Genomic DNA, 111,154 nt, shown 5'->3' with positions numbered 1-111,154 from the left:
GGTCGGGTCCGCCCAGCCCCTCGATGGTGGTGACGGTCGAGCCCTCGGCGGCGACCGCCAGGAGCAGGCAGCTGTTGGTGCGGCGGCCGTCGACGAGCACCGTGCACGCGCCGCACTGGCCGTGGTCGCACCCCTTCTTGGACCCCGTCAGGTCGAGGTGCTCACGCAGGGCGTCGAGCAGGGTCGTCCGCGGGTCGAGGTCGCACGCATGCTGCACGCCGTTGACCTCGAGATCGACGCGCTGGGTGGTGACGGGAGGTGTCATGCACCGGGGTTACCCGAACTCGGCACGCTGACACGTGACCTCCCCCGATCTGTCCGGGACGATCCGTGCCGGGGACGTCAGTCGGCCGCCCCGTAGAGACCCGTCAGCTTGCCTGCCGGGTCGAGGGACGCCAGCAGTGCGTCACCGATCGCGTGCAGCTGCTCGACCTGCTCGTCGGTCAAGCTGTCGAGCACGCGCTCACGGACGAGCCGCACGTGACCGGGCGCGGCAGCGACGACGACGTCCCACCCCGCGTCGGTGAGACGCGCGTTGGTGGCTCGTCGGTCGTCCTCGCAGGGACGACGCTCGACCAGGTCGCGTGCCTCGAGACGCTTCACGACGTGGGACAGACGCGGCAGCGTCGCGTTGGAGCGCTGGGCGAGGTCGGTCATGCGCAACGTGCGGTCCGGGGCCTCGGACAGCATCGCGAGGGTGAAGTACTCGAAGTGCGTGAGGTCGGAGTCGTGGCGCAGCTGCGCGTCGAGGAGGCCCGGGAGCAGCTCCACGACGGCGACCAGTCGCACCCATGCCGCCCGCTCGTCGTCGCTCAGCCAGTTCGTGTCCATGGTCACATCCTATTCCCCATGCTTGTATCTACAACCAAAGCGGGACGGCCGACTCCGCGACGCAGGGTTCGGACGTGGTGCGCCGCCCAGGCGACAGGCGGTAGGCTGGGCTCAGCACCGGCCGCCCTATCTAGCGGCACGGACTCGACGTCCCCGGCCGCACCAACGGCGCGGGGACACCCTGTTTCTCAGAGGCTCCGAAGGCCTCCCGGCGCGAGGATCGGTGGAGAGTGGACACGGAGCTCGAGCAGGTCATCGAGCGGTGGCTCGCGACATGGGCGCACATCCGCGACATCGCGGTGCTCGAACGGGACGGCTGGCCCGTCATGCAGGTCGGATCCCCCAGCCGCGAGACCGAGCTGGTCTGCGTCGACCCCGGTGTGGAGTCCTTCACCGATCTGCTGCGGCACGTCGAAGGCGATCCGCGAGCGATGCTCACGGTGGCCGCCACCGACGTCGGGCCCTACCTGACCACCCGGCTTCCCGACGGCGTCCGGCTCGACCGTGACGACGAGGCCCTCATGTCGGTCGTCCTGCACGATGACCCGATCCCGCCGCTCGCTCCCGACCTCACGTTCCGGTGGGACGTCGACGACCACCGCACCACCTATTCCGTGGAGAGCGGTGACACCCTCGCCGCATCCGGCTCCGTCGGCGTGATCGACGGATGGGCGACCTTCGACGCCGTCGAGACGATGCCGGCGTTCCAGCGCCAGGGCCTCGGGGGGCACGTCATGGCGACCCTGACCGTGCAGGCGATGGGCCGTGGCGCGACGCACGGCGTGCTCGCGGCGTCCGGGCAGGGCCGTGGGCTCTACCAGGCGATCGGCTGGCAGCACCGGCTCGAGCTGCTGTCCTTCATGGGCACCTGACTCCCGCACCCGTCCGGCCCTCTCACTGGGCGGCCGTGCGGCGGCAGACCTCGTCCCACGGGGTCGGCTCCATCACGAAGTGCTCGCGGGCTGCGCTGTCGTCGAGGACGTACGGCCGGGTCCACTGGTACGACAGCTCGTTGATCTCCCGCATGAGCGGAATGACGCGGGCCATGGCCCCGAGCACCGGTCGCGGGATCTGCGAGACCTTCGGTGCCGGACGGCCGAGCGCCGCCATGACATCGGTCAGTGCCTGCTCCTGCGTGATGGCCGGGTTGCTGGGCACGTTCCACGTCCGCCCGTGGGCGGTCGCGTCCTCGGCAGCCGCAATCAGCAGCCGCGCCACGTCGAGCACGTCGGTGAACGTGTGGGGCACGTCCTTGCGACCCAGCACCCAGGCCCGTTTGCCGGCCAGCATCCCGGGCAGCTGGCGTGTCACGTGCCCGTTGTCGCCGACTCCCGTGCCGACGTAGTCCGAGCCGCGGACCTCGACGGTCCGGATGCGACCCGCGTCGTGCAGCGCTAGGGCGTCAGCCCACATCCTCGCCCGCAGGACGCCCTTGTGGTCCGTGGCGGCGTCGGGCATGTCCTCGCGCATCGGGCCCTCGACCGGACCGTACGGGTAGAGATTGCCGGTGATCGCATAGACGGCGCCCGAGGACTCGGCTGCGTGAAGGAGTGAGGTCGCCAGCGGCGGCCAGACCGTCTCCCAGCTCGTGTAGTCCCCCGGGTTGGCGCAGTTGTAGAGCACCGACGCACCGTCGGCAGCCGCTGCGAGCGCCACCGGGTCGGCGGCGTCGAGCGCCACGTGGGTGACGCCGGCGATGCCGGTGTCGGTGCCCGACCGCGTCGCGACGACGACCTCGGAGCCTCGGGCGGCCAGGAGCTGTGCCGTGTGTCGGCCGACGGGGCCGGCTCCGACGATGAGATGGCGGTCGGTCATGATGCTTCCTCTCGATGGGGAGAGCACTGCTCTCGACCCGAGCATGACACGCTGCCAACCTCATTGCAAGAGCAATGCTCTCGTTTGTTGCACCCGCTCTCGAAGTAGGCCAGAGTAGTTCCATGGAGCAGAAGGCCAAGACAGCCCGCCAGCGCGCCCGCGCCGAGATCACCGCCGAGATCCTGCAGGCTGCGCGCACTCGGCTCACCCAGGCCGGTCCGGGCGAGCTGTCGCTGCGCGCCGTCGCCCGCGACGTCGGCATGGTCTCGTCGGCGGTCTACCGCTACTTCCCGAGCCGCGACGACCTGCTCACGGCCCTGCTGATCGAGGCCTACGACGAGCTGGGGGCAGCGGCCGAGGCTGCCGACGACGCGGTGGCCGACCGCGACGACGCCGCCGCACGATGGCTGGCGACGTGTCGGGCCACCCGCACCTGGGCCGTCGAGCACCCACACGACTACGCCCTGCTCTACGGCTCCCCCGTCACGGGCTACGCCGCTCCCCGCGACACCATCGTGCCGGCGACCCGCGTGATCGTACGTCTCGTCGAGATCGTCATGGCCGCCGTGGCCGCCGGCGCGATCGAGCCCGGAACCTCCGACGACGAGCCGCATCCCTTCGACCCGTCCGTGCGCGGAGCCGTCGAGGCGATCCGCGACCTCGGCGGGCCGTCGGCCACCGAGGCACCGGCCGAGCTGGTCGGACGGACCCTCATGGCGTGGTCGACGATCTTCGGCACGATCTCGTTCGAGCTGTGGGGCCACCTCGTCGGATCGGTGAGCGACCACGAGGAGTTCTTCGACGGGGTCGCCGCACGACTGTGGACCGACCTCGGTCTGTCGTGACGCCCGTCCGAAAGTGAGAAATGCCTCACGCCCACAACGAGACTCAAGACCCCCTGTCAGGGTTAGATGTCCGGATACCGCCCCGCAACACCATGAGGACATCAATGCCCCGCATCTCTCGTCGTACGTTCGTCGCCGCCCCGGCAGACGTCGTCTGGTCCCTGGCCGGCGACTTCTCCCAGTGGCACCCCAAGCTCCGCATCTACGCCGGTGGCCCCGAGGCCCCCGCCGAGCTGGTCGTGACCGTCGTGTCGCAGGACGACGAGGGCAAGACGCTCTCCTACCACATGCCCGACCCGCCGTTCCCGATCAAGAACCACCGCGCGACGATCCTCGTCGAGGACGCCGCCCACGCCTGCTCCTACGTCACGTGGTCGGCTGAGTTCGACGCGGCCGACGAGGACCTGCAGCAGCTCGAGGACTCGCTCGGCGACGACGTGTTCGCCCAGGCGCTCGACAACCTGGCGACCGCGGCTCAGGACTCCTTCGGGGCCTCGCAGGTCGCCGCCAACGCCTGACCCCAACCACCCGGGGATCTCGATACGATCGCTCATTCCTCGCGATCACTCGATCACCGAGACCCTCGCTGGTCGAGTGCCGGCGAGGAACGAGCCGGCGTATCGAGACCCTCAGCTCTTCCAGTCGCGGAAGCCGATGACGATCAGGCGCATCTGACGACGCGCCCCCTCCTTGATCTTCTCCTCGAGGTCGGGGCGCCCGTCGGGCATCTCGACGACCTCCTCGGCGTTCGAGACCATGTTGCGGACGAACAGCCGCGACACCATCTGGACGTCCTCGGTCGCCCAGTTCTCGATGTTGGGCAGCCGCGCGAGGACCACCGCCAGCTCGCTGACGAACAGGTCGAGCTCGTGCTGGATCGCGCGCCGCACCGCGGCAGACCCGCCGACGCGCTCACGGGCGACGAAGGCGAAGTGCGCCTTGCTGTGCTTGACGGCCTCGACGAGCACGTCGGCCGCAGCGTCGATGATGTTGTCGAACACCTTCGGATCGCGCTGCGCCTCGCGGATCATGCGCCGCAGCGTCGAGAACGACTGCTCGACGAGAGCAAGGCCGAGCTCGTCCATCGAGTCGAAGTGACGGTAGAACGCCGTCGGCACGATGCCGGCGTGCCGAGCCACCTGGCGCAGGCTGATCTGCGCGAAGCCCTCGGTGCGCGTCAGCTCGAGCGCGGACGCGAGGATCGCCTGACGGGTGCGCTCCTTCTGCTCCTGGCGCGACGCTGTCTGCACCGACTCGGTCATGCCGACAGCCTATCGCGGACATTTCGGTGCACACCTGTTCGCTTCACGTTTCGATGGTGCCTCAGGTCACGCGGCGGGTCGCTTGCACTCTGACGGTCCCTCCTGCAAACTTTGAGTGTACGCACGTTCACTCAATCTTCTGAGGAGGTCCGCGATGGGCATCATCCGCAAGACCCTCACCTCGCGGCCCGTCGCAGCGCTGGCCTCCCCGCACACGGTCGACCACTACCTCGAGCAGATCCACCCGATGCTGGCCGCCGGCAACGTCCGCGCCCGCGTCGTCGAGGTCATTCGCGAGACCGGTGACGCCAGCACGGTCGTCATGCGACCCAACGGCGCCTGGAAGGGCTTCGTCCCCGGGCAGCACGTCCAGTTCGGCGTCGAGGTCGACGGCACCCGCCGCGTCCGCGTCTTCTCGGTGTCGAGCTCGCGGGCCAGCAAGGACAAGACGTTCAGCGTGTCGGTCAAGGCCCACCCCGACGGCTACGTCTCGCAGTTCCTGCACCGCGAGCTCACGCCCGGCACCGTCGTGTTCCTCTCCCAGGCCGAGGGCGACTTCGTCCTGCCCCGCGACGTCCCCGATCACCTGCTCCTGGCCAGCGGCGGCTCCGGCATCACGCCGGTCATGTCGATGGTCCGCACGCTCCGCGACTCCGGCCACACCGGACGCGTGACGTTCCTGCACTACGCCCGCAGCCGCGCCGACGAGATGTTCACCGCCCAGCTCGACGAGCTCGCCACCAGCGACGTCGAGGTCGTGCGGGTCTACACCCGCGAGCCCGAGCCGGGCGCCGAGATCGCGGGCCGCTTCCACGTCGACCACCTCAAGCACCTCGGCATCGACCCCACCGAGACCCTCACCTACGTGTGCGGCCCGGCCGGGCTCATCGCCTCGGTGCGCGACACCTACGCCGAGCTCGGCGCTGCCGACCAGCTGCGCATGGAGTACTTCAAGGTCCCGAGCGTCGACGCCGACGCCGCCGACGCGACCGGCACGCTCTCGTTCGACGACGCGGCCATCGAGACCGACAACTCCGGCGCCACGATCCTCGAGCAGGCCGAGGCCGCAGGGCTCAAGCCCGAGTTCGGCTGCCGCATGGGCGTCTGCAACACCTGCGCCATCAAGAAGAACAGTGGCGCCGTGCGCCACGTCGTGACCGGCGAGATCTGCGCCGACACCGACGAGACCATCAAGATCTGTGTCCAGGTCCCCATCGGCGACGTCAACGTCGCCCTCTGAGCTGAGGGAGAACCATCATGGCTTTCACGCTGACCAAGAAGAAGAACGCTCCGATCAAGCCCAAGAGCGCGAGCCAGCACAACGCCGCGCCGCTCACGCTGATCAATCCCTTCAACGACAAGCCGGCCACGATCGGCCTCGACTACATGACGTACGAGCAGCTTGACGAGTTCGGCACCGAGCTCGACGCCGTGCGCCAGCGCGTGCTCGACGACCTGGGCCAGAAGGACGCCGACTACATCCGCCGGGTCATCCGCGCGCAGCGCGCGGCTGAGGTGCTCGGTCGCATCGGCATCTTCATGCCGTTCTTCCCGCCTGCGTTCATCGCCGGCATCCTGCTGCTCGGCGTGGCCAAGATCCTCGACAACATGGAGATCGGCCACAACGTCATGCACGGCCAGTACGACTGGATGAACGACCCCATGGTCAACGGTGCGCGCTTCGAGTGGGACAACGTCGCTCCGGCCCAGGACTGGAAGCACGGGCACAACTACATCCACCACACCTACACCAACATCCACGGCATGGACCGCGACATCGGCTACAACCTGCTGCGCATCGACGGCGACCAGCCCTGGTACGGCACGCACCGTTTCAACCTGCCGCTCGCCTTCGTGCTGATGATGGTCTTCGAGTGGGGCGTCATGTACCACGGCGTCGAGCTCGACCAGTACCTCCAGGGCAAGATCAGCAAGGCCGACTTCCAGGCCCGCAAGAAGCGCGCCATGAAGAAGATCCGCAAGCAGGTGCTCAAGGACTACGTCGCCTGGCCGCTGCTCGGCCTCGCCCTCGTGCCCGTCGTCGGCTGGTGGGCTCCGCTCGCGATCCTCGGCGCCAACGTCGTGGCCAACATCATCCGCAACATCTGGACGTTCCTCATCATCTTCTGCGGCCACTTCCCGGCCGAGGTGCAGACCTTCGCCGAGGAGGACGCGCAGAACGAGAGCCGCGGCCAGTGGTACCTGCGCCAACTGCTCGGCTCGGCCAACATCTCCGGCCACGCGCCGTTCCACGTCCTCACCGGCAACCTGAGCTACCAGATCGAGCACCACCTGTTCCCGGACATCCCGGCCCGTCGCTACCCCGAGGTCGCCGAGGACGTGAAGCTCCTGGTCGAGAAGTACGGCCTGCACTACAACACCGGCCGTCTGTCGAAGCAGCTCGCCAGCGTCGCTCGCCAGCTCGCGGTCTACGGCAAGAAGCCCAGCGATCCCTACAAGATCGGCAACAGCCCGGAGTCGAAGGCCCTGCGCCGCGCCAAGCGCGAGGAGGCCGCTCGTCGTGTCGAGGCTGCCCGTGAGTCACAATTGACCTCGTAGTCCGACTGCGAGGAAGAGGGACCCGATGGCTCTGAGCCGGCGTGAGATCGTCAAGGACGTCGTGCAGCAGTCGACCGAGGCCGCCATCGGCAGCGCCGGGCACGTCGTGGCGATCCTGTTCGAGACCGCTCGCAAGATCACGAACGAGATCGGGGCCTTCGGCACCGAGATCTTCGAGATCGCCGAGGCGAGCAAACGGGCCGGTCTGGACGCCGAGGACACCCATCCCGTGGCCGACTAGCGACGAACCACTGACATGACTTCCCCCGCCAGCGGCTCGGTCCCGAGCAGCTCAGATCCTCGCCGCACCGTCGCCGTCATCGGGTCCGGCGTCTCGGGCCTCACCGCCGCCTACCTGCTCAGTCGTGACTCCGACGTCACGGTGTTCGAGTCCGACGGACGCATCGGCGGCCACGCGCACACCCACACGGTCGCCGACCCCGACGCCACGCACCGGGTCGACAGTGGCTTCATCGTGCACAACGACCGCACCTATCCCCTGCTCCGCCGACTATTCGGCGAGCTCGACGTCGAGGTCCACCCGACCGAGATGAGCATGAGCATCCACTGCGACGGCTGCGGGCTGGAGTACGCCGGCGGCCGCGGCGGCAAGGGCGTGTTCGCCCAGCGTCGCCGCCTGCTCGACCCGCGCTACATCGCGATGCTGCTCGGCGTGAAGAAGTTCGGCCGCCTGGCCCAGCAGCTGCTCGACTCGGCCGAGTCCCCCACCGAGCCGCAGACCTACGGCGACTTCCTGCGCATCCACGGCTTCTCCGACTACTTCGTCTCGCACTACGCGATCCCGGTCGTGTCGTGCGTCTGGTCGTCGGGCCACGAGACCGCGCTGGAGTACCCCGCCCGCTACCTCTTCGAGTTCCTCAAGCACCACGGCTTCCTGTCCATCAAGGGCTCGCCGCAGTGGTTCACCGTCGTCGGCGGATCGGGCACCTACATCGACAAGGTCACCGCGGCGATCGCCCACCGCCCGGGCGGCAGCGTCCGCGCGTCGACCGGCATCCGCTCGATCACGCGCAAGCCCGACGGGGTCGAGCTCATCGACACCAACGGCGAGCTGCACCACGCCGACGCGGTCGTCATCGCGACGCACGCCAACGACGCCCTCGCACTGCTCACCGACCCGAGCGACGACGAGCGTCGGGTGCTCGGGGCGTTCGACTACTCCGACAACGAGGTGCTCCTGCACCGCGACGCGGCACTGCTGCCGACCGCCCCGGCGGCCCGCTCGTCGTGGAACTACCGGATGGACGGCTGCAGCGACCGCAGCGACCACTCGGCCGTGACCTACTGGATGAACCGGCTGCAGGGCATCGAGAGCGCCGAGCCGTTTCTCGTCACGCTCAACTCCTCCGACAGCATCGACCCGGCGAAGGTCATCGCGACGATGGCCTACACGCACCCGATCTACACCCCGCAGTCGGTCGCGGCCCAGGGCGACCTGACGGGCCTGTTCACCGAGCAGACCGTCTTCGCCGGCGCCTATCACGGCTGGGGATTCCACGAGGACGGCTGCCGCTCCGGCGTCGCCGCGGCAGAGGCGCTGGGCTCACCGTGGTGAGTGCGACGCTCCCCGTCCTGCCGGCCCTCGTCGAGGGAACGGTCGGTCACACGCGTCGCACTCCCCTGCGTCACCGCTTCACCTACAAGATCTACCAGTGGCTCGTCGACGTCGACGACCTCCCGCACATGCCACGGCCGTTCCGCGCGTTCTCCTCGTTCTCGGCCGCCGACCACATCGGCGACCCGAACGACTCGATCCGCACCAACATCGAGCGGTTCTGCAAGGCCCAGGGCGTCGACGTCTCCGGGCACCGGCTCGTGATGCTGGCCAACGCCCGCGTGCTCGGCCACACCTTCGACCCGCTCAGCGTCTTCTGGGCCATCGCCCCGGACGAGTCGCTGACCTGCATCGTCGCCGAGGTCCACAACACCTACGGCGAGCGGCACGCCTACCTCCTGCAGACCGACGACGCCGGTCGTGCCGAGGTCGACAAGGCCTTCTACGTCTCGCCGTTCTTCACCGTCGAGGGGCGCTACGACCTGCAGTTCGTGCTCACCCCCGACAAGGTCTCGTCGAGCATCATCCTGCGCCAGGGCGGCGACGCGGTGTTCTCCGCGACCTTCCGCGGCACCCCCCGTCCGGCCACCCGGGGGCGGCTGGCAAAACTTCTCGTCAAAATGCCATTCATGACCCATCGAACCAGCTTGCTGATCCGAATACAGGGTGTATGGCTCTGGATCCGTAGGTTGCCGGTCATTCCCCGCCCGGCACACGAACCGCAGGAAGGCACACGATGACGCAGCTCGCCACAGCACGTTGGCCCGGCATCGCGCACACGCCGCGCACGCCGATGAAGGCGCGTGCCGCCAAGGCGATCCTCAAACCGACGGTCAACCGCGTGCCGGTCCGGCTCACGTTCGCCGACGGCACGACGTGGGGCGCCGGTGGCCCGGCGTCACCGGAGATGCGCATCGTCCGCCCCAAGGCCTTCTTCGCCCGCCTGGGCGCCGACACCAAGATCGGTTTCGGCGAGGCCTACATGGCCGGCGACTGGACCACGGGTGAGGGCACCGACCTCGCCGAGCTGCTGACGCCGTTCGCCGAGCGCCTCACCACGATCGTCCCCGAGCCGCTGCAGAAGTTCCGCACCTTCGTCGACAAGAAGCTGCCGCACCACCAGCGCAACTCCGTCACCGGCTCGCGCAAGAACATCGAGGCCCACTACGACCTCTCCAACGACCTGTTCGCGCAGTTCCTCGATCCGTCGATGAGCTACTCGGCCGCGTGGTTCGAGACGGCGGAGCAGGACCTCGAGGCCGCGCAGATGCGCAAGATCGACGGCATCCTCGACCAGGCCCATGTCACCGAGGGCACCCGGGTGCTCGAGATCGGCAGCGGTTGGGGAGCCCTCGCCATCCGTGCGGCCCAGCGCGGCGCGAAGGTCACGACGATCACGATCTCCAAGGAGCAGGCGGCCCTCGCCGAGCAGCGGTTCGCCGAGGCCGGCGTCGACGTCGACCTGCAGCTCGTCGACTACCGCGAGGTCACCGGCGAGTACGACGCGATCGTCAGCGTCGAGATGATCGAGGCCGTCGGCGAGGAGTACTGGCCGACCTACTTCTCCACGATCGACCACCTGCTCGCTCCCGGCGGACACGTGTCGATCCAGGCGATCACGATGGATCACCACCGCTATCTCGCGACCCGCAACTCGTACGGCTGGATCCAGAAGTACATCTTCCCGGGCGGTCTGATCCCCTCGCTCGACGCGATCGACCAGACGCTGGCCGAGCACACCACGCTGCAGGTCACCGATCGCCGCTCGCTGGGCCAGGACTACGCCCGCACGCTGCGTCAGTGGCGCGAGACGTTCCACGCCAACTGGGAGACGATCAACGCCCAGGGCTTCGACGAGACCTTCCGCCGGATGTGGGAGTTCTACCTGGCCTACTGCGAAGCAGGATTCGCCGTCGGCTACATCGATGTGTTCCAGATTCAGATGTCACGGACCCAGGAGGCATGAACCATGGCTGCCATCTCTCGCCTGCCGATGCCGATCCAGGAGACCTACGAGTGGCAGTACCAAGGTGCCTGCCGCGAGGTCGATCCTGAGACGTTCTTCTCCCCCGACGCCGAGCGCGGGCCGCGGCGACGGGCGCGTGAGGCAGCGGCCAAGGCCCTGTGCGCCGTCTGCCCGGTGGTGCAGGAGTGCCTCAACCACGCGCTGACCGTCCGTGAGCCCTACGGCGTCTGGGGCGGGCTCAACATCAACGAGCGCGACATGCTGCTGCAGCAGCAGAAGGCCGGCTGATCCGGACCCTTTCGTCCGTCGTCGGTGGCATCCTCGTGCCATGACGAACAACGAGAGGGACGCGGCCCAGGCACGTCTCGAGGAGCTCGCGACCGAGCACCTCGCGCTTCCGGGCGTCGACTGGGGCCGCATGTTCGGCACGACCGGACTGCGCGTGCGCGGCAAGGTGTTCGCGGTCGCAGCGCACGCGGGCGGGCTGATGATCAAGCTGCCCGCCGCGCGCGTCGATGCCTTGGAGGTCGCCGGAGCCGCGGCCCGGATGGTCATGGCCGGCGCGCCGCGACGCGAGTGGGCGCTCGTCCCCGACGCTGCGGACGACCAAGTGTGGTCAGAGCTGCTCGACGAGGCCCACACCTTCGTCGACTCGATCACGCCCTGAGGCGGCCGGCTACCACCCGTAGCGCGGAGCGTGCCGCTCACTCTTCTTCGGCCACGGGTTGATCTTGCACCCGGCCAGGCCCTTGGACTGCTGCTGCATGACCGGCGCGAGCTGACCCGAGCCACCGCACGAGGCGTGCCCCTTGCCGAACCAGTGCCCCGTCTCGTGGTTGACGACCATGTGCCGGTAGTTGCGCGACGACCCACCCTTGGCGTTCCACGCCGGGGTGGCCTTGAGCCACCGGGTCTGGTTGATGATGACGTAGCGCCCCACCCGGCAGCTGTAGGTGCTGCTGCACCCCGACGAGAAGCTGGGCACCTTCGACGCCTGGCTGAGCACGAGGGTGAAGTCGCCACCCTTCGACACCCGCTTGAACTTCACGCCCATGGCGCGCCACCCGCGCGGGTCGTCGTAGGTCTCCTGGGCCTGCTGCTTGAACGTCGAGAGGCTCGCGCTGATCGAGCCGCGGGTGATCACGCGGTAGGTGACGACCTTGCGCACGCCTCGCACGTGCTGCCCGGTCACGGCGGTCGATCGTGCCGTCTCGGTCGAGAACCCCGCACGCTTCGCCTTGACCCGGAACCTGATCTTGGCGCCCACGTCGGACGGTGCGACCGTGTAGTGACGGCCGGTGGCTCCGCTGATCGGCTTGTCGTTGCGCAGCCAGCGGTACTCGAACGAGTCGACCTTGCGCGACCACGTGCCCGAGGACCCGGTCAGCCGACTCCCGTACTTCGGGGTGCCGCTGATGGTCGGACGGGTCGCGTTGTCCATCGTCGCCTTCGCGACCGTGCGGGTCGGTGCGCTGGTCGCGGCAACCGGCTCGGAGCCGTCCTTCGTCGCGGTGACCCGCACCGCATAGACCGTGCCGATGTCGTTGGTGCTGGCGAGCTTGCGGGTCACGTTGACGGGCGAGTCGCTGCCGACGGCGGTGCCGTCGCGAAACCACTGGTAGGAGAACGTGACGTCGGCGGGCGTCCAGGTGCCCGGCACCGCGGTGAGGGTCTTCTCGTACTGGACGGTGCCGGTGATGGTCGGCGTGCCCGGGGTGATGACCTCGCCGGCGGCTGTTGCCGGCGTGACCAGCAGCGATGCGGCCAGCGTGGCCGCGACGAGGACGATGGCCGCCCGAACGCTCATGCGCATGTGTCGTTCTCCCGAGTGTCGACGAGCTCCGACGATACCCGTCCGCGGCTCATTCGTAGAAGATTCGCTCGACGACCTTGCGGGCATGACGTGTCGCCCGGAGGTAGTCGTCGTTGAGCCGCTCGCCCTGGTCCATGCCGTAGCCGAGCAGATGGGCGACACCTGCGCGGTCACCGGCGTGCTCGACCATCGACTCGGCGCCCTTGCCCCGCATCAGCACGACGGCGTTGCGGATGCGGCTCACGAGACGCCACGCGGACTCCAGCGTCTGGGCGTCGTCGTGGCTGACGAGATCGGCCTTGACCGCGGCGTGCAGCGCCTCGAGGGTCCGGGTCGTGCGCATGCCCGGCACCGCGTGGGCGTGCTGCATCTGGAGCAGCTGCACCGTCCACTCCACGTCGGCCAGGCCGCCGCGTCCCAGCTTGAGGTGGGTCTTGGGGTTGGCGCCGCGGGGCAGTCGCTCGGAGTCGACCCGGGCCTTGATGCGGCGGATCTCGCGGACCTCGTCGGCCGTCGCACCGCCCTCGGGCCACCGGAGCGGGTCGATCAGCGCGGTGAACCGTGCGCTCAGGTCGGCATCGCCGACCGTCGCATTCGCCCGCAGCAGGGCCTGGGCCTCCCAGACGGCGGACCACTTCTCGTAGTAAGCCCGATAGGCCCCGAACGTCCGGACGAGCGGCCCGTTCTTGCCCTCGGGCCGCAGCTCGGCGTCGACCTCGAGCGCCGGGTCGTCGCCCGGGGCGGCCAGCATCTTGCGCAGTCCCTGCGCCACGGCCATCGCCGCCGATGCGGCCTCGGTCTCGTCGGCGCCGTCGTACGGGTCGTGGACGAACATCACGTCGGCGTCGGACCCGTATCCGGCCTCGCCGCCACCCAGACGTCCCATGAGGACGATCGACATGCGGGTCGGCATCTCTCCGCGCTCGGCCTCGACCGCTGCGGTGGAGGCCTTCAGGGCGCCGGCGAGCGTCGCCGTGGACACGTCGGTCAGAGCCTCGCCGACCTCGGTGATGTCGAGGCGCCCGAGCACGTCGGCGATGCCGATGCGTGACAGCTCGCGGCGTCGCACGCGGCGGACGGCACGGATCGCGTCCTGCGGGTCACGGTGCCGCTCGGCGGCGATGTCGACCTCGGTGCGCAGCCGCTCGCGCTCGAGCGGTCGCAGCTCGGCGTCGTCGCCCAGCAGCGCGACCGAGTCGGGTGCCCGCAGGATCAGGTCGGTCACGTAGCGGCTCGACGACAGGACGTGCGCGAGCTGCTCGGCCCCCTCGCCCTCGTCGCGCAGCTTGCGGAGGTACCAGTGCGTCTCGCCGAGGCCCTCGGAGATCTTGCGGAACGCCAGCAGGCCGGCATCGGGGTCGGGCGACGCGGCGAACCATGCGAGCATCGCCGGCAGCAACGACTTCTGGATGGCGGCACGGCGCGACAGCCCCGAGGTGAGCGCCTGGATGTGCGCGAGCGCACCCTTCGGATCGACGAAGCCGAGCGCGGTCAGGCGCTGCTCGGCCGCGAGCGGCGTGAGACGCATGCCGTCGGTGGGCAACGAGGCCACGGCCTCGAGCAGCGGCTGGTAGAAGAGCTTCTCGTGCAGCCGGCGCACGATGCGGCGGTGCGCCTGCCACTCCTTGGTGAGCGCCTCGGCGGAGTTCTGCCGGAACCCCATGCTCCGACCCAGACGGCGCAGGTCCTCGGGGTCCTCCGGCACGATGTGGCTGCGACGCAGCTTGTACAGCTGGATGCGGTGCTCGAGCGTGCGCAGGAACTCGTACGCCTCCTCCATCGCCGCGCCGTCGCGTCGTCCGACGTAGCCGCCGTCGATCAGCGATCGCAGCGCCTCGACCGTCGTCGGGCTGCGCAGCGACTCGTCGGCGCGACCGTGGACGAGCTGCAGGAGCTGGACGGCGAACTCGACGTCACGCAGTCCACCGGCGCCGAGCTTGAGCTGCCGCTCCCGGTGCGCGGCGGGGATGTGCTCGATGACGCGCCGACGCATCGCGCGGACGTCGGTGACGAAGTTCTCGCGCGTGCTGGCGAACCAGATCATGGGCGACAGCGCGTCGACGTACGCCTGCCCGAGCGCCTCGTCACCGGCGGCGAACCGCGCCTTGAGGAGCGCCTGGAACTCCCACGTGCTGGCCCACTTCTCGTAGTAGGCGACATGGCTGGCGAGCGAGCGGACGAGCGGACCGTTCTTGCCCTCGGGCCGCAGCTCGGCGTCGACCTCCCAGATCGTCCCTTCCTTGGTGTGGTCCCGGCACAGCCGCATGACCGCGGACGCGAGGCGGGTCGCCGAACTCAGCGCAGCCTGCTCGTCGGCCCCCTCAGCCGGCTCGTGCACGAAGATGACGTCGACGTCGCTGAGGTAGTTGAGCTCGTGGCCGCCCGTCTTGCCCATCGCCATGATCGTGAGCCGGCACAGGTCCGCATCCGGCTCGGCCGCACGGGCGATCTGCAGCGCCGCACCCAGGGTCGAGACAGCGAGGTCGGACAGCTCGGCCGAGGACTGCTCGAACGACGTCAGGGCCGTCAGGTCGCGAGCGGCGATGTGGAGCAGCTTGCGGTAGTAGGCGACGCGCAGCTCGTCGGCCGTCGTCGCCTCCTCCATCTGCGCCCGGCGCTTGGGCAGCAGGATCGGGCTGGGCGAGAGCTCGGTCGCCGCGAGGTCGCGGACGTGCTCGGGGTGGCGTGTCAGGAAGTCGCCGAGCGCCTCGCTCGTGCCGAGCACGACGAGCAGCCGCAGCCGCAGCTCGTCGTCGGACGCGAGCAGGTCGAGCAACGGGGCCGCGCCCATCCGACGGCCGATCGAGGCCAGCGACGACAGGGCCGTGTCAGGACTCGCCACCGAGGCGATCTGGTCGACCAGCGCGTCGGGCACGTCACCGAGCGACTCCAGATCGGCGACCGCGCCGTCACCGTCGCGAAAGCCCTTGCGGGCCAGTGCCACGGCCAGATCACGTGCGTCAGTTGCCACCCCAGCAGGCTACCCGCCGCCGGGCCCGGGCCCCACAGACCGTCCGCGGCAAGAAATCCGAAAGAAGTTCGCGCGCCGTGTCGATCGGGGCATCGACCGTTCGAAGCAGGAGTGAGAGGGTCGAGAGACGGCCCGCCACACCAGGAGACATCACCATGAAGTTCATGCTCATCATGCGCACCCCCGTCCCGGTCGAGTACCCCGCCGACTTCGACTGGACCCCCGTCATCAACGCCATGGGCGCCTACAACGAGTCGCTCATGAAGGCCGGGGTGCTGCTGGCCGGCGAGGGCCTCATGCCGGCGGAGGAGGGCTTCGTGGTCGACTTCGAGTCGACCCCGCCCATCGTCACCGACGGCCCCTACGCCGAGGCCAAGGAGCTGTTCAACGGCTTCTGGATCATCCAGACCTCGACCAGGGAAGAGGCCGTCGAGTGGGCCAAGCGTTGCCCGCTCGACGCCGGAACGTTCCTCGAGGTGCGTCGGGTCACCGAGACCAGCGACTTCGACCAGGACAACGAGTACATCCAGAAGGAGCACGAGTGGCGCGAGCAGCTGGGCAGCGACGACCCGATCCAGGGCTGAACGGCCGCACTCCGTGACCGGTCCTGACGAGGCGGGCGCGGCGGTCGATGCCGCAGCGTCCGCCCGCCGTCAGGTCGAGGCCGTCTGGCGCATCGAGTCGGCCCGCATCGTCGCGACCATGACGCGCATGGTCGGCGACTTCGGGCTGGCCGAGGACTTCGCCCAGGAGGCCCTCGTCGACGCGCTCGCGCAGTGGCCCCGCGACGGGGTGCCACCCAACCCGGGTGCGTGGCTGACGACGGTCGCCAAGCGCAGGGCGATCGACCGGCGCCGCCGTCTCGAGCGGCTCGACGACCGCCACGCGACCATCGCTCGTTCCCTGGCCGAGCAGCAGCGTCTCGACGCGACGGACGACGACCTGCCGTGGGACCCCGACGTGGTCGACGACGACGTGCTGCGGCTCGTCTTCACCGCGTGCCACCCGATCCTGCCCCGCGAGTCACAGATCGCCCTCACGCTGCGCGTCGTGGCGGGCCTGACGACCGAGGAGATCGCGCGGGCGTTCGCCCTGCCGGTCAGCACCGTCCAGCAGCGCATCGTCCGTGCCAAGAAGACCATCGCGGCCGCCGAGCTGCCCTTCGAGGTGCCCTCGCGCGACGACTTCGGCAGCCGTCTCGGGTCGGTGCTCACCGTCGTCTACCTCGTCTTCAACGAGGGCTACGCCGCGTCGTCCGGGAGCAGCTGGCTGCGCACCGACCTGGCCGCCGAGGCCATCCGGCTCGCGCGGGTCGTCTGTGCGCTCGTGCCCGACGAGCCCGACACCCATGCCCTGCTGGCCCTGCTCGAGCTGCAGGCCTCGCGCTTCGCCGCCCGAGTCGACCACGACGGCGAGCCGATCCTGCTGGCCGACCAGGACCGGTCGAGGTGGGACCACGGTCAGGTCCGGCGCGGCCGTGCGGCGCTCGCACGGGCTGACGCGATCGGCCGGGGACGCGGGGCGTACGCGCTCCAGGCCGCCATCGCCGAGTGCCACGCCATCGCCCCCTCGACGGACGAGACCGACTGGGCACAGATCGTGGCGCTCTACGAGGCCCTCGCCTCCGTCGCGCCGTCACCGTTCGTCGACGTCAACCGTGCGGTGGCCGTCGCGATGGCCAGCGGCGCCGCTGCCGGGCTCGCCGTGGTCGACGAGATCGCCGCCGCCGGAGCGTTGCGGGGCCACCCGCTCGTCCCCAGCGTCCGCGGCGAGCTGCTCCTGCGGCTCGGTCGTCGCGACGAGGCACGCGCCGAGCTCATCGCCGCCGCCGCGCTCACGCACAACGAGCGCGAGAAGGCCGTGCTGCTGCAGAAGGCCGATCGGGCCTGAGCGGGGGCGCCGCTCAGACCATCGGCATGAGGCGGTCGATCTCGAACTGCGTGACCTGCGAGCGGTAGTCCTGCCACTCCGCGCGCTTGTTGCGCAGGAAGAAGTCGAACACGTGCTCACCGAGCGTCTCGGCGACCAGCTCGCTCGTCTCCATCGTGCGGATGGCCTCGTCGAGGTTGCGCGGAAGCGGCGCGATGCCCATGGCCTTGCGCTCGTTCTCCGACAACGACCAGACGTCGTCCTCGGCCTCGGGCGGCAGCTCGTACTTCTCCTCGATGCCCTTGAGGCCGGCCGCCAGCACCAGCGCGAACGCGAGGTAGGGGTTGCAGGCAGCGTCGATCGCGCGGTTCTCGACCCGGGCGGAGTTGCCCTTGTGCGGCTTGTACATCGGCACGCGGATGAGCGCGGAGCGGTTGTTGTGGCCCCAGCACACATAGTTGGGGGCCTCTCCCCCGCCGGCCAGGCGCTTGTAGGAGTTGACCCACTGGTTGGTGACCGCGGTGATCTCGGGCGTGTGGTGCAGGACGCCCGCGATGAAGCGGCGTCCGGTCTGCGACAGCTGGTACTCCGCACCCGCCTCGTAGAACGCGTTCTCGTCACCCTCGAACAGCGAGACGTGGGTGTGCATGCCGGAGCCCGGGTGCTCGGTGAACGGCTTGGGCATGAACGAGGCCCACTTGCCCTGGCTCAGCGCGACCTCACGCACGACCGTGCGGAAGGTCATGATGTTGTCGGCCGTCGAGAGGGCGTCGGCGTAGCGCAGGTCGATCTCCTGCTGGCCCGGGCCGCCCTCGTGGTGGCTGAACTCCACCGAGATGCCCATGTTCTCGAGCATCGTGATGACCTCGCGGCGGAAGTCCTGCCCGCCGCCCTGGGCGGTGTGGTCGAAATAGCCGCTGTCGTCGACCGGCACGGGTCGGTCGCCCTTGTCGGGCTTGCCCTTGAACAGGAAGAACTCGATCTCGGGGTGGGTGTAGAACGTGAACCCGGCCTCGGCCGCCTTCTGCAGCGCACGCTTCAGGACGTGGCGCGGGTCGGCGTACGACGGCGTGCCGTCGGGCATGAGGATGTCGCAGAACATGCGGGCCGTCGCGGGGGTCTCGCCGCGCCACGGCAGGATCTGGAACGTCGACGGGTCGGGCATCGCCAGCATGTCGGCCTCGTGCACGCGCGCGAAGCCCTCGATCGCGGAGCCGTCGAAGCCGATGCCCTCGGCGAATGCGCCCTCGAGCTCAGCCGGCGCGATGGCCACCGACTTCAGGGATCCCAGGACGTCGGTGAACCACAGACGCACGAATCGGACGTCGCGCTCCTCGAGCGCGCGCAGGACGAAGTCTTCCTGTTTTCCCATGGCGCAAGTCTCGCACGCGTCGTGTTACGGCAATGTTTCGCAACGCCCCGAGAATTCGCGACCGATAGTCTCGGCACATGCCCCAGCTGCGCCTCGCCCTCGCCCAAGTCAACGCCACGGTCGGCGACCTCGCCGGCAACGCCGACCTCGTGGTCGAGCAGTGCAAGGACGCCGTGTCGAAGGGCGTCCACCTCGTGGTCTTCCCCGAGATGATGCTGACCGGCTACCCCATCGAGGACCTCGCGATGCGCGCGTCCCTCATCCAGGCGTCGCAGGCAGCCGCCGAGCAGCTCGCTGCACGGCTGCAGGACGAGGGCTGCGGCGACCTCGTGGCGGTCGTCGGCTTCCTCGACCAGGCCGAGGGCGTGCCCGAGGGGCTCGGCATCCCCAAGAACGCCCCGCTCAACTCCGTGGCGGTCATGCACGGCGGCCGGATCGTCGCCCGCCAGGCCAAGCACCACCTGTGGAACTACGGCGTCGGTGACGAGATCCGCAACTTCGTCCCCGGGCACACCATCAACGTCATCCAGGTCGGCGGCATCGACGTCGCCCTGGCCATCTGCGAGGACCTGTGGCGCGACGGCCCGTCCGCCGCCGCCAAGGCCGCCGAGGCGGCGCTGCTGGTCGTCCCGAACGGCTCCCCCTACGAGGCCGACAAGGACGACGTCCGCCTCGAGCTGTGCTCGCGCCGCGCCCGCGAGGGCGACTGTGTCCTGGCCTACGTCAACCTCGTCGGCGGGCAGGACGAGCTGGTCTTCGACGGCGACTCGATCGTCGTCGACCAGGCCGGCACGGTGCTCGGGCGCTCGGGCCAGTTCGATCCCGAGCTGCTGGTCGTCGACCTCGACCTCCCGGGGGCCACACCGTCGATGCCCGACTCCGACGAGCGCTTCGGCGGGCTCGCGATCAAGCGCACGATCATCACCTCCGAGCCGTTCGCGGCCTACGAGCCGCTGCCGACGGTGGAAAAGGAGCGCCTCCCCCGCCACCAGGAGATCTGGACTGCGCTCGTGACGGGCCTGCGCGACTACGTGCAGAAGAACGGCTTCTCGTCTGTCCTGTTCGGCATGTCCGGCGGCATCGACTCGACCCTGGTCGCCGCCATCGCGGTCGACGCGCTCGGTGCCGACAAGGTCTTCGGCGTCTCCAACCCCAGCGCGTGGTCGACCGAGCACTCCAAGTCCGACGCCGCCGAGATGGCGCGTCGCACCGGGCTGAACCTGCAGACCGTGCCGATCGCGCCGATCTTCGACCAGTACCAGGACGCCCTGCACCTCGACGGCCTGGCCGAGGAGAACCTGCAGGCCCGCATCCGCGCCGTGATCTGGATGGGACTGTCCAACCAGCACGGTCATCTCGTGCTCGCCTGCGGCAACAAGTCGGAGCTCGCGACCGGTTACTCCACGATCTACGGCGACGCCGTCGGTGGCTACGCGCCCATCAAGGACGTCCCCAAGACGCTGGTCTGGGAGCTCGCCACGTGGCGCAACGCGTACGCGGCCGAGCGGGGCGAGACGCCCCCGATCCCCGAGGACACGATCTCCAAGCCGCCGTCGGCCGAGCTGCGGCCCGGCCAGCTCGACTCCGACTCGCTGCCGCCCTACGACCAGCTCGACGCCGTGCTCGACGCGTACGTCGAACGTGACCTCGGGTCGGCCGACGTCATCGCGGAGGGCTTCGACCCTGCCCTGGTGGAGCGGGTCATCGGCCTGGTCGACCGGGCCGAGTACAAGCGCCGGCAGTACCCGCCGGGACCCAAGGTGTCGCGCCGCAACTTCGGCCGAGACCGCCGGGTGCCAATCACCCACCGGTGGCGCGAGAAGCTCTGACCCCACCCGGGCCGACGAGACCTCGGGGCTGACGGCCCCGGGGCTATGAGTTGGTTCACACTGCGCAGCCGTCGCCCCGACGATCTGGCACGCTGGAGACATCCGTGGACTCCGCCAGGAGCCGCGAGACGAACAGGAGAACTGCCATGGCTGACGCCACCCCTGAAGAGACCGCGCCGTACGGCACCGGACCGGCCGCCGCAGCGCCGACCCCCCGCAAGCGCATCCGCACCCACACGCTGCAGCAGATGAAGCACACCGGTGAGAAGTGGACGATGCTGACGTCGTACGACCAGTACACCGCGGCGACCTTCGACGAGGCCGGTGTCGAGGTGCTGCTCGTCGGCGACTCGGCGTCCAACAACGTCTATGGCAACGAGTCGTCGCTGCCCGTCACGGTCGACGAGCTGATCCCGCTGGTCCGGGCCGTCTCGCGCTCGGCGAAGCACGCCCTCGTGCTGGCCGACCTACCGTTTGGCTCCTACCAGGCCTCGCCCGAGCAGGCGTTCCACACGGCGGCCCGCTTCATGAAGGAGGCCGGCGCCCACGCGGTCAAGCTCGAGGGCGGGATCGCGATGGCTCCGCAGGTCAAGCTGCTCACCGACGGCGGCATCCCCGTGTGCGCCCACATCGGCTTCACCCCGCAGTCGGAGCACCAGCTCGGCGGCTATCGCGTCCAGGGCCGCGGCGACGGTGCCGCGCGACTCGTCGAGGAGGCCACGGCGCTCGAGGCCGCCGGCGCGTTCGCCGTCGTCATGGAGATGGTGCCGGCACCGATCGCCGCCGAGGTCACCGAGGCCCTGCGCATCCCGACCGTCGGCATCGGTGCAGGCGTCGACTGCGACGCCCAGGTGCTGGTCTGGCAGGACATGCTCGGCCTCAACACGGGCAAGGCGCCCCGCTTCGTCAAGCGCTACGCCGACCTGCACGGCGTGATGCTCGCCGCGACGAAGGAGTACGTCGCCGACGTCAAGGGCGGCGCGTTTCCGGCCGCGGAGCACAGCTTCGCCGAGTAGGTCACGACGCGCCGTGGCCAGGCGTCGTCCTCAGGGACTCCAGTCCCCGAGGACGGCGCCGAGCCAGGCGTAGCCGACCCAGACGACGAGCCCGACGACCGGCACCCACACGCACCAGGCCGGACGCGTCCGTGCCCAGCGCGCCACGAGCCACACCTGCGGCACCAGCAGCGCGAACGCGATGACGACGCCCCACCACGGCGCGAAGAGCCCGGTCGACACCGAGCACCACAGGACCATCAGCAGCCCGACGACACCGATCCAGGGGCCGGACCGCTGCAGGTTGAGTCCCCCTCTGCGGCGGCGTCTCATTCCTTGGGGGGCTCGTCGTTCCACTCCGGATCGTTGTCCCAGCTCTTGGTCCGCTCGGCAGCGATCTGGAGCGCGTGGGACGCCTCCTCCGCAGTGTCGTACGGTCCGAGGCGGTCGGCGGCGCGACACCCCTCCTCGCCCTCGACGGTCCCGTGCTTGGTGCAGTAGTAGAACTTCGCGTCGGTCATGCCTTCATCCTGCCTCAACCCGCGTTCGGACGCTCCCACTAAACTCCCCGGGTGACCGTCCTGACTGCCGGCCGCCTCTCCCCCGAGCGCGCCGTCCCCGATTCCATCGAGCGTCCTGAGTACGTCGGACAGATCGCCCCGCTGCCCTACAAGGGCCCCTCGGTCCGTGACGCCGAGACCATCGCTGCGATGCGCATCGCAGGCCGCATCGCGGCCCGGGCCCTCGACGCGGTCGAGGCGGCGATAGCCCCCGGCGTCACCACCGACGAGCTCGACCGGGTCGGTCACGAGTTCGTGATCTCGCAGGGCGCCTACCCGTCGACGCTCGGCTACCGCGGCTACCCCAAGTCGCTGTGCAGCAGCGTCAACGAGGTCATCTGCCACGGCATCCCCGACGACCGGCCCCTCGAGGACGGCGACGTCGTCAACATCGACATCACCGCCTACATCGGTGGCGTCCACGGCGACACCAACAAGACCTACCTGGTCGGCGACGTCGACCAGGAGTCACGCCTGCTGGTCGAGCGCACGCAGGAGGCGACGCTGCGCGCGATCCGTGCGGTCAAGCCCGGCCGCGAGATCAACGTCATCGGACGGGTGATCGAGACGTACGCCCGGCGGTTCGGCTACGGCGTCGTGCGCGACTTCACCGGCCACGGGGTCGGTCCGGCGTTCCACGACGGGCTGATCATCCCCCACTACGACGACCCGTCCTACGACACCGTCATCCAACCCGGGATGACCTTCACGATCGAGCCGATGCTGACCCTCGGGTCGATCCAGTGGGACATGTGGGACGACGGCTGGACCGCGACGACGCAGGACAAGTCACGCACGGCCCAGTTCGAGCACACCCTGCTCGTGACCGCGGACGGCGCGGAGATCCTGACGCTCTCCGACTGACCCGCCCGCGGCCCCGGCTCACGGGATCCAGTTGAACTCGTCGGGGTCAGGCCCCGTGCGGTGGTCCTTGTTGAGGGCGTTGATCAGGCCGATCTCCGCCTCCTCGAGCTCGAAGTCGAAGATGGCGAAGTTCTCCTCGACGCGGCTGCGGGTCACCGACTTCGGGAAGATGATGTCGCCGCGCTGCACGTGCCAGCGCAGCACGACCTGGGCCGGCGTCTTGTCGTGGTCGGCGGCGATGCCCGTGATGACCGGGTTGTCCAGGACGAGTCCCTGCGCGATCGGCGACCAGGCCTCGGTCGCGATGCCGTGCTCGGCGTTGACGGCCCGCACCTCGTCCTGGGTGAGGAAGGGGTGCACCTCGACCTGGTTGACGGCCGGCACCACGTCGGTCTCCTGCACGAGGCGACGAACGTGCTTGGGCTGGAAGTTGGAGACACCGATCGACCGGGCGCGGCCCGAGGCGTAGATCTCCTCGAGGGCCTTCCACGTCTCGACGAAGTCGACGTCGATCGCCGGGAGCGGCCAGTGGATCAGGAACAGGTCGAGCTGATCGAGGCCCAGCCGCTCGAGCGACTCGTCGAACGCGTGCAGGGCGTCGTCGTGGGCGTGGAAGCCGTTGTTGAGCTTGCTCGTCACGAACACCTCGTCGCGGGCCAGGCCCGACTCGGCGATCGCCTCACCGACACCCTTCTCGTTGCGGTACATCTGCGCGGTGTCGATGTGGCGGTAGCCCACCTCGAGCGCCGTGAGGGTCGCCTCCTTCGTCTGGTCGGGCTTGACCTGATAGACACCGAAGCCCAGCTGGGGGATCTCGATGCCGTTGTTGAGGGCGATGGTGGGCACGGACATGTCTCTCCTGGGGGTAGGGGCGGAGGCCGCATCTCGTCCGAGGGGCCGTCTGCTTCGACACTACCCACGCCCCCGATGGGCGAAACCCGTCCTCGCTCGACCGCAGCGATCGACGACAGGGATCGACCGGTCCGGCTCAGGACCCGGTGAGCCGCCCGCCGGCCCCGAGCGCCCCGTTGAGCTCTTCCAGGTCGAGATAGACCGCCATGCAGTCCGGGCACGTCGCCAGGTGCGCGAAGACCCGCTCCCGGTCGCGACGGGCCGCTGTCTCGCGCACCGACGCCGCCAGCCGCGGGCGGACGTCCGCGCAGCTCGGCCCGGGGGCCGAGTCGTCCCGCACGTGCGCCTGCAGATAGGCATCCCGGAGGCCCGACCGCGCGCGATGGACCAGCGCCGACACGGCGTTGGCGCCGAGGCCGAGCCGCTCGGCCACCTCGTGCGGTCGCCGTCCCTCGACGTCGAGCTCCCAGATGACCGCCTGCCAGCGCGGGGGCAGCGACTCGTACGCCGCGCGGACCGTCGAGATCTCGAAGGCGTCGGGCCGTCCGTCGCCGAGCTCCACGACCGAGTCGATGACGCCCTCGTCCTCGGTGACCACGCCCCTGTGGCGGGCCTTCGACCGGGCACCGGCCTCGTTGCGGACAGCCGTCAGCAGATAGCCCCGGAAGGTCTCGTCCGGCCCCTTGCCCCGCTTCAGCAGGTCGAGCACGTTGACGAAGGCCTGCGCGACGATGTCCTCGACCTCGTCGTGCCGGCTGAGCCGTCGGGCCAGTCGCTGGGCGATGTAGGCGTGGCGTGCATAGAGCTCGGCATAGGCCTGCGTGTCTCCACGTCGCACGAGGTCGAGGAGGTCGCCATCGTCCAGGGTCGCGTGGGCCGCGCGCGGGCGTTGCCCCGCGTCGTGCCGGTCGATCTCATGGCGCATGCAGCCGAACCTCGAATTGTGCGCTGCGACCCATCACCGGGTCGCTCACGCCCCCTGGACGAGTGCGCAGCTCCCGAGAAAAACCGGCGCACTCCCTCGCCGATCCCTCAACCGACGGCCTCAGCATCTCACCTGCGACCACGTGCCGCCACCGCACCGCGAACGGACCCGTCGACCGGTCGTGAGACCGCGCAGACGGGGCGGTCGGGGGGCGAATGAGCCGGCCTGTAAGCCGGATCCTGTCGGGCCACCGCGCGAGGCGGGGCCCGGGCGACCATCCATCTGGGACGCCCATTGCTGGACGCCTCGTGCAACCTACCCGCTGACATCGGACGAGCAGCCCGTCAGCGCAGACCCGCTCCGCCGAAGCGGTGCGAGCCCTCTTGGTCTTGCTCCCGGTGGGGTTTACCAAGCCGCTCCGGTCACCCGGAGCGCTGGTGAGCTCTTACCTCACCGTTTCACCCTTACCCGCACCCCGAGGGGCCGCTGGCGGTCTGTTTTCTGTGGCACTGTCCCGCACGTCGCCGTGGGTGGCCGTTAGCCACCACCGTCGCTCTGGGGAGTCCGGACTTTCCTCGACATCCGCCGCCTCACGACGACAGGTGCCGCGGCCGCCCGGCCGACTCATTCGCGTCGCCGATCCTACCGGTGTGAGGCACGTCATCGCGACGCCGGCGCTCGCGCCCTCCGGGGTGCCCTAGACTGGACGTGCGAAAGGGAGTAGTCCCCAACAGCTGTGTCGACATACTGACGCCCAGGAAGCTCTGGGAGTCCGGTGCAGCAGGCCACCTCGGTTCTTCGGATCCGGTGGCGGACGAGACTTTCGACCAGTTCCAACCCGTTCTGCCTGAACGGTGACGTACCTGGTCGAAGACTCGTCGTTCCAGGCTCTTCGTCCAGGCGGATGAAGGGCTTTTTCGATGTATGCGTTCCTCCTGAGCACCGCCGTGATCTTCGTGGCCGAGCTCGGTGACAAGAGCCAGCTGATGGCGATGACGTTCGCCACGCGCTACAAGGTCCGCGACGTGCTGATCGGCATCACCGCCGCCACCGCGATCGTGCACCTCGCGTCGGTCGGGATCGGCGCCTGGATCGGCGACAGCTTCGCCGACAGCCAGCACGTCATCTCGATCGTGGCCGGTGTCGCGTTCCTGCTGTTCGCCGCGTGGACGTGGCGCGGTGACGAGCTGAGCGACGAGGAGGCCGGCAAGGCGAAGATCAGCCAGGGTGCCGCGATCCTCGCGGTCGGCGTGGCGTTCTTCCTCGCCGAGCTGGGCGACAAGACGATGCTCGCGACGATCACCCTCGCGACCCAGGAGGGCTGGCTCGGCACGTGGATCGGCAGCACCGTGGGCATGGTGGCGGCCGACGCGCTGGCCATCATCGCCGGTGCGGTCCTCGGCAAGCACCTGCCCGAGCGGGTCATCAAGATCGGCGCGACGGCCGCCTTCGTCATCTTCGGCGTGCTGCTCATCATCGAGGGAGCCGGCTGGCTGTGACCGTCGGATAGGTTCGCCGCGTGACGCATGACCTGGGCTCGCTGGCGGCGATCGTCGCCTTCCTCGTCGCGATGATGGTGCTGGCCCGGGCCTGCGCCGACGAGGGGCTGTTCGACGTCCTCGGGGCGCACATCGCCCGCTGGTCGCGCGGCTCGAGCCTGCACCTGCTGGGCTGGGCCGTGGGCCTCGCCGCAGTCGTCACGGCGACCCTGAGCCTCGATGCGACCGTCGTGCTGCTGACGCCAGTCCTGCTGGCGGCATCGGCACGGCGGTCGTACGCCTATGCGTCGGTGCGGCTCGCCAACTCCGGGTCGACGCTGCTGCCCGTCTCCAACCTGACCAACCTGCTGGTGTTCGCCTCGACCGGCCTGTCGTTCGTCGGGTTCGCCTGGGCGATGCTCCCGGTCTGGCTGGTCGCGATCGGTGCGGAGTACCTCGTCCTACGGCTCTGGTTCGCCGACGAGCTGCGCGAGCCGTCGACGGTGCCGGACGAGGTCGCGCCCGTCCCCTTGTTCCCGCTCGCGATGGTGGTCGTCGTGCTGCTCGCCCTCGCCGGTGGCGCCGAGCCGTGGATCCCGGCCACCGCCGGGGCGATCATCCTCGGCGCGTATGCCCTGGTGCGCCGCAGCACCGCGTGGCGCGACCTGCTCGCCGCGGCGAACCTGCCGATGGCGGCGTTCATCCTCGTCTGGGCCTTCGTCGTGGCCTGGCTCGGCTCGACGCGGGTCGGCAGCTGGTTCGACGACGCGATGCCGTCCGGCGACGGGCTCGTGTCGCTGCTGCTGGTGGCCGTCATCGCCATGATCGCTGCCAACGTCGTCAACAACCTGCCCGCGACCCTGCTCCTGCTGCCCGCTGCTGCGGCGGCCGGGCCGGCTCCCGTGCTCGCGCTGCTGATCGGGGTCAACGTCGGAGCCAACCTCACGATGATCGGGTCGGTCGCCAACATCCTGTGGCGCCAGGCCGGTGGGCGGACGGTGTCGACGGTGCGCGAGTTCCACCTGCTGGGCTTCGCCACGACACCTCCGATCGTGCTGCTGTGCACCGTCGTGCTGTGGGCGTGGACGTCCCTGATCTGGTGAGGGCACCCACGGATACAGTCGTCCCGTGCTGATCCTGCTCCCCCCGTCCGAAGGCAAGACCCGGCCGGGGGCCGGATCTCCGCTCGACCTCGACGCGCTGTCGTTCGGCAGCCTCACCCCGGTCCGCGAGCTGCTCCTCCGCTCGCTCGTCAAGCTCTCCGGCGGCAACCCGAGACGGGCCGCCGAGGTGCTGGGGCTCGGCCCCACCCAGGCGGAGGCCGTCGAGATCAACGCCGTCCTGCCCGAGGAGCCCACGGCCCGGGCCGACGAGATCTACACCGGGGTGCTGTTCTCCGCCCTCGACCTGGCGTCGCTCGACGACACCACCCGTCAGCGGGCCGACGAGTCGATCGCGATCGCCAGCGCGCTCTTCGGGCTGCTGCGGCCCAGCGACCGCATCCCGGCCTACCGGCTCTCCGGCACCGTGTCCCTTCCTCGCCTGGGCCCGGTCGCGGCACGCTGGCGCACCCCGATCCCCCGCGTCATGCGCGACCAGGTCGGTGCCGGCCTGCTCGTCGACCTGAGGTCAGGCACCTACACGTCGCTCGGCAAGCCGCCGGTCGAGCTCGCCGACCGCACCGCCACGATGCGGGTGCTCCACGAGCACCAGGGCACGCGCAAGGTCGTCAGCCACTTCAACAAGGCCACCAAGGGCCACATCGTGCGAGGCCTGCTCGAGGCCGGCGCCGACCCGCAGACGGTCGACGACCTGCACGACACGCTGCACGACCTCGGCTGGACGGTGGAGCGCCACGGCGGTCGCCTCGACGTCGTCGTCGACGAGGTCGCGACCCACTGATCTCCCGCGCCCACGGCTGACGAGGGACGTCAGGGCACGATGTTGAAGCTGCGCAGCGACGCGTTGCCGTCCGGCCACCAGGCGATCGTCGTGATCGACGCCGGCGAGAGCTCCATCTTGTAGATCGCGCTGAGCGGTGCGCCGATGGCGTCGCGCACCAGCAGCTTGATGGGGGTCACGTGGCTCACCGCGACAACGGTCTGCCCCGGGTAGGTCTCGAGCAGCTCGTCACGGGTCGCCCTGACCCGTCGGTCGACGACGCCGAACGACTCACCGCCCGGCGGGGCGACGTCGGTCGAGGCGAGCCACGCCGACATCTCCTCGGGCCAACGCTCCTGGATCTCGGCGAACGTGTAGCCGTCCCAGTCGCCGAACGAGGTCTCGGCCAGGCCCGCGTGCGTCGCCACGTCGAGGCCGAGCTCGCGGCCGACTGCAGCGGCCGTCTCCTGCGTGCGTCGCAGGGGTGACGCGATCACGGCGTCCGCTCCTCCGTTCGCGGCGACCCAGGCCGCAGCCCGATCGGCCTGCTGACGTCCGGCCTCGGTCAGCACCGGGTCGTCGCCGCCGCTGCCGGAGAAGACCTTGCGCTCCGTGGCGGCTGTGACGCCGTGGCGCAGCAGCACGAGCGTCGTGGGACTGCCCAGCGTGGCGGCCCAGCCCGTGGCGGTCGACGACTTCGGTGCCGATGCGGCCGCCGTGCCACCGGCCTGTGACACCAGGCCGGACCCGCCGTCGCGCTGGTCGTCGAGGGCGGCGTTGGCCAGCGCGTCGGCCGCCTTGTTGCGGTCGCGCGGCACCCACGTCCAGGTGACACCTGCCGGCGCCAGCTGCTTGGCCGTGGCGGCCAGCGGCAACATGTCCGGGTGCTTGATCTTCCAGCGTCCCGCCATCTGCTCGATGACGAGCTTGGAGTCCATCCGGACCTCGAGGCGCGCGCCGGGCGTGTGCTCGCGATAGAGCTCGAGACCTGCGATCAGTCCGCTGTACTCGGCGACGTTGTTGGTCGCCACGCCGATCGTCTCGCCGCGCTGGGCGACGACCTCGCCGGTGTCGGCGTCACGGACGAGGGCGCCGTACGACGCCGGTCCGGGATTGCCGCGCGAGCCGCCGTCGGCCTCGATGATGACCCGAGAGGTCACAGGCCTGACTCGGGCGTGCGGATGAGGATCCGGCTGCACTCGGGGCAGCGGAGCACCTCGTCCTCCGGCGCTGCCGCGAGCTCGCGCAGGTCGGCACCGTTGATCTCCAGGCGGCAGCCCTCGCACCGGCGGGCACGGAGCGCCGCGGCGCCGACGCCGTACTGGCCGCGGACCTTGTCGTAGAGCGTGATGAGGTCGACCGGGATGCCAGCCGCGGACGTGCCGCGCTCGGCCTGGGTGTCGGCGGCCTGCTGGTCGAGCACCTCGATGGCGGCGTCGCGAGCGGCCACCTGCTCGTCGCGGTCGGCCTTGAGGCTGTCGAGATCACCTTGGACGACCGCGAGACCGGTCTGGGCCTCCTCCAGCTTTTCCATGATCTCCAGCTCGGCGTCCTCGAGCGTCGAGATGCGTCGCTCGAGGGCGACCAGCTCGTGCTGCAGGCTCGCGAGGTCCTTGGGGTTCGACACGGCCCCGGAGTTGAGCCGCTCCTCGTCGCGGGTGCGGCGCGTCTTGACCATCTCGACCTCGGTGTCGGCCTTCTTCTGCTCGCGCGTCAGGTCCGAGACCTGCGTGTCGAGCTCGATGCGCGTGCCGTCGACGTCCTTGATCTGCGCCTCCAGCTCGGTGATCCTGGCGATCTCTGGGAGGGTGTTGCGGCGGTGCTGGAGCTGGGCGAGGATCGCGTCCTGGGCCTGCAGCTCGAGCAGCGCGGCCTGGGCGGTGGGGTCGGCTTTCACAGTCACACCGTACCCGGCACGTGCGCGGTCCACGGATCGGTCACGATCGTGGAGACACGGGTCTCCACCGACGGCAGCCGCTGCATCAGTGCATCGGCCGCGACGGGCAGCCACGTCCACTCCGCCGACCAGTGCGGCACGTCGATCACGGCGCACGGATCGGACTGCTCCAGGTGCTCGCTGACGGGGTGGTGCCGCAGGTCGGACGTCACGTAGGCATCGGCCCCGGCGGCCTGTGCCGTGGCGAGCAGGAAGTCTCCGGAGCCGCCACACAGGGCCACGGTCCGGATCGGGCGGGCCGGGTCGCCGGCGACTCGCACCGCGCTCTGGTGGGCCGGGAGGCTGCGAGCCACGTGATCGGCGAAGTCGGCCAGGGCCAGGGGCGACGAGAGCACGCCGATGCGTCCGCTCCCCCGGTCGGGCTCGACGTCGTCGGTGTCGGGCTCGAGCGGCCGGACGTCGCTGAGCCCCAGCGCGAACGCCATCGACTCCGAGACGCCCAGGTGCGGCGAGTCGGCGTTGGTGTGGCAGGTGTGAAGCGCGATGCCGTGGGTGATCAGGCGGTGGACGACGCTGCCCTTGGGCGACGTCGCCGCGACCGACGTGACGCCCTTGAGCCACAGCGGGTGATGGGTGACCACGAGATCGGCGCCCCACTCGACGGCCTCGTCGACGACGGCCCGCACGGGATCGACCGCGAACAGCACCTTGGTCACCGGTGCGTCAGGGTCGCCGGCGACGGTGCCGACGGCGTCCCAGTCGTCGGCCCACGCAGGGTCGTAGAGACCGTCGAGGACCGAGACGACGTCGCGCAGGGTGGTCATGGCCGCACTCTATCGAGTCGGTTCACCCGGCCCGACGCCGTCGCGGATCGGTCGGGCGGGTCAGGTCGGGCGGGTGTCCGGGGTGCGCCGCTGGGTCTCTGACGGGTCCCTGACCACGACGTCGCCGAGGGCGTCATCGATCGCGGCCATGACGTCGTCACCCAGCACCACACCGGATGCCTTGACGTTGTCGGTCACCTGCTCGGGGCGGGACGCCCCGATGATCGCGGCGGCGACGTTGGGGTTGCGCAGCACCCACGCGACGGCCAGCTGCGCCAGCGTGAGGTCGGCGGCGGACGCGATCGGCTGGAGCCGCTGGACGGCCTCGAGCACGTCGTCACGCAGCCAGCGGCTGATGTTCTGCGAGCCGCCCTGGTCGTCGGTCGCGCGCGATCCCTCGGGGGCCGGCTGACCCGGCTTGTACTTGCCGGTCAGCACGCCCTGGGCGATCGGCGACCACACGATCTGGCTGAGGCCCTGCTCCTCGCTGGCCGGCACCACCTCGTCCTCGATGACGCGCCACAGCATCGAGTACTCCGGCTGGCTCGAGATCAGCGAGAACCCGAGCTGTCGGGCCAGCGCCTGACCCTCGCGGATCTGGTCGGCCGTCCACTCCGAGACCCCGATGTAGAGGGCCTTGCCCGACCGCACGACGTCGGCGAACGCCTGCATCGTCTCCTCGAGCGGCGTCTCCACGTCGAAGCGGTGCGCCTGGTAGAGGTCGACGTAGTCGGTCTGCAGCCTGGTCAGGGAGCCGTTGATCGACTCCATGATGTGCTTGCGCGACAGGCCCGAGTCGTTGGGTCCGCCGGGACCGGTCGTCCAGTAGACCTTGGTGAAGATCTCGAGGGACTCACGTCGCTCGCCGGCCAGCGCGCGTCCGAGGACGGACTCCGCAGCAGTGTTGGCATAGACGTCGGCGGTGTCGAAGGTCGTGATGCCCTCCTCGAGCGCCTGCCGCACGCAGGCGGTCGCGGCGTCCTCCTCGACCTGTGAGCCGTGGGTCAGCCAGTTGCCGTAGGCGATCTCCGAGATCTTGAGACCGCTGTTGCCGAGGTATCGATGCTCCATGCCGTCCAACGTACCCACGATCGGCAACGGCGCGCGTCGCCCGAGGTCAGGCCACCTGCGCGAGCACCAGCGGGAGCACCGGCCCCGAGCCGTGACGTCGCAGCTCGCGCGTCGCGACCGTCATGGTCCAGCGGCTGTCGGTGCGATCGTCGATCAGCAGCACCGGCTTGTCGCCGATCGCCGCGAGCCGGCTCGCGAGGTCGGGGCCGACCGCGAACGCGTCGCGGACGCCGGCGAGCCGGTAGGCACTGTTGCCACCGGGCTCGCCGCGCGGACCGCCGCCGACGAGGTCGAGCGTGCCGAGGTCGTCGAGCCGCCCGATGCGGGCGATGCCCCGCGCGAACGAGTCGACGAGCTGCGGCCGCGAGCGCGACGGGATGCTGACGACGGCGGCCGGGCGCTCGTCCCACCGCCAGTCCTTGAGCACCCGCACGCACGCGCCGAGCAGCTCGTCGCTGACGGGTTGGTCGGGGCTGCCGGCCGCGAACAGCTCACGCAGCACCCCGCCCCAGCCAAGGTCGGTCAGACGGGCGATCGCCCGTCCTGCCTCGGCCCGCTCCTCGACGGGGATCTTGGTCGCGCCCTTGCCGACGGTGGCCGGCCACTGGGCCCGCGGCTCGATCTCGACGCCGACCTGGTCGAGCGTGCTGGAAGCCGCCTGCGTGGCCCCGTCGTCGACACCGGTGGGGAACCACGGGGTCGTGCAGTTGTCGCACCGGCCGCACGGCGCGGCGGTCGGGTCGTCGAGGTCGCGCTGCAGCATCTCCATGCGGCACGTGGTGTCGCGCTGGTAGGTGAGCATCGACTGCTGCTCGGCGGTGCGCGCCTCGGCGATGCGCTCGTAGCGCTCACGGTCGTACGTCCACGGCACCCCGGTCGCGACCCAGCCGCCCTGGACGCGCCGAACCGCTCCGTCGACGTCGAGCACCTTGAGCAGCAGCTCGAGCGGCGAGCGGCGCAGGTTGACCCGGGCCTCGAGTGCCGGGGTCGACAGCGTCTCGGTGCCGAGGGCCTCGATGACGGCCGCAGCGCGCTCCTCGCTCGGCATCGACGAGGTCGCGAAGTAGGACCAGATGTCGCGGTCCTCGCGTCCCGGCAGCAGGAGCACGTCGGCGTTGTCGGTGGCACGGCCGGCACGGCCGACCTGCTGGTAGTAGGCGACCGGCGACGACGGCGCTCCGAGGTGGATGACGAAGCCGAGGTCGGGCTTGTCGAAGCCCATGCCCAGCGCGCTGGTCGCGACGAGCGCCTTGATCTCGTTGTCCTTGAGCTGTCGCTCGAGCTCCTCGCGCTGCTCCGGGTCGGTGCGGCCGGTGTAGGCCCGCACGGCATGACCGCCCTCGCGCAGCAGCCGGGCGGTGTCCTCGGCCGCCGACACCGTGAGCGCGTAGATGATGCCGCTGCCCGGCAGCTCGGCGAGATGGCTCAGCAGCCAGCCGAGCCGGTCCCGCGCGCCGGGCAGCTCGAGCACGCCGAGCCGCAGCGACGTACGGGCGAGCGACCCACGGATCGTCAGCACCTCGCCCGCTGTGCCCAGCTGCTCGGCCACGTCGGTCACGACCCGGGCGTTGGCGGTCGCGGTGGTCGCGAGCACCGGCAGGTCGTGGGGCAGCTGGGCGATGAGCTCGGCGAGGCGTCGGTAGTCGGGCCGGAAGTCGTGCCCCCAGTCGGAGATGCAGTGCGCCTCGTCGACCACGAGCATGCCCATGCGCTCGATGAGCGCCGGCAGCTGCTCGTCGCGAAAGCGCGGGTTGTTGAGCCGCTCGGGAGAGACCAGCAGGATGTCGACCTCGTCGGCGGCGAGCTTGGCCCGCGTCTCGTCCCACTCGTGCGGGTTGGCCGAGTTGATCGCGACCGCCCGCACGCCTGCGCGGGCTGCCGCGGCGACCTGGTCGCGCATCAGGGCGAGCAGTGGCGAGACGAGCAGGGTCGGCCCGGTGCCACGCTGGCGCAGCAGCAGCGTCGAGATGAAGTAGACCGCCGACTTGCCCCATCCGGTGCGTTGGACGACCAGGGCTCGGCGGTGACCGTCGACGAGGGCCTCGATCGCCTCGAGCTGGCCGTCGTGGAAGACCGCGTCGTCACGACCGGTCAGGCGTCGCAGGGCGGTCGTGGCGTCGGTCTGCGTGGTCATCGTGCCATCGTGTCAGGCGGGTCGGACACGGTTGCCGACGACGGCCGTCCCGTCGATCTCCGGCGCCGTGACGACCCGGGTCACCAGGCCACCGGCCTCCATCGCGGCGGCCGTCAGAGGCGCTTGTCGCCGGCTCGTCTCGATCAGCAGGTGGCCGCCCGGCGCGAGCCACCGCGTGGCCTCCGACGCGACACGGCGGTGCAGGTCGACCCCGTCGACTCCCCCGTCGAGCGCGACCATCGGCTCGTGGTCCCGCGCCTCGGGAGGCATCGTCGCGATCGCGGCCGTGGGGACGTAGGGCGCGTTCACCACGAGCAGGTCGACCGCTCCCACCAGTGATGCCGGCAGGGCGTCGAACAGGTCGCCCTCGACGACCGTGCCCCCGATCGGCTCGAGATTGCGACGGGCACAGGCCACGGCAGCCGGCTCGATGTCCGTCGCATGCAGCTCGACGTCCCTGATCATGGCGTGCAGCGCGAGACCGACCGCTCCCGAGCCGCAGCACAGGTCGACGACGACCGCTCCCGGCCCGACGAGTCGAGCACCTTCCGTGACCAGGACGCCGGTCCGGGTCCGCGGGACGAAGACCCCCGGCTCGATCACGACCCGCTGACCACAGAACTCGGCCCATCCGACGACGACCTCCAGCGGCTCGCCGTCGACCCGGCGACGCAGCATCGCCTCCAGCTGCGTCGGCGACGTCGACGCACCGGCCAGCACCTGGGCCTCGTCCTCGGCGAAGACGCTCCCGGCCGCCCGCAGTCGGGCCACCACGTCCGCCTCGTCGACCACCCGCTCATCGTGTCAGACCCGCGTCGCTCCGGGCGTCGACGGACCAGGGATCACCCTCGGGCCGAGAAGGTTCAAGGGCCGGACCAAAGAGCGGTCCGACCCATGATCGATGTGGGCGAAGAGGGACTCGAACCCCCGACCTTCCGGGTGTAAACCGGATGCTCTAACCAGCTGAGCTATTCGCCCCGAAGGACCAGCGGCACACTACCGCAGCGGCCGGGCCCGCCCCACATCCTCGCGCCGGCAACAAACCGGCAGCAGACAAAGCGGCGGCTGCCAAGGTCTCGGGTCCCTGGCAGCCGCAGCACGATCATCATGCTGCATCCGCGGGTCGGGGCGCAGCCGATTTGGGAAGATTTCAGGAATCTCGCGACGGTCTGTCAGGAGAGGTCGGCGAGAGCCGTCCGGTAGGCCCCCAGGTCACGGGCGTCGCCGATGCCCTGGACGACCTGCCAGCGCAGGATGCCGTCCTTGTCGATCACGAAAGTGCCCCGGTTGGGCGCCCCTGCACCGTCGTTGAACGTGCCGTAGGCGCGCGAGACGTCGCCGTGCGGCCAGAAGTCGCTGAGGATCGAGAACTCGTAGCCGTCGCGCTCCGCGAAGGCCCGGTTGGAGAAGAAGTGGTCGCACGAGACCGCGAGCACCTCGGCGTCGTCGGTCTGGAAGTCACCGAGGTTGTCACGGATCTCGCACAGCTCGCCGGTGCAGATGCCGCTGAACGCGAACGGGAAGAACACGACCACGACGTTCTTGTCGCCGCGGAACGACGACAGGGAGATGTCCTCGCCGTGCTGGTTCTTGAGGGTGAAGTCGGGTGCGGCGTCGCCGATCGTGAGAGTCATGCCACGAGCGTAGTGGTCTCGCCGCACCGCTTCAGTCCTCAGCGGCACTCGACCGCCGAGGACGCCGTCAGCGCTTGTGCGCGGTGAGCCGCGTCGCGGCCCAGTCGGCGGTCGCCGCCGACGTGGTCGTCACCGACAGCCCCGCGATCTCCGCGGCCTCGACGACGTCGGCGCCGGGCACGTAGTTGGGGCGCCCCACCTTCGGCGTCAGCAGCCAGACGGATCCGCCCTCGACCAGGTCCTGGAGGGAGTCGACCAGCGCATCGGTGAGATCACCGTCGACATCGCGCCACCAGAGGATCACGCCGTCGACGTCATCGCCGATGTCGCCGTCCACCAGGTTGTTGCCGGTGTGACGTTCGATCTCGACGCGGAGCTCCTCGTCGACGTCGTCGTCCCAGCCCAGCTCCTGGATGACGGTGTCAGGACCGAAGCCCAGCTTGCCCGCGTCCACCGGTATGTCTCCTCAAGTTCGACGAAACCTACTGAAAAGTAGGTTGTTCAGCATCGTTGCCGGTATCACAGTAGCGAACCCGAGGTGGAATGATGGACACGTCCACAAGACATCTGGGAGAGAACATGCCGCAATCCGGCCAGGAACGTCCGCCAGTCATTCACGAGGGTCTGCCGACCCAGCTGCCTGACATCGACCCCGACGAGACCGCTGAGTGGCTCAGCTCGCTCGACGAGATGGTCGACAGCCGCGGACGGAGCCGTGCCCGCTACGTGATGCTCAAGCTGCTCGAGCGCGCCCGCGAGCAGAACGTCGGCGTCCCGGCGCTGCGCAGCACCGACTTCATCAACACGATCCCGCCGGAGCGTGAGCCCTGGTTCCCCGGCAACGAGGCGATCGAGCGACGCATCCGCTCCTACATCCGCTGGAACGCCGCCGTGATGGTGTCGCGCGCCAACCGTCCCGGCCTCGGCGTCGGCGGTCACATCGCGTCCTACCAGTCGGCCGCGAGCCTCTACGAGGTCGGCTTCAACCACTTCTTCAAGGGCAAGAACCACCCCGGAGGCGGCGACCAGATCTACTTCCAGGGTCACGCGGCCCCCGGCATCTACGCCCGGTCCTTCCTCGAGGGCGGCCTGAGCGAGACCCAGCTCGACCGGTTCCGCCAGGAGCACTCGCACGGTGCGGGCAACGGCCTCTCGTCGTACCCCCACCCCCGCCTCATGCAGGACTACTGGGAGTTCCCCACGGTCTCGATGGGCCTCGGCGCGATCAACTCGATCTACCAGGCGCGCTTCAACCGCTACCTGCACAACCGCGGCATCAAGGACACCAGCCAGCAGCACGTCTGGACGTTCCTCGGCGACGGCGAGATGGGCGAGCCCGAGTCGCTCGGCGCGATCGGCATCGCCGCGCGCGAGGAGCTCGACAACCTGACGTTCGTCGTCAACTGCAACCTGCAGCAGCTCGACGGACCCGTGCGCGGCAACGGCAAGATCATCCAGGAGCTCGAGTCGACGTTCCGCGGAGCCGGCTGGAACGTCATCAAGGTCGTGTGGGGACGTGAGTGGGACGACCTGCTCGCCCGCGACACCGACGGCGCGCTCGTCAACCAGATGAACCGCACCCCCGACGGCGAGTTCCAGACCCTCTCGGTCGAGACCGGCGCCTACAACCGCGAGAACTTCTTCGGCCCCGACCCGCGTCTGACCAAGATGGTCGAGCACCTGACCGACGGCGACATCGAGCGGCTCCCGCGCGGCGGCCACGACTACCGCAAGGTCTACGCGGCCTTCGAGGCGGCGCAGAAGCACACCGGACAGCCGACCGTGATCCTCGCCCACACGGTCAAGGGATGGCTCCTGGAGTCGTTCGCCGGCCGCAACGCGACCCACCAGATGAAGAAGCTGACCAAGGACGACCTCAAGGGCTTCCGCGACCGCCTCAACATCCCGATCTCCGACGCCCAGATCGACGGCAGCGACATCGCGCCGTTCTACCACCCGGGCGCCGACAGCGAAGAGATCCAGTACATGAAGGCCCGTCGTGAGGCCCTGGGCGGCTCGCTGCCCAAGCGCATCGTCGACCCGACGCCGGTCAAGCTGCCCGACCCGTCGGTCTACGAGGAGCTCAAGAAGGGCTCGGGCAAGCAGCAGATCGCCACCACGATGGCGTTCGTCCGTCTGCTCCGCGACCTCATGAAGGACCCGGAGATCGGGCGCCGCATCGTCCCGATCGCGCCCGACGAGTACCGCACGTTCGGCATGGACTCGATGTTCCCGTCGGCCAAGATCTACAACCCGGCCGGCCAGACGTACGAGTCGGTCGACCGCAAGCTGCTCCTGGCCTACAAGGAGTCGGCCCAGGGCCAGCTGCTGCACGAGGGCATCAGCGAGGCCGGCGCCATGGCGTCGGCGATCGCGGCGGGCAGCGCCTACTCGACGCACGGCGAGCCGATGATCCCGGTCTACCTCTTCTACTCGATGTTCGGCTTCCAGCGCACCGCCGACTCGATCTGGGCGATGGCCGACCAGCTGGCCCGTGGCTTCCTCATCGGCGCCACAGCCGGTCGTACGACGCTCACGGGCGAGGGCCTGCAGCACGCCGACGGCCACTCGCCGCTCATCGCGCAGACCAACCCGGCCGTCGTGCACTACGACCCCGCGTTCAGCTTCGAGATCAGCCACATCATGAAGTACGGCCTCGAGCGCATGTACGGGACGTCCGACACGTTCCCGCACGGCGAGGACATCATCTTCTACCTCACGGTCTACAACGAGGCGTTCAACCAGCCGGCCGAGCCGGAGAACGTCGACGTCGAGGGCATCCTCAAGGGCGCCTACGTCTACAAGAAGGCGACCGACGGCACGGCGACGGCGCGCATCATGGCGTCCGGCGTCTCGGTGCCGTGGGCCCTCAAGGCCCAGGAGATCCTCGCGGCCGACTACGGCGTCGCCGCCGACGTGTGGTCGGTGACGTCGTGGAACGAGCTCGCCCGTGACGCCGTCGCGGCCGAGAAGTGGAACCTCAACCACCCGGGCGAGTACAACCGGATGCCCTACATCACGGTCAAGCTCATGGACTCCAGCGCCGTCACGGTCGCGGTCAGCGACTACATGCGCGCCGTCCCCGACCAGATCGCCCGCTGGGTCCCCGGACCGTGGCAGTCGCTCGGCACCGACGGATTCGGCTTCGCCGACACCCGGGCCGCCGCCCGCCGCACGTTCCAGGTCGACACCGAGTCGATCGTCGTCAGCGTCCTGCAGAGCCTGGCCCAGCAGGGCTCGGTGCGGGCCGAGACGGTGCGCGAGGCGTTCAGCCGCTTCCGCATCGACGATCCGACGGCCGTCGCGGGCGTCGAGCAGGTCGGTGGTGACGCCTGAGCCGGGTCTCACAACCGGCTCTCAGCATGGACGTTTAGGATGACGTCCATGCTTCGATGGCCTGCCGCGTTCCTCCGCTGGCCCTACGCATTTGCGTTCTGCTTGTCAGTCGTGGTCGGACTCGTGACGATCTACTACTCGCACGACCTCAACGTGGGTCTGAAGGACCCCGAGGGATTCCTCGGGCCCGCCTACATCCGCCTGCCGATGATCGGTCTGCTGATCTTCGCGGTGGCCATCCTGCCTCAGTCGATCTACCGCTACGGGTTCAAGAACGCGTTCTCCGGCGTCCGGACGATCGTGCGCGACGAGTGGAACTGGAAGCGTGTCGGGCACGTCGCCACCGGCATGCTGTCGTTCTACATCTGCTACGTCAGCTACCGGAACCTCAAGAGCTATCTGCCCGAGCTGACGACGACGCTGCACGACAGGCAGCTGCTCGAGCTCGACCACTGGCTCTTCTTCGGCAACAATCCGGCGACGGTGCTGCACGACGTGCTGGGCACGAGCATCGCAGCGCAGGTGCTGGCCGTGCTCTACGTGCTCTACCTGCCGGTCGTGCCGATCACCGTGGGCGCGGTGCTCGTGCTGCACCGCGACTTCACCGTCGGCGCCTGGTACGCCACGGCCGTCAGCCTCAACTGGGTGCTGGGTGTCGTGAGCTACTACAGCCTGCCGACCCTCGGTCCCGCGTTCTACGAGCCGCAGCGGTTCGCCGACCTGCCTGACAACGGCGCCACCCAGCTGCAGATGTCGCTGCTACGAGGCGCGTTCGGCTTCAAGGAGGATCCGCAGGGCGACAAGATCTACGGCATCGCCGGGTTCGCGTCGCTGCACGTGTCGGTCGTCTTCACGCTGGCGCTCTTCCTGCACTACGCCGGCATCGCCCGCGCCGTCCGCTACACCGCGTGGACCTACCTCGGCTTCACGATCCTGGCCACGATCTACCTCGGCTGGCACTACATCGCCGACGACATCGGTGGACTGGTCATCGGCTGGATCGCCGTCATGATCGGCGCCTGGGTCACCGGCAACTCCAAGTGGCAGAAGCGGCGACGCCATGCGGCGCTGCAGGACGCCGAACCGGTCGACGAGCCGACGACCGACGCAGCCCGGACCATGTCGGAGCCGTCGGCCTGATCCCGTCGCAAGGCTGGGCTGACGTGCAGCCCGGTCTCAGCTGATCGCAGGCACGACGCCCGCAACAGGCGGCGTCACGACGCTCTCCAGCTCGTACTGGTCGCCTCGGCGCAGCAGGGCACGCCACCGGCCCCGGTGGTAGTGCGCTGGCTCGCTGCCCTCGATGAACTCGTGGACGAGCCGCGCGAACTCCTCCGGGTGGTCCTTGTGCGGGAAGTGGCCGGAGTCCTCGAGCACGTGGACGTCGGAGACTTGCGTGGGCGCGTAGTCGGCGTGCGAGGCCGGGATGACCATGTCGTCGCGCCCCCAGATCACCAGAACGGGCATCAGGCGCGCGAGATAGCTGCGATCGGTCATCGTGACGTACTGGCCGCGCCAGTTGAGCACGTGGCTCGTGACGCGCCGGACGGCCGTCCGCTGCGCCGGATCGGCCAGCGCCTCGTAGATGCGGGCCACCTCGTCGAGGTCTCGGGTCGCGCTGATCGGCAGCCGGGAGAGCGATCTCATGGCGCCGCTCACGAGGGGGCGCCACGGGCGCAGCGTCGCCGCTCCGATCGCCAGGCCGCTGCCCGGGAGCGTCAGGAAGCGGATGAGCGGGGTGACCTCGCGGCCCAGGCCACCAGTCGACACCAGCACGACGCGCTCCGTGCGGTCGGGGAACTGGTAGGCGAACTGCATCGCGACGCCGCCGCCGAAGCTGTGACCGACCACCGTCACCTTGTCGATGCCGAGCACCGTGAGCAGGTCGCGCATGCCGTTGGCATAGCCGCCGAGCGAGTAGTCGGCATCAGGCTTGTCGGACTCGCCGTGACCCAGCAGGTCAGGGGCGATGACCGTGTAGTGCTCGGCCAGGGCCGGCATGACGTCGATCCAGGTCGAGGAGTCGCAGGCCAGGCCGTGCAGCAGCAGCAGCGCCGGGCCGGATCCGCAGATGCGGAACGCCCGTCGGTAGCCGTGCACCACGACGTACTGGACGTCCTCGACGCTCTCCATTCGTGCAGTCTAGGCGCGCGTGACGCCGCCGGTCCGGCAAACCCCTGTCGAGATGGCGTGACGCACCGCACCACCTCGCTAGAGTGGAGGCGTGCCTTCGTCGTCCGCGGTTCATGAGCAGCTGACCGACATTCTCGTCCGCGTGGTCGGCTGCCCGGCCGACGCCGTCACGCCCGATGCGACGCTCAAGGATCTCGGCACCGACTCCCTGACCGTCGTCGAGGTCGGCGAGGAGCTGGGCCGCAGATTCGACCTCTACCTGTCCGACGACACCATCGACTCGATGGTCACGATCCAGGACGCGATCGACGCCGTCGTCAGGCATGATGGCTCGCAACCCCCCAGCGGTGCCCCGAGCGTCCCGAAACTCGCCCCGGCACCCCCCGCCCCCACCACGGAGGTCCGAGACGTGGCACCTGACGAAGCCCCCGAGCGGCGCGGCAACACCGCGTGGTTCGCGACCCGGTTCGCGCTGGCCGGCCTCGTCGTGGGAGCCGTGCTGGGCCTCGGCGGCGCAGCCCTGATGAGCGCCAGCGGCATCGGCAGCGTCGACCTGCCGCCCATCGCCGCCCCGACCACGCCCGAGCCGACGGCCACGAGCACCCCGACCCCCGACCCGACACCCACGACGGAGACCGGCGAGCCCCCGCCGACGATCGACGCGTCGTCGACGAGCGTCTCGCCCGGCGAGCGCTTCATCCTGTCGGGGGCCTTCCCGACCAGCGACGAGGGCGAGAAGCTGCAGATCGAGGTCAGGGACGTCGGCGAGGGCCAGGAGTGGGACGACTTTCCGATCGAGACGACGACCCGCGACGGCGGCACGTTCAAGACCGAGCTCTACACGTCGCGCACGGGCGAGCGGGAGTTCCGCATCAAGAACACCGCCACCGGCAAGACCACACCGTCGGTCAAGGTCGCGATCGGCTGAGATCAGCCGCCGCTCGTCGGTGAGGCGCTCAGATGACTTGGTGCAGCCAACGCACCGGCGCGCCGTCACCGGCGTGACGGAACGGCTCGAGCTCGGCGTCCCAGGCGACGCCCAGCAGGCCGTCGAGGGCCGTCTCGATGTCGACCTCGCCGAGCGACGCCTTGACCCGGAACGCCTTGATGCGGTCCTCGGGGATCAGCACGTCGCCGTGCAGACCAGTCATGGCGTGGAAGATGCCGAGCTTCGGGGTGTAGGAGTAGCGCGCGCCCTCGCTGGACGCGGTCGGCTCCTCCGTGACCTCGAAGCGCAGCTGCTCCCATCCGCGGAGGGCGGATGCCAGCGCCGCGGCGGTGCCGACGGGCGCCTGCCACGAGAGCTCCGCGCGGTAGGTGCCGGGCTCGGCGCCCTGGGGCACCCACGAGACGTCGGGCGTGCCGCCCAGCACTCCTGCGACCGCCCACTCGACGTGCGGGCACAGCGCAGAAGCGGAGGAGTGCACAAAGAGCACTCCCCGCGTCGTGTTCGTCGGCGATGACATGTTCATCGGTGCCTCCCTAGATTCGCCTTCCCCAGCGTCTTGGGTGCACCTGCGACCATTGTGTCGTACTTTGAGGTCTGCGGACAACATCTGGGGCAAGGGGAATGTCGGATGACGACCACGGTGCACGACAACCCGGCCGACTCACGCTTCGAGATCACCGTCGACGGTGAGCTCGCCGGCTACGTCGACTATCGCAAGGACGGCGACGAGTACGCCCTCCCCCACACGCGGGTGCTCCCCCAGTTCGAGGGCCGCGGCATCGGCGGGCAGCTCATCGCCGGCGCCCTCACCGAGATCGCGTCGCGCGGCGGCACGGTGCTGCCGTTCTGCCCCTTCGTGCCCAAGGTCATCCGTGACAACCCGGAGTTTCTCGAGCTCGTCCCCGAGGACCAGCGACCCGTCTTCGGTCTCTGACGGGCACTCTGCGGCGCCAGAAGCGCGTCAGTGAACGGGATGGACCACGATGCCGTGGTCGCGCCAGAGGTCGAGCACAGCCGCCTTGTCGTCCCACGCCTCCAGCACCGTGAACCCGTCGGCGGTGACCTGCTGGAGGATCTCGGTCTTGACCACGACGTCCTTGCGGTAGTCGCCGACGATGCGCATGTGCAGCGCGTCGTACGGCACCCCGTGCCGCACCAGCCAGTCGAGCGTGAGGTCACGCCAGATGAACTCGCGTGACGTCACCACGACGACGGCGCGGCCCCGCTCGTGCTGCGCCCGTGCCGCCTCGACGACGTCGGGCCGCGGAGGGCAGTCGGCGGAGGCGGCGTGAAACGCGGCGAAGTCCTTGTCGGCACCCTCGATCAGGTGCTGGATGCTCGTCGTGTCACAGAGCGTGCCGTCCATGTCGAAGATCACCGCGTCGCGCATGGCTGCCCTTTCTGTCGGTAGGGAGGGCGGGGCTCGAACCCGCGACCCAGGGATTATGAGTCCCCTGCTCTAACCAGCTGAGCTACCTCCCCGAGGGAATGCGGGCTTAGCCTAGCGACATGGAACCCACACCCCTCGAGCCCGTCGACGAGAGCTGGGAACGCGCCCTCGTCGTCGTGGCCCACCCGGACGACGTCGAGTTCGGCGCCGCGGCCGCCATCGCCCGGTGGACCGGCCAGGGCAAGTCGGTCGTCTACTGCATGGTGACCAGCGGCGAGGCGGGCATCGACGGGCTGCCGCCTGACGAGTGCCGCGAGGTGCGGATGGCCGAGCAGATCGCCTCCGGCAAGGTCGTCGGGGTCGAGGTCGTCGACTTCCTCGGGCTGCCTGACGGCGTGCTGGAGTACGGCGTGTCGCTGCGGCGGGCCATCACCGAGGTCGTGCGGCGGCATCGCCCCGAGATCATCATCACCAACAACTTCCGCGAGACGTGGGGCGGATCGGCGCCCAACCAGCCCGACCACATGGCCGTCGGCCGCGCAGCCCTCAACGCCGCCGGCGACGCGGGCAACCGGTGGATCTTCTCCGAGCAGCTCGTCGAGGGTCTCGAGCCCTGGGGCGGCGTGAAGCAGGTCTGGGCGGCCGGCTCGCCCGACTCGACGCACGCCGTCGACACCACGGACACCTTCGACCGCGGCGTCGAGTCGCTGCGAGCGCACCAGGCCTACATCGACGGTCTCGGCTGGGAGGCCTTCGACCCCGCCGAGTTCCTCGAGGGCATGTCGCGCCCCACCGGCTCGCGACTCGGCGTGACCCATGCGGCATCGTTCGAGGTCTTCTCGCTCACCTGGGGCGAGTAGCCCGTGACCGATCCGCAGGACCATGGCGACCCCGGTCGTGTCATCCCCACGCTCGACCACGAGGGCCAGCTTCTTGCTCAGCACCTCCTGGCGAGCGGCTTCCGGACTGTGTCGGCGTGGGGGCCCGTGCAGATGGCAGTGGCGCACCTACGTCTGCAGCGTGGCGACCTGGTGGTCGACCTTGACACCGAACGAGGCGTCACCGCGATCGCCGTCCGCCGGGGAGACCTGTCGGTGCCGCTGCTCGTCGCCAACTACGTGCGTTCGCGCCCGGCATCGACCGCAGATTCAGTCGAGCTGCCCGCCGGGTGGCAGCAGCAATTCCCCTTCGACCGAGCCGCCACCATCGAGTGGCTGGCCGACGCAAAGCAGGACGCGATCAGAGCCGTCGCCCACCTGTCGTGGTGAGGGGTCCGACCTCGACGACACGAAGTCCTCGGAGACGACGAAACGGCGCCGATGTCGACGCCGTTCCGGTCCTGCTCCCCCACTTGGACTCGAACCAAGAACCCTCCGATTAACAGTCGAATGCTCTGCCAATTGAGCTATGGGGGATCGGCTTCTCACTGATGAGGAGCACGGTCGACAACTCTAGCAAGCCTCCCCCGCAGTTGTCGCATCGCCTTCCCCTCGATCGTCCGCACCTGCGCGACGCGAAGTCCCAGACGCTGCGACACCGCGGTGCGCGACAGAGGCACGGCGTCGGCGGCGCCCATCCCGAACCTCAGACGCAGCACCTCGGCGGCCTCCGGGTCGAGCCCCTCGAGCAGGTCGGCACCGTCGCCGAAGGCGTGCTCGATCGCCGGCTCCACGTCACCGAGCGGCTCCTCGCGAGGACCAGACGTCCGCATCTCTGCCCCGATCCACCGCCAGGCGTACGTCGCGAGGCGCGCGCCGCGGTCGGGGTCGAACCGGTCGACCGCACGGATGAGCCCGACTGCGCCCGACTGGACGGCGTCGCGCAGCTCCTCGCCGCGCAGGCCCAGCATGCAGGCTCGCAGAGCCACCGACCTCAGGCCCGCGGTGATGAGAGCCGCACGCGCCTCGGAGTCCCCCCTGCGGGCGCGGCGCGCGAGGGCGAGCTCCTCGGCGGCAGCCAGCGGCGGGAGGGACATCAGGTCCTGGACGAATCGATCCACACCACCACCCTGCGACGCGGCCGAGGCGTGACGCATCGACCTGCACGCCACCTGTGGATGCGCGACACGGCCGAGACCGGCTGGGGACGCGGGATCCGGCGGTCAGCGGGGAACGTCGCCGCCCAGGGAGCGATCGCGCAGGTCGCGGAACTGCTGCTCGAGGGCAATGAGGTCGCCGAACATCCGGTTGTAGGTCTCGGCCTCGTCGATGGGGTTGGTGCGCTGCAGCTTGGACTTGATCTCGGCGATGCGACGCCCGAGCGTGAGCAGCTGCAGCCGCATCAGCACGGACGCGACGACCGCCCCGGTGTTGCCCTCACGGGCGCGCATCGGCTCGACGGCGGCGATCGACAGGATGCGCTTGGCGTCGTCGTCGGGCACGGAGTCGGCGAGCTGCGGCAGCCAGTTGGCATCGGCGCCCGTCGGCCACGCCATCGCCTCGATGTGCTTCCAGAGCACCTTGGAGATGGGGTGGGTGAAGTCGTTGTCGTCGAGGTCGTCAGCGAACTGCGCCGCGAGGTGGGGGTGCTGCACGATCGCCTTCAGCGCCTCGCGCTCGTCGGCGAACTGCGGCAGGCCGAAGTTGACCGCCGGTGAGGGCAGGGCCGCATCGGCCGGCGCGTCCTGCGTCTTGGCGACGGGCTGCCCGGGACCGGCCTTGGGAGCCGACGCCACCCGGCGACGGTGCTCGGCACGCACCTGGTCGACGTCGGTGCCGACCCGGCCGGCGATCTCACGCAGGAGCTCGTCGACCTTGGACTTGTCACGGATCGCCGAGGCGAGCCCGACGGCCTCCCGCACGGCGTCGACCCGCTGGTCGCCGCGGTCGAGGTCGTACTTGCCGAGCAGGTTGTCGAGCACGAACCGGTAGAGCGGGATGCGGGAGGCGACGAGCTCGCGGACCGCCGCGTCGCCGTCGGCCAGCCGCAGGTCGCACGGGTCCATGCCGCGGGGCTCGACGGCCACATAGGTCTGCGCGACGAACTGCTGGTCGCCGCTGAACGTCTTGAGCGCCGCGCGCTGGCCCGCCTCGTCGCCGTCGAAGGTGAAGATGACCTCGCCGTGGAACGCCTGGTCGTCGAGCATCAGCCGGCGCATGACGCGCGCGTGGTCCTCGCCGAACGCGGTGCCGCAGGTCGCGACCGCCGTCGTGACGCCGGCCAGGTGGCACGCCATGACATCGGTGTAGCCCTCGACGATGACCGCCTGGCTCGACGACGAGATCGAGCGGCGGGCCAGGTCGATGCCGTAGAGCACCTGGGACTTCTTGTAGATGGGCGTCTCGGGGCTGTTGAGGTACTTGGCCTCGACCCGGTCGTCGTCGAACATGCGGCGGGCGCCGAAGCCGATGATCTCGCCGGTCATCTCGCGGATCGGCCACAGGAGCCGGCCCCGGAACTTGTCGTAGAGACCGCGGTTGCCACGGTTGGCCAGGCCACCGGTGACGAGCTCGTCCTCGGTGAAGCCCTTGCCCCGCAGATGGGCGACCAGCGCCTCTCCCCCGCGCGGCGCGAAGCCCATGCCGAACAGCTGCGCCGCTGCCTGGTCGAATCCGCGGTCCTGGACGAACTGGCGTCCGGCCTGCGCGTCGGGCGACGACTGCAGGGCCGTGGCGTAGAACTCGCCCGCCTCGCGGTGCGCGGCCAGGAGCCGGGGACGCTGGTTGGGGTCGCGGCGCGGACCGCTGGGGCCGCCGTCCTCGTAGCGCAGCGTGATGCCGGCCTTGGCGGCGAGCCGCTCGACGGTCTCGACGAAGCTCAGGCCCTCGATCTCCATGACGAACCGGAAGACGTCACCACCGGCTCCGCAGCCGAAGCAGTGGTAGGACCCGACCGAGGGACGGACGTTGAACGACGGCGACTTCTCGTCGTGGAACGGGCAGAGCCCCTTGCGCGAGCCGCCACCGGCGTTCTTGAGGGTGACGTACTGCTCGACGACCTCGTCGATGCGGGTGCGTTCGCGGACGAGCTGGATGTCCTCGTCCTTGATGCGCCCGGCCATGGGGTGAATGCTAGTCGGCGCCACCCACGCGCCGGACCGCGCCGGTCCCTCAGCCCAGTAGGCGCAGGCCCCAGGCACGCGCGGAGACGTCGGTCAGGCTGGCGACCTGGTCGATCACGACACGGCGACGGGCGGCGTCGTCGCTCGCGGCGGCGAAGTCCTCGCCGAACTCCGCCTCGAGCTCGCGGCCGTCGGAGCGGTCCAGCACCTCGACGAGGGCCAGGAGCAGCTCGCGCTGACGACCCAGCGGCCCGGCCCGGTCGTCGGACCGCATGACGTAGTGCGCGGCGATCGACTTGAGCACCGTGATCTCGTCACGGGTGTCGGTCGGCACCTCCAGGTCGGCGCTGAAACGGGTCAGCGGACCGGCTCCCCAGACGTCGACCGTCGCCACCTCGGCCGCGTGGGCGAAGCGACCGATCAAGGCGCTGGTGAGGCTCTTGAGCACGGCCCGCTCGGCCCTGCTGCCGTCGAAGGTCGTCGTGGGCCACTCCTGCAGCGCCTGGAGGCGCTCGAGCGCCGCGTCGAGGCGGTCGTCGGTGGCGGTCTCGTCGTACCAGTCACGCGCCACGTCGTGGATCGAGGCGATGTCGAGCTCGCCGGTGCGCAGACCGAACCAGCCGCCGACGACGCCGTCCTCGACGTCGTGGACGGAGTAGGCGATGTCATCGGCGAGATCCATGACCTGGGCCTCGATCGGCCTGCGCCGCGCCGGTGCGCCGTCGCGGAGCCACGCATAGACGGGGAGGTCGTCGGTGTATACGCCGAACTTGCCGCTGCCGTCAGGTGCGTCGCCGCGCACCCAGGGATACTTCACGCACGCGGAGAGTGTTGCCCGCGTGAGGTTGAGGCCGACGCTGCGCCCGTCCGGGGCGAACGTCTTGGACTCGAGCCGGCTGAGGATGCGCAGCGTCTGGGCGTTGCCCTCGAACCCCCCGCACGACTGCGCCGCCTCGTCGAGCGCCACCTCGCCGTTGTGCCCGAACGGCGGGTGCCCCAGGTCATGGGCCAGGGCCGCCGAGTCGACGATGTCAGGGTCGCAGCCCAGCGACTTGCCGAGCTCACGGGCGACCTGGGCGACCTCGAGCGAGTGCGTCAGGCGGTTGCGGACGAAGTCGTCGAACCCGGCACCCATGACCTGGGTCTTGGCCGACAGCCGTCGCAGGGCCGCCGAGTGCACGACGCGGGCACGGTCGCGCTCGAACGACGTGCGACCGGACCGCTTGGGCGGTTCGTCGACGAAGCGCTCGTGAGCCTCGTCGCCATAGGGGCGTCGGGTCATCGGATGATCTTCGCCATCGAGAGGTTCGTCGTCTCGAAGCCGGAGGACTCGTAGAGGCTGATCGCCGCGGTGTTGAAGCCGAAGACGTGCAGGCGCAGCGTGGCGACGCCATGGTCGGCGCACCAGCCCTCCGCGGCCTCCAGCAGCTCACGGCCCAGGCCCTCCCCGCGACGCGCCGCGACGATCTCGATGTCGTAGACATAGGTCTCGGGCACGGATGCTGCCGGATCGGTGAAGAGCCACAGGAAGCCCACCTCGTCACCGTCGACCGTCGCCACGAACAGGTCGTGCCCCGCCGTCGTGACCCCCTCGGGCAGCAGCTCGGCGTTCTCGCGGCGCGCGCGCTCGACGGCTCCGTCCTCGGGCCAGTTGCCGGCATCGACCTTGTCCTGCGCATAGCTGACGACGTGGTGCTCGCTCCACGTGTCGAACCGGTCGGCACTCATGGGTTCGAGGATCACCCCCGCAGGTTATCGGCTGACCAGAACCCTCGCCCCGACCACCGCAGAACGAAGCTGGGGTCACCTCCCGCGAGCGCAGCGAGTGGAAGCGACAGCCGGCCCGTGGCGCTGTCTGGCGCGCCACGGGCCGATGAACGCGACGACGGAGCGGCCGGGAGTCAGAACTTGCCGTTGCGCGGGCGCGGCTGGCACGTCGGGCACCAGAACGACGAGCGGTTCATGAACGCGTCACGCCGGATCAAGGTGCCGCACCGTCCGCACGGACGCCCCTGCTGGCCATAGGCCTGCAGGGAGCGGTCGAAGTAGCCGCTGTTGCCGTTGACGTTGACGTAGAGCGCGTCGAACGACGTGCCGCCCTGGGCCAGCGCCTCGCGCATGACGTCACCGATGTGGCCGAGCAGCGACTCGATCTCCTTCGTGCGGAGGTGCCGGGTGTTGCGCGCGTAGTGCAGCGGCGTGCGCCACAACGACTCGTCGGCATAGATGTTGCCGACGCCGGAGATCAGCGTCTGGTCGAGGATCGCGCGCTTGACGCCGGTCTGCCGGCGGCGGATGCGCGACGCGAACTCGGCCGGGTCGAAGAGCGGGTCGAGGGGGTCGCGCGCGATGTGGGCGATCTCCGGCGGGAGCTCGGCCCCGTCCTCGCTGAAGGCCATCCCGCCGAAGATGCGCTGGTCGACGAAGCGGAGCTCGCGTGGGGTGTCGCCTCCCCCATGCGCGGGGTCGTCGAGGCCCAGCGTGATGCGCAGGTGTCGCTGCGCGGGCGCACCCGCATCCGAGACGAGGAACTGGCCGCTCATCCCCAGGTGGCACAGCACGGCGTCGCTCGCGCCCCCGTCAGGGTCGTCGAGCTGCAGCCACAGGTACTTGCCGCGACGGGCGGCACCCACGACCGTTCGCCCCTCGAGACGGTGGATGAAGTCGGCCGGACCGGGCAGGTGGCGCCGGAGCGACCGGACGTCGTGCACCGTGACACGCGTGATGGTGCGACCCACCACGTGGTCGATGATGCCGAGGCGGACGACCTCGACCTCGGGCAGCTCGGGCACGGCTCAGGTGCCGGGGGTCTCGAGCCCGGCGTTGATGGCGCGCCAGGCGATCTCGGCGACCATCTGCTCGGCCTCCTTCTTGGAGCGCCCGAGACCGCCGCCGTAAGTCGTCGAGCCGACGACGACCTCGGCGGTGAAGCTCTTGTCGTGATCGGGGCCCGTGCCCACGAGCACGTAGTGCGGCACGCCGAGATCGTTGTTGGCCGAGATCTCCTGCAGGGAGGTCTTCCAGTCGAGCCCGGCACCCAGTTCGGCAGCGACCGCGATGACCGGGTCGAACACGCGGTGGATGACCTCGGCGGCCCGCTCGATGCCGAACTGGACGTAGATGGCACCGAGAATGGCCTCGACCGTGTCGGACAGGATCGAGGCCTTGTTGCGCCCGCCGGTGGACTCCTCGCCGCGGCCGAGCCGGACGTGGTCGCCGATGCCGAGCGTGCGGGCGACCTCCGCCAGCGCCTTGGCGCTCACGACGGCCGCACGGAGCTTGGCGAGCTGCCCCTCGGGCAGGTCGGGGTGCCCCGTGAAGAGCGTGTCGGTCACGACCAGGCCGAGGACCGAGTCCCCGAGGAACTCGAGGCGCTCGTTGTTGGGGACGCCACCGTTCTCGTACGCGAACGAGCGGTGGGTCAGAGCATGCTGAAGCAGCTCCGGGTCGAGGTCCTGGACTCCCAGGACCTCCCGGAGCTGCTCAGCGTCAGCTGCCGCAGAGATCAGAGGACCTGGCGACGCTCGCCGCGAGCTCCGTACTGTCCGCACTTGGTGCACGCGTGGTGCGGCTGCACCTTGGAGTCACACGCAGGGTTGGCGCAGTCGACGATCGCCGTTGCGGTGGTCTTCCACTGCGAACGACGGTGACGCGTGTTGCTGCGCGACATCTTCCTCTTCGGGACTGCCACGATCTACTCCTTGCTGTCGTCGGGCGCGATGCCCGACTCTGACTGGTCGGCTGGCGGGACCGGTTGCTCCGCCAGCTGGATCAACGATGCCCATCTCGGGTCGATCGCTTCACCGTGTGTGTGATCTGGATCGTCCGCGAGTCGCGCCCCACACTCGGGGCACAGTCCCGGACAGTCCGGACCACACAACGGGTTGTGCGGCAGTGCGAGCACCACCGCGTCCCGCAGAACGGGCTCGAGGTCGAGCAGCTCGTCCTCGAGGACATGATCCTCCTCGTCCGCCTCCTCCTGGCTGGAGGGTGCTTCGAAGAGGTAGAGCTCCTGGAATCCCACCACGACAGCTTCGTCGATCGGGTCCAGGCACCGCACACACTCGCCCACGGCCCGCGCCGAGAAGGTTCCTGTTGCCAAGATCCCCTCCATGATCGCCTCGAGCCGGAGCTCGAGCTCGATCGTGGAGCCCTCGGGCACGGCGTAGACGTCGTAACCCATCTCTGCCGGCGCCGGGGTGGATGCCGTGAAGGTACGTTCGGCGCCGGGCTTGCGACCCATCTCGTGGGTATCGAAGACCAGCGGTCCGGACAGCACGTTCAACCATCCATCCAAGAGCACGACAAGAGAATGACCTGCAAGCAGGCCGAGGTAAATCGTAACCCGTCGGGACACGCCGAGGCCAATCGGCTCCGCTCGCTCCCCCGCCGGAGTGTCGGTGCGAGGTGCGAGCATGTCCTCATGGCTGATGGCGTGACCGAGGGAACCGTGCTGCACGCCGACCTCGACGCGTTCTACGCCTCGGTCGAGCAGCGCGACGACCCGTCGTTGAGGGGCCGTCCCGTCATCGTCGGAGGCGGGGTCGTCCTCGCTGCCAGCTATGAGGCCAAGGCACGGGGCGTCCGCACCGCGATGGGGGGTCGGCAGGCCCTGCAGGCGTGCCCCGACGCCATCGTCGTCCCGCCGCGGTTCACGGCCTACACCGAGGCCAGCCGCGCGGTGTTCGAGGTCTTTCACGACACCACGCCGCTGGTCGAGGGCATCTCGATCGACGAGGCGTTCCTCGAGGTCGGCGGGCTGCGCCGCATCCGCGGCCTGCCCTCGACCATCGCGACCCAGCTGCGCGCTGACGTCCGCAGCCGGGTCGGCCTGCCCATCTCGGTGGGCGTGGCTCGCACCAAGTACCTCGCGAAGGTCGCCTCGGCGGTGTCGAAGCCCGAAGGGATGCTGGTCGTGCCGGTCGAGCAGGAGCTGCAGTTCCTCCACGCCCTGCCCGTCGAGCGACTCTGGGGTGTCGGCAAGGTCACGTCCGGCAAGCTGCGCGACGCCCGCATCCGCACCGTCGGAGACGTGGCGGAGATGTTCGAGAGCGAGCTCGTGCAGCTGTTGGGGCCCGGCGCCGGTCACCACCTCCACGCCCTGGCCCACAACCGCGACCCCCGGCCCGTGCAGACCGGCAAGCGTCGCGGGTCGATGGGTGCGCAGCACGCGATGGGGCGCGGCGACCACTCGCCGGCCGAGCTCGACCTGACGCTCCTCACCCTCGTCGACCGGGTCACCCGCCGCATGCGGGCCGCCGGACGGACGGGCAGCACCGTCACGATCAGCCTGCGCTTCGGCGACTTCACCCGTTCCACGTCGTCGCACACCCTGGCTCGTCCGACGGCCCACAACCAGACGGTCCTCGAGACCGCGCGCACGCTGCTGCGCTCTCGCGCGGGCGCCATCAAGGACAAGGGGATCACGCTGATCGGCATCTCGGTCGGCTCCCTCGACGACGAGCCGGAGCAGCTCGCGCTGCCCCTCGACGTCACCAGTGGCGGCGAGATCGACCAGGTGATCGACGCGGTGCGCGACAAGTTCGGCGGCGACTCCCTGCGTCGCGCCGTCCAGCTCGGCGCCCACGACCACCTGGCCGTCCCGCACCTGCCCGACTGAGGCCCACCTCGCTGAGGCCCGCTCCGCCGATGCCTAGGGTGGACGCATGAGCGTGATTCGTCCCCTCGCCCTCGACGATGCCGCGGCGCTCGCAGACCTCTGCACCGCCAGCCGCGCGTTCCTGGCTCCGTGGGAGCCCGAGCGCGACGAGAGCTTCTACACCGAGGCAGGTCAGGCCGAGCTGATCGAGAGCTCTCTCGCCCAGCACGAGCAGGGACTCTCGGCGCCTCAGGTCATCCTCGACACCGACGGCTCGGTCGTCGGTCGCATCACGCTCAACACCATCGTGCGTGGCGCCTTCCAGTCGTGCAGCCTCGGCTACTGGGTCAGCCAGGCGCACAACGGACGGGGCCTCGCCACACGCGCCGTGGGGGCGGCCAAGGACCTCGCGTTCGGCGCCCTGGAGCTGCACCGCGTCGAGGCCGCGACCCTGCTGCACAACACGGCATCTCAGACGGTGCTCGCGCGCAACGGCTTCGTCAGGTTCGGGCTCGCGCCCACCTACCTCCGCATCGCCGGCCGGTGGCAGGACCACGTCCTGTTCCAGACCGTCCGGCCGACGAGCTGAACCGCCACGAGCTGACCGGCGTCCAGCTGCGGCGTCAGCCCTCAGGGAGCTCGGCGAAGGCACTCTTCATGTCGCGGTACCAGCCGAGCGACTTCTTCGGGTGACGCCAGCGCCCCTTCATGTCGTCCCGCGCGGCCTGGTGGGACGCGTCGCCGGCCTGGACCGCCTCCTTGAGGTGCTTGTCCTGGGCGTTGATGACGTCGTCGGCGGTCTCACCGGTGTGTGCGAGCTCGCAGGGGCCTCCGAGCTGGCGGCAGGTCATGGTCTTCATGGTCGTACGTCCCTTCGGGGCAGCGGCCCCACCTGATCAGTGGGCTTCATCTGGTTGACGATCGAGGACGCACGGATGTGACCGCTGACGACAGATCAGTCGCGGCGCTCCGCACCGTCGCGCCGGGCCACCTGCCCGAGCACCTGCGCGTCGGCCCGGAACGTGATGCCCGTGACGACGCCGTCCACGACCGTGAAGTCGAACAGCACCATGGCCCGGCCGCGGTGGTACCAGGCGTAGGCGGGACGCTCGCCCACGAACACCGCGAGTGCGGCCGTGGCGCTGCCGTTGAAGAACGTCGCGATCTCCTGCCGGCCGGTGATCGCCTCCGGGGTGCCTGCGGCGACGGCGGCAGCGTCCGCGGACACACCGGCGTCGGGCGCCAGCAGCTGCAGGAGCCGGTCGAGGTCGCCACCACGGGCCGCTGCCATGAACGCGTCGACGACCTCCCAGTCGGCCAGCCGGTCCTCGGGAGCGGGCTGCCTGATCCGGGCCCTGGCACGGGACGCCAGCTTGCGCGCCGCGGCCGGCGTCGTGTCGAGCACGGTCGCGATGGTCGAGAACTCGAAGCCGAAGCTGTCGTGCATCACGAAGGCCACCCGCTCGGCCGGCGAGAGTCGTTCGAGCACCACGCGCAGCGCGATGCCCACCGAGTCGGCCAGGGCGATCTCGTCAGCCGGGTCGGCAGCGGTCTCGACGATCTCGACCTCCTCGGTCGGGACCGGGGTGAGGGCGCGGAGACGGTCGAGACACAGCCGTGTGGTCACGGTCGTGAGCCAGGCGGGCAGGCTCTCGATGTCGCTCTCGGTGCGGTCGAGACGCAGCCAGGCCTGCTGCACGACGTCCTCAGCCTCGCCCGGGTCGCCCAGCACCCGGGTCGCGATGCTCAGCAGCCGGGGCCGCTCGGTCTCGAACTGCGCTGTGGGGTCCATGCTTGGTTGACGCGTGAGCGGCACCGGTGGTGACCGGTCGTCAGGCGTCCTTCGTCAGCTCGTACTTCTTGGTGAGCTCTGTGTTGACGAAGTCGGGGATGAGGCCCGAGACGTCGCCGCCGTGCTTGGCGACCTCCTTGACCAGGCTGGAGGCGAGGAACGAGTACTCCGGCGAGGTCGGGATGAAGACGGTGTCGACCTCGGTCAGGCTCCCGTTCATCTGGGCCATCTGCAGCTCGTAGTCGAAGTCGGTGACCGCCCGCAGGCCCTTGACGATCGCGTCGACGCCGTTGGCGGTGCAGAAGTCGACCAGCAGGCCCTTGAACGAGGCGGTCGACACGTTGGGCAGGTGCTTCGTGGCCTCGGAGAGCAGTTCGAGCCGCTCCTCGATCGTGAACAGGCCCTGCTTGGACTCGTTGACCAGCACCGCGACGACGACCTCGTCGAACAGGCGCGCCGACCGCTCGACGATGTCGAGGTGACCGTTGGTCACGGGGTCGAAGGAACCGGGGCACACGACCTTCGTCATGTCTGCGACCGTACCGCAGGGCGTCCGAACCACAGCGTCGTCTCCCCGTACTTCTTGCTGCGGAGGCCCTCGACCTCCTCGGGCCAGACGAACGGGTCGCGGGTCGACCGCTCGACGACGAACAGGGTGTCGGTGCCCGTCAGGGCTGCCACGAGGGCTGACACCTCGCCGGTCGGCATCGCATAGGGCGGGTCGACGAACACCAGGTCGAACTCGTCTGACGTGTGCTGCTCGACGAACCGCTCGGCCTTGGTCCGGACGACGCATCCGGAGACCTGCAGCGCCTTGACGTTGCCGGCGACGACGCCCGCGGCCCGCTGGTCGGACTCGACGAACGTCGCGTGCCGCGCACCGCGCGACAGTGCCTCGAGGCCCAGCGCGCCGGAGCCGGCGAACAGGTCGAGCACCTCGAGGCCGTCGAACCCTCCGAGCTCGGACTCCAGCGACGAGAAGAGCGCCTCGCGGACCCGGTCGGACGTCGGGCGGGTGCCGTCGCCCTTGGGCGTCTTGATCTGCCGGCCGCCGTGGGTGCCGGCGATGATGCGGGTCATGTGCGCTCCAGGTAGTCGGCCTGCTCGGAGTGCTCGAGGGCGTGCACCGCGGCGGCCAGGGTGGGGTGCGAGGCCAGCGCCGGGTCGGCGGCGACGATGTCGTCGGCAGCGGCCCGGGCCTCCTCGATGACCTTCTCGTCCTTGACGACCGAGAGCAGCCGCAGGCTCGACCGGATGCCCGACTGGCGCGCGCCCAGCACGTCACCCTCGCGGCGCAGCTCGACGTCGAGGCGAGACAGCTCGAAGCCGTCGGTCGTCGAGGCCACGGCGTCGAGCCGCTCACGGGCTGGCGAGTCGACCTCGGCCCCCGTCACCAGCAGGCACAGGCCCGCGTTGGACCCTCGCCCGACGCGGCCCCGGAGCTGGTGCAGCTGCGACATCCCGAAGCGGTCGGCGTCCATCACGACCATCACGGTGGCGTTGGGCACGTCGACGCCGACCTCGACGACCGTCGTCGCGACCAGCACGTCGATGTCACCGGCCGCGAACGCGTTCATCGCGGCCTCCTTCACGTCGGGACCCATGCGGCCGTGCAGGGTGCCGAGCCGCAGGCCGTGCAGCGCTCCCCCGGTGAGCTCCTCGTGCAGCTCGACCAGCGAGGACGTCTCGCTCTCGGACGCCTCGTCGCCGATGCGGGAGACCACGACGTAGGCCTGGCGCCCCTTGCCGACCTCCTCGCGGACCCGCTCCCACCCGCGGGCGAGCCAGGCAGGTCGCTCGGCGTAGGGCACCACCGTGGTCTGGATGGGCTGGCGACCCGCCGGCAGCTCGCGCAGCGTCGACACCTCGAGATCGCCGAACACCGACATCGCGATCGTGCGAGGGATCGGCGTGGCGGTCATGACCAGGACGTGCGGCGTGACCTCGGAACGGTCGACCAGGGCGGCCCGCTGCTCGACACCGAAGCGGTGCTGCTCGTCGACCACCAGCAGGCCCAGCTCGGCAAACTGCACGTGGTCCTGGATCAGCGCGTGCGTGCCGATGACGATGCCGGCCTCGCCCGACGCGGCGTCGAGCAGAGCCTCCTTGCGCGCCTTGGCCCCCATCGAGCCCGTGAGCAGGCGCACCCGGGTCGCCCCCTCGGCGCCTCCGATCATCCCGCCCTTGGCCAGGTCTCCGAGGAGCGCCGTGATGCCGCGGAAGTGCTGCGAGGCGAGCACCTCGGTCGGCGCGAGGAGCGCGGCCTGTCCCCCGGCGTCGACGACCTGCAGCATCGCCATCAGGGCCACCACGGTCTTGCCGGAGCCGACCTCGCCCTGGAGGAGCCGGTGCATGGGGTGCGTGTGGGCGAGATCGGCCGAGATCTCGTCGACCACGGCCCGCTGTCCGTCGGTGAGCGTGAACGGCAGCTGCTGCTCAAAACGCGTGCGGATGCCGCCGTCGACGAGGGCACGGCCGGCGGCGCGGTCGTGCTCGAGCGCCTGGCGTCGCTGGGCGAAGACGGTCTGCACGACGAACGCCTCCTCGAACCGGAATCGGTCGCGGGCCTTCATCGCCTCGGCCATGCTGTGGGGCCGGTGTATCGACTCGAGCGCCGCTCCCATGTCGGCGAAGCCGCGGTCGTCCCTGATCTGCGCGGGCAGGGCGTCGTCCGGCGGGTCGAGCGTGTCGAGGCACAGCCCGATGAAGGCCTCGAGCTTCCAGGTCGGCATCTTGCCCGAGGCCCGATAGATCGGCAGGATGCCGCGCGAGAGCCGGGACGTCGCGGTGTCACCGTCCTCGTCGAACAGGTCGTAGTCGGGGTGGGTCAGCTGGAGACGTCCGTTGAACTGCCCGACCTCGCCGGAGAAGAGGCACATCTTGCCGGGAGTCATGCGGTCAGCCAGCCACCGCTGCTGGAAGAACGTCAGCGACAGCCGCGCGCCGGTGTCGTCGGTGACGATGACCTCGGTGCGGGTGCGGCGGCCGCCGGGGCCGAACGCGTAGTTCTTGGCCTCGACGACCTTGGCCAGCACCGTCGCGTGCTGGCCGACGTGCAGGTCGGCCAGGCTGCTGGCCTTGCCGAGCTCGACGTAGCGGCGCGGATAGTGCCGCAGCAGGTCGCCGACGACGTGCATGTCGAAGGTCTTGGCGAGCGGGGTGGCGGTCTTGTCGCCCAGGACGTTGACGAGCTTGGTGGAGAGGTCGACCATCACTCGACCGCGACGAACAGCGGGTAGTTCTCCTGCCCGCCGTCGTAGACCACGAGGTCGACGTCGGGCCGCAGCGCACGGAGGTAGTCGCGCAGCGAGCTCTCGTAGCCGGCGTCCGATCCTTCACCCATCACGACAGTCACCATCTCACCCGCCGGTGACAGGATCCGGTCGATGACCTCGTAGGCGACGGCGAGGACGTCGTCGCCGATCACGGCGAAGTCGCCGGTGACGACGCCGAGGACGTCGCCCGGGCCGACCGGCCCGACCATCGTCATGCCCGGCTCGGTCGCGAACGTCACGGCACCGTGCTGCGTGTGGGCGGCGGCGCTCGACATCGCCACGACGACCTCGTCGAAGCCCAGGCCCGGGTCGTGGACGGCGAGCGCCGCGAGGCCCTGCACCTGGGCGTGCGTGGGGATGACGGCGACGCGGATCCCGTCGTGGCGAGCTGCTTGCGCGGCCGCCTCGAACTGGCGGATGTAGCGGTTGTTGTTGGGCAGGACGATGATCTCGTCGGCGCCGACGTCCCTCAGCGACGCGCTCATCTCGGCCACCGTCAGCGGGTGCTCGCGGGTGAACTCGAGCGTCTGCGCCCCGGCCTCCTGGCACAGGGCGGTGAGGCCGGCGCCCGTCGTCGCCGCGATGACGACGCGGCCCTTCTGCGGGCCACGGGCGATCTGGTCGGCGAAGTGCGTGACGGCGATCCGGTAGGGCCGTCCGGCGGCGATGCCGACCTCGATCGCGGCACCGACGTCGTCGACGTGCACGTGGACGTTCCAGAGCCGGTCGCCACCGACGACGACCAGCGAGTCGCCGAGCGGCATCAGCGCGGCGCGCAGCTCGGGGATGCGGTCGTCGTCGGCCTCGAGCAGGTACATAACCTCGTACGACGGTCCGTCGGCGCTCAGGTCGTCGGCGGCGACCCGGATCGGCTGCGGCACGTTGGCCGTGACCTGGGTGGGGATGCGACCCGTGAGCGCCTGCTCCGTGGCGTCGAGGACGACGACCAACGCGCGTCCGCCCGCGTCGACCACCCCGGCCCGCGCGAGCATCTCCATCTGCTCGGGCGTGCGGGCGAGCGCCTCGCGGGCCGCCGCGGCGGCCCGGGCGAACACGGTCCGTCCGTCGACACCGGCCTCGGCGGCATCGGTGGCACCCACAGCCGCAGCCTTGGCGACCGAGAGGATCGTGCCCTCGACCGGTGCACCGACCGCGGCCCATGCCGCGTCCGAGGCCGCGACGAACGACTGCGCCACGTCGGCGGAGCTGACCGCCTGTCCGTCGAGCGAGAGATCGCGGAAGCAGGCCCGGACCAGCTGGGACAGGATCACCCCGGTGTTGCCCTTAGCGCCGGTCAGGAGACCGTCGACGTACGCCTTGACGACGCGCTCGAGCGGCTCGTCGCTGCCCAGCGCGTCGACGGCATCGGCTCCGGAGACGAAGGTCAGGTAGGCGTTGGTGCCGGTGTCGCTGTCGGGCACGGGGAACACGTTGAGGGCGTCGATCTCGGCCCGGGCCGACGACAGGGCCCCCGCGCACAGCTGCGTCCACGCCCGGAAGGCCGTGGCATTGAGGGTGAGGCCCATGGGGCGAGGCTATCGTCCGAGGAGGCCCCGACGAGGGACCGACGGTACTGATTCGCGTCGGCATCGGGTCGTCGGCTATTCTTGAGCGGTTGTCTGCTGGCCGGTCGGCCTGCGGACGCCCCCATCGTTCGAGCATCGTCTCGAGAAGTCTCAAGTTTCAGGAGTTCGCCATGGCTGCGGTCTGTGATATGTGCGGCAAGGGACCTGGTTTCGGCCACAACGTCTCCTTCTCGCACCGGCGCACGAAGCGTCGCTTCAACCCCAACATCCAGCGTGTCCGCGCTGTCATCAAGGGCACCCCGCAGCACGTCAACGTCTGCACCAAGTGCCTCAAGGCCGGCAAGGTCTCGCGCTAGTCACCACTGGTCACTTCAGGTGAAGTGACTCTAGAGTCATCTCGTGACCCACGAGATGACCACCCGCGTCCACGCCTACGGTGACGACGCACTCGGCGACCTCGACTCAGTCGGGGTCGCCGCTGCCATTGCCGCCGGCGACATCAGCGCACGCGAGGCCACCGAGGCCGCGATCGCGCGTGCCGAACGGGTCAACCCGGCGCTCAACGCCATCCAGACGCCCGACTTCGATCGTGCCCGTGCGCGGTCCGACTCGGCGCGCAGAGGACCGTTCGCCGGGGTGCCCACGTTCGTCAAGGACAACACCGAGTTCGAGGGGCTGCCGGCGACGCAGGGCTCGCTCGCGGTGGCCATCCGGCCCGCGACCGCGCACGCACCGTTCACCGAGCAGCTCCTGTCGAGCGGCGTCAACGTGCTGGGCATCAGCACGATGCCGGAGTTCGGCTTCAACGCGACCACCGAGTACGAGACCCTCCCGCCGACGCGCAACCCGTGGGACACCCGATACTCCGCCGGGGCCTCGTCCGGCGGGTCGGCCGCGCTCGTCGCCGCGGGCGTCGTCCCGATCGCCCACGCCAACGACGGAGGCGGATCGATCCGCATCCCCGCCGCTGCGTGCGGGCTGGTGGGCCTCAAGCCGACCCGCGACCGGGTCGTGCAGGCCGCCGAGGCGGCGCAGCTGCCCGTCGACATCATCTCCAACGGCGTGGTCACCCGGACGGTGCGCGACACCGCCCACTTCCTGGCGGCCACGCAGTCCTATCGCCCCGCGAAGGGCCTCCGCCCGGTCGGGCTCGTGGAGGGACCGTCCGACCGGCGCCTGCGCATCGGCGTCATCGTCGACTCCATCACCGGGCACCCCACCGACGACGAGACCCGCCGGGCCGTCGAGACCACGGCATCGACGCTGGAAGGCCTCGGCCACCACGTCAGGCCGTACGAGCTGCCGGCCGTGCTGGCGCAGACCTTCGTGCGCGACTTCGTCCACTACTGGGGCCTGCTCGCGTTCTCGACGCAGACATTCGGCAAGCGGGTCATGGGTCCGGGCTTCGACAAGACCCGCACCGATGCGCTGACCCGGGGCCTCGCGCGTCAGTTCGGGCGCAGCTTCTGGCGCACCCCGACGACGGTGCGCGGGCTCAAGCGCAGCGAGCAGGTCTATCGGGGCGCGTTCGACGACCTCGACCTGATCCTGTCGCCGACCGTCGGCTACACGACGCCCGAGCTGGGGCACCTGTCCCCCGCCGCCGGCTTCGACGTGATGTTCGAGCGTCTGCTGCAGTACGCGTCGTTCACCCCGCTCAACAACGCGTCCGGGGGCCCCGCCATCTCGCTGCCGCTGGGACGCACCGCGAACGACCTGCCGATCGGGGTGCACTTCTCCGCGATCCACGGCGACGAGCAGACCCTCCTCGAGATCGCGTACGAGCTCGAGGCGCACACGCCGTTCGCTCGCATCCAGGACTGAGCCCCCCGGGAGGTGGACTCGCAACCTCACCGCAACTGCGTCGGTGACTTCTCAACCGTGTGAGAGCCGATGACGTTGCGGATCCACCTTCCGGGTGGTGTCTCAACGAAAGTGCTGGTGACCCGCCGGACCCTCGTAGGGCGCCCCGTCGAGCGTCACGCCGCTGCCGTCGGAGACCGCGCCGATGCGGGTCCATCCGGCCGGAAGGGTTGTCTCGGAGCTGAAGGTCGCCACCAGCGCGTAGTCGTCTCCTCCGGTGAGCACGAAGTCGAGCGCCTCACGGCCCAGCGCCTCCGAGACCGTCGCCACGGGCTCGGGGATGACGAAGGTCGAGCTGTCGAGGTCGATCGCGACACCGCTCGCATCCGCGATGTGGCTGAGGTCGGCCAGCAGCCCGTCGCTGATGTCGGTCATCGACGTCGCACCGGCACCGGCCGCCTGGGGCCCGGCGGCATAGGGAGGATGCGGCACCCGGTGGGCCTCGACGGCCGCCTTCGGCGAGCGGAACCCGCGGCTCAGGGTCGCGAAACCGGCGCCGGCGAGGCCCAGGTCGCCGGCGTAGGCCACGACGTCGCCCGGCAGCGCCCCCGAGCGTCGGACGGGCCGGGCCGCGTCGCCCATCGCCGTGACGGCGATGATGATCTTGTCGGACGCGGTGACGTCGCCACCGACGATGTGCGCGCCCACGTGCGCGCACTCGATCTCGAAGCCCTTGACCATCTCGAGGGCCCACGCGACGGGCAGGTCGGCCGGTGCCCCGAAGCCGACCGTCAGGGCCGTGGCGACGCCGCCCATCGCGTTGATGTCGGACAGGTTGCAGGCCGCGGCCTTGCGCCCGATGTCGTACGGGGACGACCAGTCGCGGCGGAAGTGGCGTCCCTCGACCAGCAGGTCGGTCGAGACGAGGAACGTGCCGTCGTTGGTCGACACGTGGGCCGCGTCGTCGCCCGGGCCCAGCAGGACGTGCCTGTTCTCGCCGATCTGCGAGCGGACCTGGTCGATCAGCCCGAACTCCCCGATGTCACCGATCGTGGGCCCGTCCGTGGCGCTGGCGTTCATGGGTCCATCTTGTCGCAGCCGGAGCCCGGAGCTCGCACGACATCCGGTAGCGTGGGACAGTCGTCTTGACCCGAAGGAGCACCCGATGGCCGTGCAGGCATACATCCTCGTCCAGACCGAGGTCGGCAAGGCCGCTGACGTCGCCCGGGCGATCGGCGACATCGCCGGGGTGACCCTGGCCGAGGACGTCACCGGGCCGTACGACGTCATCGTGCGCGCCGAGGGTCCGAGCATGGACGAGCTCGGCACGCTGGTCGTCTCCAGCATCCAGACCGTCCCGGGCATCACCCGCACCCTGACCTGCCCCATCGTCCGCATCTGACCCGTGCGCACGCTCCTGCCCGGCGGTGTGCTGCTGGGCGTGCTCCTGACCGTGTCGGCCTGCAGCCCCGGTCTCGCCGTCGACGCCTACCCCACCGAGCGGGGCACGGAGATCGACTGCAAGGCGCTCTATGCCGACGCGCCTCGACAGGTCGCCGGTGAGGACGCGATCCTCGTCGAGGACGACACCGCGGTCGCGTGGGGCGCGCCGCCGATCATCCTGCGCTGCGGCGTGGAGAAGCCGGCGATCCTCGACCCCGAGGACCCCGCCGACGTGCCGCCGTGCAACTTCGTCGACGGCGTCGACTGGGTGTCGGAGACGACCGCCGACGGCTACCTGTTCACGACGATCGGCCGCGCGTTCTACGTGAGCGTCGAGGTGCCGAAGGACTACGACCCGGCCGCCGACGCCCTGGCCGACGTCGCCGCCGCCGTGAAGAAGCACGACCCGTCCGTCACGCCCTGCGAGTAGACCCGCTCAGCGCAGGCCGGTGTCGCGCTGCAGCGCCAGCTGGACGAGCCGGTCGACGAGCTCGGCGTAGGGCACACCGCTGGCCTCCCACAGCCGCGGGAACATCGAGTAGGGCGTGAACCCCGGCAGCGTGTTGATCTCGTTGATCACGAGCCCGTCGTCGGTGAGGAAGAAGTCGACCCGAGCCAGTCCCTCGCAGCCGACGGCCTCGAAGGCCTGCACCGCGTAGGTGCGGATGCGGTCGCTCAAGGTGACGGGGATGTCAGCCGGGACGACGTTGAGGCTCGTGCCGTCGAGGTACTTGGCCTCGAAGTCGTAGAACTCGTGGTCGGACTCCTCGGCGACGGTGATCTCACCCACCACGCTCGCGACCGGCTTGCCGTCGGGCTGCTGGATGACCGCGCACTCCAGCTCACGCTTGCCGCGGGCCGCCGACTCGACGATGACCTTGGGGTCGAAGTCGCGTGCCGTCGTGACCGCGAGGTCGAGGTCGTCCCACGAGTCGACCATCATGACGCCGGAGCTGGAGCCCGCGCGGGCCGGCTTGACGAACACCGGCAGGCCCAGCGCGCGGATGCGGTCCTCGACCCGCGACCGGTCCTGCTTCCACTCCCACGGACGAATCGTGACGTACGGGATCTGCGGCAGGCCCGCGGCCGAGAAGACCGTCTTGGTGAAGGGCTTGTCCATGCTGACCGCGCTCGCCAGGACGCCCGCGCCGACGTAGCGGATGTCGGCCATCTCGAGCAGGCCCTGGATCGTGCCGTCCTCGCCCCACGGGCCGTGGAGCACCGGGAACACCGCGTCGAAGTCGCGCAGGCTCTCCCACAGGAACGGGGGCAGGTCGTCGCGCACCTCGGGCAGCGTGCCGGGGGCCAGCTCGCCCCAGGTGGCCGTCTCCTCGACCCAGGCGCCGTCGCGGGTGATGCCCACGGGCTGCACGGCGTAGCGGTCGGTGTCGATCGCGGCGAGGATCTCGCGCGCGGTCAGGCACGACACGCCGTGCTCGCTGGAACGGCCGCCGAAGATCACGGCCAGGCGTGGCTTGTCAGGATGCGATGTCTCAAGGCTCATTGCCCAGAACCCTATCGTTTGGAATGTGGGTGGCTCGGTGCACAATGGCCTGATGCATGGACACGATCTCTCGCCCTCGACCATCGCGGTCGGTGCAGGGCGTCCTGACCGCGTCCCGGGGGGACCGCTCAACGCGCCGATCACGCTGGCCAGCGCACTCGTGCCCGGCGGCGGATCCGAGTACGGACGGCAGGGCAATCCCACCTGGGACTCCTTCGAGACGGTGCTGGGCGCCCTCGAGGGAGGTCGCGCCCTGGCCTTCTCGTCCGGCGTCGCCGCCTCGGCCGCACTGTTCGACCTGGTGCCGGCCAAGGCCGTCGTCGTCGCACCCCGCCACGCCTACTACGGCACGATCGAACAGCTCGTGGAGCGCGAGCGGCGCGGACAGATCGAGCTGAGGCTCGTCGACATCGACAACACGCCCCAGGTCGTCGCCGCGTGCGATGGTGCCGCCCTGGTGTGGATCGAGTCGCCGACCAACCCGGCGCTCGAGATCGCTGACATCGCGACGATCGCCCGCGCGGCCACCGCCGCCGGTGCAGCCGTGGCGGTCGACAACACCTTCGCGACCCCGCTGCGCCAGCGTCCGCTCGACCAGGGCGCCGACTTCGTCGTGCACTCCGCGTCCAAGCTCCTGTCGGGCCACAGCGACGTCATCCTCGGCGCGATCGTCACCAACGACGACCGGGCGTTCGCGGCGATCGCGAAGCGTCGCACCGTGCTCGGCGCCATCCCGGGCGCCATGGAGACCTGGCTGGCCGCGCGGGGCGTCCGCACGCTGCACGTGCGCCTCGACCGCGCCGAGGCCAACGCCCGCGAGCTGCACCAGCGGCTGTCGGCGTCGCGCCACATCGTCTACAGCCGCTACCCCGGCTTCGGCACGATCATCGCCTTCGAGGTCGTGGGCGGACCCACCGTCGCGCAGAAGATGACCGAGCAGAGCGACATCATCACCTACGCGACGAGCCTCGGCGGCGTCGAGTCGACGTGGGAGCGACGTCGCAGGCACCCCGGCGAGCCGCAGAGCGTCCCCGAGGGGCTCATCCGCCTGTCGGTGGGCATCGAGGACGTCGAGGACCTCTGGATCGACATCCAGAACGTCCTGGCCGCCTGCGTCTCCTAGGGCGACGTCAGCGGGCCTCAGACCGTCTCGGGCTTGGCCTGACGGGAGATGAGGCGCTGGACGAGCTCGTCGGGGCTCATCTCGCCGGCGACGAGCGCCGCGACGTGCTCGACGATCGGCATCTCGACGCCGTTGATCTTGGCGAGCTCGCTGACCGACTGGCACGACTTCACGCCCTCGGCGACCTGTCGTGTCTGCGCCATGATCTCGTCGACGCTCATGCCCTCGCCGAGCTTCTCGCCGAACGTCCGGTTGCGTGACAGCGGCGACGAGCACGTGGCGACCAGGTCACCCATGCCGGCCAGGCCCATGAACGTGACGGGGTCTGCTCCGATCGCGACGCCGAGGCGCGCGGTCTCCGCCAGGCCGCGGGTGATGACCGATGCCTTGGTGTTGTCGCCGAAGCCCAGTCCGACGCACACGCCGACGGCCAGGCCGATGATGTTCTTGGCGGTGCCGGCCAGCTCGCAGCCGACGACGTCGGTCATCGAGTAGGGACGGAACGCCGCGGAGTGCATGAGCTTCTGGAGCCGCTCGGCGACGGCCTGGTCGGCGCACGCGACCACGCTGGCGGCCGGCTCACGGTTGGCGATCTCGCGGGCCAGGTTGGGGCCGGAGACCACGGCGATCCGCTCGGGACCCGCGCCGGTGAGCTCGGCGATGACCTCGCTCATGCGCTGGTGGGTGCCGAGCTCGATGCCCTTCATGAGGCTCACGAGGACTGCGTCGGCCGGGATGTGCTCGGCCCACGCCTCGAGGTTGGAGCGCAGCTGCTGCGACGGCACCGCCAGGACCACGACCTCGGCGCCGGCCAGCACCTCGGCGGGATCGTGGGTCGCCGAGATCGCCTCGGGCAGCTCGATTCCGGGCAGGTAGTCGGAGTTCTCGCGGGTGGTGTTGATCGTGTCGCAGAGCTCGGGGCGACGTCCCCAGAGGCGTACGTCGTTGCCGGCGTCAGCCAGCACCAGGGCGAAGGCCGTTCCCCAGGATCCTGCGCCCATCACGGCTGTCTGCGCCATTCACGATTCCCATCTCTCGTCGCTGCTCGATCAGCCCTGGTAGTTGGTCCGGGGCCTGCTCAACGTATGCACGTCGATGCGCGGTGTCGAGGGAGTCTCGCCGCGCACCTGCGACATCATCTCAGTCAGGACGTCCATCAGGCGGGACGTCGCCGTGTTGAGAAGCTCCTCGGTGAGCTCCTTGCCGGCGAGGTCCGACAGGTCGAGGGGGTCACCCACCCTCACGTGGATGGTCTTGCGCGGGAAGAGGCGCAGGCGCTTGGTGTAGGGCCACAGGATCGCCTGGGGGCCCCACTGCATGACCGGCACGAGCGGCCTGCCCGTCGCCAGGGCCACCCGCACGGCTCCCGTGCGCCCTGACATCGGCCAGGCAGCGGGGTCGCGCGTGATCGTGCCCTCGGGATAGATCGCGACGACGCTGCCGGCCTCGACCGCCTCGACAGCCGCGCGCAGCGACTCCACCGCGCCGGCGGTGCTGCGGTAGACGGGGATCTGCTCGGCGCCGCGCAGGATGTGGCCCCCCACCGGCAGCGACATCAGCGTGTCCTTGGCCAGGAAGCGCGGCGAGATGCCCTGGTCGACCATGAAGTGCGAGATCAGGAACGGGTCGAGGTGCGAGATGTGGTTGGGCGCGAGCACGAACCCGCCGCTCGGGAGCTTCTCCTGGCCCTGCCAGTCGCGCTTGGTCAGCAGCATGAGGATCGGCCGCACGAAGAACACGATGATCCGCATGGTCCGCGGGAACTGGCGACGCTCCATGGGCCGAGCCTAATCCCCTCGGGGCGGCACTAGGGTGAAGGGCATGCAGGGCACGGTGGCGAGCTTCGACCAGACGACCGGGTCAGGACACGTCCTGACCGATCAGGGTGTTCCCCTCGACTTCGGGGTCGAGGCACTGGCCGACCACATCCGCCTCCTGCGGGTGGGACAGCGGGTCTTCGTCGAGACAGAGGCCTCCGGCGAGGTCACCGGCATCGCCATCTGGCCCACCCGCTGACGAGACCGTTTCCGCCCCCTGACGAGACCGTTGCGGCCCCTCCAGGAGACCGTTTCCGCCCCGGGCAGGGGCGATAAAGGTCTCCTCGAGGGGCGCGAAGGATCTCGTCAGCGGTGGGTCAGAGGGTGACGGGCTTGAACGACGGGCGCGTCGACTCGTAGGCCACGATGTCGTCCTCGTGGCTCAGCGTGATGCCGACGTCGTCGAGGCCCTCGAGCAGGCGCCAGCGGGTGTAGTCGTCGATCGTGAACGAGTCCTCGATCGCGTCGACGCCCTCGCCGGCCTTGACCGTGCGCGACTCGAGGTCGAGCGTGATCGATGCACCCGGGTTGTCGTCGAGGTAGTCCCACAGACGCTGGACGACCTTCTCGTCGACCTGCGCCGCGAGCAGCCCGGCCTTGCCGGAGTTGCCTCGGAAGATGTCGCCGAAGCGCGAGGAGATGACCGCCTTGAACCCGTAGTTCTGCAGCGCCCAGACGGCGTGCTCGCGGGACGAGCCGGTGCCGAAGTCGGGACCCGCCACGAGGACCGTCGCGTCCTTGTAGGCGTCTCGGTTGAGGACGAAGTCGGGATCGCTGCGCCACGCCGAGAACAGCCCCTCCTCGAAGCCGTCACGGGTGACCTTCTTGAGCCAGACCGCGGGGATGATCTGGTCGGTGTCGACGTTGCTGCGACGCAGCGGCGCGCCAACACCTGTGTGGGTCGAGAACTTCTCCATGGTCAGGCTCCTGCCTTCTCGAGCTCGGCGAGGTCGGCCGGGCCGGCCAGGTGGCCGAGGATGCCGGTCGCGACGGCGACGTCGGGCGACACCAGGTGCGTGCGCCCCCCCTTGCCCTGACGGCCCTCGAAGTTGCGGTTGGAGGTCGACGCGCTGCGCTCCCCCGGGGTCAGCTGGTCGGGGTTCATGCCCAGGCACATCGAGCATCCCGCTCCGCGCCACTCGGCTCCGGCGTCCTTGAAGATGACGTCGAGGCCCTCTTCCTCCGCCTGCAGCCGCACGCGCACCGAGCCCGGCACGACCAGGATGCGGGTGTCGTCGGCGACCTTGTGGCCCTCGATGAGCGACGCGGCGACGCGCAGGTCCTCGATGCGACCGTTGGTGCACGAGCCGATGAAGACCGTGTCGACCTTGATGTCCTTCATCGGGGTGCCGGCCTCGAGGCCCATGTAGCGCAGGGCGTTCTCGGCCGCGACGCGCTCGTTGTCGTCCTCGAACGACGCCGGGTCCGGGACGTTGCCCGACAGCGCCACGCCTTGGCCGGGGTTGGTGCCCCAGGTGACGAACGGCGTGATGGTCGACGCGTCGATCGTGATGACCTTGTCGAACTCGGCGTCGTCGTCGGTGACGAGGCTGTCCCAGTGCGCCACGGCGGCGTCCCAGTCGGCCCCGGTCGGCGCCGACGGACGGCCCTGGAGGTAGTCGTACGTCGTCTGGTCGGGCGCGATGAGGCCAGCCTTGGCGCCCCACTCGATCGACATGTTGCAGATCGTCATGCGGGCCTCCATCGACAGAGCCCGGATGGCCTCGCCGCGGTACTCCACGATGTAGCCCTGGCCACCGCCGGTGGTCTCCTGGGTGATGAGGGCCAGGATCAGGTCCTTGGCCGTCGAGCCCACGGGCAGCTCGCCGACGACCTCGACGGCCATCATCTTGGGCTTGGCCTGCGACAGCGACTGCGTCGCGAGCACGTGCTCGACCTCGGAGGTGCCGATGCCGAACGCGATCGAGCCGAAAGCGCCGTGCGTCGAGGTGTGCGAGTCGCCGCACACGATCGTCATGCCGGGCTGGGTCAGGCCCAGCTGCGGGCCGACGACGTGGACGATGCCCTGGTCGATGTCACCCATGGGGTGCAGGCGGACACCGAACTCCTCGCAGTTGCGGCGCAGCGTCTCGACCTGCGTGCGCGACACCAGGTCGGCGATCGGCTTGTCGAGGTCGGTCGTCGGGATGTTGTGGTCCTCGGTCGCCAGCGTGAGGTCGGGACGACGCACGGCGCGGCCCGAGAGGCGGAGACCGTCGAACGCCTGCGGGCTCGTGACCTCGTGGATCAGGTGGAGATCGATGTAGAGGAGGTCGGGCTCGCCCTCGTGGCGGCGGACGACGTGCTCTTCCCAGATCTTCTCGGCAAGTGTCTTGCCCATGGCGCTCTCCTCGGCTCCCCTGCTCGCGCAGGACCCTCTCGTTGCAGGACCCCGTGGTTCCGGGGTACTTGCGTCTCACAATGCGATACGGCAGTATCAAGACATGGACAACTCTAGCGGAGTCGGCGTTCTCGACAAAGCCGCCATGGTGCTGGCTGCCCTCGAGCCCGGACCGGCCACGCTCGCCGGACTCGTGGCGAGCACCGGGCTCGCCCGCCCGACCGCCCACCGCCTCGCTGTCGCGCTCGAACATCATCGACTCGTCGCCCGTGACATGCAAGGGCGGTTCATCCTCGGCCCGCGCCTGGGCGAGCTCGCCGCCGCTGCCGGCGAGGACCGCCTGCTCGCGGCCGCCGGCCCCGTCCTCGCCCGTCTGCGTGACATCACCGGCGAGTCGGCCCAGCTGTTCCGCCGCCAGGGAGACTTCCGGGTCTGCGTGGCCGCCGCCGATCGGCCGACCGGCCTGCGCGACTCCATCCCGGTCGGCGGCCAGCTGACCATGAGCGCCGGCTCCGCCGCCCAGGTGCTGCTGTCGTGGGAGGACCCCGAGCGCATGAACAAGGGGCTGCTCAAGGCAACGTTCTCCGCCGCCGAGCTCTCGGCCGTGCGCCGTCGCGGGTGGGCGCAGAGCGTCGGTGAGCGCGAGAACGGTGTCGGCTCGGTGTCGGCGCCCGTCCGCTCACCCTCGGGCAAGGTCGTCGCCGCCGTGTCGGTCTCGGGTCCGCTCGAGCGCCTGACCCGACAGCCCGGACGGATGCACGCGCCTGCCGTCGTCGCCGCCGCGGAGCGCCTCTCGCAGAGCCTGCGCCGCAGCAGCTGATCGCCTAGGCCGCCAGGTCGTCGGGCCCGACGGCACGCATGACGTGGTCGTCAGCGACGTGGACGGGCCACCGACCGAGGCCCACCGCATCGAGGGCGCCGGCGAACGCTCGGACCCACTCCAGGTCGGACGCCCGGGTGCCGGCGTGCGTCGGTCTCGCCCACACGACGGCGCACGAGCCCTGCGGATCAGCCTGGTCGAGGGCGGCACGCAACGCCTCGGCCAGGTGGGTCACCATCTCGTCGTCGGGGTCGCGGGGGCACTCGGTGACGTGGATGACCGAGCGGAACACCTCGCCGTCGCGGTCGATGAGGATCGCGAACACCTGCCGGCTGGCGAAGCCGAGGGGCTCGATCAGGCGGCGCCAGCAGGCCTCGAGGTCGGCGGCGGTGTGGACGATGTCGCGGCGTGGAGTCATGCTCCACCATCGCCACGACCGTCCGTGGCTGTCGACTCGTTCGTCCACAGCCACGGACGGCGTTCAGGCGGAGGAGATCAGGCCGAGAAGATCAGGCCAAATAGATCAGGCCAGCGCGGCGATGAGCTGGTCCTTGCGCATGCGCGAGTAGCCGGCGACGCCCTTCTGCTTGGCCGCAGCGCGCAGCTGGGCCACGGTCGGCTCGGTGGCGGATGCCTTCGCCGCGGGTGCCTTGGCTGCAGGCGCCTTCGCGGCCGGGGCCTTGGCAGCCGGGGCCTTCGCGGCCGGGGCCTTGGCAGCCGGGGCCGGTGCGGTCGCGGGGGCCGGTTCGGGCGTGCTGTCGGGGATCACGGCGTCGATGACGTCGTCGACCGCGTCCTCGACGGCCTTGCGGGCCTTCTTGACCTGCGCGAGGCCGGAGTCCTTGGCCCTCTTGGCGGCCGACTTGCCGGACGTCGTCGCCGCAGCCTGACGCTTCTTGAGGTCAGCCTTGAGGTCGGACGCCTTCTTCTCGGCCTTGTCGACGCTCTTCTCGAGCCGCGCGACCGTCGCCCTCAGCTTCTTGATCGTGGCCTTGGCCGCGGCGAGCTCGGCCTCGGCGGCAGCAGCGAGCGACTTCTTCGCACTCGACTTCTTGGCACCGGCCTTCTTGGCACTGGGCTTATTGGCACTACCGGGCTTCTTGGCGGTCGACGCCTTGTCGGTCGACTTCTTCTGGGCGGCCATGGTTCTCCTCAGGCTGTGACGGGAGCCGTGATCGTCGCACGTCCAGGTGAACAACCCCCGAACGGCGTACCCGGCGCGCCGCACGTCAGATCAGCACGTGCAGCAGCTCGTCCTTGCGCAGGCGCGAGTATCCGGCCACGCCCTGCTCCTTCGCCGCGGCCCGCAGCTGGGTCACCGTCCAGGTCGCGGCGGGCAGCGCCGGCGCTCCGCGGAGCGCCAGCGGCTCGGCTCGCGGGTGGTCGGCGATCACCTGTCGGGGGCCGGCCTTGGTCGTCGTCCGCTTGCGCGCTGCGTGCGCGGCCTCGGCGATCGCCCGCTCAGCAGCGGCCCGCAGCTTCTTGGCCCGCGACTTCTGCTTCTGCGCCTTCCTGCGCCAGGTCACCACGTCCATCTCGAGGGTCTTGACCTGCGTCTTCAGCCGCGCGACCTCCGCGGTCAGCTCCTCCACGCGGGACGTGGCGTCGGCGAGACGCTTCTGGGCCTTCGCCGCCTTCTTGCCCTGCTGGGTCATCGCGTCCTGCTTCGCCATCTCGGCCTCCACCTCCGTCTGACGGCATCGTGCCGGACGCGGATGAACGCCGGGCGAACACGTCAGAACAGTCCGGGTCGCTCCAGGTCGAGCAGCGTGCGCTTGCGCTCCAGGCCGCCGGCATAGCCCGTCAGCGATCCGTCCGCCCCGATCACGCGGTGGCACGGCACGACGATGGGGATGGGGTTGGCACCGTTGGCCGCGCCCACCGCTCGCGAGATGACCGGCTCGTAGCCGAGCCTGCGGGCGATGTCTCCGTAGCTCGCGGTCTCGCCGTACGGGATGCGCACGAGCTCGCCCCACACCTTCTTCTGGAACTCGGTCCCGTCGTTGGCGAGCGGCAGGTCGAACGTCGTGCGCTCGCCGCCGAAGTACTCGCCCAGCTGCTGCTCGGCGAGATCGAGCAACGGGTCGGCCACCCGGCAGTGCCGGGGACGGCTCGCGCCGAAGTCGATCGCCGTGACGAGGCCGGCCGAGGTGCGGATGCGCAGGCCCCCGATCGGGGAGTCCATCCATCGGGTCGTCATGGTGCTGTCCTTTCGAAGGCAGAGGTGGCACGCCACAGGTGCATGCCGGCGTAGGAGCGCCACGGACGCCACCGCTCGGTGTCGTCGGGCGTGATGCCACGGCGCTCGAGCTCACGGCGCAGCACCAGGTCGGTGGTGAGGAGGACGTCAGGATGTGCGAGCGCACGCATCACGACGTAGTCGGCCGTCCACGGACCGATGCCGCGCATGCCGACCAGCTGCTCGCGGACCGCCTCGCGATCGCCCCCGGGATCGAGGTCGAGCGTGCCGTCGGCGACGTCGCGGGCGAGGTCGATGATCGTCCGAGCCCGGGACTGCGGCATGCCCAACGACGTCGGGTCGGCGTCCGCGAACGCCTCGGCTGCCGGGAACGCATGGGTCAGGCCGTGCGCCGCGGCGAGCGCGAAGTCGACCCGGGTGCCGCGTGACGGGACCTGCCGGCCGAGGACGGTGTTGGCACCCGCCACCGAGACCTGCTGCCCGACGATCGTCCGCACCGCGACCTCGAAGCCGTCGACGTGCGACGGCACGCGCAGGCCGGGCGCCTCCTCGACGAGCGGGCGCAGGATCTCGTCGGCCGCGAGGACGCCGTCGATCGCCACGGGATCGGCGTCGAGGTCGAGCATCCGGCGGGCCCGCCCGATCGCGACGGCCGTGTCACGCAGGTCGGCGAGCTCGAGCTCGCACTCGACCCGGTCGTCGTGCAGCGTGAGCGCCATGACGCCGAGCCCGTGCGGAAGCCGCAGCACCCGCGCGTAGGTGCGGTCGCGCACCGTCTCGACACCCGGCAGCACGTGCGCGGCGAGGAAGTCGAGGAGCGCCCCGGCGTTGAACGGCAGGCGCACCGCGAGCCGGACGGTGATGCGACCGGTGGGCGTGGTGCGCCGTCGACCTCGCATCTGGGTCGGGGTGAGCGCGTAGGTCTGCCGGACCGAGTCGTTGAACTGCCGGATCGAGGCGAAACCGGCAGCGAACGCGATGTCGGACATCGCCATCTCCGTGGTCTCGATCAGCACGCGGGCCGCGTGCGCACGGTTGCTGCGGGCCAGCGCCAGCGGACCCGCGCCGAGCTCCTGGGTCAGCATGCGGTTGACGTGTCGCTGGCTGTAGCCGAGCCGGCCGGCGAGCCCCTCGACCCCTTCGCGCTCGACGACCCCGTCGCCGATCAGGCGCATCGCGCGGCCGACGGCATCGGCGCGCACGTTCCACTCCGGGGATCCCGGAGTGGTGTCGGGCCGGCACCGACGACAGGCCCTCAGCCCGGCGTCCTGGGCCGCCGCGGGGGTCGCGAAGAAGGTCACGTTGTGCGGGTGGGGCGTGACCGCCGGGCAGGACGGTCGGCAGTAGATGCCCGTCGTCCTGACACCGGTGTAGAAGACCCCGTCGAAGCGCGCATCGCGAGCCTGGACGGCCCGGTAGCAGCGATCGTGGTCGGTGAACATGCCTCCATCATGACTCCCGCCACCGACACTGACTGGCGGATAACGGACATGACGGTCGGAGCCGGACAAGTTCCTGTGATAGACCGTGCCTGTGACCAGTCACTCCTCTCGCCCCGCCTCACCCGGGCGACTGCTCGTCACCTGGCTGCGCTCTCGGGACGTCGGGCGTGATCTCCTGACCCGCATCGCTGCCGACGCGTCGGGGCACACGGTCGACGAGGTCAGGGTGGTGCATGCCTGCCGTACGTGCGGGAGCGACCGCCACGGCAAGCTGCAGGTCCGCCTGCCCCCCGGCGCTCGCCCGCTGCACCTGAGCCTCGGCCGCTCGGGCGACCAGGCGGTGGTCGCCGTCAGCGACGCCGGCCCCGTCGGCGTCGACGTGGAGGCCACCGGCCCCGCCTCGTCCGGCCTGGTCACGTGGGTGCGCAAGGAGTCGGTGGTCAAGGCCACCGGGCACGGACTGACGATCGACCCCGACGCGATCGGGGTCTCCGAGCCCGACGCTCCCCCCGCGCTGCAGGCGTGGCCCGAGTCCGAGCCGATCGGCGCACCGGTGTGGATGTTCGACCTTCCCGCTCCCGACGGCTACGTGGCTGCCGCGACCGTGCTGGCGCCCGCACCACCGGTCGTCACGCCGGAGGCAGCTCCGGCAGGATGACGTCGCGGAGCCACCGGTCGAACAGCTCGCCGACGTCGGCTCCGCAGCGCTCGGCGGCCAGCGCCACGAACTGCTCGGTCGTGACCGATCCGTGGGCGAACCGCGTCGTCCAGTCCTGGACGAGCTCGAAGAAGGCCGTGTCGCCGACCGTGAGGCGCAGGGCGTGCAGCAGCAGGGCTCCACGCTTGTAGACCCGGTCGTCGAACATCAGGTCGGGACCGGGGTCGCCGAGCACGAGGTCCTGCGGCAGTTCGTCGAGCAGCTTCCAGTGGGTCTCGGCCTGGTCGTCGGCCGACGGTCCGCCCGACTCCTGCGACCAGAGCCACTCGGCATAGCAGGCGAAGCCCTCGTGCAGCCAGATGTCGCGCCAGCTGCCCAGCGTGAGGCTGTTGCCGAACCACTGGTGGGCCAGCTCGTGGGCGATGAGGCGCTGGTGCTCCCACTCGGTCGTGCTGAAGTTGGACCCGAACACCGAGAGCCCCTGGGCCTCCAGCGGGATCTCCAGCTCGTCCTCGGTGATGACGGCGGTGTAGCCGGCGAAGGGATACGGGCCGAAGAGCCGAACGAAGAAGGCCATCATGTCGGCCTGCCGGCCGAAGGTCTCCGCGACGACGGCGCCGCTGCCGACCGGGTGCACCGTGCGGACCGGGACGGACGAGCCCGCCTCGGACGTCTCGTAGCGGCCGATCTGGATCGTCGCGAGATACGTCGCCATGGGCGAGCTCTCGACGAAGGTCCAGACCGTGGTGCCCGCGCGGCGGCGGCTGGTCTCGAGCACGCCGTTGGCGACGACGACATAGCTCGACGGGGCCGTCAGCTCGATCTCGTAGGTGGCCTTGTCGGAGGGACGGTCGTTGCACGGGAACCACGACGGTGCGCCGTGCGGCTGCGAGGCGACGATCGCTCCGTCGGTGAGCTCCTCCCACCCGGCGTCGCCGTCGAGACCGGGCATCGGCCTGGGCGAGCCGGCGTAGGCGACGACGACCGTGAAGGTCTCCCCCGCCGCGATGGTCGTGCGCGGCCGGACGACGAGACGGCTCTTGTGGTGGGAGTACTTCGCCGGGGCGGCACCGTCGACCGTGACCTTGGAGACCCTCAGGTGGTAGAGATCGAGCTCGAAGCGCTCGAGGTCGTCACGCGCCGTGGCGGTGATCCACGCCCGACCGCCGAGCTGGTTGGAGTCGACCTTGTACTCCAGCTCGAGCCGGTAGTGCCCGACGTCGTACGAGAGATCACCGTGATCGGGGACGTAGGGGTCGTGGCCGGGCTCGGCGGAGACGGTCGACTTCACAGGACGACGTCGTCCTCGGTCCACGGACCGATCGGGTTGCCGATCCAGCGCGTCTTGCGGGGCACGGACTCCCCGCGCATGACCAGCGACACGGGCCCGATCGTCGCGTGCGAGCCCACGGTCGCCGCGGGCAGGATGACCCCGTGTGGTCCGAGGGTCGATCCTGGCTCGAGCGTCACGGTGTCCATGCTGAGTATCCGATCATGGAACAGGTGGGTCTGCACCACGCAGCCCCGGTTGACGGTGCTCCCCTCTCCGAGGACGATCAGGTCGGCCTCCGGCAGCCAGTACGTCTCGCACCACACTCCGCGCCCGATCTCGGCCCCGAGCGAGCGCAGCCAGACGTTGAGCAGCGGCGTCCCGGACGCCGTGCGGGCGACCCACGGCGCGCCCAGCAGCTCCACGAACGTGTCGGCGAGCTCGTTGCGCCAGACGAACGAGCTCCACAGCGGGTGCTCCCCCGCGCGGACCCGCCCGACCAGGGCCCACTTCGCACCGGCCGACACGGCCGCGGCCACCGCGCCGACGCCGATCATCACCAGGCCGGACAGGAGCGCCGCCGCGGGCCAGCCCCAGACGTCCACGACGAGCTCCAGCCCGAGGACGGCCGCGAGCGCCAGCAGGCCGCCGATCACCAGCGGGACGACACGGGCGACCTCGATCGACGCCCGCGCCACCCGCAGGCCGCGCGTGGGCTCACGGGTCCGGCTGACGTCGACCTCCCCGGCGGTGCGTCGCAGCTTGCGAGGCGGGCTGCCGAGCCACGACGTGCCGGCCTTGGCCTTGGCCCGCTGGGGCGCGGCCGAGAGCACCGCGACGAGACCGCCCTTCGGCACCTTGCGCCCCGGCGCGGTCATGCCGGAGTTGCCGACGAAGGCGTGCCGGCCGATCTTGACCTGCTCGACGCGCAGCCATCCGCCGCCGAGCTCGTACATCCCGAGCATCGTGTCGTCGGCCAGGAACGCCCCGTCGTTGACGGACGTCAGCGCCGGGAGCATCAGCACCGTCGACGCCTCCACGTCGTCGCCGATCCGGGCACCCAGGGCGCGCAGCCACAGCGGCGTCAGGGTGCTGGAGTAGAGCGGGAAGAGCCAGGTCCGCGCCTCGTCCATGGCCCGGAACACCGACCACGCCCGCCACGCCGGACGGCTGTGCACCGCGTACGTGCCGCTCTCGAGCCCGATCGACTGGATCCGGACGAACACCAGCAGCAGGAGCGCGAGCGCGACGTAGGCGACCACCACGGCGAGCGGAGCGACGTACGTCAGCCGCAGGGCCGCCTCGCCGAGGCCGTCAGCGGGGCGCACGAGCGGCGCGACCACCGCGGCGGCCGCCAGCACCGCCTGCACGGGCAGCGCCGCCAGGAACGCCGCGACGACGCTGTAGGCGACGGTCCAGCCGGTGCTCCGTGCCGCCCGCGTGCTCGTCTGCGGGCCGCGGGCCGGCCCGTTGTGCCGCGCGGGCGCCCCGGACCAGTACTCCCCGGCGGGGACCTCACCGAAGACGGCCGAGCCGGCGCCGACCTCGGCTCCCTCACCGATGCGCGCGCCGGGACCGAGCAGGCTGCGCACACCGATCCGGGCGTCCGCGCCGATCACGACGGGGCCGACGTGGAGCGTGTCGCCGTCGATCCAGTGGCCGGACAGGTCGACCTCGGGCTCGATCGATGCTCCCGCGTCGATCGAGAGCAGACCGGTGATGGGCGGCAGGGAGTGCAGGTCGACGTCCTTCGCCACCCGAGCACCGAGCGCGCGGGCGTAGGTCCGCAGCAGTGCAGCGCCCGAGAGCGACCCGGCCCGCAGCTCGTCGGCCACGTGCTCGGCCAGCCAGAGCCGCAGGTGCACCCCACCGCCGCGGGGGTGCGAGCCCGGCGCGACGCCGCGCAGCAGCAGGCGTGCTGTGGCGGCGGCGAGCAGCATCCGCCCCGGCGGCGCGATCAGCAGGGCGACCCCGAGCACGACCCACACCCACGGCAGCTGTGGCAGCCACGGCCAGTCGAGCACCGACGCAGCCAGGTGGTGACCGAGGGCGATCCACGTCAGCCAGCGCAGACCCGTGATGGTCCGCAGGGGCACCACCAGCAGGCTCTGCGCGACCTGCGTCGAGAGACGGACGGGCCGCACCGAGGCGTTGCGCCGGGCCTGCGCCGACGACATCGCGTCGAGCGTCGTCGCCAGGTCGGCGACCGTCGGGTGCTCGTAGACGTCGGCGACCGTCACCTCGGGGAACTGCTCGCGCAGGCGGCCGACGAGCTGCGCCGCACTCAGGCTCCCGCCGCCGAGGACGAAGAAGTCGTCGGCCGGGCTGGTGACGACGGCCCCCAGCAGGTCGAGCCAGATGTCCTTGAGCCAGGCACTCGTGCCGTCCAGCGTCGCCTCGGTCTCGCCGGCACCGATGCTCCTCAGGGGCCAGGGCAGCGCGTCGCGGTCGATCTTGCCCGAGGTGCGGGTCGGCATGTCGTCGACGCGGCCCAGTCGCGGGACGAGCGCCTCGGGCATCTGACGACGCAGGATGTCGAGCGACGCCGCGAGGTCGAACGTGTCGTCGGTCGTGACGTAGCCGACCAGGATGTGGTTGCCCGCCTCCGTGGTGCGCACGGCCGCGGCAGCTGCCACGACCCCGGGCAGCGCGAGCAGGGCGCTGTCGATCTCGCCCAGCTCGATCCGGCGTCCGCCGATCTTGATCTGCTCGTCGGCCCGACCGACGAACACGAGCCCCTCGCCGTCGAAGCGCACCACGTCGCCGCTGCGGTAGGCCCGCTCCCAGCCCAGGGTCGGCATCGGCGCGTACTTGTCGGCGTCCTTGGCCGGATCGAGGTAGCGGGCCAGCCCGACCCCGCCGATGATCAGCTCGCCGTCCTGGCCCGGCTCGACCTGCCGGCCCTCCGCGTCGACGACGGCGAGGTCCCACCCGGCCAGGGGCAGGCCGATCCGCACGGGCTCGCCCGGCGAGAGCTGCGCCGCGCAGGCCACCACGGTCGCCTCGGTCGGCCCGTAGGTGTTCCAGACCTCGCGGTCGGGGCCGGCCAGCCGCTCGCCGATCTCGGGCGGGCAGGCCTCGCCGCCGAGGATCAGCAGCCGCACGTCCTCGAGCACCCCGGCGGGCCACAGGGACACCAGGGTGGGCACGGTCGACACGACCGTGATGCTGTTGGCGATCATCCACGGGCCGAGGTCGCTGCCGCTCTTGACGAGCGAGCGCGGCGCCGGGACGAGGCACGCCCCGTGGCCCCACGCGAGCCACATCTCCTCGCACGAGGCGTCGAACGCGACCGAGAGGCCCGCCATCACGCGGTCACCCGCGCCGAGCGGGCTGCCCTGCAGGAACAGCGCCGCCTCGGCGTCGACGAACGCCGCGGCCGACCGGTGCGAGACCGCGACGCCCTTCGGGGTCCCGGTCGAGCCCGAGGTGAAGATGACCCACGCGTCATCGGTGGGCCGTGGCAGCCCCTCGTCGGCGGCCAGCTGCGGTGCACGCCGGCCGGTGATGGTCAGGCCGTTGCCGACGACGGCCGCGACGTCGGCCTCGGAGAAGACCGTGCGGGCCCGGGAGTCGGGGTCGTCGACGTCGACGGGCACGTAGGCGGCACCGGCGACCAGCACCCCCATGATCGCGACATACAGGTCGAGGGTGCCGGAGTCGACCCGCACGCCGACCCGGTCTCCCCGTGCGACGCCCTGCTCGCGCAACGACGACGCGAAGGCGTCCGCCGCCTCGTAGAACTCGCCGTAGGTCAGGACGCTCGAGCCGTTGTCGAGCGCCGGGGCGTCGGGGTCTGTCGCGACGGTCTCGCGCACGATGTCGACCAGGGTGCGGACCGAGGGCGCGTGGTGCGACCGGATCAGGGGCGAGACGCCAGCAGAAGAGGTCGTGTCCCGAGCGTGCACGCAGGTCAGCATGCCCTGTCGACCTGAACGGCCGGTGAACGGCCGTTCGGCCGGCGTCCATCTCGACGTGCCACTCGCGCGCCGGCGGCGGGCCCCGGGAACCACAGAACCCCGCCCCTCGACGAGGGACGGGGTTCTTCCATGGGTAGCCCCGACGGGATTCGAACCCGCGCTACCGCCTTGAGAGGGCGACGTGCTAGGCCGCTACACAACGGGGCCATGGAGTGGTCATGTGACCGGATGAAACCCTACCAAAGCGCACATTCGTGCAGTTCAGAGGGTGTCGCTGGGATACTAGGACTCGAACCTAGAATGGCGGTACCAGAAACCGCTGTGTTGCCAATTACACCATATCCCAATGGCTGCGGACCGCGTCCGAACCGAGGTCAGACTTTACCCGACGGACCGCCCGCACCCCAAACCGGCCCACCTTTAGGTGGTCGCCCCCAGCGCGGCGTCGAGCCTCGCGATGGTCTTGCGGTGACCCAGCAGCTCGAGCGACTCGAACAGCGGCGGCGAGATCCGACTTCCCGTCACCGCAACGCGAACCGGCCCGAACGCCAGCCGTGGCTTGAGCCCGAGACCGTCGATCAAGGACGCCCGAAGAGCCCCTTCGATCGTGCCGGTCGTCCACTCGGCGCTGCCGGGAATCGCGTCGAGCGCCTCGCGAGCGGCACGGACGACCTCCAGGCCGGCCTCGTCGAGGTTCTTGGCCGCGTCGGCCTCGTCGACCGAGAAGTCGGCGTCGGACACGAACAGGAAGCGCAGCATGTCGACGGCCTCTGTGAGCAACGTCATGCGCTCGTGCACCAGGGGTGTCGCCGCGGCCAGGAGACCCAGCTGGGTCTCGGTCGGCTGCTGGTCGATCAGACCGGCCTCCTGGAAGTACGGCAGCAGCCGCTCGCGGACCTGCTCCTCGGTGAGGAGACGCACGTGGGAGCCGTTGATCGCCTCGGCCTTCTTGATGTCGAAGCGCGCCGGGTTGGGGTTGACCCGCCCGATCTCGAAGGCCTCGACCATCTCGGGGATGCTGAAGACGTCGCGGTCCTCGGCGATCGACCAGCCGAGCAGCGCCATGTAGTTGAGCAGCCCCTCCGGCAGGAAGCCCTTGGGCTTGTAGTCGAGCAGGTTGGACTCGGGATCGCGCTTGGAGAGCTTGCGGTTGCCCTCCCCCATCACGAACGGCAGGTGGCCGAACTCGGGCGTGAACCCGCCGCCGATGCCGATCTCGGCGAAGGCCTCGTAGAGGGCGATCTGGCGCGGGGTCGAGCTCAGCAGGTCCTCACCGCGCAGCACGTGGGTGATGCCCATCATCGCGTCGTCGGTGGGGTTGGTCAGCGTGTAGAGCGGCTGCCCGTTGGCACGGACCAGGACGTAGTCCTGCACGTTGGCCGAGTCGAACGTGATCTCGCCGCGGACCAGGTCGGTGAACGTGTAGGTGCGCTCGGGCATCTTGAACCGGATGACCGGCTCGCGCCCCTCGGCCTCGTAGGCGGCCTGCTGCTCGGGCGTGAGGTCGCGGTGCAGGCCGTCGTAGCCGCTGGGCTTGCCGGCGGCACGCGCGGCGTTGCGGCGGGCCTCCAGCTCCTCGGCGGTGTCGTACGCCTTGTAGGCGAAGCCTGCGTCGAGCAGCTGCTGCGCGACGTCGGCATAGATGTCCATCCGCTCGGACTGGCGGTAGGGACCGTTCGGACCGCCGACCTCGGGGCCCTCGTCCCAGTCGAGACCGAGCCAGTGCATGACCTCGACGAGCAGCGCGTAGGACTCCTCGTTGTCGCGCGACGTGTCGGTGTCCTCGATGCGGAAGACGAACGTCCCGCCGTGGTGACGGGCGAACGCCCAGCTGAACAGCGCCGTGCGGGCCATGCCGACGTGCGGGTTGCCGGTCGGGGACGGGCAGAAGCGCGCCACCACCGGACGGGTGAGATCAGTCATTGCGGGAGACCACCTGGTTCGTCAGAGTTCCGAGGCCTTCGACCGTCACGCTGACGGAGTCGCCGACCTCCATGGGACCGACACCGTCAGGGGTGCCGGTGAGGATCACGTCGCCGGGCAGCAGGGTCATGAACGACGACACGTAGGCGATGACGTCCGGGACCGTGAAGACCATGTCGGACGTGCGACCGTCCTGCTTCAGCTCGCCGCCGAGCTCGGTCGTGACGCGGACGTCCGACGGGTCGAAGTCGGTCTCGATCCACGGACCGAGCGGGCAGAACGTGTCGAAGCCCTTGGCCCGGGCCCACTGACCGTCCTTGGCCTGCAGGTCGCGCGCCGTGACGTCGTTGGCGACCGTGTAGCCGAAGATCACCTTGGGGGCGTCCTCGACGGACACGTCCTTGCAGATGCGACCGATCACGACCGCGAGCTCGCCCTCGAAGTGCACGTTGGTGCTCTGCTCGGGATAGAAGATCGGCTCGTTGGGCCCGATGACGCTCGTGTTGGGCTTGAGGAAGATCAGCGGCTCGTCGGGCACCTCCCCGCCCATCTCGGCGGCGTGCTTGGCGTAGTTCTTGCCGACGCACACCACCTTGCTGCGCGGGATGACCGGCGCCAGCAGGCGCACGTCCTCCAGCGGGATCTTCTGGCCGCTGAGGTGGAGGCCCGCGTAGAGCGGATCCCCGTTCAGCACGGCGATGGTGGGGACGCCGTTGTCGTCCCCGATGACTCCGAAACGGGGATCGTCGTCCCCGGCAAACCTGGCGATACGCATAGGACGCCAGCCTATCGGTCCGCGCCCCGGCGACTGACGCCGCAAGATGACTGCCCGATCAGTTGAACACGCCACCGAACGACGGCATGGGCGGGCTGAGCACGCGACCGACGCCACTGAGCACGTCACCCGTGGTCTCGAGCACGTCTCCCGTCGTCTCCGCGATCTTGATGGTCGTCCCGGCGATCTCGACGGTCGTCTCGACGAGCTTGTCGCGTCCGGCCTCCAACGCCTCGTTGCCGTAGTGCTTCGCCTCGTCCTCGAGGTAGTCCTTCGCCATGTCACGGGCGTCCTGGGTGCGACCGTCGATCGAGTCGGGATCGTGACCCACGGTGACGTCGGCGATGTTGTCGAGCGACGAGCTGCCCGGGTCGAAGTACGACGTGTGGTTGTTCAGGCCCGTGCCACCGATGTCCTGAAGGTGGAAGTCGTCACCGTCACCGACCTCGATGCGATCGGCACCGAAGTCAGCCTGTGACGGGTCCGGACCGAGCCCCACCCGGCCGTCGCCGCCGAGCCACGTGACGAAGTCGTTGTCACGCGAGCCCACGTAGACGTGACCGTCACCCATGTTGAGGTCGCTGACGTCGTTCGCGTCACCCCCGGCGCCCGGGCTGCCCAGCAGCACCAGGTCGTCGGCGTCGAGGCCGTCATGCGCTGCGTGGGCCGCCGTGGTGGAGCCGTAGCTGTGGCCGATCACCGTCAGGTGCGACCGGTCGCCGGTGTCGGAGGCCCGCAGCCCGTCCACGAAGTCCGACAGCCGGCGCCCGCCTGCCTCGGCGAACTGCTCGTTGGAGACCATGCCCATGTCGAGCGCGTTGAGCGGGTCCTTGAAGTCGCCCGGGTCGAAGTCGGGCGAGTTGTAGCCGATCCACGCGATCGTCGAGTTGGACGAGTCGGGGTCCTTCATGCCGGCCTCGACGAGCAGGTCCAGGGCGCTCTGGCCGTTGGACGACACCGAGGCACCGGTGTTCATGATGCCCGGGACGATGACCGACGTGTTGTCGGCCGTGTCGGGGTTGCCGTACGCGACCGCTGCCGCGCCGTCGCCGAGGAACGCCGTGGGGTCGTAGACCATGAGGTTGCTGTCGACGGGCAGACCGGTCGACGGATCGGTGACGGTGCTGCCCTGCTCGAGCGCCTTGCGTGCGGCCTCGGCGTTGTCGAGCAGCTGCCGCTGGTCGTCGGGCAGCTCGCCGCGGTCCTTGAGGTCGTGCAGCCGGTCGAGGTCGCGGGCGAGGGACGTCCGGTTGGCCTCGTCCCGGTCGTCGACGGGGATGCCGTCGGTGTTGCCGACCAGACCGGGGTTGTCGATCTTGAGCGCCTCGCGCTCCGCCGGGGTGAGGCGCATCCACCAGGCGTTGGCGGCCTCGGGGTCGTCCTTGACCCGCTCGAGCTCGCGGTTGAGGGCGTCCACGTCGGGGCGCCCGGGCGCGAGGCTGAGGTCTCGACCCTCCCCGACGGTGTCCGCGGAGCGGAACGCGGCGATGAGGTCGTCCTCGTTGCTCGTGATCCGCTCCTGCCACGCGACCACCCGCTCCTCGAACCGGTCGACCCGGCGCTTGAGGGCATCGGCCTGCTGCTGCAGCTCCGGCTCGTCCTCGACCTTGGACCGGCCGATCGTCGACATCAGGGTGTGGATGTCGGTGTTGATGACGGAGCGGTCGTTGATCAGGTCGATCCGGTCGCCGGCGAGCACCGAGAGACGGTTGACGTAGGTGTCACAGGCCTTCGCCGCCACCTCGAAGGCGGCGGTCACGCCGTCGGTCGCCGCGCTGAACGTCGTCATCGCATGGCTCGCGGCCTCGGACGCGTCGCCCGACCAGCCGTCGGGTGCCCCGCGGTCGCCGGACCACTCCGTCACGTCGGCGGTCTTGGTGGCGGTGGCGCGCAGCTGGTCCGTGACGGCCTTGGCGCCTTCGTCGGCCTCCATCTCGGGGATCGGCGCGATCTCTCCGGGCACGTGGACGGTCATGGTGTCTCCGGGTTGAGCGGTGAGCCGTACGGAAACGGCGAGATCGGATCCACCGGCTGCAGGAAGGGCGAGGTGGGCTGGCCCGGCTGCAAGAAGGGCGAGGACGGGGCCGGCTCGAGCCCTCGGTCGTCCCACGGCAGGAGCTTCTGCAGCTCGGCGACGGCGGTGTCGTCGGCGCGCTGGTAGCTGGTGGCGGCGGCGCGCAGGGCGTCGGCGTGTCCCTCCGCCTGGGCGATCCGCTGCTGGATCTCGGTGCGCCAGGTCTCGAGGAATGTCTCGGCCGGGCCCGCGACACGCGGGCCGAGCAGGGCGGTGTCGACCCGGTTGAGGCTGGACCGGGCCTGGCTCAGCGCCTCGCCCTGGTCGTCCCACCCGGTGGCGGCGTCGTCGAGCGCCTGGGTCCACACGGTGAAGCTCATCGCAGCACCTCGTCAGCCGCCTCGATCGTCCCGGGCGCGGCCACGACGGGCCTGGAATCGAGCCGCAGGTCGATCGACCCGGCGACGACCTCCGCCTCGATCACGTGGCGACCGTCGCCCGCCACGATCCCGGCCGGGCGGTCGAGGGCCTGCCGGGCGTCCCAGCCCTGGGCCAGCAAGGTGTCACCGATCGTGCGCAGGAGCGGGACCGCCTCCCCGTCGGGGATGCCCCGCAGGGCCGCACGGGCCACATAGGTGCAGACGAACGGCGAGTCGGCGGCGCGCCACCCGTCGTGCCTGGCATCGGGCTGCGGCTGTCCGATCGCGGCGAGCAGCTCGTCGAGCGCCGTGCGGGCGGCTCGCGCGACCGCGACCACCTCGTCCACGGGGGCAAGGGCCTGGTCGGGTGGTGTGGCCTCGATCGGGGGAAGGATCACCAGATCGGCATCCGGGTGACGCTCGCGCAGCACCCGGAAGAACGGTTCGCCCCCGACGACGCCGTCAGCGACGCGTCTCATGAGACAGACCGTAACAGCGTCTCACCTGTCGCACACCTGGGGTCAGGACGTGCCGTTGAGCACAGCGGCGTACTTCTCCACCGGTGTCTCCCGCATCGCATCGGCGTCGGCGCTCGAGTACGTCTGGCACTCGGAGTCGACGGAGAGGCGCCGGATGAACGTCCCTCCCGCGATCGGGCTCCCCCCGCTCGCCAGCACCACCACCGTGGTGCCGCCGGTGGTGCCCTTGACCGTCTGGTCGTCGTCGACCGTCACGTCGAACCCGGCGTCGGTCAGGACCGCCTTGATGGCATCGGCCGCCTCGGCGTCGTCCTGGACCTGCGAGTGGAGCTCGCCCCGCACGGAGTACTGCTGGAACTGCGGACCGACGCCACACTCGACGAACTCGCCCCGCACGGCCGGGAACTCGCCCTCTACGGCGGAGGCGAGCTCGGGCAGCACGGTGCCCATCACGTCGTCGACGGACGACTTCACCGACTTGTAGGACCCCTGGCCCGCCACGTCATCTCCCTCACTACCGTCGCCGGACGACCCGCACGCGCTGACCAGCAGCAGGACCCCGAGGACGCTCATCAGCACGCGTCTCATGCTGACGACCGTAACAGCGTCAGCGCTGGGCGACAGCCGACGCCTCTCGCGTCAGCAGGTGCTGGACGCACGCACCGCCGGCGACGAGGCCGGCCGCCTGAGAGGTCAGGATCGACGACATGGGCATGGGCAGGTCCCGGTGGTGGGCCGCGTCGCCCGCCGCGAACACACCGGCGACCGACGTCGACTGGAACGCGTCGACCCTCACGCAGCCGGAGTCGTTGAGATCGAGGCCGAGCTGCTCCGCGAACGGCGCCGACTGGCTGAACGACGGCGCGACGAACATGCCGTCGACGTGGATCGTCGAGTCGTCGAGAGTCAGGTCGAGCCCGCCCCCGATCCGCTCGACACGCTGCACCCGTCCGCCGACGGGGACCAGCTCGGCGCCGATGCGCGTCAGCATCGCGGTCAGCCGGTCGAGGTGCGGCCCCTCGACGTCGAGCGCGACCCGGCCGCGCGCGAGCTCGTGGCCGTGGCAGAAGGGGCAGTGCGCCACCTCCTTGCCCCAGGCCTCGGCCAGGCCGGGCACGTCCGGCAGCGCGTCACGGACCCCGGTGGCGAGGACCACGGTCGCCGCACGCTCGGTGGAGTCGCCGATCGTCACGACGAACCCGTCACCGTCGGGCTCGACGCGGTCGGCCGCCACCTCGCGCACCTCGACGGTGTCGTAGGCGGCGAGGTCGGCGCGCGCCAGACGTCGGAGCTCGGCGGGTGCGATGCCGTCGTGCGTGGCGTAGTTGTGGGCGTGCTCGACCGTGCCGTTGCGGTAGCGGCCCGAGTCGAGCAGGAGGACGTCGCGGTGCATGCGTCCGAGGGTGAGGGCGGCCTGGAGGCCGGCAGGCCCGCCGCCGATGACGATGGTGTCGTACGTGGTCCTGGCGGGCAAGGAGGTGAGGTGATCCATGGTGAGTCCTTTCGCTGTTTGCATGTGCACCCATCGTGTGAGTTCATGTCAACATGAAGTCAAGTTCTGACCCGGCGCAGCTGCGATCCATCGGCGACACGGCGACCCGATTCGGTCTGGAGACGCACGTCCTGCGGCACTGGGAGGACAAGGGCCTCCTGGCGCCGGCGCGGGACGGCGCGGACCGTCGCCTCTACGGCGACGACGACCTCGTGCGCATCGCGGTGATCCTGCGCAGCAAGGCGGCGGGCATGAGCCTCGAGCAGATCGCGGTCCTGCTCGACGACGACCACGGGCCGAAGCGCCACGCCGTCCTGCAGGAGCACATCGCCGAGCTCGACCGACGCATGGAGGAGATGCGGCTCTCGCGCGCGATGACGGTGCACGCGTTCGAGTGCGAGGCGCACGACCTGACCCGGTGCGAGGGCTTCCGGGCCACGATCGTCGACGTCCTCGCCGGCACCAGCGTGTGGCCGTCGCAGATTCCGATCGCGCCCGACGGGGCTTGACCAGATGCTCAGTCCACCCTGATCACACCGTGACCCCACCGATACGAGCGGCGTTAGCGGGCTGGGACGTCATCGACCTGCCGACCCGTCAGGCGCTGCCGTATCGGCGGTTGCGGGCGGCGTACTCCTCGATGGCTGCCCAGAGCGCCCGACGGTCGACGTCGGGCCACGCGATGTCGCTGAACACCATCTCGGCGTAGGCCGACTGCCACAGCAGGAAGTTGCTGGTGCGCTGCTCGCCCGACGTGCGCCAGAACAGGTCGACGTCCACCATGTCGGGCTCGTCGAGGTAGCGCGCGAACGTCTTCTCGGTGATCTTGTCGGGGTTGAGCCGTCCGGCCGCGACGTCGCGGGCGAGCGCCGACGCCGCGTCGGCGATCTCGGCGCGACCGCCGTAGTTGACGCACATCGTGAGCGTCAGGACGTCGTTGTCGCGGGTGAGCTCCTCAGCGGTCTCGAGCTCCTTGATGACGCTGCGCCACAGCCGCGGCCGTCGGCCCGCCCAGCGGACCCGGACGCCCAGCTCGTGCATCTCGTCGCGGCGCCGACGGATGACGTCGCGGTTGAAGCCCATCAGGAACCGCACCTCGTCGGGCGAGCGCTTCCAGTTCTCGGTCGAGAAGGCGTAGGCCGAGATGGCCTTGACGCCGATCTCGATGGCTCCCTCGACGACGTCGAACAGCGCCGCCTCGCCCATCTCGTGGCCGGCGGTGCGGGGCAGGCCTCGCTGCTTGGCCCAGCGGCCGTTGCCGTCCATGACGATCGCGACGTGACGCGGGACCTGGTCGATCGGGATGCTCGGCGGCGTGGCACCCGACGGGTGCGGCACGGGCCGGCGGACGGAGCGCTTCATCGGTCCACGTGGCTGAGCGAGCGCAGGCCCCGCTCGAGGTGCCAGGAGAGATAGGCGCTGACGATGCTGCTGGCCTCGCGACGCGAGCGGTCGTCCGACGTGGTGACGGTGGGCCAGTCACCGCTGAGCAGGCCGGCGAGCAGCGTGACGGTGAACGGTGAGGGCGCGGCAGAGCCGGCGACGCGGCAGTCGTCGCACAACATGCCTCCACTGGCTGCGTGGAAGTTGCGGTGGGGCCCCTCCTCGCCGCAGCGGGCGCAGCCGTCGAACGTCGGGGCATAACCGGCGATCGACAGCGCCCGCAGCTGGTAGGAGTCGAGGATCAGGCCGGGGCTCATCCGGCGCTCCCGCAGCGCACGCAGGGCACCGACGAGCAGCTGGAACTGCGCGACGGCCGGCTCGCCGTCCTCCTGCACGAGGCGCTCGGCGGTCTCGAGCATCGCGGTGCCGGCGGTGTAGGCCTCGTAGTCGAGGCCGAGGTCCTTGGCGAAGGCATTGACCGTCTCGACCTGCGTGATGATGTCGAGCGAGCGTCCCTCGGCGAGCTGGAGGTCGACGTGCATGAACGGCTCCAGCCGACCGCCGAAGCGTGACGTCGTCTTGCGGACGCCCTTGGCGACAGCGCGCACGATGCCGCGCTGGCGGGTCAGGAGCGTGATGATGCGGTCGGCTTCACCCAGCTTGTGGACCCGCAGCACGATGCCGGTGTCGCGGTAAAGGCTCACCCGTCCATTGTGCCGTGCGGCGGTGACGATTGTGCGCCACGGCGCGCAGTGGCCAGCGGCCTCAGTCGAGGCAGAGCTCGTTGCCCTCCGGGTCGTGCAGCGTGATGAACCCCTGCTCCATCCGGCCGTCCGGCTCGACCCGGTAGGCGCGCGTGGCGCCCAGCGCCTCGAGACGTGAGGCCTCGGCCTCCAGCGCCTCCATGCGGTCGTCGCCCTGCAGGCCCGGGGCCGCCCGGACGTCGAGGTGCAGGCGGTTCTTGGCCGTCTTGCCCTCGGGCACCCGCTGGAAGAACACGCGCGGGCCCGCACCGCCGGCCGGGAGGATCGCCGATCGGGAGTTCCACTCGCTCTCGGGAACGCCCCAGGTCTGGAGCGCCGCCTCCCACGACTCGAACCCCTCGGGCGGGGGTTGCAGCTCGTAGCCGAGGGCCTCGGCCCAGAACGCGGCGAGCGCCGCGGGATCGGCACAGTCGAACGTCATCTGGAATTCTCTGCTCATTGCCTCACTGTCCCGCGCGGCACCGACAGTTATCCAGTGCGAGGATCGGTGCATGGCAGTGCTGGGGGTGGACGGGTGCAGGCTCGGCTGGGTCGGTGTCGTCTGGGATGGGTCGACCCGGGTGCTGCTCGCGCCGACGATCGCCGCGCTGGTCGACCTGGCCGGACCGCTCGAGGCGGTGGCCATCGACATGCCGATCGACCTGCCCACGAACAAGCCGCGAGTGGCCGAGCAGCACGCACGGCGCCAGCTGCCCGGGCGGGCGTCGACCGTCTTCAACGCGCCGGCCGCCGCCGTGCTCGAGGTCGCCGACTACCACGACGGCAACGCCGCCAACCGGGCCTCGCTGGGCCTCGGGCTGAGCAAGCAGACCTGGTACCTCGTGCCGAAGATCCGGGACGTGCGTGACTGGCTCGAGACGGGCCCGCCGATTCCGGTCGTCGAGGCTCATCCCGAGGTCTGCTTCGCCGCGATGAACGGGAGCGTGCTGGTCGACGGCAAGACCACCGCGGCAGGCGAGGCGACCCGGCGACGGCTGCTGCTCGACCACGGTCTCGACGTGGTCGCCGAGCGTCGCACCGGGGTCGCCGTCGACGACGTCCTGGATGCCGCCGCGACAGCGTGGACGGCGCGGCGCCTCGTCGACGGCGTCGCGGAGCGGCTTCCGCCCGAGCCCCGCGACGCCCTCTCCCCCGCGATCTGGGCCTGACCCCGCCCGGGGCGGTGCACTGGCGTCCAAGATCGTCGCGCCAGTGGACGCCAACGCACCGCCCCAGGTGGGAGGTGGACGCTAGTGCACCGCCCAAGGTGGGAGGTGGACGCTAGTGCACCGCCCCGACGGAGCGCTCGGCGTCGTAGAGGGCGTACGGGTCGTGGAGCGAACGACCGAGGACTCCCTGGAGCCACGCCGCGTCACGGGCCGTGCCGTCCTGCGACGTGTCCATCGTCCCGTCACTGGTGAGGTTGGACGCGAAGATGCCCGCGGCCGACTTCGGCAGGAAGTCCTCGTAGACGATCGGCGCCAGCGCGCCGGCGTCGTCGCGCACGTAGTAGGCGAGGTCCTGGGCGTCCAGCTCCTCGTCCGTCGTCGGGAAGGCCTCGATGCCCGAGGTGTCGTAGAGCTCGCGACCCTTCGGCGTCAGCGCCACGCCCCTCGCCTCGACCTCGCCGAAGCGCACCCTCAGCTCGCCGGCCGCCACCGACCCGTCGGCCTCACGGAACGTGCGAGGCTCCGCGAGCGCCCGGAACGACGTCTGCCGCAGCAGGACGTCGGGACGATCGGTGCGCGGCGGCCCCTGGATGCGGTCGATCATCTCGATGCCCCGCTCGGTCATGCGGGCGTAGAGGCCGTCGATGTCGAGCACCCGGGGCGTCAGATGGTTGATGTGGGTCGAGGCAACGCCGCCGATGTCGGCCGCGACGCTGGAGATCGCCTCCAGACGGGCATACCACTCACGGTTGACCGGCTCGGGCGACAGCGCGAAGGCGGCCGTGGCGAGCTCGATGAACGCGTCGGCATCAGCGGGTGACAGCCCGCCGTCGGCCTCGGCCCGGTCGGCCAGCTCCAGCAGCTCCGGCGGGAACAGCGTGCGCTCCCCCAGGAACCCCCGCAGTTCTGCCTCGAGCTCGGCGTCGAAGAACCGACGGTCGTCGACGACGAGCAGCGAGGTGAACACCCGGAACGGGTTGGCGGCGAGCTCGGCCCGGTCGATCGGCCGGAACGCCGTCGACACGACCGGGATCGCCGGCGTCGCCTCGCGCAGGTCGTAGAACCCGACGGGATACATCCCGCACGCGCCGAAGATCCGGGCGACCTGCGCGAGCTCCTCGGGCGTGCCGAGGCGGATCGCACCATGCCGCTCCGCGGTGACGCGCTCGATCGAGCCGAGCCGCTCGGCGTCGTCGCGCGACGCCATGACAACGGCGTTGACCTGCTCCGACACCTCGACCAGCGTCGTGTAGGCGGGCACCTCGGAGCCATAGAGCTCCGAGAGGCTGCGGGCGAACCTCGCCCGCAGCGTCGTCGGCGAGACGGTCGACATCAGACGAACTCGACGCCCTGGGCGAGCGGGAGCTCGGTGGAGTAGTTGACCGTGTTGGTCGAGCGGCGCATGTAGGCACGCCACGCGTCGGACCCGGACTCACGCCCGCCGCCGGTCTCCTTCTCGCCGCCGAACGCGCCACCGATCTCAGCACCGGACGGGCCGATGTTGACGTTGGCGATGCCGCAGTCGGAGCCGACGACCGACACGAACGTCTCGGCCTCGCGGACGTCGAGGGTGAAGATCGAGGACGACAGTCCCTGCGCGACCTCGTTGTGCAGCACCATCGCGTCGGCGAAGTCGGTGTAGGTCAGCACGTAGAGCAGCGGCGCGAACGTCTCGGCCTTCACGATGTCGGACTGGTGGGGCATGTCGACGATCGCGGGGTGGACGTAGAAGCCGTCGCCGGCGACGTCGGCCTGCGTGCCGCCGGTGACGAGCTTGCCGCCGTCGCCCTGGGCGGTCTCGACCGCTGCACCGAATGCAGCGAACGCGGGCTCGTCGACGAGCGGTCCGACCAGGGTCGAGGCCTCCAGCGGGGAGCCGATCGGCAGCGTCTCGTAGGCAGCCTTGAGCCGCGCGACGAGGTCGTCCTTGATCGACTCGTGGACGATGATGCGGCGCAGCGACGTGCACCGCTGACCAGCCGTGCCGACCGCGGAGAACACGATGCCGCGCACCGCGAGGTCGAGGTCGGCCGACGGCGCGACGATCGCGGCGTTGTTGCCGCCGAGCTCCAGCAGCGTGCGGCCCAGACGGGCGGCCACCCGGGGGGCGACCTCCTTGCCCATGCGGGTCGAGCCGGTGGCCGAGACCAGCGGGACGCGTGGGTCGTCGACCAGCACCTCGCCGACCGTCCGGTCACCGATCAGCACCGCCGACAGGCCCTCGGGCACACCGGCACGACGACCGGCCTCGACGGCGAGCGCCTGGCAGGCCAGGGCGGTCAGCAACGTCTTCTCCGACGGCTTCCACACCACGGCGTCGCCGCACACGAACGCGAGTGCCGCGTTCCACGACCAGACCGCGACCGGGAAGTTGAACGCCGAGATGACGCCGATGACGCCCAGGGGGTGCCACTGCTCCATCATCCGGTGCCCCGGACGCTCGGTCGCGATCGTCAGGCCGTGCAGCTGGCGCGACAGGCCCACGGCCAGGTCGCAGATGTCGATCATCTCCTGCACCTCGCCGAGGCCCTCGGACACGATCTTGCCCGCCTCGATCGAGACCAGGGCGCCGAGATCGTCCTTGTGCTCGCGCAGCAGCTCGCCCAGCTCGCGGACGAACTGGCCGCGGATCGGCGCCGGCACGGTGCGCCACTGCTCGAACGCCGCGTGCGCACGGCCGATGACGTCCGCCGCCTCGTCGGGCGTGTGGGACCGCAGACGGCCCAGCTCGCTGCCGTCGATCGGCGAACGGCTCACCAGGTCGCCGTCGGGCGTGAACGGGTTGCCCGCCCCGAGGCGGTCGAGGATCTCCTGCGCGCGTGTCGCGATGTCGGTCATGGTCACACCTTTCCCTGCTCGGCGAAGTGCCGGCCGGCCTGGGTCGAGAACAACGCCTCCAGCGTGATGTCCTCCTGCTTGATGAATCCGGTCGCGGGCAGCTTGCCGTCCGCGACGAGCTCGACGACGCTCACGGCCGAGGCGGCGGTCGTCCACGAGATCGCGCGCCAGGTGCGGCCCGCGATGTCGAGCGGCTTGTAGGCACGGACGTGGTTCTCGCGGAACGGCTTGCCCGCCTTGACACCCTCGACCGCGGCGTGGATGTAGACGACGTCGTCGTTGACCGGCGGCTTGGAGTCCACCAGCATCCGGCCGACCAGCTCACGCTCCTCGCGCAGGTTGAGCTCGTCGAACAGGAAGTGCATCTGGTCGAAGTGGCCGGGGTAGCGCAGCGTCTTGTAGTCGAGGCGGTGCACCGAGCCCTCGTACGTCTCGCACATCGTGCCGAGGCCACCGGAGGTGAGCGCCGCCTCCAGCTCGATGCCTCCGATGAAGACGCGCTCCTTCTCGGTCATCGCGGGCACCATCTGACGGTGACCCTGGCGCAGCACCTCGCAGTCGTTGAGGTACTCGTTGACGACACCCTCGGGCGACCAGTTGATCGCATAGCCCAGCAGACCCGTCGGGTTCTGCGGCAGCGCGCCGACCTTGAGCTCGATCGAGCGGATCTCGTCGAACGTCTTCGCGATCGAGGCACCGATGATGCCGATCAGCCCCGGCGCGAGACCGCACTGCGGGGCGAACGCCGCGGACGGGTTGTCGGCCGCGAGCTCGATGACCCGGTTGGTCGTGGGGACGTCCTCGGTGAGGTCGAAGTAGTGGACCTTCGCGTCGTACGCAGCCTCGGCGACGTCGATGTTGAGGTGATAGGGCAGGCACGACACGACCGCGTCGACACCGCGGAGCGACTCACGCAGGCCTTCGGCATCGCGGACGTCGAGCGGCTTGACCTCGATCCCCCGCAGGCGGGACGTCCCCGCAGCGAGGTCGTCACGGGGGGCACTGTCGTAGCCGATGACCTTGAAGCCCGACTCCCCCAGCAGGTCGGCGACGAGCTCGCCGACCTTGCCGAGGCCGAACACGGCGACCTGGTTGATGATGCGCGTCACGGATCCTCCTGACGGCCGCGATGGATCGCATCGCAGCGGTGGGTGGTGCACCGACGTGTGATCGGCGTCATACGAATCGTAGCGTGCGAATATTTCATCTGTGTACCGGCTAGACGGTACACAGATGACGACCTCCGCCGATGCTCCACCGCAGGTCGGCGGGCGCTCCGTGACGGCGCGCCCGCCGCCTGTTCAGTCGACGTCGACCCAGTCGAGCGTGCGGGTGACGGCCTTCTTCCACTGCGCGTAGCCGGTCTCGCGCTGGTCGTCGGACCACTGGGGCTCCCAGCGCTTCGACTCGTTCCAGTTTTCCCGCAGCTCGTCGGTCGTCTTCCAGAAGCCGACCGCGAGACCGGCGGCATACGCCGCACCCAGGGCGGTCGTCTCGGCGACGACCGGCCGGCTCACCGACACGCCCAGGACGTCGGACTGGATCTGCATGCACAGCTCGTTGGCCGTGACACCGCCGTCGACCTTGAGGACCTCCAGGACGACGCCGGAGTCCTTCTCCATCGCCTCGGCGACGTCGCGGGACTGGTAGCAGATCGCCTCGAGCGTGGCCCGTGCCAGGTGGGCGTTGGTGTTGAAGCGCGAGAGCCCGACGATCGCGCCGCGCGCATCCGAGCGCCAGTAGGGGGCGAACAGGCCCGAGAACGCCGGGACGAAGTAGACCCCGCCGTTGTCGTCGACCTGGCGGGCCAGCGACTCGGACTGCGCCGCGCCCGAGATGATGCCGAGCTGGTCGCGCAGCCACTGCACGGCCGACCCGGTCACGGCGATCGAGCCCTCCAGCGCATAGACCGGCGGCTCGTCACCGAACTGGTAGCAGACCGTCGACAGCAGCCCGGCCTTGCTGCGGACCAGCTCGGTGCCCGTGTTGAGCAGCATGAAGTTGCCGGTGCCGTAGGTGTTCTTGGCCTCGCCGGGCGCGAAGCAGACCTGGCCGACCGTGGCCGCCTGCTGGTCGCCCAGGATGCCGGTGATCGGCACCTCGCCGTTGAACGGCCCGTCCTTGAGGGTGGTGCCGTAGGGCTCGGTCGACGACGACGGCTTGATCTCGGGGAGCATCGAGCGCGGGATGTCGAAGAAGCCCAGCAGCTCGTCGTCCCACTCGAGGGTCTCCAGGTCCATCAGCATCGTGCGGCTCGCGTTGGTCGGATCGGTGACGTGCACCCCTCCGTTGCGTCCGCCGGTGAGGTTCCAGATGACCCAGCTGTCGGTGTTGCCGAAGATCGCGTCACCCTTCTCGGCGGCCTCTCGGACCCCGTCGACGTTCTCGAGGATCCACTGGATCTTGCCGCCGGAGAAGTAGGTCGCCGGCGGCAGGCCGGCCTTGCGGCGGATGATGTCGCCGCGCTCGTCGCGGTCGAGCGCACTGGCGATCCGGTCGGTCCGCGTGTCCTGCCAGACGATCGCGTTGTAGTAGGGACGGCCGGTGTTCTTGTTCCACACGACGGTGGTCTCGCGCTGGTTGGTGATGCCCAGCGCCGCCAGGTCGCTCGCCTCGAGCCCCGCCTTCGTCAACGTCGACTGGATGACCGACGACGTCCGCTCCCAGATCTCGGTCGGGTCGTGCTCGACCCAGCCGGCGTTCGGCATGACCTGCTCGTGCTCGAGCTGGTGGCGGGCGATCTCGTTGCCGCCGTGGTCGAAGATCATGAATCTCGTGCTGGTCGTGCCCTGGTCGATCGAGCCGATGTAGTCAGCCATGGTGGTGCCTTTCGTCAGGTGCGGAGGTGGAGGTCGGCGTCATCGCGAGCCGGCGTGGTCCGAGGCGTGTGCGCGACGCTCGGCGGCCTCGTGGTCGAACGGCTGCTCGCTCGGCTCGGAGACGGTGATCGCCTCCGGCTCGTCAGGCAGGTGCCGCTCGATGACGTACGTGAAGAGCGCGCCGCCGATCAGGCCACCGACGATCGGTGCGACGATCGGCAGCCAGAAGTACAGCGGGTGGTCACCGCTGGTGCTGAACATCGCGTCACCGTAGCCCGTGATCCACGAGGCGAGGCGCGGACCGAGGTCTCGGGCGGGGTTGATGGCATAGCCGGCGTTGCCGCCGAGCGCCATGCCGATGCCGACGACGAGAAGTCCCACGACGACGGGGCCGATGTTGGCCATCGGAGGGTTGTTGACGGCGGTCGTCAGGGCGAAGATCACGAAGACCAGGACGGCCGTGCCGACCACCTGGTCGAGGAAGGCGCTCGGGATCGAGACCCCCTCGGTCGGCGAGGTCGAGAAGATCCCCTGCGTCGCGTAGGTGTGGTCCGGGTCGATCTTGGCGATCAGGTCGGCGTACGTCGCGCGGATGATCAGCGCTCCGACGAACGCGCCGACCAGCTGGGCCAGGATGTACGGCGCCACCTTGCGCCACTCGAAGCCCTTGAAGGCCGCCAGCGCGATCGTGACCGCCGGGTTGAGATGGGCGCCGGACAGTCGCGCCGCGACGTAGATGCCGAGCGTGACGCCGATGCCCCAGGCCCACGCGATCGAGTCGTGGTCGCCCGCCGCACCATCGCCCGTGACCACCTGGGCCACGACACCTGCGCCGAACAGGATGATGATCATCGTGCCGAGCGCCTCGGCAGAGAGCTCACCCCACAGAGTTGACTTCTTCATGCATTCCTCCCCCGAAGTTCTGCGGCCTCGTTGCCGCCGTGAGGAACGCTAGGCACGGATGTGACCTGCACCAAGGCCGACCGTTCGGCATCGTCGAACGCGCGACGTAGTGTGGTCGAGGTGGGGGGTCACATCCAGTCGGTCGAGCGTGCTGCCGCGGTCCTGCGCATCCTCGGCAGTGCCGGGAAGCCGCTGCGACTCGCGGAGATCGCAAGTGCCCTCGGCCTGGCGAAGGCGACGACGTTCGGCATCATCCGCACCCTGCGTGACGTCGGCTTCGTGCACCAGGACCGTGAGACGTCCGACTACTCGCTCGGGGACGGCCTGCGTGACCTCGGTCGCGCGAGCCTCGACCCGCACGACCTGCGGTCGCACGCCATGAACTGGTCTGATGCCCTGGCGTCCCGCACACGCCTCGAGGTGCTGGTGGCGATGCCGCAGCTCGACGGGGCGCGCATCGTCCACCACGTCTTCCGCCCCGACGACTCCGCGCAGGTCCTGCGCGTCGACGAGGTGCTGCCGTTCCACGCGACCGCGCTCGGCAAGGTCGTGCTGGCGTTCGCCGCCGGCATCGCCTCCCCCACCCCCGGCCTCGAGCGCTACACGCAGCGCACGTTCACCCGCCGGACGTCGTTCGACGCCGAGATGCGCGGCGTCGCCGAGCGCGGCTGGGCCACCGAGCAGGCCGAGTTCGTTCCGGGCGTCGGCGCCGTCGCCGTACCCCTGCGTGGCTTCGGCGGGCTCGGCGTGGGTGCCGTCGCCGTCTCGGGCCCGCTCGAGCGGGTGTTCCGCCACGCCGGACCCGCGATGGACGACGTCGTGTCGGCGACGCTCGAGACAGCAGTGGCGATCTCCCGGTCCCTGGGGGTGCGGCCGTGAACGGCACCGTGGTCGCGGCGATCGACCAGGGCACGACGTCGACCCGTCTCATGCTGTTCGACCGCCAGGGACGCACGCTCTCGCTCGCGCAGCGCGAGCACCAGCAGCACTTCCCGCAGCCCGGATGGGTCCAGCACGACGCCGACGAGATCTGGCGTCACGTCGGCCGCCTCGTCCCGGAGGCGCTGGAGCAGGCCGGCGTCGACGCACGCCAGGTGGCAGCGCTGGGCATCGCCAACCAGCGCGAGACGACCGTCGTCTGGGACCGGACGACCGGCCGCTCCCTCGGCCCGGCGATCACCTGGCAGGACACCCGCACGAGTGCGATCGTCGACGGCCTCGTGGCCCGCGGCGAGGCCGGTCGCATCGTCGAGACCACGGGCCTGCACCCGCACACCTACTTCGCCGGTCCGCGGCTGCGCTGGCTGCTCGACCAGCGGCCCGAGCTGCGCGAGCGCGCCGCCCGCGGCGAGGTGCTGTTCGGCACGATGGAGACCTGGCTGATCTGGAACCTCACCGGCGGCGTCGACGGCGGCGTCCACGTCACCGACGTGACCAACGCAAGCCGCACGATGATGATGGATCTCACGACGCTCACGTGGGACGACACCATGCTCGACCTGCTCGATGTGCCCCGTGCGATGCTGCCCGAGATCCGGTCCAACGCCGAGGTCTACGGCACCGCGGTCGGCCGCCTCGCGGGCGTCCCGATCGCCGGTGCGCTCGGCGACCAGCAGGCGGCCCTGTTCGGCCAGACCTGCTTCTCCCCCGGCGATGCCAAGTGCACGTACGGCACCGGCGCCTTCCTGCTGGTCAACACCGGCTCGGAGCGTCCGCGTCCCGGACGCACGGTCCTGCCGACGATCGCCTACGCCTTGGGCGACGACGCCCCCGTCTATGCCGTCGAGGGCTCGATCGCCATGACCGGCTCGCTGGTGCAGTGGCTGCGCGACTCCCTCGAGCTCATCGAGACCGCTCCGCAGGTCGAGACCCTCGCGCGGTCCGTCGACGACAACGGCGGGTGCTACATCGTCCCCGCGTTCTCGGGCCTCTTCGCCCCTCGCTGGGACCCCGGCGCGCGCGGCACGATCGTGGGCCTGACGTCATACATCCGCAAGGGGCACATCGCCCGGGCTGCGCTCGAGGCCACCGCGTGGCAGACGTGGGAGGTCGTCGAGGCGATCCGTCACGACCTCGGGCTGACCTTGGAGACCCTGCGGGTCGACGGCGGCATGACGTCCAACCACCTGCTGATGCAGTACGTCGCAGACGCCCTCGACGTCCCGGTGGAGCGACCTCTCGTGTCGGAGACGGTGTGCCTCGGCGCGGCCTACGCGGCCGGGCTCACGGTCGGCTACTGGGCCGACCTCAACACCCTGAGCCACCACCGTCACCGCGCCGCCGTCTGGCGTCCCCAGATGGACCCCGCCGTCAGGGCGCACGAGTCGTCGCAGTGGAACCGCGCCGTCGAGCACGCCCTCGGCTGGGTCCCCCAGCGCCCCCCGGCCGCTGCGCCCAGGGCAGAGCGACCGACGCGCCCACCCGAGTCCCCTTCGGTCGCTGCGCTCCCTCCCGCGACTTCGTCGCTAGGGACCGAAAGCGACCCCGACCCCGGCCGCTAGGCGACGATGCCCACCACCCCGGCCGCTAGGCCGAGGAACGAGGCCCACCACCCCGGCCGCTAGGCCGAGGAACGAGGCCGGGAGGGAGCGAGGAACGAGCGACCGAAGCGCCCACCCCAGCCCCCTTCGGTCGCTGCGCTCCCTCCCGCGACTTCGTCGCTAGGGACCGGAAGCGACCCCAACCCCGACCGCTAGGCGACGAAGAACACCACTCCGGCCGCTAGGCGACGAAGCCCACCACCCCGGCCGCTAGGCCGAGGAACGAGGCCGGGAGGGAGCGAGGAACGAGCGACCGAAGCGCCCACCCCAGCCCCCTTCGGTCGCTGCGCTCCCTCCCGCGACTTCGTCGCTAGGGGACGGAAGCGACCCCGACCCCGGCCGCTAGGCCGAGGAACGAGGCCGGGAGGGAGCGAGGAACGAGCGACCGAAGCGCCCCTTCGGTCGCTGCGCTCCCTCCCGCGACTTCGTCGCTAGGGGACGGAGATCGCGGAACCTCGTGAGGGGACGGGGATCGCCACACCTCCTGAGGGACGGAGATCTCGATGGCGGGTGTCAGGCGGGGATGGTCTGGGCGACGGCCCGGTTGGCCGCCGAGACGACCGCCCGCAGCGACGCCGTGACGATGTTCTCGTGGATGCCGACGCCCCACACGGTCTCTCCGGCGACGTCGCACTCGATGTAGGCCGCGGCGAACGCGTCGCCGCCCGACGAGAGCGCGTGCTCGGAGTAGTCGAGCAGCCGGATGTCGGCGCCTGCCTGACGCATCCCGTCGATGAACGCGGCGACCGGGCCGTTGCCGGCGCCCTTGAACTCCTGCACCTCGCCACGCACCCGCAGCTCGACGACCTGCTGGTCGCTGCCGTCGGTCGCGGTGATCGAGCTGAAGCTCTCCAGCCGGTAGGGCTCCTCGCGCTGGAGGTACTCGCCCTGGAACGCGGCCCAGATCGCGGCAGGCTCGATCTCGCCGGCCTCGCCCTCGGTGAGCTGCTGGACGATCTGGCTGAACTCGATCTGCAGGCGACGCGGCAGGTCGAGCTGGTGGTCGTTCTTGAGGATGTAGGCGACGCCGCCCTTGCCGGACTGGCTGTTGACCCGGATCACGGCCTCGTAGGACCGGCCGACGTCCTTGGGGTCGATCGGCAGGTACGGGACCGCCCACGGTGCGTCGTCGACCTCGACACCGGCGGCCGCGGCGTCGATCGCCATGTGCTCGAAGCCCTTCTTGATGGCGTCTTGGTGCGAGCCGCTGAACGCGGTGTAGACCAGGTCGCCGCCGTAGGGGTGGCGCTCCGGGACGGGCAGCTCGTTGCAGTACTCGACCGTGCGGCGGATCTCGTCGATGTCGTGGAAGTCGATCTGCGGGTCGATGCCCTGGCTGAAGATGTTGAGGCCCAGCGTCACCAGGCACACGTTGCCGGTGCGCTCGCCGTTGCCGAACAGGCAGCCCTCGATGCGGTCGGCGCCGGCCATGTAGCCCAGCTCGGCGGCCGCGACACCCGTGCCGCGGTCGTTGTGCGGGTGCAGCGACAGCACGATGCTGTCGCGCCGCGGCAGGTGCCGGTGCATCCACTCGATCGAGTCGGCGTAGACGTTGGGGACGGCCATCTCGACGGTGGCCGGCAGGTTGATGATGAGCGGCCAGTCGGGCGTCGGGTCGATGACCTCGATGACGGCCGAGCAGATCTCCAGCGCGTAGTCGAGCTCGGTGCCCGTGTAGGACTCCGGCGAGTACTCGTAGAAGATCTTCGTGTCGGGCACGTGGATCTCGGCGTACTTCATGCACAGCCGCGCGCCCTGCATCGCGATGTCGGTGATGCCGTCCTTGTCGAGGCCGAACACCACGCGGCGCTGCAGCGTCGACGTCGAGTTGTAGAAGTGCACGATGGCCTGCTTCGCACCGACCAGAGACTCGAAGGTCCGGTCGATCAGCGACTCGCGGCACTGGGTGAGCACCTGGATCACGACGTCGTCGGGGATGTGGCCGCCCTCGATCAGCAGCCGGACGAAGTCGAAGTCGGTCTGGCTCGCGCTCGGGAAGCCGACCTCGATCTCCTTGTAGCCCATGCGCACGAGCAGCTGGAACATCGCCAGCTTGCGGGGTGCGGTCATGGGGTCGATCAGGGCCTGGTTGCCGTCACGCAGGTCCACGGCGCACCAGCGCGGCGCCTGCGTGATGGTCTTGGCGGGCCACGTGCGGTCGGGCAGGTCGATCGGCGCGAAGGGCTGGTAGCGCTGGAACGACATGCCGCTGGGGCGCTGGGGGCTGTTGGCGTAGCTGGTCATCGGATTGTCCTCGGGGTGTTTGTCTGGTGGTGCTCGTCGGGCTGGCGGCCGGGACGTGACAAACTCCGCGCCGAGGGGTCCGACCTAGAGGACCTCGACGCGGCAGAGAAGAAGCGAGCGGATCTGCAGCACATGCCTAGGCTAGCAGCATGACCTCTGACGCCAGCACCGATCACTCCACCACGGGCGCCTACGTCCACGCGGGCCAGGAGTTCGACCGGGACATGAACTACATCCCCGACCGCATCGTCCGCGAGGGCACTGACACCGAGGGTCGTCCCGCGTGGCCCGTCGAGGCCGGTCGCTACCGCCTCGTCGTCGCCCGCGCGTGCCCGTGGGCCAACCGCGCGATCATCGTGCGCCGACTCCTCGGCCTCGAGGACGCCATCTCGATCGGCTACTGCGGACCCACGCACGACAAGCGCAGCTGGACGTTCGACCTCGACCCGGGCGGCGTCGATCCCGTGCTGGGCATCGAGCGCATCCAGGAGGCCTACCTCAAGCGCTACCCCGACTACCCGCGCGGCATCACGGTGCCCGCGATGGTCGACGTCCCGACCGGCCAGGTCGTCACGAACGACTTCCCGTGGATCACGCACGACTTCTCGACCGAGTGGACCCAGTTCCACCGCGAGGGGGCACCCGACCTGTGGCCCGACGCCGTGCGCGACGAGATGGAAGACGTCATGAAGCGGATCTTCACCGAGGTCAACAACGGCGTCTACCGCTGCGGCTTCGCCGGGTCCCAAGAGACGTACGAGGCAGCGTACGAGCGGCTGTGGACCGCTCTCGACTGGCTCGAGGAGCGGCTCACGACCCGGCGGTTCCTGATGGGCGACACCATCACGGAGGCCGACGTGCGGCTCTTCACGACCCTCGCACGCTTCGACGCGGTCTACCACGGCCACTTCAAGGCCAGCCGGCAGAAGCTCACCGAGATGCCGGCCCTGTGGGCCTACGCGCGCGACCTGTTCCAGACGCCGGGCTTCGGCGAGACGACCGACTTCGAGCAGATCAAGAAGCACTACTACGTCGTGCAGACCGACATCAACCCGACGCAGATCGTGCCGGTGGGCCCCGACCCGGCGGTGTGGCTGACGCCGCACGGCCGCGGGTCGCTTGGCGGGCGCCCCTTCGGCGACGGCACCCCGCCGGAGCCCGAGGTGTTGTGACCTAGGACGTCGCCCGCGCCATGATCTCGTCGATGACGTCGGTCTTGGCCGCGGCGTAGTCGTTGGTGTCGTCCCACGTGCGACCGGCGAGCGAGCGCTTGACGTCCTCGTAGCGCTGCCGGTCGTCGGGGTGTGCCCGCAGCCAGTCGCGGAACACCAGGTGGCGCCGCTCCCACTCGCTGCCGATGGCGCAGACGTGCACGTGGACGTCGAGCTCGGGCGTGCGAACGAGCCGGTGCCCTGGCTCACGGACCCGCAGGACGTAGCCGGCGGCGACGAGGTCGGGCACGTAGGCGGCCTCGTCCTCGGGGTCGGCCACGCTCACGTCGATGTCGACGATCGGCTTGGCCGCGAGGCCCGGGACGCTGGTGCTGCCGACGTGGTCGATGCGCAGCGCCCGGTCGCCCAGCGCACTGGCGATGCGCCGACGCTCGTGCTCGTACCGCTCGGCCCAGGCGGGGTCGTGCTCGACGAGCTCGATGTGGCGGCGCTCGGGGCCGCCGATCAGGACGATGTCGAGGTCGAGCTCACTCATGTCGCCAGTCTGCCGGTGTCCGGCAGTCGCGTCACCCGGGCCGGGCCACCCAGCGACCGTGGGAGCAGGGCGGCACGAACGCGCTCGAGGGTGCCGGAGCCGGCCCGGATCGAGGAGACCACCGCGATCAGGTCGGCGACGCCGTCACCCTCCAGCTGGGCGTCACGCGCGAAGCGGGTGGCCTCGACTCGCCGCAGCAGGCGCTCGAGCGCCTCGGCATCGACGCCGTCGCGGTCTCGCAGCCGCCCGGCGAAGCCCCGCGGGGTGTCGGCGGCCGACGCCGGGATGCGGAAGTCGCGCGTGACGTCCTCGAGCTCGGCCCACAACGGTTCGACGCCGGTGTGGCCGCGGGCCAGCCGCCAGCGACGGCGCGAGGCCCGGACGAGCCACGGGGCGGCTCCGAGGACCAGCAGGGCCCCGAACGTGATCAGCGCGGTGCGCGGTGCGGTCTGGGGCTCGTCGGTCGTCGGAGCCGGAGCGCTGTCGATCTGGTTCTGCTGGCTGCGGTCGGGCTGGTTGGGCGCCGCCTCGTCCTCCGGCGTGCTCTCCGGCACGGCTGCCGCCGGCTCCTCGAAGACCGTCGACGAGCCGACACTGGTGGTCGGGTCGAACCGGGTCCACCCAACGCCCTGGAAGTAGACCTCGGTCCAGGCGTGCAGGTCGTCGGACGTCGCCTCGTACTCGGTCTCGCCGTCCTTGTCGCCGATGACGGCGCCCGGTGCGTAGCCGATCGCGATGCGTGCCGGGATGCCCAGCGACCTGGCCATGACGGCCATCGCCGACGAGAAGTGGACGCAGTAGCCGGCCTTGACCTCGAGGAACTTCGCGATGACGTCGACGCCGTTGCCGTCGTAGTCGTCGGCGGCCGGCGCGGTCTCGGAGTAGGTGAAGCCGCCGTTGCTGCGGAACCAGTTCTGCAGCGCCTGCACCCTGTCGTAGTCGTTGTCGGCGTCGGCGGTCACCTCCAGCGCGGTGTCGCGGATGACCTGCGGCATGTCGGCGGGCAGCTCGACGTACGACTCGAGCTGCGGCCCGACGGTCGTGTCGATGGCCCGCAGCTGCTCGGCCGTCGGCTGCACGTCGAGGCTGCGCACTGTGTAGGTCTCGCCGCGCGAGTCGTCCTGCTCCGACATCAGGGTGAGACCGGCCCGCTGGAAGCGCCACTCGCCCTGAAGACCCCTGACGTCGATCAACGACGGATAAGGCACCGGGAGGAAGGTGCTGCGCAGGCCCTTGATCGAGATCGTGGTCGAGGTCTGCTCCCGGTCGATGTCCTCGCGCAGCGTCGACTCGCCCTCGAACGGGTCGAAGCGCCTTGTCCGTGTGGGGGCCCAGGTCGTGCCGGTGAAGTCACGCAGCGTCGCGACCTTGAGGTATTGCGCGGTGTCGGCCGTCGTCGTGTAGGTCAGCGCCTGCACCGTGGAGTTGCGGCGCAGGTTCTGCCCCAGCTCGAGCATCGGGTTGATGCCTCGTCCGAACACTGTCGGTGGCGGCTTGCCCCAGCTGGCGGCGACGGCGCTGACGTCGGGCGAGACCGCCGGGAAGCCGACCGCCCCGACGAGAGCCGCGGCGCCCACGACCAGCGCCGGCACGGCTCCTCGCCGGGTCTGGCCGGTCGTCGCCGTGCGCGAGCGCAGCAGCACGAGCCAGAGAGCGGCCACCGAGACGAACAGCCAGACCGCCGGCGTCTCGCCGGAGATCAGGGCGGGGGTGACGAACACCGCGAGCAGCAGGATGCCGACCAGGGGCACGGCACGTCGACGCTGCAGCAGCACGTCGGCCACGATGACGATGAGTCCGAACGATGCCGCCACGACCAGGACGATCGGGCGAGCCGCACCGACGGGTGCCTGCTCCTCGACGATGATCTCGCGCGCCGACCGCCCCAGGTCGGCGAGCCCGCGGACGGTCTCACCGGTGGGGATGATCGAGACGAGCGTCTCCGGCACGAAGATCCAGGTGATCGCGATCAGCTCGACGACGACCGCGAACGGTGCGACGAGCCGCAGGCCGAGCCCGCGCAGGACGGCGCACGTCGCGCCGGTCATCAGCGCGATCAGCATCGTCGTCACGCGCCAGTCGTTGCCGGCGATGACGGTGCCGAAGCCGACGAGCAGCAGGAACAGGGCCACCGCGATGACGGCGTGGTCGAACCACGTCTCGCCGGCGGTGCGGGACGGCGTTCGGGGGTGGGGGTCAGCTCGCAGCATCGGCACGCACTCCGTCGAACTGGGCCCACAGGTCGGCGACGTCGTCCTGGGGCCTGTACTGCACCACGTTCCACCGAGCGCCGTCGAGCACGTCGAGCGCCTCACCCGGGGTTCCGGTGGCCACGAAGGCCAGGATCGAGCTCGACCCTCCGAGGGCGGCAACCCAGTGGCGTGCGCGCTCGGCGGACAGACGTCCCAGCACCGCGAACGCCGTGCGCTCGGCCTCGACCCGTGCGTCGTGGTCGTGCTGCTCCGGCTCGACGACCGCCAGGTCGACCATCGCGTCCTCCAGCGTGTCCTGCCCCTCGGCGACCAGGCGGTCGACGGAGCGTCCGTTGGACTGCAGCGTCACCACGTAGCCCGCCCTCACCAGGTGCGCCGAGATGGATGCGGCCGCGACGACGCACCACTCGAACGACGCGGAGTACTCCCACAGGTCCTTGCGGTCACGCGCGGTGCCCTGGCTCCGCGGCTCGCAGTCGAGGTGCACCGCAGCACGGGGCGTGACCTGCTGCTCCTCCTGGCGGACCATGAGCTCGGCGCGGTGGGCCGTCGCCTTCCAGTGGATGCGCTTGAGCGCGTCGCCGGGCAGATAGGTGCGGGCGATGATGTCGTCGTCGCCGACACCCACGTGCTGCGGAGCCGGACGCGTCGCCCCGTCCTCGCTGGAGCCGCGGGGCGAGATCGGCGGCAGGTCGACCCGCCGTGGCAGCACGGTGAGCGGCTCCGCCGCGCCGAAACGGTGCCGGCGGAAGACAAGACCGAACGGGTCCTGCACGTCGACCTGCAGGGGCCCGACGGCGTGGAGCCCGCGACGCAGACCCTGCAGGGCGTACGAGAAGGAGATCCGCGACTCGCCGCTGCGGCTGCCGCCGAGCGCCGGCAGGATGCCCGACGACTCGCCGGAGATGCCGTGCGGGAGATGGTCCTCCCACCGCGCCTCGAGGCACGGCAAGACCGACAGGTTGGTGACCCGCACCGACGCCCGCGACTGCGCACCCGGCTGGACGACCTGGGGGGCGAACGATCGCTCGATGCGCACCCTCGAGTGCCCGACGAGCACGAACGCCGTGGAGAGGATCACCATCGCCAGCAGCAGGCCGGTGACGTAGAGCATCGCTGGCAGCGAGAGCAGCGGTGCCAGGGCGAAGCTGACGACGGCTCCGACCAGGAAGCCGATGCCGCGGCGGGTGAGGATCACCGAGCTCGCTGCCCGGCGCAGGCGGCCGGTGGGCCCGTCGGTGGCCACGTCAGCCCGGCTGGACGGCGCCGGCCGGCACTGGCGTCTCCGCGACGATGCGGGCGACCACGTCCTCGACCGAGGCGACACCTCGCATCGGGATGAGACGGTGCGGCAGCACGACCGGCACCAACGCGTCGATGTCGTCGGGCAGCACGAAGTCGCGGCCCTGGACGGCGGCCCGCGCCTTTGCAGCGCGGACGAGCTGCAGGGTGGCGCGGGGGCTGGCGCCGAGCCGCAGCTCGGCGTCGGAGCGGGTCGCCTGCGCGAGGTCGACGGCATACTGCTCGACCGACGCCGACACGTAGACCGCCCGCGCCACGGCGATCATGCGCTGGACGTCCTCGATCGTCGCGACGGCGTCGAGCCCGTCGAAGGGGTTCTCTGCATCGCGCCCGCGCACCATCGCCAGCTCGGCGGCGGCGTCGGGATAACCCATCGAGATGCGCGCCATGAACCGGTCGCGCTGGGCCTCGGGCAGCGCGTAGGTGCCCTCCATCTCGAACGGGTTCTGGGTCGCGACGACCGTGAACGGCGCGGCGAGCGTGTAGGTCGTGCCGTCAACGGTGACCTGCCGTTCTCCATCGCCTCGAGCAGCGCGGACTGCGTCTTGGGCGAGGCACGGTTGATCTCGTCGCCGATGACGATGTTGGCGAACACCGCGCCCGGCTTGAACTCGAACTCGCGGTCGACCTGGTTGTAGACCGACACGCCGGTGATGTCGGACGGCAGCAGGTCGGGGGTGAACTGGATGCGGCGCACCGAGCAGCTGACCGATCGGCCCAGCGCCTTGGCCAGGACGGTCTTGCCGACCCCGGGGACGTCCTCGATGAGGAGGTGCCCTTCAGCGAGCAGGACCACCAGTGCGGCTTCCGCGGCCTCGGGCTTGCCGTCGATGACCTTCTCGATGTTGCCGAGAATGGCCCGCGCTACGGTCTCGAACTCCATACGTGATGGTATGCACATCGGGTCAAACCCGCAGCGCTGTTCGCGTGAACGTTCAACCAGCCGTGGCCCTCAGGTCGGGCACGAGTCACGGCAGGAAGGCGGCCTGGACGCCGAACGTGGCGGTCTTGCCGTCGGCGACGACCGCCGTCACCTCGACCGCATCGATCGTGAGCATCGAGCCGTAGGGCGCGGCCACGAAGCCGGCCGATCCCTCGCCGGGTCGCAGCCAGACGAAGCGGCTGCCCTCTGCCGCGTGCATCTCGCTGGGCGTGAACGACCACGACGTGACGGTCGTGGCACCCGCAAACGCGACGATGTCGAAGCGTCTGACGTCCTCGCACGAGGTGTAGTCGAGACCGAGCCGCAGCGACTCGATGCCCGCGACCGCGAATCGGACGCCGCCGGTGCCGGTCAGCCGGCACTCGACCAGCGGCGCTTCACCCTCGACGACAGCGATCGTCGTGCTCTCGGGACGGACGGGTGTGTGGTCGCTCGCCGCCACGTCGACGAAGTGGCGCTCGCGCACCAGGGGGACGGAGGCGTTGACCGCCGGGCGGCGACTCGCGCCGCGCACCCGGGCCGACGGCTCCGGCGACCTCGACGCGACGACGAGGGTCCACGTGTTGGCGAGCGGCTCGACGTGGTGGGCCCAGAGCCCGGCGCCGGCGAGCATGTCCTTGAGCCGTGCGACGTCGAACACCGAGACGTGTCCCCACACGTGCTCGAGCCGTCCGTGCAGCGGGACGGAGAAGACCAGGTCGGCACCCTCGGGCAGCGCCTCGGCCAGGATGCGCAGGGCGTCCTCGGCGTCGTCGACGTGCTCGAGCACCTCGCAGCAGATCACCAGGTTCGCCTCGGTCGCCGCGACCATCTCGGGGGTGAGCGCGAAGAGGTCACCCTCCTCGAGCCGGATGTCGGCGTCGGCCAGGCCGTTGGCCTCGAGCAGCCGGTAGGACTCGTCCACCCAGGTGTCGATGATGTCGATGCCGTGATAGCGGGCGACGCCGCGGCCGCGGATCAGCTGGGCGGCGAGATAGCCGCGCCCGAAGCCGACGTCGAACACCCGGTCGCCGGCGGCCGCGAAGTCCATCGTGCGCCGGTAGCGCAGCCGGTTGACCGCGCTCTCCTCGATGTCGACCATCATGCGACCCTCGGGGCTCTTGAGCAGCTCGATGGTGTCGTCGGCGTACTGGTGCCAGGCCTCGAGCTCGTGCCCGAAGACCCGCTTCGCCGCGCTCGTGCTGAGCCGCTCGTAGGCGTCGACCAGCAGCCAGCCGGCGTCGACCGCCGCCGCCTCGGTCGGGTCGGTGACCCGCCGCTCAGGCGCACCGTCCGAGCGCTTGGGCCCCTGCGTGACGCGCACCCACCGTCCGGGAACAGGCTTGGCGCTGCGTCGGGCCTTCGGCAGCGCGGCCGGCTTCGCAGGGGCCGGCAGCCCCTTGACGAGCACACGGGTAGCGGTCCTGATGCGTCGCGACGCGCGAGCGGTCAGGGAGGAGGAGGGCATGCGCCTCACCCTAGGGGAACTGCGTGACAATCCGGCCGAAGCCCGCCGCGCGACACACCCTCGTCGGCGGGGCGTGACACTGGACCCATGACCTCGCTGCTGATCGTGCACCACTCCCCCACGCCCACGACCGGGCGTCTGCTCGACGCCGTGTTCGCCGGCGCATCCGACGACGCGATCGAGGGCGTCGAGGTCGTGGTGCGGCCCGCCCTGGAAGCGACCGCGGACGACGTGCTCGCGGCCGACGGCATCCTGCTCGGCACGAGCGCGAACTTCGGCTACATGAGTGGAGCGCTGAAGCACTTCTTCGACACGATCTTCCTCGAGGCGGGTGGAGCCCTCGGCGAGGACGGATCCGCTGGGGCGACCAGCCGTGGCCGCCAGCCGTACGGGCTCTGGGTGCACGGCCGCTACGACACGACGGGAGCAGTGCGCTCGGTCCAGGGCGTCGTGCAGGCACTCCCCTGGGCCCAGGCCGCCGAGGTGCTCGAGGTCGTCGGCGACGTCGAGCAGAAGCACCTCGACCGCGCGTACGACCTCGGGGGCACGGTCGCCGCGCTGCTGATGGGGTGAGGCTTGACCTGCCGGGGAGAATGGAGAGGTGACCCACCGCGTCCCCGATGCCCTTCCCACCCTCTCCGCCGGCTCCCACGACTCGACCAACGGCGAGGCCTGTGTCATGGAGTACGTCTCGCTCTTGGCCGGCGAGGAGTGGAGCGATCGCCCCGACTGCACGCACGAGCTGCTGGCGCACGAGGCACGCACCGTCAACGACCTGCTGCGCGAGAGCGATCGCTCCCGGCTGGTGCCGCTGATCGGCCGACTGTTCGGCACGACCGACGACTCTCCGACGCTGCGCGCCCGGCTCCGTCTTGCCCAGGCCCGGCAGGTCATGGCGCTGCTCGAGCCCGCTGCACGCCCTGCGGTGATCGCTGCGGTGCAGCGCGCAGAGAGCCTGATCGACGCGGACGACGCCGCGGTCACGGTCCACGACGCGTTCACCGACGCCATGCAGTTCCCGATCACCCACGGTGACCTCGACGGCGAGCACGTCGAGTTCCACGAGCGAATGGCCCGCATCTTCCCGTTCGCCCTGTCGCCCGACCTCGGCGTCGCCGAGGCGTATGCGCTGGCCGCCCTCGTCATCGCCCACAAGGTCGCAGCCTCGGGCGAGTGCCGCGCCGACTGCGGCAACAGCCCGGCCCGGGCACGTCGCATGGTCAAGGACCTCTCGGGCCTGATCGACGTGTACGACGAGGTCACCGGCCGCCTGGTCCGCGAGGTCACGGCCGACGAGATCCGCGAGCTCGCGGACAGCCTGTCCTGATCGCGGCCGCCGATCCAGTACGGTCGGAGGCCAGCCAGCGAGAGGGACAGGGATGCAACGTGCGCACCTGGTCGGGGGACTCGTCCTCCTGGCCGCCATGACGACCGGATGCACGAGCAGCGACGATGGCGAGGCGTCGTCCGGCGACACGGCGCCGAGCACCGAGAGCACCGCGGCCGCCAAGGTCAGCCCCAAGACGCTCGAGGGCGCCTGCAGCCTGCTGGTCGGCCCGGCCGCGCGCTACGTCGACGACGCGTTGGCCGCCGGTGAGGCGGTGAGGACGAGCGGCGGAGCGCTGGCGAACGTCGAT

The 111,154-nt window shown here is 70.3% G+C and carries 112 protein-coding genes, 5 tRNA genes, 1 other RNA gene and 1 pseudogene (2 of these 119 only partly in view); 43 read left to right on the top strand and 76 right to left on the bottom strand.

The window, feature by feature from the left end; all coding sequences use genetic code 11:
• Window positions 1–265, bottom strand: partial view of a 2Fe-2S iron-sulfur cluster-binding protein gene (locus HQK15_RS16390; protein WP_173492567.1) — the 5' portion only. Its footprint begins 254 nt before the window's first position; only the first 265 of its 519 coding nucleotides appear in the window; it begins with the start codon at window positions 263–265; the stop codon falls past the left edge of the window.
• Window positions 266–342: 77 nt separating this feature from the next.
• Window positions 343–831 (bottom strand): MarR family winged helix-turn-helix transcriptional regulator, encoded by a 489-nt coding sequence (locus HQK15_RS16385; RefSeq protein ID WP_173492566.1) that lies wholly within the window; start codon window positions 829–831, stop codon window positions 343–345.
• A gap of 230 nt (window positions 832–1,061) precedes the next feature.
• On the opposite strand from HQK15_RS16385, the gene HQK15_RS16380 reads away from it, so the two are divergent.
• Window positions 1,062–1,703: a GNAT family N-acetyltransferase gene (locus tag HQK15_RS16380; protein WP_173492565.1), complete on the top strand. Its 642-nt coding sequence runs from the start codon at window positions 1,062–1,064 to the stop codon at window positions 1,701–1,703.
• Between the two features lie 22 nt (window positions 1,704–1,725).
• Here the strand turns inward: HQK15_RS16380 and HQK15_RS16375 are convergent, their stop codons facing one another.
• Window positions 1,726–2,646, bottom strand: coding sequence for an NAD-dependent epimerase/dehydratase family protein (locus HQK15_RS16375; protein ID WP_173492564.1), 921 nt, complete (start codon window positions 2,644–2,646; stop codon window positions 1,726–1,728).
• A gap of 122 nt (window positions 2,647–2,768) precedes the next feature.
• Between HQK15_RS16375 and HQK15_RS16370 the strand changes: the two genes are divergently transcribed.
• Together HQK15_RS16370 and HQK15_RS16365 are read left to right on the top strand one after the other, a co-directional pair.
• The gene (locus tag HQK15_RS16370) at window positions 2,769–3,491 is read left to right on the top strand and encodes a TetR/AcrR family transcriptional regulator (RefSeq protein ID WP_173492563.1); all 723 of its coding nucleotides are present in this window, start codon (window positions 2,769–2,771) and stop codon (window positions 3,489–3,491) included.
• A gap of 104 nt (window positions 3,492–3,595) precedes the next feature.
• Window positions 3,596–4,009 carry an SRPBCC family protein gene (locus HQK15_RS16365; RefSeq protein WP_173492562.1) on the top strand — a complete coding sequence of 138 codons (414 nt, stop codon included), beginning with the start codon at window positions 3,596–3,598 and terminating at the stop codon, window positions 4,007–4,009.
• Window positions 4,010–4,120: 111 nt separating this feature from the next.
• Here the strand turns inward: HQK15_RS16365 and HQK15_RS16360 are convergent, their stop codons facing one another.
• The gene (locus tag HQK15_RS16360) at window positions 4,121–4,753 is read right to left on the bottom strand and encodes a TetR family transcriptional regulator (RefSeq protein ID WP_173492561.1); all 633 of its coding nucleotides are present in this window, start codon (window positions 4,751–4,753) and stop codon (window positions 4,121–4,123) included.
• Between the two features lie 154 nt (window positions 4,754–4,907).
• Between HQK15_RS16360 and HQK15_RS16355 the strand changes: the two genes are divergently transcribed.
• Genes HQK15_RS16355 through HQK15_RS16320 form a run of 8 tightly spaced genes read left to right on the top strand, consistent with a single transcriptional unit; the run spans window position 4,908 to window position 11,521 of the window.
• Window positions 4,908–5,993 carry a ferredoxin reductase gene (locus HQK15_RS16355; RefSeq protein WP_173492560.1) on the top strand — a complete coding sequence of 362 codons (1,086 nt, stop codon included), beginning with the start codon at window positions 4,908–4,910 and terminating at the stop codon, window positions 5,991–5,993.
• Window positions 5,994–6,010: 17 nt separating this feature from the next.
• Complete coding sequence (locus HQK15_RS16350; RefSeq protein ID WP_173492559.1) at window positions 6,011–7,312, top strand: fatty acid desaturase family protein; 1,302 nt, start codon at window positions 6,011–6,013, stop codon at window positions 7,310–7,312.
• 25 nt (window positions 7,313–7,337) lie between these two features.
• The gene (locus HQK15_RS16345) at window positions 7,338–7,553 is read left to right on the top strand and encodes a hypothetical protein (protein ID WP_173492558.1); all 216 of its coding nucleotides are present in this window, start codon (window positions 7,338–7,340) and stop codon (window positions 7,551–7,553) included.
• 15 nt (window positions 7,554–7,568) lie between these two features.
• Entirely contained in the window at window positions 7,569–8,888 is a 1,320-nt protein-coding gene (locus HQK15_RS16340; protein ID WP_173492557.1) for an NAD(P)/FAD-dependent oxidoreductase, read from the top strand.
• Window positions 8,885–9,628 carry a DUF1365 domain-containing protein gene (locus HQK15_RS16335; RefSeq protein ID WP_367649223.1) on the top strand — a complete coding sequence of 248 codons (744 nt, stop codon included), beginning with the start codon at window positions 8,885–8,887 and terminating at the stop codon, window positions 9,626–9,628. The genes HQK15_RS16340 and HQK15_RS16335 overlap by 4 nt, the downstream gene beginning before the upstream one ends.
• Complete coding sequence (locus tag HQK15_RS16330; RefSeq protein WP_173492556.1) at window positions 9,625–10,854, top strand: SAM-dependent methyltransferase; 1,230 nt, start codon at window positions 9,625–9,627, stop codon at window positions 10,852–10,854. The genes HQK15_RS16335 and HQK15_RS16330 overlap by 4 nt, the downstream gene beginning before the upstream one ends.
• 3 nt (window positions 10,855–10,857) lie before the next feature.
• The gene (locus HQK15_RS16325) at window positions 10,858–11,142 is read left to right on the top strand and encodes a WhiB family transcriptional regulator (protein ID WP_173492555.1); all 285 of its coding nucleotides are present in this window, start codon (window positions 10,858–10,860) and stop codon (window positions 11,140–11,142) included.
• 40 nt (window positions 11,143–11,182) lie between these two features.
• Window positions 11,183–11,521 carry a TfoX/Sxy family protein gene (locus tag HQK15_RS16320; RefSeq protein WP_173492554.1) on the top strand — a complete coding sequence of 113 codons (339 nt, stop codon included), beginning with the start codon at window positions 11,183–11,185 and terminating at the stop codon, window positions 11,519–11,521.
• A 9-nt stretch (window positions 11,522–11,530) separates the two neighbouring features.
• Here HQK15_RS16320 and HQK15_RS16315 read toward each other — a convergent pair whose 3' ends face one another.
• Window positions 11,531–12,661, bottom strand: a complete 1,131-nt coding sequence (locus HQK15_RS16315; RefSeq protein ID WP_217361755.1) for a DUF3152 domain-containing protein — start codon at window positions 12,659–12,661, stop codon at window positions 11,531–11,533.
• A 55-nt stretch (window positions 12,662–12,716) separates the two neighbouring features.
• Complete coding sequence (locus HQK15_RS16310) at window positions 12,717–15,638, bottom strand: bifunctional [glutamine synthetase] adenylyltransferase/[glutamine synthetase]-adenylyl-L-tyrosine phosphorylase (protein ID WP_173492552.1); 2,922 nt, start codon at window positions 15,636–15,638, stop codon at window positions 12,717–12,719.
• Between the two features lie 155 nt (window positions 15,639–15,793).
• On the opposite strand from HQK15_RS16310, the gene HQK15_RS16305 reads away from it, so the two are divergent.
• Both HQK15_RS16305 and HQK15_RS16300 read left to right on the top strand, forming a co-directional pair.
• Window positions 15,794–16,222, top strand: coding sequence for a YciI family protein (locus HQK15_RS16305; protein ID WP_173492551.1), 429 nt, complete (start codon window positions 15,794–15,796; stop codon window positions 16,220–16,222).
• A gap of 13 nt (window positions 16,223–16,235) precedes the next feature.
• Window positions 16,236–17,528: a sigma-70 family RNA polymerase sigma factor gene (locus HQK15_RS16300; protein ID WP_173492550.1), complete on the top strand. Its 1,293-nt coding sequence runs from the start codon at window positions 16,236–16,238 to the stop codon at window positions 17,526–17,528.
• A gap of 13 nt (window positions 17,529–17,541) precedes the next feature.
• Here the strand turns inward: HQK15_RS16300 and glnA are convergent, their stop codons facing one another.
• Complete coding sequence (gene glnA / locus HQK15_RS16295) at window positions 17,542–18,879, bottom strand: type I glutamate--ammonia ligase (RefSeq protein WP_173492549.1); 1,338 nt, start codon at window positions 18,877–18,879, stop codon at window positions 17,542–17,544.
• 77 nt (window positions 18,880–18,956) lie between these two features.
• On the opposite strand from glnA, the gene HQK15_RS16290 reads away from it, so the two are divergent.
• Both HQK15_RS16290 and panB read left to right on the top strand, forming a co-directional pair.
• The gene (locus tag HQK15_RS16290) at window positions 18,957–20,708 is read left to right on the top strand and encodes an NAD+ synthase (RefSeq protein ID WP_173492548.1); all 1,752 of its coding nucleotides are present in this window, start codon (window positions 18,957–18,959) and stop codon (window positions 20,706–20,708) included.
• A 146-nt stretch (window positions 20,709–20,854) separates the two neighbouring features.
• Window positions 20,855–21,724 carry a 3-methyl-2-oxobutanoate hydroxymethyltransferase gene (gene panB / locus HQK15_RS16285; RefSeq protein ID WP_173492547.1) on the top strand — a complete coding sequence of 290 codons (870 nt, stop codon included), beginning with the start codon at window positions 20,855–20,857 and terminating at the stop codon, window positions 21,722–21,724.
• 30 nt (window positions 21,725–21,754) lie between these two features.
• Here the strand turns inward: panB and HQK15_RS16280 are convergent, their stop codons facing one another.
• Together HQK15_RS16280 and HQK15_RS16275 are read right to left on the bottom strand one after the other, a co-directional pair.
• Window positions 21,755–22,036: a hypothetical protein gene (locus HQK15_RS16280; RefSeq protein WP_173492546.1), complete on the bottom strand. Its 282-nt coding sequence runs from the start codon at window positions 22,034–22,036 to the stop codon at window positions 21,755–21,757.
• The gene (locus HQK15_RS16275; RefSeq protein ID WP_173492545.1) at window positions 22,033–22,224 is read right to left on the bottom strand and encodes a hypothetical protein; all 192 of its coding nucleotides are present in this window, start codon (window positions 22,222–22,224) and stop codon (window positions 22,033–22,035) included. The genes HQK15_RS16280 and HQK15_RS16275 overlap by 4 nt, the downstream gene beginning before the upstream one ends.
• 51 nt (window positions 22,225–22,275) lie before the next feature.
• On the opposite strand from HQK15_RS16275, the gene map reads away from it, so the two are divergent.
• A complete protein-coding gene (map, locus tag HQK15_RS16270; RefSeq protein ID WP_173492544.1) occupies window positions 22,276–23,127 on the top strand; it encodes a type I methionyl aminopeptidase in 852 nt (283 codons plus the stop codon).
• 18 nt (window positions 23,128–23,145) lie between these two features.
• Here map and HQK15_RS16265 read toward each other — a convergent pair whose 3' ends face one another.
• The 3 genes from HQK15_RS16265 to rnpB all read right to left on the bottom strand — a co-directional run bounded on the left by HQK15_RS16265 (window position 23,146) and on the right by rnpB (window position 25,531).
• Entirely contained in the window at window positions 23,146–23,979 is an 834-nt protein-coding gene (locus tag HQK15_RS16265; protein WP_173492543.1) for an aldo/keto reductase, read from the bottom strand.
• Window positions 23,980–24,115: 136 nt separating this feature from the next.
• Window positions 24,116–24,904 carry a sigma-70 family RNA polymerase sigma factor gene (locus HQK15_RS16260; RefSeq protein ID WP_173492542.1) on the bottom strand — a complete coding sequence of 263 codons (789 nt, stop codon included), beginning with the start codon at window positions 24,902–24,904 and terminating at the stop codon, window positions 24,116–24,118.
• Between the two features lie 212 nt (window positions 24,905–25,116).
• Window positions 25,117–25,531, bottom strand: an RNA gene (rnpB, locus tag HQK15_RS16255) — RNase P RNA component class A.
• A 293-nt stretch (window positions 25,532–25,824) separates the two neighbouring features.
• Here rnpB and HQK15_RS16250 point away from each other — a divergent pair.
• Genes HQK15_RS16250 through HQK15_RS16240 form a run of 3 tightly spaced genes read left to right on the top strand, consistent with a single transcriptional unit; the run spans window position 25,825 to window position 28,284 of the window.
• Window positions 25,825–26,403, top strand: coding sequence for a TMEM165/GDT1 family protein (locus HQK15_RS16250; protein ID WP_173492541.1), 579 nt, complete (start codon window positions 25,825–25,827; stop codon window positions 26,401–26,403).
• 20 nt (window positions 26,404–26,423) lie between these two features.
• Entirely contained in the window at window positions 26,424–27,485 is a 1,062-nt protein-coding gene (locus HQK15_RS16245; RefSeq protein ID WP_173492540.1) for an SLC13 family permease, read from the top strand.
• A gap of 25 nt (window positions 27,486–27,510) precedes the next feature.
• Window positions 27,511–28,284: a YaaA family protein gene (locus HQK15_RS16240; protein WP_173492539.1), complete on the top strand. Its 774-nt coding sequence runs from the start codon at window positions 27,511–27,513 to the stop codon at window positions 28,282–28,284.
• Between the two features lie 29 nt (window positions 28,285–28,313).
• Here the strand turns inward: HQK15_RS16240 and HQK15_RS16235 are convergent, their stop codons facing one another.
• The 9 genes from HQK15_RS16235 to HQK15_RS16195 form a co-directional block, all read right to left on the bottom strand.
• Window positions 28,314–29,423 (bottom strand): bifunctional RNase H/acid phosphatase, encoded by a 1,110-nt coding sequence (locus tag HQK15_RS16235; RefSeq protein WP_173492538.1) that lies wholly within the window; start codon window positions 29,421–29,423, stop codon window positions 28,314–28,316.
• Window positions 29,420–30,160 (bottom strand): zinc ribbon domain-containing protein, encoded by a 741-nt coding sequence (locus tag HQK15_RS16230; RefSeq protein ID WP_367649222.1) that lies wholly within the window; start codon window positions 30,158–30,160, stop codon window positions 29,420–29,422. Before HQK15_RS16230 ends, HQK15_RS16235 begins: the two co-directional genes overlap by 4 nt.
• 2 nt (window positions 30,161–30,162) lie before the next feature.
• On the bottom strand, window positions 30,163–30,984 hold the full coding sequence (locus HQK15_RS16225; protein ID WP_173492536.1) for a Nif3-like dinuclear metal center hexameric protein: 822 nt from the start codon (window positions 30,982–30,984) through the stop codon (window positions 30,163–30,165).
• Between the two features lie 60 nt (window positions 30,985–31,044).
• Window positions 31,045–32,055, bottom strand: coding sequence for an aldo/keto reductase family protein (locus HQK15_RS16220; protein WP_173492535.1), 1,011 nt, complete (start codon window positions 32,053–32,055; stop codon window positions 31,045–31,047).
• 46 nt (window positions 32,056–32,101) lie between these two features.
• Window positions 32,102–34,189, bottom strand: coding sequence for a RecQ family ATP-dependent DNA helicase (locus HQK15_RS16215; protein ID WP_173492534.1), 2,088 nt, complete (start codon window positions 34,187–34,189; stop codon window positions 32,102–32,104).
• A 12-nt stretch (window positions 34,190–34,201) separates the two neighbouring features.
• Window positions 34,202–34,981: a putative protein N(5)-glutamine methyltransferase gene (locus HQK15_RS16210; RefSeq protein WP_173492533.1), complete on the bottom strand. Its 780-nt coding sequence runs from the start codon at window positions 34,979–34,981 to the stop codon at window positions 34,202–34,204.
• Between the two features lie 112 nt (window positions 34,982–35,093).
• Window positions 35,094–35,167: transfer RNA gene (locus HQK15_RS16205), tRNA-Val, on the bottom strand.
• A 194-nt stretch (window positions 35,168–35,361) separates the two neighbouring features.
• Window positions 35,362–35,823: a peroxiredoxin gene (locus HQK15_RS16200; protein WP_173492532.1), complete on the bottom strand. Its 462-nt coding sequence runs from the start codon at window positions 35,821–35,823 to the stop codon at window positions 35,362–35,364.
• 67 nt (window positions 35,824–35,890) lie between these two features.
• Window positions 35,891–36,277 (bottom strand): DUF3052 domain-containing protein, encoded by a 387-nt coding sequence (locus HQK15_RS16195; RefSeq protein ID WP_173492531.1) that lies wholly within the window; start codon window positions 36,275–36,277, stop codon window positions 35,891–35,893.
• A 125-nt stretch (window positions 36,278–36,402) separates the two neighbouring features.
• Between HQK15_RS16195 and aceE the strand changes: the two genes are divergently transcribed.
• Together aceE and HQK15_RS16185 are read left to right on the top strand one after the other, a co-directional pair.
• Complete coding sequence (gene aceE / locus HQK15_RS16190; protein WP_173492530.1) at window positions 36,403–39,159, top strand: pyruvate dehydrogenase (acetyl-transferring), homodimeric type; 2,757 nt, start codon at window positions 36,403–36,405, stop codon at window positions 39,157–39,159.
• A 48-nt stretch (window positions 39,160–39,207) separates the two neighbouring features.
• Complete coding sequence (locus HQK15_RS16185) at window positions 39,208–40,299, top strand: phosphatase PAP2 family protein (RefSeq protein ID WP_173492529.1); 1,092 nt, start codon at window positions 39,208–39,210, stop codon at window positions 40,297–40,299.
• Between the two features lie 36 nt (window positions 40,300–40,335).
• Here the strand turns inward: HQK15_RS16185 and HQK15_RS16180 are convergent, their stop codons facing one another.
• Window positions 40,336–41,292 carry an alpha/beta fold hydrolase gene (locus tag HQK15_RS16180; protein WP_173492528.1) on the bottom strand — a complete coding sequence of 319 codons (957 nt, stop codon included), beginning with the start codon at window positions 41,290–41,292 and terminating at the stop codon, window positions 40,336–40,338.
• A 91-nt stretch (window positions 41,293–41,383) separates the two neighbouring features.
• Here HQK15_RS16180 and HQK15_RS16175 point away from each other — a divergent pair, with 91 nt between their 5' ends.
• Complete coding sequence (locus HQK15_RS16175) at window positions 41,384–42,220, top strand: acyl carrier protein (protein WP_173492527.1); 837 nt, start codon at window positions 41,384–41,386, stop codon at window positions 42,218–42,220.
• 28 nt (window positions 42,221–42,248) lie between these two features.
• Here the strand turns inward: HQK15_RS16175 and HQK15_RS16170 are convergent, their stop codons facing one another.
• Window positions 42,249–42,758, bottom strand: coding sequence for a DUF3145 domain-containing protein (locus HQK15_RS16170; RefSeq protein ID WP_173492526.1), 510 nt, complete (start codon window positions 42,756–42,758; stop codon window positions 42,249–42,251).
• Between the two features lie 111 nt (window positions 42,759–42,869).
• Here HQK15_RS16170 and HQK15_RS16165 point away from each other — a divergent pair, with 111 nt between their 5' ends.
• Window positions 42,870–43,175 carry a GNAT family N-acetyltransferase gene (locus HQK15_RS16165; protein WP_173492525.1) on the top strand — a complete coding sequence of 102 codons (306 nt, stop codon included), beginning with the start codon at window positions 42,870–42,872 and terminating at the stop codon, window positions 43,173–43,175.
• Window positions 43,176–43,202: 27 nt separating this feature from the next.
• Here HQK15_RS16165 and HQK15_RS16160 read toward each other — a convergent pair whose 3' ends face one another.
• Together HQK15_RS16160 and HQK15_RS16155 are read right to left on the bottom strand one after the other, a co-directional pair.
• Window positions 43,203–43,631, bottom strand: coding sequence for a phosphatase domain-containing protein (locus HQK15_RS16160; RefSeq protein WP_173492524.1), 429 nt, complete (start codon window positions 43,629–43,631; stop codon window positions 43,203–43,205).
• An 18-nt stretch (window positions 43,632–43,649) separates the two neighbouring features.
• Window positions 43,650–43,723: transfer RNA gene (locus HQK15_RS16155), tRNA-Met, on the bottom strand.
• A gap of 27 nt (window positions 43,724–43,750) precedes the next feature.
• Between HQK15_RS16155 and HQK15_RS16150 the strand changes: the two genes are divergently transcribed.
• A complete protein-coding gene (locus HQK15_RS16150; RefSeq protein ID WP_173492523.1) occupies window positions 43,751–44,491 on the top strand; it encodes a PIG-L deacetylase family protein in 741 nt (246 codons plus the stop codon).
• Between the two features lie 3 nt (window positions 44,492–44,494).
• Window positions 44,495–44,899 (top strand): hypothetical protein, encoded by a 405-nt coding sequence (locus tag HQK15_RS16145; RefSeq protein ID WP_173492522.1) that lies wholly within the window; start codon window positions 44,495–44,497, stop codon window positions 44,897–44,899.
• Between the two features lie 74 nt (window positions 44,900–44,973).
• On the opposite strand, the gene HQK15_RS16140 is transcribed toward HQK15_RS16145, so the two are convergent.
• The 9 genes from HQK15_RS16140 to HQK15_RS16100 all read right to left on the bottom strand — a co-directional run bounded on the left by HQK15_RS16140 (window position 44,974) and on the right by HQK15_RS16100 (window position 52,048).
• Window positions 44,974–45,046: transfer RNA gene (locus HQK15_RS16140), tRNA-Asn, on the bottom strand.
• A gap of 8 nt (window positions 45,047–45,054) precedes the next feature.
• On the bottom strand, window positions 45,055–45,630 hold the full coding sequence (locus HQK15_RS16135; protein ID WP_173492521.1) for a sigma factor: 576 nt from the start codon (window positions 45,628–45,630) through the stop codon (window positions 45,055–45,057).
• Window positions 45,631–45,732: 102 nt separating this feature from the next.
• Entirely contained in the window at window positions 45,733–47,631 is a 1,899-nt protein-coding gene (gene dnaG / locus HQK15_RS16130; RefSeq protein ID WP_173492520.1) for a DNA primase, read from the bottom strand.
• A 49-nt stretch (window positions 47,632–47,680) separates the two neighbouring features.
• Complete coding sequence (locus HQK15_RS16125; protein WP_173492519.1) at window positions 47,681–48,913, bottom strand: deoxyguanosinetriphosphate triphosphohydrolase; 1,233 nt, start codon at window positions 48,911–48,913, stop codon at window positions 47,681–47,683.
• Entirely contained in the window at window positions 48,910–49,374 is a 465-nt protein-coding gene (locus tag HQK15_RS16120) for a GNAT family N-acetyltransferase (protein ID WP_173492518.1), read from the bottom strand. Before HQK15_RS16120 ends, HQK15_RS16125 begins: the two co-directional genes overlap by 4 nt.
• Before the next feature lie 158 nt (window positions 49,375–49,532).
• On the bottom strand, window positions 49,533–50,423 hold the full coding sequence (mutM, locus tag HQK15_RS16115) for a bifunctional DNA-formamidopyrimidine glycosylase/DNA-(apurinic or apyrimidinic site) lyase (protein ID WP_173492517.1): 891 nt from the start codon (window positions 50,421–50,423) through the stop codon (window positions 49,533–49,535).
• 3 nt (window positions 50,424–50,426) lie between these two features.
• Window positions 50,427–51,182: a ribonuclease III gene (gene rnc, locus HQK15_RS16110; RefSeq protein ID WP_173492516.1), complete on the bottom strand. Its 756-nt coding sequence runs from the start codon at window positions 51,180–51,182 to the stop codon at window positions 50,427–50,429.
• Entirely contained in the window at window positions 51,137–51,322 is a 186-nt protein-coding gene (gene rpmF, locus HQK15_RS16105) for a 50S ribosomal protein L32 (protein ID WP_056607529.1), read from the bottom strand. The genes rnc and rpmF overlap by 46 nt, the downstream gene beginning before the upstream one ends.
• Before the next feature lie 3 nt (window positions 51,323–51,325).
• Entirely contained in the window at window positions 51,326–52,048 is a 723-nt protein-coding gene (locus HQK15_RS16100) for a YceD family protein (protein WP_367649221.1), read from the bottom strand.
• 6 nt (window positions 52,049–52,054) lie between these two features.
• Here HQK15_RS16100 and dinB point away from each other — a divergent pair, with 6 nt between their 5' ends.
• Together dinB and HQK15_RS16090 are read left to right on the top strand one after the other, a co-directional pair.
• Window positions 52,055–53,251 carry a DNA polymerase IV gene (gene dinB, locus HQK15_RS16095; RefSeq protein ID WP_173492515.1) on the top strand — a complete coding sequence of 399 codons (1,197 nt, stop codon included), beginning with the start codon at window positions 52,055–52,057 and terminating at the stop codon, window positions 53,249–53,251.
• A gap of 46 nt (window positions 53,252–53,297) precedes the next feature.
• On the top strand, window positions 53,298–53,819 hold the full coding sequence (locus HQK15_RS16090; protein ID WP_173492514.1) for a GNAT family N-acetyltransferase: 522 nt from the start codon (window positions 53,298–53,300) through the stop codon (window positions 53,817–53,819).
• Between the two features lie 34 nt (window positions 53,820–53,853).
• On the opposite strand, the gene HQK15_RS16085 is transcribed toward HQK15_RS16090, so the two are convergent.
• From HQK15_RS16085 to HQK15_RS16060, 6 genes are all read right to left on the bottom strand, one after another.
• Window positions 53,854–54,090: a hypothetical protein gene (locus HQK15_RS16085; protein ID WP_173492513.1), complete on the bottom strand. Its 237-nt coding sequence runs from the start codon at window positions 54,088–54,090 to the stop codon at window positions 53,854–53,856.
• Window positions 54,091–54,185: 95 nt separating this feature from the next.
• Entirely contained in the window at window positions 54,186–55,022 is an 837-nt protein-coding gene (locus HQK15_RS16080) for a sigma-70 family RNA polymerase sigma factor (RefSeq protein ID WP_173492512.1), read from the bottom strand.
• Window positions 55,023–55,062: 40 nt separating this feature from the next.
• Window positions 55,063–55,551 carry a pantetheine-phosphate adenylyltransferase gene (gene coaD / locus HQK15_RS16075; protein WP_173492511.1) on the bottom strand — a complete coding sequence of 163 codons (489 nt, stop codon included), beginning with the start codon at window positions 55,549–55,551 and terminating at the stop codon, window positions 55,063–55,065.
• Window positions 55,548–56,102: a 16S rRNA (guanine(966)-N(2))-methyltransferase RsmD gene (rsmD, locus tag HQK15_RS16070; protein ID WP_173492510.1), complete on the bottom strand. Its 555-nt coding sequence runs from the start codon at window positions 56,100–56,102 to the stop codon at window positions 55,548–55,550. The genes coaD and rsmD overlap by 4 nt, the downstream gene beginning before the upstream one ends.
• The gene (gene recG, locus HQK15_RS16065) at window positions 56,099–58,234 is read right to left on the bottom strand and encodes an ATP-dependent DNA helicase RecG (RefSeq protein ID WP_173492509.1); all 2,136 of its coding nucleotides are present in this window, start codon (window positions 58,232–58,234) and stop codon (window positions 56,099–56,101) included. The genes rsmD and recG overlap by 4 nt, the downstream gene beginning before the upstream one ends.
• Window positions 58,234–59,823 carry a DAK2 domain-containing protein gene (locus HQK15_RS16060; protein WP_173492508.1) on the bottom strand — a complete coding sequence of 530 codons (1,590 nt, stop codon included), beginning with the start codon at window positions 59,821–59,823 and terminating at the stop codon, window positions 58,234–58,236. The genes recG and HQK15_RS16060 overlap by 1 nt, the downstream gene beginning before the upstream one ends.
• A 170-nt stretch (window positions 59,824–59,993) precedes the next feature.
• On the opposite strand from HQK15_RS16060, the gene rpmB reads away from it, so the two are divergent.
• The gene (gene rpmB / locus HQK15_RS16055) at window positions 59,994–60,179 is read left to right on the top strand and encodes a 50S ribosomal protein L28 (RefSeq protein ID WP_173492507.1); all 186 of its coding nucleotides are present in this window, start codon (window positions 59,994–59,996) and stop codon (window positions 60,177–60,179) included.
• A 43-nt stretch (window positions 60,180–60,222) separates the two neighbouring features.
• Window positions 60,223–61,647, top strand: a complete 1,425-nt coding sequence (locus HQK15_RS16050; protein WP_367649220.1) for an amidase — start codon at window positions 60,223–60,225, stop codon at window positions 61,645–61,647.
• A gap of 102 nt (window positions 61,648–61,749) precedes the next feature.
• On the opposite strand, the gene HQK15_RS16045 is transcribed toward HQK15_RS16050, so the two are convergent.
• Window positions 61,750–62,706: a thiamine-phosphate kinase gene (locus tag HQK15_RS16045; protein WP_173492506.1), complete on the bottom strand. Its 957-nt coding sequence runs from the start codon at window positions 62,704–62,706 to the stop codon at window positions 61,750–61,752.
• An 85-nt stretch (window positions 62,707–62,791) separates the two neighbouring features.
• On the opposite strand from HQK15_RS16045, the gene HQK15_RS16040 reads away from it, so the two are divergent.
• Window positions 62,792–63,028, top strand: a complete 237-nt coding sequence (locus tag HQK15_RS16040; RefSeq protein WP_173492505.1) for an Lrp/AsnC family transcriptional regulator — start codon at window positions 62,792–62,794, stop codon at window positions 63,026–63,028.
• Between the two features lie 3 nt (window positions 63,029–63,031).
• Window positions 63,032–63,499, top strand: coding sequence for a DUF3515 family protein (locus HQK15_RS16035; protein ID WP_173492504.1), 468 nt, complete (start codon window positions 63,032–63,034; stop codon window positions 63,497–63,499).
• A gap of 6 nt (window positions 63,500–63,505) precedes the next feature.
• Here the strand turns inward: HQK15_RS16035 and HQK15_RS16030 are convergent, their stop codons facing one another.
• Window positions 63,506–64,573, bottom strand: coding sequence for a D-alanine--D-alanine ligase family protein (locus HQK15_RS16030; RefSeq protein WP_173492503.1), 1,068 nt, complete (start codon window positions 64,571–64,573; stop codon window positions 63,506–63,508).
• Window positions 64,574–64,625: 52 nt separating this feature from the next.
• Here HQK15_RS16030 and HQK15_RS16025 point away from each other — a divergent pair, with 52 nt between their 5' ends.
• Window positions 64,626–65,696, top strand: a complete 1,071-nt coding sequence (locus tag HQK15_RS16025; protein ID WP_173492502.1) for a trans-sulfuration enzyme family protein — start codon at window positions 64,626–64,628, stop codon at window positions 65,694–65,696.
• Between the two features lie 17 nt (window positions 65,697–65,713).
• Here HQK15_RS16025 and HQK15_RS16020 read toward each other — a convergent pair whose 3' ends face one another.
• Window positions 65,714–66,715: an NAD(P)H-dependent glycerol-3-phosphate dehydrogenase gene (locus HQK15_RS16020; protein ID WP_173492501.1), complete on the bottom strand. Its 1,002-nt coding sequence runs from the start codon at window positions 66,713–66,715 to the stop codon at window positions 65,714–65,716.
• A 30-nt stretch (window positions 66,716–66,745) separates the two neighbouring features.
• Window positions 66,746–67,474: a lysophospholipid acyltransferase family protein gene (locus tag HQK15_RS16015; protein ID WP_173492500.1), complete on the bottom strand. Its 729-nt coding sequence runs from the start codon at window positions 67,472–67,474 to the stop codon at window positions 66,746–66,748.
• A gap of 43 nt (window positions 67,475–67,517) precedes the next feature.
• On the opposite strand from HQK15_RS16015, the gene HQK15_RS16010 reads away from it, so the two are divergent.
• Window positions 67,518–67,712 (top strand): cold-shock protein, encoded by a 195-nt coding sequence (locus HQK15_RS16010; RefSeq protein ID WP_173492499.1) that lies wholly within the window; start codon window positions 67,518–67,520, stop codon window positions 67,710–67,712.
• A gap of 118 nt (window positions 67,713–67,830) precedes the next feature.
• Here HQK15_RS16010 and leuD read toward each other — a convergent pair whose 3' ends face one another.
• Together leuD and leuC are read right to left on the bottom strand one after the other, a co-directional pair.
• The gene (leuD, locus tag HQK15_RS16005; RefSeq protein WP_173492498.1) at window positions 67,831–68,430 is read right to left on the bottom strand and encodes a 3-isopropylmalate dehydratase small subunit; all 600 of its coding nucleotides are present in this window, start codon (window positions 68,428–68,430) and stop codon (window positions 67,831–67,833) included.
• 2 nt (window positions 68,431–68,432) lie between these two features.
• On the bottom strand, window positions 68,433–69,854 hold the full coding sequence (gene leuC, locus HQK15_RS16000) for a 3-isopropylmalate dehydratase large subunit (protein WP_173492497.1): 1,422 nt from the start codon (window positions 69,852–69,854) through the stop codon (window positions 68,433–68,435).
• 103 nt (window positions 69,855–69,957) lie between these two features.
• Between leuC and HQK15_RS15995 the strand changes: the two genes are divergently transcribed.
• On the top strand, window positions 69,958–70,674 hold the full coding sequence (locus HQK15_RS15995) for an IclR family transcriptional regulator (protein ID WP_153652209.1): 717 nt from the start codon (window positions 69,958–69,960) through the stop codon (window positions 70,672–70,674).
• Window positions 70,675–70,678: 4 nt separating this feature from the next.
• Here the strand turns inward: HQK15_RS15995 and HQK15_RS15990 are convergent, their stop codons facing one another.
• The 5 genes from HQK15_RS15990 to HQK15_RS15970 form a co-directional block, all read right to left on the bottom strand.
• Window positions 70,679–71,092, bottom strand: coding sequence for a hypothetical protein (locus tag HQK15_RS15990; protein ID WP_173492496.1), 414 nt, complete (start codon window positions 71,090–71,092; stop codon window positions 70,679–70,681).
• Between the two features lie 105 nt (window positions 71,093–71,197).
• Entirely contained in the window at window positions 71,198–71,818 is a 621-nt protein-coding gene (locus HQK15_RS15985; protein ID WP_173492495.1) for a Rho termination factor N-terminal domain-containing protein, read from the bottom strand.
• A gap of 85 nt (window positions 71,819–71,903) precedes the next feature.
• Window positions 71,904–72,347, bottom strand: coding sequence for a Rho termination factor N-terminal domain-containing protein (locus HQK15_RS15980; protein ID WP_173492494.1), 444 nt, complete (start codon window positions 72,345–72,347; stop codon window positions 71,904–71,906).
• Between the two features lie 62 nt (window positions 72,348–72,409).
• Window positions 72,410–72,874 (bottom strand): methylated-DNA--[protein]-cysteine S-methyltransferase, encoded by a 465-nt coding sequence (locus HQK15_RS15975; protein ID WP_173492493.1) that lies wholly within the window; start codon window positions 72,872–72,874, stop codon window positions 72,410–72,412.
• Entirely contained in the window at window positions 72,871–74,316 is a 1,446-nt protein-coding gene (locus HQK15_RS15970; protein WP_173492492.1) for an AlkA N-terminal domain-containing protein, read from the bottom strand. Before HQK15_RS15970 ends, HQK15_RS15975 begins: the two co-directional genes overlap by 4 nt.
• Before the next feature lie 91 nt (window positions 74,317–74,407).
• Between HQK15_RS15970 and HQK15_RS15965 the strand changes: the two genes are divergently transcribed.
• Window positions 74,408–74,974, top strand: coding sequence for a 4'-phosphopantetheinyl transferase superfamily protein (locus HQK15_RS15965; RefSeq protein WP_173492491.1), 567 nt, complete (start codon window positions 74,408–74,410; stop codon window positions 74,972–74,974).
• Here the strand turns inward: HQK15_RS15965 and HQK15_RS15960 are convergent.
• The 11 genes from HQK15_RS15960 to HQK15_RS15910 form a co-directional block, all read right to left on the bottom strand.
• Complete coding sequence (locus HQK15_RS15960) at window positions 74,946–76,265, bottom strand: M1 family metallopeptidase (RefSeq protein WP_173492490.1); 1,320 nt, start codon at window positions 76,263–76,265, stop codon at window positions 74,946–74,948. The two genes, HQK15_RS15965 and HQK15_RS15960, sit on opposite strands and share 29 nt — an antisense overlap.
• Window positions 76,262–80,152, bottom strand: a complete 3,891-nt coding sequence (locus tag HQK15_RS15955; protein WP_367649219.1) for a Pls/PosA family non-ribosomal peptide synthetase — start codon at window positions 80,150–80,152, stop codon at window positions 76,262–76,264. The genes HQK15_RS15960 and HQK15_RS15955 overlap by 4 nt, the downstream gene beginning before the upstream one ends.
• A gap of 146 nt (window positions 80,153–80,298) precedes the next feature.
• A tRNA-Glu gene (locus HQK15_RS15950) sits at window positions 80,299–80,371 on the bottom strand.
• 67 nt (window positions 80,372–80,438) lie between these two features.
• Window positions 80,439–80,510 (bottom strand) — tRNA-Gln (locus tag HQK15_RS15945).
• 74 nt (window positions 80,511–80,584) lie between these two features.
• Entirely contained in the window at window positions 80,585–82,087 is a 1,503-nt protein-coding gene (gene gltX / locus HQK15_RS15940) for a glutamate--tRNA ligase (RefSeq protein WP_173492488.1), read from the bottom strand.
• On the bottom strand, window positions 82,080–82,862 hold the full coding sequence (locus HQK15_RS15935; protein WP_173492487.1) for a fumarylacetoacetate hydrolase family protein: 783 nt from the start codon (window positions 82,860–82,862) through the stop codon (window positions 82,080–82,082). Before HQK15_RS15935 ends, gltX begins: the two co-directional genes overlap by 8 nt.
• 58 nt (window positions 82,863–82,920) lie before the next feature.
• Window positions 82,921–84,837, bottom strand: a complete 1,917-nt coding sequence (locus HQK15_RS15930) for an alpha/beta hydrolase (RefSeq protein WP_173492486.1) — start codon at window positions 84,835–84,837, stop codon at window positions 82,921–82,923.
• Entirely contained in the window at window positions 84,834–85,256 is a 423-nt protein-coding gene (locus tag HQK15_RS15925) for a WXG100 family type VII secretion target (protein WP_173492485.1), read from the bottom strand. The genes HQK15_RS15930 and HQK15_RS15925 overlap by 4 nt, the downstream gene beginning before the upstream one ends.
• Window positions 85,253–85,774 carry a hypothetical protein gene (locus HQK15_RS15920; RefSeq protein WP_173492484.1) on the bottom strand — a complete coding sequence of 174 codons (522 nt, stop codon included), beginning with the start codon at window positions 85,772–85,774 and terminating at the stop codon, window positions 85,253–85,255. Before HQK15_RS15920 ends, HQK15_RS15925 begins: the two co-directional genes overlap by 4 nt.
• A gap of 42 nt (window positions 85,775–85,816) precedes the next feature.
• Window positions 85,817–86,362: a hypothetical protein gene (locus HQK15_RS15915; protein WP_173492483.1), complete on the bottom strand. Its 546-nt coding sequence runs from the start codon at window positions 86,360–86,362 to the stop codon at window positions 85,817–85,819.
• A 19-nt stretch (window positions 86,363–86,381) separates the two neighbouring features.
• Window positions 86,382–87,266 carry an NAD(P)/FAD-dependent oxidoreductase gene (locus HQK15_RS15910; RefSeq protein ID WP_173492482.1) on the bottom strand — a complete coding sequence of 295 codons (885 nt, stop codon included), beginning with the start codon at window positions 87,264–87,266 and terminating at the stop codon, window positions 86,382–86,384.
• Window positions 87,267–87,319: 53 nt separating this feature from the next.
• On the opposite strand from HQK15_RS15910, the gene HQK15_RS15905 reads away from it, so the two are divergent.
• Window positions 87,320–87,775, top strand: coding sequence for a MerR family transcriptional regulator (locus tag HQK15_RS15905; RefSeq protein ID WP_173492481.1), 456 nt, complete (start codon window positions 87,320–87,322; stop codon window positions 87,773–87,775).
• Between the two features lie 88 nt (window positions 87,776–87,863).
• Here the strand turns inward: HQK15_RS15905 and HQK15_RS15900 are convergent, their stop codons facing one another.
• The 3 genes from HQK15_RS15900 to HQK15_RS15890 all read right to left on the bottom strand — a co-directional run bounded on the left by HQK15_RS15900 (window position 87,864) and on the right by HQK15_RS15890 (window position 89,852).
• Window positions 87,864–88,628 (bottom strand): isoprenyl transferase, encoded by a 765-nt coding sequence (locus HQK15_RS15900; RefSeq protein ID WP_173492480.1) that lies wholly within the window; start codon window positions 88,626–88,628, stop codon window positions 87,864–87,866.
• On the bottom strand, window positions 88,625–89,353 hold the full coding sequence (gene recO / locus HQK15_RS15895; RefSeq protein WP_173492479.1) for a DNA repair protein RecO: 729 nt from the start codon (window positions 89,351–89,353) through the stop codon (window positions 88,625–88,627). Before recO ends, HQK15_RS15900 begins: the two co-directional genes overlap by 4 nt.
• 61 nt (window positions 89,354–89,414) lie before the next feature.
• Window positions 89,415–89,852 carry a VOC family protein gene (locus HQK15_RS15890; RefSeq protein ID WP_173492478.1) on the bottom strand — a complete coding sequence of 146 codons (438 nt, stop codon included), beginning with the start codon at window positions 89,850–89,852 and terminating at the stop codon, window positions 89,415–89,417.
• A 52-nt stretch (window positions 89,853–89,904) separates the two neighbouring features.
• Here HQK15_RS15890 and HQK15_RS15885 point away from each other — a divergent pair, with 52 nt between their 5' ends.
• Entirely contained in the window at window positions 89,905–90,561 is a 657-nt protein-coding gene (locus HQK15_RS15885) for a DUF429 domain-containing protein (protein WP_173492477.1), read from the top strand.
• A gap of 112 nt (window positions 90,562–90,673) precedes the next feature.
• Here the strand turns inward: HQK15_RS15885 and hglS are convergent, their stop codons facing one another.
• The 5 genes from hglS to HQK15_RS15860 all read right to left on the bottom strand — a co-directional run bounded on the left by hglS (window position 90,674) and on the right by HQK15_RS15860 (window position 97,121).
• On the bottom strand, window positions 90,674–91,894 hold the full coding sequence (gene hglS, locus HQK15_RS15880) for a 2-oxoadipate dioxygenase/decarboxylase (RefSeq protein ID WP_173492476.1): 1,221 nt from the start codon (window positions 91,892–91,894) through the stop codon (window positions 90,674–90,676).
• Window positions 91,894–93,399, bottom strand: a complete 1,506-nt coding sequence (amaB, locus tag HQK15_RS15875; protein WP_173492475.1) for an L-piperidine-6-carboxylate dehydrogenase — start codon at window positions 93,397–93,399, stop codon at window positions 91,894–91,896. The genes hglS and amaB overlap by 1 nt, the downstream gene beginning before the upstream one ends.
• Before the next feature lie 2 nt (window positions 93,400–93,401).
• A complete protein-coding gene (locus tag HQK15_RS15870) occupies window positions 93,402–94,508 on the bottom strand; it encodes a saccharopine dehydrogenase family protein (RefSeq protein WP_367649218.1) in 1,107 nt (368 codons plus the stop codon).
• Window positions 94,509–94,700: 192 nt separating this feature from the next.
• Window positions 94,701–96,218 carry a glycerol kinase GlpK gene (gene glpK / locus HQK15_RS15865; protein ID WP_173492474.1) on the bottom strand — a complete coding sequence of 506 codons (1,518 nt, stop codon included), beginning with the start codon at window positions 96,216–96,218 and terminating at the stop codon, window positions 94,701–94,703.
• 39 nt (window positions 96,219–96,257) lie between these two features.
• Window positions 96,258–97,121 (bottom strand): MIP/aquaporin family protein, encoded by an 864-nt coding sequence (locus HQK15_RS15860; protein ID WP_173492473.1) that lies wholly within the window; start codon window positions 97,119–97,121, stop codon window positions 96,258–96,260.
• A 120-nt stretch (window positions 97,122–97,241) separates the two neighbouring features.
• Between HQK15_RS15860 and HQK15_RS19180 the strand changes: the two genes are divergently transcribed.
• Window positions 97,242–98,000: an IclR family transcriptional regulator gene (locus tag HQK15_RS19180; RefSeq protein WP_173492472.1), complete on the top strand. Its 759-nt coding sequence runs from the start codon at window positions 97,242–97,244 to the stop codon at window positions 97,998–98,000.
• Window positions 97,997–99,622, top strand: coding sequence for a glycerol kinase GlpK (gene glpK / locus HQK15_RS15850; RefSeq protein WP_173492471.1), 1,626 nt, complete (start codon window positions 97,997–97,999; stop codon window positions 99,620–99,622). The genes HQK15_RS19180 and glpK (HQK15_RS15850) overlap by 4 nt, the downstream gene beginning before the upstream one ends.
• Window positions 99,623–100,174: 552 nt before the next feature.
• Here glpK (HQK15_RS15850) and leuA read toward each other — a convergent pair.
• Window positions 100,175–101,905 carry a 2-isopropylmalate synthase gene (gene leuA, locus HQK15_RS15845; protein WP_173492470.1) on the bottom strand — a complete coding sequence of 577 codons (1,731 nt, stop codon included), beginning with the start codon at window positions 101,903–101,905 and terminating at the stop codon, window positions 100,175–100,177.
• A 149-nt stretch (window positions 101,906–102,054) separates the two neighbouring features.
• Between leuA and HQK15_RS15840 the strand changes: the two genes are divergently transcribed.
• Window positions 102,055–103,077 (top strand): glutathione S-transferase family protein, encoded by a 1,023-nt coding sequence (locus tag HQK15_RS15840; protein ID WP_173492469.1) that lies wholly within the window; start codon window positions 102,055–102,057, stop codon window positions 103,075–103,077.
• A 1-nt stretch (window position 103,078) separates the two neighbouring features.
• Here the strand turns inward: HQK15_RS15840 and HQK15_RS15835 are convergent, their stop codons facing one another.
• The 5 genes and pseudogenes from HQK15_RS15835 to HQK15_RS15815 all read right to left on the bottom strand — a co-directional run bounded on the left by HQK15_RS15835 (window position 103,079) and on the right by HQK15_RS15815 (window position 109,517).
• Complete coding sequence (locus HQK15_RS15835) at window positions 103,079–103,612, bottom strand: GrpB family protein (protein ID WP_173492468.1); 534 nt, start codon at window positions 103,610–103,612, stop codon at window positions 103,079–103,081.
• Entirely contained in the window at window positions 103,609–105,822 is a 2,214-nt protein-coding gene (locus tag HQK15_RS15830) for a transglutaminase TgpA family protein (protein ID WP_173492467.1), read from the bottom strand. Before HQK15_RS15830 ends, HQK15_RS15835 begins: the two co-directional genes overlap by 4 nt.
• On the bottom strand, window positions 105,809–107,071 hold the full coding sequence (locus HQK15_RS15825) for a DUF58 domain-containing protein (protein ID WP_173492466.1): 1,263 nt from the start codon (window positions 107,069–107,071) through the stop codon (window positions 105,809–105,811). Before HQK15_RS15825 ends, HQK15_RS15830 begins: the two co-directional genes overlap by 14 nt.
• A gap of 1 nt (window position 107,072) precedes the next feature.
• Window positions 107,073–108,010: pseudogene (locus HQK15_RS15820) on the bottom strand (AAA family ATPase).
• Window positions 108,011–108,095: 85 nt separating this feature from the next.
• Window positions 108,096–109,517 (bottom strand): class I SAM-dependent methyltransferase, encoded by a 1,422-nt coding sequence (locus tag HQK15_RS15815; RefSeq protein WP_173492465.1) that lies wholly within the window; start codon window positions 109,515–109,517, stop codon window positions 108,096–108,098.
• An 87-nt stretch (window positions 109,518–109,604) separates the two neighbouring features.
• On the opposite strand from HQK15_RS15815, the gene HQK15_RS15810 reads away from it, so the two are divergent.
• The 3 genes in view from HQK15_RS15810 to HQK15_RS15800 are tightly spaced (at most 52 nt apart) and all read left to right on the top strand, a layout consistent with a single transcriptional unit that may run on beyond the window.
• Window positions 109,605–110,090, top strand: coding sequence for a flavodoxin family protein (locus HQK15_RS15810; protein ID WP_173492464.1), 486 nt, complete (start codon window positions 109,605–109,607; stop codon window positions 110,088–110,090).
• 28 nt (window positions 110,091–110,118) lie between these two features.
• Window positions 110,119–110,844, top strand: coding sequence for an isoprenoid biosynthesis enzyme family protein (locus tag HQK15_RS15805; protein WP_173492463.1), 726 nt, complete (start codon window positions 110,119–110,121; stop codon window positions 110,842–110,844).
• A gap of 52 nt (window positions 110,845–110,896) precedes the next feature.
• Window positions 110,897–111,154, top strand: the 5' portion of a protein-coding gene (locus HQK15_RS15800; RefSeq protein ID WP_173492462.1) for a hypothetical protein. The gene runs 183 nt beyond the window's last position; 258 of the gene's 441 nt are visible here — the first part of the coding sequence; the start codon lies at window positions 110,897–110,899; its stop codon lies off the right edge, out of view.

It is taken from the genome of Aeromicrobium stalagmiti, assembly GCF_013283745.1.
In the GTDB taxonomy this organism is placed as follows: Bacteria; Actinomycetota; Actinomycetes; order Propionibacteriales; family Nocardioidaceae; genus Aeromicrobium; species Aeromicrobium stalagmiti.
This window is presented reverse-complemented; position numbering and strand designations above follow the sequence as displayed.

Coding starts and splice junctions, on each gene's coding strand:
- HQK15_RS16220 (WP_173492535.1), bottom strand. CDS start 32,055: ATGGAGCATCGATACCTCGGCAACAGCGGTCTCAAGATCTCGGAGATC.
- HQK15_RS15995 (WP_153652209.1), top strand. CDS start 69,958: ATGGACAACTCTAGCGGAGTCGGCGTTCTCGACAAAGCCGCCATGGTG.
- HQK15_RS15930 (WP_173492486.1), bottom strand. CDS start 84,837: ATGACCGTCCACGTGCCCGGAGAGATCGCGCCGATCCCCGAGATGGAG.
- HQK15_RS16275 (WP_173492545.1), bottom strand. CDS start 22,224: ATGACCGACGCGAAGTTCTACTACTGCACCAAGCACGGGACCGTCGAG.
- HQK15_RS15920 (WP_173492484.1), bottom strand. CDS start 85,774: ATGAGACGCGTCGCTGACGGCGTCGTCGGGGGCGAACCGTTCTTCCGG.
- HQK15_RS15985 (WP_173492495.1), bottom strand. CDS start 71,818: ATGGCCGCCCAGAAGAAGTCGACCGACAAGGCGTCGACCGCCAAGAAG.
- leuC (WP_173492497.1), bottom strand. CDS start 69,854: ATGGGCAAGACACTTGCCGAGAAGATCTGGGAAGAGCACGTCGTCCGC.
- HQK15_RS15815 (WP_173492465.1), bottom strand. CDS start 109,517: ATGCCCTCCTCCTCCCTGACCGCTCGCGCGTCGCGACGCATCAGGACC.
- HQK15_RS15980 (WP_173492494.1), bottom strand. CDS start 72,347: ATGGCGAAGCAGGACGCGATGACCCAGCAGGGCAAGAAGGCGGCGAAG.
- HQK15_RS16345 (WP_173492558.1), top strand. CDS start 7,338: ATGGCTCTGAGCCGGCGTGAGATCGTCAAGGACGTCGTGCAGCAGTCG.
- HQK15_RS16385 (WP_173492566.1), bottom strand. CDS start 831: ATGGACACGAACTGGCTGAGCGACGACGAGCGGGCGGCATGGGTGCGA.
- HQK15_RS16180 (WP_173492528.1), bottom strand. CDS start 41,292: ATGGAGAGCGTCGAGGACGTCCAGTACGTCGTGGTGCACGGCTACCGA.
- HQK15_RS15905 (WP_173492481.1), top strand. CDS start 87,320: ATGAAGTCAAGTTCTGACCCGGCGCAGCTGCGATCCATCGGCGACACG.
- HQK15_RS16355 (WP_173492560.1), top strand. CDS start 4,908: ATGGGCATCATCCGCAAGACCCTCACCTCGCGGCCCGTCGCAGCGCTG.
- glnA (WP_173492549.1), bottom strand. CDS start 18,879: ATGGGAAAACAGGAAGACTTCGTCCTGCGCGCGCTCGAGGAGCGCGAC.
- HQK15_RS16360 (WP_173492561.1), bottom strand. CDS start 4,753: ATGACCGAGTCGGTGCAGACAGCGTCGCGCCAGGAGCAGAAGGAGCGC.
- HQK15_RS16290 (WP_173492548.1), top strand. CDS start 18,957: ATGCCCCAGCTGCGCCTCGCCCTCGCCCAAGTCAACGCCACGGTCGGC.
- HQK15_RS15900 (WP_173492480.1), bottom strand. CDS start 88,628: ATGAAGCGCTCCGTCCGCCGGCCCGTGCCGCACCCGTCGGGTGCCACG.
- HQK15_RS15970 (WP_173492492.1), bottom strand. CDS start 74,316: ATGTTCACCGACCACGATCGCTGCTACCGGGCCGTCCAGGCTCGCGAT.
- HQK15_RS16340 (WP_173492557.1), top strand. CDS start 7,569: ATGACTTCCCCCGCCAGCGGCTCGGTCCCGAGCAGCTCAGATCCTCGC.
- rsmD (WP_173492510.1), bottom strand. CDS start 56,102: ATGACCCGCATCATCGCCGGCACCCACGGCGGCCGGCAGATCAAGACG.
- HQK15_RS15830 (WP_173492467.1), bottom strand. CDS start 105,822: ATGCTGCGAGCTGACCCCCACCCCCGAACGCCGTCCCGCACCGCCGGC.
- HQK15_RS16020 (WP_173492501.1), bottom strand. CDS start 66,715: ATGGCGCAGACAGCCGTGATGGGCGCAGGATCCTGGGGAACGGCCTTC.
- HQK15_RS16150 (WP_173492523.1), top strand. CDS start 43,751: ATGGAACCCACACCCCTCGAGCCCGTCGACGAGAGCTGGGAACGCGCC.
- HQK15_RS16215 (WP_173492534.1), bottom strand. CDS start 34,189: ATGACCACGCAGACCGACGCCACGACCGCCCTGCGACGCCTGACCGGT.
- leuA (WP_173492470.1), bottom strand. CDS start 101,905: ATGACCAGCTACGCCAACAGCCCCCAGCGCCCCAGCGGCATGTCGTTC.
- HQK15_RS15935 (WP_173492487.1), bottom strand. CDS start 82,862: ATGCGTATCGCCAGGTTTGCCGGGGACGACGATCCCCGTTTCGGAGTC.
- HQK15_RS15975 (WP_173492493.1), bottom strand. CDS start 72,874: ATGACGACCCGATGGATGGACTCCCCGATCGGGGGCCTGCGCATCCGC.
- HQK15_RS16040 (WP_173492505.1), top strand. CDS start 62,792: ATGGCCGTGCAGGCATACATCCTCGTCCAGACCGAGGTCGGCAAGGCC.
- glpK (WP_173492474.1), bottom strand. CDS start 96,218: ATGGCTGACTACATCGGCTCGATCGACCAGGGCACGACCAGCACGAGA.
- HQK15_RS16350 (WP_173492559.1), top strand. CDS start 6,011: ATGGCTTTCACGCTGACCAAGAAGAAGAACGCTCCGATCAAGCCCAAG.
- rpmB (WP_173492507.1), top strand. CDS start 59,994: ATGGCTGCGGTCTGTGATATGTGCGGCAAGGGACCTGGTTTCGGCCAC.
- HQK15_RS16160 (WP_173492524.1), bottom strand. CDS start 43,631: ATGCGCGACGCGGTGATCTTCGACATGGACGGCACGCTCTGTGACACG.
- recG (WP_173492509.1), bottom strand. CDS start 58,234: ATGGTCGACCTCTCCACCAAGCTCGTCAACGTCCTGGGCGACAAGACC.
- HQK15_RS16375 (WP_173492564.1), bottom strand. CDS start 2,646: ATGACCGACCGCCATCTCATCGTCGGAGCCGGCCCCGTCGGCCGACAC.
- HQK15_RS16125 (WP_173492519.1), bottom strand. CDS start 48,913: ATGACCCGACGCCCCTATGGCGACGAGGCTCACGAGCGCTTCGTCGAC.
- HQK15_RS16200 (WP_173492532.1), bottom strand. CDS start 35,823: ATGACTCTCACGATCGGCGACGCCGCACCCGACTTCACCCTCAAGAAC.
- dinB (WP_173492515.1), top strand. CDS start 52,055: ATGGCTGATGGCGTGACCGAGGGAACCGTGCTGCACGCCGACCTCGAC.
- HQK15_RS15860 (WP_173492473.1), bottom strand. CDS start 97,121: ATGAAGAAGTCAACTCTGTGGGGTGAGCTCTCTGCCGAGGCGCTCGGC.
- HQK15_RS16045 (WP_173492506.1), bottom strand. CDS start 62,706: ATGAACGCCAGCGCCACGGACGGGCCCACGATCGGTGACATCGGGGAG.
- HQK15_RS15890 (WP_173492478.1), bottom strand. CDS start 89,852: ATGAGCAGAGAATTCCAGATGACGTTCGACTGTGCCGATCCCGCGGCG.
- HQK15_RS15915 (WP_173492483.1), bottom strand. CDS start 86,362: ATGAGACGCGTGCTGATGAGCGTCCTCGGGGTCCTGCTGCTGGTCAGC.
- HQK15_RS16250 (WP_173492541.1), top strand. CDS start 25,825: ATGTATGCGTTCCTCCTGAGCACCGCCGTGATCTTCGTGGCCGAGCTC.
- aceE (WP_173492530.1), top strand. CDS start 36,403: ATGCCGCAATCCGGCCAGGAACGTCCGCCAGTCATTCACGAGGGTCTG.
- HQK15_RS16085 (WP_173492513.1), bottom strand. CDS start 54,090: ATGAAGACCATGACCTGCCGCCAGCTCGGAGGCCCCTGCGAGCTCGCA.
- HQK15_RS15835 (WP_173492468.1), bottom strand. CDS start 103,612: ATGAGTGAGCTCGACCTCGACATCGTCCTGATCGGCGGCCCCGAGCGC.
- HQK15_RS16265 (WP_173492543.1), bottom strand. CDS start 23,979: ATGTCCGTGCCCACCATCGCCCTCAACAACGGCATCGAGATCCCCCAG.
- HQK15_RS16185 (WP_173492529.1), top strand. CDS start 39,208: ATGCTTCGATGGCCTGCCGCGTTCCTCCGCTGGCCCTACGCATTTGCG.
- HQK15_RS16260 (WP_173492542.1), bottom strand. CDS start 24,904: ATGCGCCATGAGATCGACCGGCACGACGCGGGGCAACGCCCGCGCGCG.
- HQK15_RS16280 (WP_173492546.1), bottom strand. CDS start 22,036: ATGAGACGCCGCCGCAGAGGGGGACTCAACCTGCAGCGGTCCGGCCCC.
- HQK15_RS16090 (WP_173492514.1), top strand. CDS start 53,298: ATGAGCGTGATTCGTCCCCTCGCCCTCGACGATGCCGCGGCGCTCGCA.
- HQK15_RS16330 (WP_173492556.1), top strand. CDS start 9,625: ATGACGCAGCTCGCCACAGCACGTTGGCCCGGCATCGCGCACACGCCG.
- dnaG (WP_173492520.1), bottom strand. CDS start 47,631: ATGGCCGGGCGCATCAAGGACGAGGACATCCAGCTCGTCCGCGAACGC.
- HQK15_RS15990 (WP_173492496.1), bottom strand. CDS start 71,092: ATGACTCCACGCCGCGACATCGTCCACACCGCCGCCGACCTCGAGGCC.
- HQK15_RS15885 (WP_173492477.1), top strand. CDS start 89,905: ATGGCAGTGCTGGGGGTGGACGGGTGCAGGCTCGGCTGGGTCGGTGTC.
- HQK15_RS15840 (WP_173492469.1), top strand. CDS start 102,055: ATGACCTCTGACGCCAGCACCGATCACTCCACCACGGGCGCCTACGTC.
- HQK15_RS16170 (WP_173492526.1), bottom strand. CDS start 42,758: ATGTCATCGCCGACGAACACGACGCGGGGAGTGCTCTTTGTGCACTCC.
- HQK15_RS15810 (WP_173492464.1), top strand. CDS start 109,605: ATGACCTCGCTGCTGATCGTGCACCACTCCCCCACGCCCACGACCGGG.
- HQK15_RS16010 (WP_173492499.1), top strand. CDS start 67,518: ATGCAGGGCACGGTGGCGAGCTTCGACCAGACGACCGGGTCAGGACAC.
- leuD (WP_173492498.1), bottom strand. CDS start 68,430: ATGGAGAAGTTCTCGACCCACACAGGTGTTGGCGCGCCGCTGCGTCGC.
- HQK15_RS15910 (WP_173492482.1), bottom strand. CDS start 87,266: ATGGATCACCTCACCTCCTTGCCCGCCAGGACCACGTACGACACCATC.
- amaB (WP_173492475.1), bottom strand. CDS start 93,399: ATGACCGACATCGCGACACGCGCGCAGGAGATCCTCGACCGCCTCGGG.
- HQK15_RS16320 (WP_173492554.1), top strand. CDS start 11,183: ATGACGAACAACGAGAGGGACGCGGCCCAGGCACGTCTCGAGGAGCTC.
- hglS (WP_173492476.1), bottom strand. CDS start 91,894: ATGTCGACCGTCTCGCCGACGACGCTGCGGGCGAGGTTCGCCCGCAGC.
- HQK15_RS16165 (WP_173492525.1), top strand. CDS start 42,870: ATGACGACCACGGTGCACGACAACCCGGCCGACTCACGCTTCGAGATC.
- gltX (WP_173492488.1), bottom strand. CDS start 82,087: ATGACTGATCTCACCCGTCCGGTGGTGGCGCGCTTCTGCCCGTCCCCG.
- HQK15_RS16315 (WP_217361755.1), bottom strand. CDS start 12,661: ATGAGCGTTCGGGCGGCCATCGTCCTCGTCGCGGCCACGCTGGCCGCA.
- HQK15_RS16225 (WP_173492536.1), bottom strand. CDS start 30,984: ATGACCACCCTGCGCGACGTCGTCTCGGTCCTCGACGGTCTCTACGAC.
- HQK15_RS16100 (WP_367649221.1), bottom strand. CDS start 52,048: ATGCTCGCACCTCGCACCGACACTCCGGCGGGGGAGCGAGCGGAGCCG.
- HQK15_RS16030 (WP_173492503.1), bottom strand. CDS start 64,573: ATGAGCCTTGAGACATCGCATCCTGACAAGCCACGCCTGGCCGTGATC.
- HQK15_RS15925 (WP_173492485.1), bottom strand. CDS start 85,256: ATGAGCTTCACCGTGTGGACCCAGGCGCTCGACGACGCCGCCACCGGG.
- HQK15_RS16060 (WP_173492508.1), bottom strand. CDS start 59,823: ATGGGCCTCACCCTCAATGCCACGGCCTTCCGGGCGTGGACGCAGCTG.
- HQK15_RS16025 (WP_173492502.1), top strand. CDS start 64,626: ATGCATGGACACGATCTCTCGCCCTCGACCATCGCGGTCGGTGCAGGG.
- HQK15_RS16325 (WP_173492555.1), top strand. CDS start 10,858: ATGGCTGCCATCTCTCGCCTGCCGATGCCGATCCAGGAGACCTACGAG.
- panB (WP_173492547.1), top strand. CDS start 20,855: ATGGCTGACGCCACCCCTGAAGAGACCGCGCCGTACGGCACCGGACCG.
- coaD (WP_173492511.1), bottom strand. CDS start 55,551: ATGACGAAGGTCGTGTGCCCCGGTTCCTTCGACCCCGTGACCAACGGT.
- HQK15_RS16080 (WP_173492512.1), bottom strand. CDS start 55,022: ATGGACCCCACAGCGCAGTTCGAGACCGAGCGGCCCCGGCTGCTGAGC.
- HQK15_RS16365 (WP_173492562.1), top strand. CDS start 3,596: ATGCCCCGCATCTCTCGTCGTACGTTCGTCGCCGCCCCGGCAGACGTC.
- HQK15_RS16015 (WP_173492500.1), bottom strand. CDS start 67,474: ATGGAGCGTCGCCAGTTCCCGCGGACCATGCGGATCATCGTGTTCTTC.
- HQK15_RS16305 (WP_173492551.1), top strand. CDS start 15,794: ATGAAGTTCATGCTCATCATGCGCACCCCCGTCCCGGTCGAGTACCCC.
- HQK15_RS16370 (WP_173492563.1), top strand. CDS start 2,769: ATGGAGCAGAAGGCCAAGACAGCCCGCCAGCGCGCCCGCGCCGAGATC.